103 protein-coding genes and 2 pseudogenes (1 of these 105 only partly in view) are annotated in these 107,556 nt (G+C 68.9%); 54 read left to right on the top strand and 51 right to left on the bottom strand.

Translation table 11 applies throughout. From position 1 onward, the window contains the following. Window positions 1-29: 29 nt before the first annotated feature. Both ACXC9Q_RS05180 and ACXC9Q_RS05175 read right to left on the bottom strand, forming a co-directional pair. A complete protein-coding gene (locus tag ACXC9Q_RS05180; RefSeq protein WP_457055309.1) occupies window positions 30-683 on the bottom strand; it encodes a BON domain-containing protein in 654 nt (217 codons plus the stop codon). Between the two features lie 94 nt (window positions 684-777). Then, window positions 778-3,531 (bottom strand): ATP-binding protein, encoded by a 2,754-nt coding sequence (locus ACXC9Q_RS05175; RefSeq protein WP_457055308.1) that lies wholly within the window; start codon window positions 3,529-3,531, stop codon window positions 778-780. 159 nt (window positions 3,532-3,690) lie between these two features. Between ACXC9Q_RS05175 and ACXC9Q_RS05170 the strand changes: the two genes are divergently transcribed. The 3 genes from ACXC9Q_RS05170 (at window position 3,691) to ACXC9Q_RS05160 (ending at window position 6,619) form a co-directional block, all read left to right on the top strand. Next, a complete protein-coding gene (locus ACXC9Q_RS05170; protein ID WP_457055307.1) occupies window positions 3,691-4,878 on the top strand; it encodes a PucR family transcriptional regulator in 1,188 nt (395 codons plus the stop codon). Window positions 4,879-4,995: 117 nt separating this feature from the next. Further along, window positions 4,996-6,042 (top strand): helix-turn-helix domain-containing protein, encoded by a 1,047-nt coding sequence (locus tag ACXC9Q_RS05165; protein ID WP_457055306.1) that lies wholly within the window; start codon window positions 4,996-4,998, stop codon window positions 6,040-6,042. A 22-nt stretch (window positions 6,043-6,064) separates the two neighbouring features. Beyond that, window positions 6,065-6,619 (top strand): HdeD family acid-resistance protein, encoded by a 555-nt coding sequence (locus tag ACXC9Q_RS05160; protein WP_457055305.1) that lies wholly within the window; start codon window positions 6,065-6,067, stop codon window positions 6,617-6,619. A gap of 76 nt (window positions 6,620-6,695) precedes the next feature. On the opposite strand, the gene ACXC9Q_RS05155 is transcribed toward ACXC9Q_RS05160, so the two are convergent. Next, window positions 6,696-7,346, bottom strand: a complete 651-nt coding sequence (locus ACXC9Q_RS05155; protein ID WP_457055304.1) for a BON domain-containing protein — start codon at window positions 7,344-7,346, stop codon at window positions 6,696-6,698. 158 nt (window positions 7,347-7,504) lie between these two features. On the opposite strand from ACXC9Q_RS05155, the gene ACXC9Q_RS05150 reads away from it, so the two are divergent. Then, window positions 7,505-8,128 carry a response regulator gene (locus tag ACXC9Q_RS05150; RefSeq protein WP_457055303.1) on the top strand — a complete coding sequence of 208 codons (624 nt, stop codon included), beginning with the start codon at window positions 7,505-7,507 and terminating at the stop codon, window positions 8,126-8,128. 18 nt (window positions 8,129-8,146) lie between these two features. Then, window positions 8,147-8,743 (top strand): sensor histidine kinase, encoded by a 597-nt coding sequence (locus ACXC9Q_RS05145; protein WP_457055302.1) that lies wholly within the window; start codon window positions 8,147-8,149, stop codon window positions 8,741-8,743. Here the strand turns inward: ACXC9Q_RS05145 and ACXC9Q_RS05140 are convergent, their stop codons facing one another. Genes ACXC9Q_RS05140 through ACXC9Q_RS05125 form a run of 4 tightly spaced genes read right to left on the bottom strand, consistent with a single transcriptional unit; the run spans window position 8,744 to window position 13,902 of the window. Next, window positions 8,744-9,916: an acyl-CoA dehydrogenase family protein gene (locus ACXC9Q_RS05140; protein ID WP_457055301.1), complete on the bottom strand. Its 1,173-nt coding sequence runs from the start codon at window positions 9,914-9,916 to the stop codon at window positions 8,744-8,746. After that, window positions 9,913-10,704: a poly(3-hydroxyalkanoate) depolymerase gene (gene phaZ, locus ACXC9Q_RS05135; RefSeq protein WP_457055764.1), complete on the bottom strand. Its 792-nt coding sequence runs from the start codon at window positions 10,702-10,704 to the stop codon at window positions 9,913-9,915. Before phaZ ends, ACXC9Q_RS05140 begins: the two co-directional genes overlap by 4 nt. 7 nt (window positions 10,705-10,711) lie before the next feature. After that, window positions 10,712-12,400, bottom strand: coding sequence for a PHA/PHB synthase family protein (locus tag ACXC9Q_RS05130; protein WP_457055300.1), 1,689 nt, complete (start codon window positions 12,398-12,400; stop codon window positions 10,712-10,714). Next, the gene (locus ACXC9Q_RS05125; protein ID WP_457055299.1) at window positions 12,397-13,902 is read right to left on the bottom strand and encodes a long-chain-fatty-acid--CoA ligase; all 1,506 of its coding nucleotides are present in this window, start codon (window positions 13,900-13,902) and stop codon (window positions 12,397-12,399) included. The genes ACXC9Q_RS05130 and ACXC9Q_RS05125 overlap by 4 nt, the downstream gene beginning before the upstream one ends. Before the next feature lie 130 nt (window positions 13,903-14,032). On the opposite strand from ACXC9Q_RS05125, the gene ACXC9Q_RS05120 reads away from it, so the two are divergent. Beyond that, window positions 14,033-15,208 (top strand): PucR family transcriptional regulator, encoded by a 1,176-nt coding sequence (locus tag ACXC9Q_RS05120; protein ID WP_457055298.1) that lies wholly within the window; start codon window positions 14,033-14,035, stop codon window positions 15,206-15,208. A 662-nt stretch (window positions 15,209-15,870) separates the two neighbouring features. Here the strand turns inward: ACXC9Q_RS05120 and ACXC9Q_RS05115 are convergent. The 5 genes from ACXC9Q_RS05115 to ACXC9Q_RS05095 all read right to left on the bottom strand — a co-directional run bounded on the left by ACXC9Q_RS05115 (window position 15,871) and on the right by ACXC9Q_RS05095 (window position 22,562). After that, window positions 15,871-18,192 (bottom strand): glycoside hydrolase family 95 protein, encoded by a 2,322-nt coding sequence (locus tag ACXC9Q_RS05115; protein ID WP_457055297.1) that lies wholly within the window; start codon window positions 18,190-18,192, stop codon window positions 15,871-15,873. Between the two features lie 7 nt (window positions 18,193-18,199). Continuing rightward, complete coding sequence (locus ACXC9Q_RS05110; RefSeq protein ID WP_457055296.1) at window positions 18,200-19,558, bottom strand: ABC transporter substrate-binding protein; 1,359 nt, start codon at window positions 19,556-19,558, stop codon at window positions 18,200-18,202. A gap of 38 nt (window positions 19,559-19,596) precedes the next feature. After that, the gene (locus ACXC9Q_RS05105) at window positions 19,597-20,535 is read right to left on the bottom strand and encodes a carbohydrate ABC transporter permease (protein WP_328521015.1); all 939 of its coding nucleotides are present in this window, start codon (window positions 20,533-20,535) and stop codon (window positions 19,597-19,599) included. A gap of 10 nt (window positions 20,536-20,545) precedes the next feature. Next, window positions 20,546-21,364, bottom strand: coding sequence for a carbohydrate ABC transporter permease (locus ACXC9Q_RS05100; RefSeq protein ID WP_457055295.1), 819 nt, complete (start codon window positions 21,362-21,364; stop codon window positions 20,546-20,548). A gap of 265 nt (window positions 21,365-21,629) precedes the next feature. Further along, the gene (locus ACXC9Q_RS05095) at window positions 21,630-22,562 is read right to left on the bottom strand and encodes a LysR family transcriptional regulator (RefSeq protein ID WP_457055294.1); all 933 of its coding nucleotides are present in this window, start codon (window positions 22,560-22,562) and stop codon (window positions 21,630-21,632) included. 180 nt (window positions 22,563-22,742) lie between these two features. Between ACXC9Q_RS05095 and ACXC9Q_RS05090 the strand changes: the two genes are divergently transcribed. The 3 genes from ACXC9Q_RS05090 to ACXC9Q_RS05080 are packed head-to-tail and all read left to right on the top strand — an operon-like array spanning window position 22,743 to window position 25,794. Then, window positions 22,743-23,945 (top strand): mandelate racemase/muconate lactonizing enzyme family protein, encoded by a 1,203-nt coding sequence (locus tag ACXC9Q_RS05090; protein ID WP_457055293.1) that lies wholly within the window; start codon window positions 22,743-22,745, stop codon window positions 23,943-23,945. Then, entirely contained in the window at window positions 23,938-24,927 is a 990-nt protein-coding gene (locus tag ACXC9Q_RS05085; RefSeq protein WP_457055292.1) for an aldo/keto reductase, read from the top strand. The genes ACXC9Q_RS05090 and ACXC9Q_RS05085 overlap by 8 nt, the downstream gene beginning before the upstream one ends. Before the next feature lie 3 nt (window positions 24,928-24,930). Then, complete coding sequence (locus ACXC9Q_RS05080) at window positions 24,931-25,794, top strand: amidohydrolase family protein (RefSeq protein ID WP_457055291.1); 864 nt, start codon at window positions 24,931-24,933, stop codon at window positions 25,792-25,794. Here the strand turns inward: ACXC9Q_RS05080 and ACXC9Q_RS05075 are convergent. Beyond that, window positions 25,777-28,371: a LuxR C-terminal-related transcriptional regulator gene (locus ACXC9Q_RS05075; protein ID WP_457055290.1), complete on the bottom strand. Its 2,595-nt coding sequence runs from the start codon at window positions 28,369-28,371 to the stop codon at window positions 25,777-25,779. The two genes, ACXC9Q_RS05080 and ACXC9Q_RS05075, sit on opposite strands and share 18 nt — an antisense overlap. 109 nt (window positions 28,372-28,480) lie before the next feature. Here ACXC9Q_RS05075 and ACXC9Q_RS05070 point away from each other — a divergent pair, with 109 nt between their 5' ends. The 5 genes from ACXC9Q_RS05070 (at window position 28,481) to ACXC9Q_RS05050 (ending at window position 33,322) form a co-directional block, all read left to right on the top strand. Next, on the top strand, window positions 28,481-29,452 hold the full coding sequence (locus ACXC9Q_RS05070) for an MBL fold metallo-hydrolase (RefSeq protein WP_457055289.1): 972 nt from the start codon (window positions 28,481-28,483) through the stop codon (window positions 29,450-29,452). After that, window positions 29,449-30,129 carry an SDR family NAD(P)-dependent oxidoreductase gene (locus tag ACXC9Q_RS05065; RefSeq protein ID WP_457055288.1) on the top strand — a complete coding sequence of 227 codons (681 nt, stop codon included), beginning with the start codon at window positions 29,449-29,451 and terminating at the stop codon, window positions 30,127-30,129. The genes ACXC9Q_RS05070 and ACXC9Q_RS05065 overlap by 4 nt, the downstream gene beginning before the upstream one ends. Before the next feature lie 25 nt (window positions 30,130-30,154). Then, a complete protein-coding gene (locus tag ACXC9Q_RS05060; protein ID WP_457055287.1) occupies window positions 30,155-31,222 on the top strand; it encodes an MBL fold metallo-hydrolase in 1,068 nt (355 codons plus the stop codon). After that, window positions 31,219-32,106 (top strand): aldo/keto reductase, encoded by an 888-nt coding sequence (locus tag ACXC9Q_RS05055; protein ID WP_457055286.1) that lies wholly within the window; start codon window positions 31,219-31,221, stop codon window positions 32,104-32,106. Before ACXC9Q_RS05060 ends, ACXC9Q_RS05055 begins: the two co-directional genes overlap by 4 nt. Before the next feature lie 112 nt (window positions 32,107-32,218). Beyond that, on the top strand, window positions 32,219-33,322 hold the full coding sequence (locus ACXC9Q_RS05050) for a hypothetical protein (protein WP_457055285.1): 1,104 nt from the start codon (window positions 32,219-32,221) through the stop codon (window positions 33,320-33,322). 8 nt (window positions 33,323-33,330) lie between these two features. On the opposite strand, the gene ACXC9Q_RS05045 is transcribed toward ACXC9Q_RS05050, so the two are convergent. The 3 genes and pseudogenes from ACXC9Q_RS05045 to ACXC9Q_RS05035 form a co-directional block, all read right to left on the bottom strand. Then, the gene (locus ACXC9Q_RS05045) at window positions 33,331-34,941 is read right to left on the bottom strand and encodes a RecQ family ATP-dependent DNA helicase (protein ID WP_457055284.1); all 1,611 of its coding nucleotides are present in this window, start codon (window positions 34,939-34,941) and stop codon (window positions 33,331-33,333) included. Window positions 34,942-34,955: 14 nt separating this feature from the next. Beyond that, window positions 34,956-35,624, bottom strand: a complete 669-nt coding sequence (locus ACXC9Q_RS05040; protein ID WP_457055283.1) for a DNA-3-methyladenine glycosylase family protein — start codon at window positions 35,622-35,624, stop codon at window positions 34,956-34,958. After that, a pseudogene (locus ACXC9Q_RS05035) lies at window positions 35,608-36,445 on the bottom strand (phosphotransferase). The gene ACXC9Q_RS05040 and the pseudogene ACXC9Q_RS05035 overlap by 17 nt, the downstream one beginning before the upstream one ends. A gap of 392 nt (window positions 36,446-36,837) precedes the next feature. Here ACXC9Q_RS05035 and ACXC9Q_RS05030 point away from each other — a divergent pair. Further along, window positions 36,838-37,014: a hypothetical protein gene (locus ACXC9Q_RS05030; RefSeq protein WP_457055282.1), complete on the top strand. Its 177-nt coding sequence runs from the start codon at window positions 36,838-36,840 to the stop codon at window positions 37,012-37,014. Here ACXC9Q_RS05030 and ACXC9Q_RS05025 read toward each other — a convergent pair. From ACXC9Q_RS05025 to ACXC9Q_RS04995, 7 genes are all read right to left on the bottom strand, one after another. After that, the gene (locus ACXC9Q_RS05025; protein WP_457055281.1) at window positions 36,995-37,285 is read right to left on the bottom strand and encodes a hypothetical protein; all 291 of its coding nucleotides are present in this window, start codon (window positions 37,283-37,285) and stop codon (window positions 36,995-36,997) included. The two genes, ACXC9Q_RS05030 and ACXC9Q_RS05025, sit on opposite strands and share 20 nt — an antisense overlap. A gap of 7 nt (window positions 37,286-37,292) precedes the next feature. Next, on the bottom strand, window positions 37,293-37,970 hold the full coding sequence (locus ACXC9Q_RS05020; RefSeq protein ID WP_457055280.1) for a VOC family protein: 678 nt from the start codon (window positions 37,968-37,970) through the stop codon (window positions 37,293-37,295). A 33-nt stretch (window positions 37,971-38,003) separates the two neighbouring features. Next, window positions 38,004-38,729: an ABC transporter permease gene (locus tag ACXC9Q_RS05015; protein ID WP_457055279.1), complete on the bottom strand. Its 726-nt coding sequence runs from the start codon at window positions 38,727-38,729 to the stop codon at window positions 38,004-38,006. Next, window positions 38,726-39,685 (bottom strand): ABC transporter ATP-binding protein, encoded by a 960-nt coding sequence (locus tag ACXC9Q_RS05010; RefSeq protein WP_457055278.1) that lies wholly within the window; start codon window positions 39,683-39,685, stop codon window positions 38,726-38,728. Before ACXC9Q_RS05010 ends, ACXC9Q_RS05015 begins: the two co-directional genes overlap by 4 nt. Before the next feature lie 57 nt (window positions 39,686-39,742). Then, entirely contained in the window at window positions 39,743-40,519 is a 777-nt protein-coding gene (locus ACXC9Q_RS05005; RefSeq protein WP_457055277.1) for an SDR family NAD(P)-dependent oxidoreductase, read from the bottom strand. Between the two features lie 79 nt (window positions 40,520-40,598). Continuing rightward, window positions 40,599-43,346: a helix-turn-helix transcriptional regulator gene (locus tag ACXC9Q_RS05000; RefSeq protein ID WP_457055276.1), complete on the bottom strand. Its 2,748-nt coding sequence runs from the start codon at window positions 43,344-43,346 to the stop codon at window positions 40,599-40,601. 184 nt (window positions 43,347-43,530) lie between these two features. Further along, window positions 43,531-45,645 (bottom strand): DEAD/DEAH box helicase, encoded by a 2,115-nt coding sequence (locus ACXC9Q_RS04995; RefSeq protein ID WP_457055275.1) that lies wholly within the window; start codon window positions 45,643-45,645, stop codon window positions 43,531-43,533. A 398-nt stretch (window positions 45,646-46,043) separates the two neighbouring features. Between ACXC9Q_RS04995 and ACXC9Q_RS04990 the strand changes: the two genes are divergently transcribed. The 5 genes from ACXC9Q_RS04990 to ACXC9Q_RS04970 all read left to right on the top strand — a co-directional run bounded on the left by ACXC9Q_RS04990 (window position 46,044) and on the right by ACXC9Q_RS04970 (window position 49,954). Further along, on the top strand, window positions 46,044-47,435 hold the full coding sequence (locus ACXC9Q_RS04990) for an alkaline phosphatase (protein WP_457055274.1): 1,392 nt from the start codon (window positions 46,044-46,046) through the stop codon (window positions 47,433-47,435). Between the two features lie 12 nt (window positions 47,436-47,447). After that, on the top strand, window positions 47,448-47,825 hold the full coding sequence (locus ACXC9Q_RS04985; RefSeq protein ID WP_457055273.1) for an ArsR/SmtB family transcription factor: 378 nt from the start codon (window positions 47,448-47,450) through the stop codon (window positions 47,823-47,825). Beyond that, window positions 47,822-48,511 (top strand): cation diffusion facilitator family transporter, encoded by a 690-nt coding sequence (locus ACXC9Q_RS04980; RefSeq protein ID WP_457055272.1) that lies wholly within the window; start codon window positions 47,822-47,824, stop codon window positions 48,509-48,511. Before ACXC9Q_RS04985 ends, ACXC9Q_RS04980 begins: the two co-directional genes overlap by 4 nt. 134 nt (window positions 48,512-48,645) lie before the next feature. Next, window positions 48,646-49,308, top strand: coding sequence for a transglycosylase SLT domain-containing protein (locus ACXC9Q_RS04975; RefSeq protein WP_457055271.1), 663 nt, complete (start codon window positions 48,646-48,648; stop codon window positions 49,306-49,308). A 22-nt stretch (window positions 49,309-49,330) separates the two neighbouring features. Then, window positions 49,331-49,954: a DUF1684 domain-containing protein gene (locus ACXC9Q_RS04970; RefSeq protein ID WP_457055270.1), complete on the top strand. Its 624-nt coding sequence runs from the start codon at window positions 49,331-49,333 to the stop codon at window positions 49,952-49,954. 1 nt (window position 49,955) lies between these two features. Here ACXC9Q_RS04970 and ACXC9Q_RS04965 read toward each other — a convergent pair whose 3' ends face one another. Beyond that, window positions 49,956-50,375 (bottom strand): hypothetical protein, encoded by a 420-nt coding sequence (locus tag ACXC9Q_RS04965; protein ID WP_457055269.1) that lies wholly within the window; start codon window positions 50,373-50,375, stop codon window positions 49,956-49,958. A gap of 1 nt (window position 50,376) precedes the next feature. Further along, window positions 50,377-50,886 carry a DUF2231 domain-containing protein gene (locus ACXC9Q_RS04960; RefSeq protein WP_457055268.1) on the bottom strand — a complete coding sequence of 170 codons (510 nt, stop codon included), beginning with the start codon at window positions 50,884-50,886 and terminating at the stop codon, window positions 50,377-50,379. A 114-nt stretch (window positions 50,887-51,000) separates the two neighbouring features. Here ACXC9Q_RS04960 and ACXC9Q_RS04955 point away from each other — a divergent pair, with 114 nt between their 5' ends. Beyond that, window positions 51,001-51,702 (top strand): helix-turn-helix transcriptional regulator, encoded by a 702-nt coding sequence (locus tag ACXC9Q_RS04955; RefSeq protein WP_457055267.1) that lies wholly within the window; start codon window positions 51,001-51,003, stop codon window positions 51,700-51,702. A 3-nt stretch (window positions 51,703-51,705) separates the two neighbouring features. Here the strand turns inward: ACXC9Q_RS04955 and ACXC9Q_RS04950 are convergent, their stop codons facing one another. Next, window positions 51,706-52,674, bottom strand: a complete 969-nt coding sequence (locus tag ACXC9Q_RS04950; RefSeq protein WP_457055266.1) for a TIGR03557 family F420-dependent LLM class oxidoreductase — start codon at window positions 52,672-52,674, stop codon at window positions 51,706-51,708. A 242-nt stretch (window positions 52,675-52,916) separates the two neighbouring features. On the opposite strand from ACXC9Q_RS04950, the gene ACXC9Q_RS04945 reads away from it, so the two are divergent. Both ACXC9Q_RS04945 and ACXC9Q_RS04940 read left to right on the top strand, forming a co-directional pair. After that, window positions 52,917-53,672: a DinB family protein gene (locus ACXC9Q_RS04945; RefSeq protein ID WP_457055265.1), complete on the top strand. Its 756-nt coding sequence runs from the start codon at window positions 52,917-52,919 to the stop codon at window positions 53,670-53,672. Window positions 53,673-53,797: 125 nt separating this feature from the next. Then, complete coding sequence (locus ACXC9Q_RS04940; protein ID WP_329477442.1) at window positions 53,798-53,941, top strand: GPGG-motif small membrane protein; 144 nt, start codon at window positions 53,798-53,800, stop codon at window positions 53,939-53,941. A 55-nt stretch (window positions 53,942-53,996) separates the two neighbouring features. Here the strand turns inward: ACXC9Q_RS04940 and ACXC9Q_RS04935 are convergent, their stop codons facing one another. Genes ACXC9Q_RS04935 through ACXC9Q_RS04925 form a run of 3 tightly spaced genes read right to left on the bottom strand, consistent with a single transcriptional unit; the run spans window position 53,997 to window position 56,032 of the window. Then, complete coding sequence (locus ACXC9Q_RS04935; RefSeq protein WP_457055264.1) at window positions 53,997-54,620, bottom strand: UdgX family uracil-DNA binding protein; 624 nt, start codon at window positions 54,618-54,620, stop codon at window positions 53,997-53,999. Between the two features lie 29 nt (window positions 54,621-54,649). Then, entirely contained in the window at window positions 54,650-55,126 is a 477-nt protein-coding gene (locus ACXC9Q_RS04930; RefSeq protein WP_457055263.1) for a vitamin K epoxide reductase family protein, read from the bottom strand. A 3-nt stretch (window positions 55,127-55,129) separates the two neighbouring features. Beyond that, complete coding sequence (locus ACXC9Q_RS04925; protein WP_457055262.1) at window positions 55,130-56,032, bottom strand: DUF929 family protein; 903 nt, start codon at window positions 56,030-56,032, stop codon at window positions 55,130-55,132. Window positions 56,033-56,197: 165 nt separating this feature from the next. Here ACXC9Q_RS04925 and ACXC9Q_RS04920 point away from each other — a divergent pair, with 165 nt between their 5' ends. Next, window positions 56,198-56,833 (top strand): class I SAM-dependent methyltransferase family protein, encoded by a 636-nt coding sequence (locus ACXC9Q_RS04920; RefSeq protein ID WP_457055261.1) that lies wholly within the window; start codon window positions 56,198-56,200, stop codon window positions 56,831-56,833. Between the two features lie 6 nt (window positions 56,834-56,839). Here the strand turns inward: ACXC9Q_RS04920 and sigJ are convergent, their stop codons facing one another. After that, window positions 56,840-57,739 carry an RNA polymerase sigma factor SigJ gene (gene sigJ, locus ACXC9Q_RS04915; protein WP_457055260.1) on the bottom strand — a complete coding sequence of 300 codons (900 nt, stop codon included), beginning with the start codon at window positions 57,737-57,739 and terminating at the stop codon, window positions 56,840-56,842. A gap of 101 nt (window positions 57,740-57,840) precedes the next feature. On the opposite strand from sigJ, the gene ACXC9Q_RS04910 reads away from it, so the two are divergent. Next, window positions 57,841-58,278 carry a YybH family protein gene (locus tag ACXC9Q_RS04910; RefSeq protein WP_457055259.1) on the top strand — a complete coding sequence of 146 codons (438 nt, stop codon included), beginning with the start codon at window positions 57,841-57,843 and terminating at the stop codon, window positions 58,276-58,278. On the opposite strand, the gene ACXC9Q_RS04905 is transcribed toward ACXC9Q_RS04910, so the two are convergent. Further along, complete coding sequence (locus ACXC9Q_RS04905; RefSeq protein ID WP_457055258.1) at window positions 58,268-59,044, bottom strand: serine/threonine-protein kinase; 777 nt, start codon at window positions 59,042-59,044, stop codon at window positions 58,268-58,270. The two genes, ACXC9Q_RS04910 and ACXC9Q_RS04905, sit on opposite strands and share 11 nt — an antisense overlap. Window positions 59,045-59,261: 217 nt before the next feature. Continuing rightward, window positions 59,262-60,938 (bottom strand): ABC transporter ATP-binding protein, encoded by a 1,677-nt coding sequence (locus tag ACXC9Q_RS04900; RefSeq protein ID WP_457055257.1) that lies wholly within the window; start codon window positions 60,936-60,938, stop codon window positions 59,262-59,264. A 105-nt stretch (window positions 60,939-61,043) separates the two neighbouring features. On the opposite strand from ACXC9Q_RS04900, the gene ACXC9Q_RS04895 reads away from it, so the two are divergent. The 3 genes from ACXC9Q_RS04895 to ACXC9Q_RS04885 are packed head-to-tail and all read left to right on the top strand — an operon-like array spanning window position 61,044 to window position 63,527. Beyond that, window positions 61,044-62,369 carry a sensor histidine kinase gene (locus tag ACXC9Q_RS04895; RefSeq protein WP_457055256.1) on the top strand — a complete coding sequence of 442 codons (1,326 nt, stop codon included), beginning with the start codon at window positions 61,044-61,046 and terminating at the stop codon, window positions 62,367-62,369. Further along, entirely contained in the window at window positions 62,366-62,989 is a 624-nt protein-coding gene (locus ACXC9Q_RS04890; RefSeq protein WP_457055255.1) for a response regulator, read from the top strand. Before ACXC9Q_RS04895 ends, ACXC9Q_RS04890 begins: the two co-directional genes overlap by 4 nt. A gap of 55 nt (window positions 62,990-63,044) precedes the next feature. Beyond that, complete coding sequence (locus ACXC9Q_RS04885) at window positions 63,045-63,527, top strand: hypothetical protein (protein ID WP_457055254.1); 483 nt, start codon at window positions 63,045-63,047, stop codon at window positions 63,525-63,527. Between the two features lie 2 nt (window positions 63,528-63,529). On the opposite strand, the gene ACXC9Q_RS04880 is transcribed toward ACXC9Q_RS04885, so the two are convergent. From ACXC9Q_RS04880 to ACXC9Q_RS04870, 3 genes are all read right to left on the bottom strand, one after another. After that, window positions 63,530-64,450, bottom strand: coding sequence for a carbamate kinase (locus tag ACXC9Q_RS04880; RefSeq protein ID WP_457055253.1), 921 nt, complete (start codon window positions 64,448-64,450; stop codon window positions 63,530-63,532). Between the two features lie 78 nt (window positions 64,451-64,528). Further along, window positions 64,529-65,611 (bottom strand): sensor histidine kinase, encoded by a 1,083-nt coding sequence (locus ACXC9Q_RS04875; RefSeq protein WP_457055252.1) that lies wholly within the window; start codon window positions 65,609-65,611, stop codon window positions 64,529-64,531. Continuing rightward, window positions 65,608-66,075, bottom strand: a complete 468-nt coding sequence (locus tag ACXC9Q_RS04870; RefSeq protein ID WP_457055251.1) for a pyridoxamine 5'-phosphate oxidase family protein — start codon at window positions 66,073-66,075, stop codon at window positions 65,608-65,610. The genes ACXC9Q_RS04875 and ACXC9Q_RS04870 overlap by 4 nt, the downstream gene beginning before the upstream one ends. A 62-nt stretch (window positions 66,076-66,137) precedes the next feature. Between ACXC9Q_RS04870 and ACXC9Q_RS04865 the strand changes: the two genes are divergently transcribed. After that, complete coding sequence (locus ACXC9Q_RS04865; protein ID WP_457055250.1) at window positions 66,138-66,794, top strand: response regulator; 657 nt, start codon at window positions 66,138-66,140, stop codon at window positions 66,792-66,794. A 7-nt stretch (window positions 66,795-66,801) separates the two neighbouring features. On the opposite strand, the gene ACXC9Q_RS04860 is transcribed toward ACXC9Q_RS04865, so the two are convergent. Then, window positions 66,802-67,425: a pyridoxamine 5'-phosphate oxidase family protein gene (locus ACXC9Q_RS04860; RefSeq protein WP_457055249.1), complete on the bottom strand. Its 624-nt coding sequence runs from the start codon at window positions 67,423-67,425 to the stop codon at window positions 66,802-66,804. A gap of 189 nt (window positions 67,426-67,614) precedes the next feature. Here ACXC9Q_RS04860 and ACXC9Q_RS04855 point away from each other — a divergent pair, with 189 nt between their 5' ends. After that, complete coding sequence (locus tag ACXC9Q_RS04855) at window positions 67,615-67,896, top strand: hypothetical protein (RefSeq protein ID WP_457055248.1); 282 nt, start codon at window positions 67,615-67,617, stop codon at window positions 67,894-67,896. Window positions 67,897-67,914: 18 nt separating this feature from the next. Here ACXC9Q_RS04855 and lexA read toward each other — a convergent pair whose 3' ends face one another. Further along, window positions 67,915-68,565: a transcriptional repressor LexA gene (gene lexA / locus ACXC9Q_RS04850; protein WP_457055247.1), complete on the bottom strand. Its 651-nt coding sequence runs from the start codon at window positions 68,563-68,565 to the stop codon at window positions 67,915-67,917. 127 nt (window positions 68,566-68,692) lie between these two features. Between lexA and ACXC9Q_RS04845 the strand changes: the two genes are divergently transcribed. From ACXC9Q_RS04845 to ctaD, 6 genes and pseudogenes are all read left to right on the top strand, one after another. Then, window positions 68,693-69,874 carry an MFS transporter gene (locus tag ACXC9Q_RS04845; protein WP_457055246.1) on the top strand — a complete coding sequence of 394 codons (1,182 nt, stop codon included), beginning with the start codon at window positions 68,693-68,695 and terminating at the stop codon, window positions 69,872-69,874. A gap of 47 nt (window positions 69,875-69,921) precedes the next feature. After that, window positions 69,922-70,725, top strand: coding sequence for a TIGR02569 family protein (locus tag ACXC9Q_RS04840; protein WP_457055245.1), 804 nt, complete (start codon window positions 69,922-69,924; stop codon window positions 70,723-70,725). Window positions 70,726-70,880: 155 nt separating this feature from the next. Then, window positions 70,881-72,902 carry a glycoside hydrolase domain-containing protein gene (locus ACXC9Q_RS04835; RefSeq protein ID WP_457055244.1) on the top strand — a complete coding sequence of 674 codons (2,022 nt, stop codon included), beginning with the start codon at window positions 70,881-70,883 and terminating at the stop codon, window positions 72,900-72,902. 123 nt (window positions 72,903-73,025) lie between these two features. Beyond that, a complete protein-coding gene (locus tag ACXC9Q_RS04830) occupies window positions 73,026-73,847 on the top strand; it encodes an alpha/beta fold hydrolase (protein WP_457055243.1) in 822 nt (273 codons plus the stop codon). Between the two features lie 66 nt (window positions 73,848-73,913). Then, window positions 73,914-74,093: pseudogene (locus tag ACXC9Q_RS04825) on the top strand (hypothetical protein); the annotation flags it as partial. Window positions 74,094-74,391: 298 nt separating this feature from the next. Beyond that, window positions 74,392-76,089 (top strand): aa3-type cytochrome oxidase subunit I, encoded by a 1,698-nt coding sequence (gene ctaD, locus ACXC9Q_RS04820; RefSeq protein ID WP_457055242.1) that lies wholly within the window; start codon window positions 74,392-74,394, stop codon window positions 76,087-76,089. Window positions 76,090-76,412: 323 nt separating this feature from the next. Here the strand turns inward: ctaD and ACXC9Q_RS04815 are convergent, their stop codons facing one another. The 4 genes from ACXC9Q_RS04815 to ACXC9Q_RS04800 form a co-directional block, all read right to left on the bottom strand. Then, a complete protein-coding gene (locus ACXC9Q_RS04815) occupies window positions 76,413-77,282 on the bottom strand; it encodes a helix-turn-helix domain-containing protein (RefSeq protein WP_457055241.1) in 870 nt (289 codons plus the stop codon). A 278-nt stretch (window positions 77,283-77,560) separates the two neighbouring features. After that, on the bottom strand, window positions 77,561-78,235 hold the full coding sequence (locus ACXC9Q_RS04810) for a class I SAM-dependent methyltransferase (protein WP_457055240.1): 675 nt from the start codon (window positions 78,233-78,235) through the stop codon (window positions 77,561-77,563). After that, window positions 78,228-79,802 carry an ATP-dependent DNA ligase gene (locus ACXC9Q_RS04805; RefSeq protein ID WP_457055239.1) on the bottom strand — a complete coding sequence of 525 codons (1,575 nt, stop codon included), beginning with the start codon at window positions 79,800-79,802 and terminating at the stop codon, window positions 78,228-78,230. Before ACXC9Q_RS04805 ends, ACXC9Q_RS04810 begins: the two co-directional genes overlap by 8 nt. A 54-nt stretch (window positions 79,803-79,856) precedes the next feature. Continuing rightward, window positions 79,857-80,822, bottom strand: coding sequence for a Dyp-type peroxidase (locus tag ACXC9Q_RS04800; RefSeq protein ID WP_457055238.1), 966 nt, complete (start codon window positions 80,820-80,822; stop codon window positions 79,857-79,859). Window positions 80,823-80,873: 51 nt separating this feature from the next. Between ACXC9Q_RS04800 and ACXC9Q_RS04795 the strand changes: the two genes are divergently transcribed. Together ACXC9Q_RS04795 and ACXC9Q_RS04790 are read left to right on the top strand one after the other, a co-directional pair. Continuing rightward, window positions 80,874-82,061, top strand: a complete 1,188-nt coding sequence (locus tag ACXC9Q_RS04795; protein ID WP_457055237.1) for a CPBP family intramembrane glutamic endopeptidase — start codon at window positions 80,874-80,876, stop codon at window positions 82,059-82,061. Window positions 82,062-82,104: 43 nt separating this feature from the next. Continuing rightward, window positions 82,105-82,791, top strand: coding sequence for an HAD family hydrolase (locus ACXC9Q_RS04790; protein ID WP_457055236.1), 687 nt, complete (start codon window positions 82,105-82,107; stop codon window positions 82,789-82,791). A 95-nt stretch (window positions 82,792-82,886) separates the two neighbouring features. Here the strand turns inward: ACXC9Q_RS04790 and ACXC9Q_RS04785 are convergent, their stop codons facing one another. From ACXC9Q_RS04785 to ACXC9Q_RS04765, 5 genes are all read right to left on the bottom strand, one after another. Continuing rightward, complete coding sequence (locus tag ACXC9Q_RS04785; protein ID WP_457055235.1) at window positions 82,887-83,846, bottom strand: sigma-70 family RNA polymerase sigma factor; 960 nt, start codon at window positions 83,844-83,846, stop codon at window positions 82,887-82,889. A 324-nt stretch (window positions 83,847-84,170) separates the two neighbouring features. Beyond that, entirely contained in the window at window positions 84,171-86,255 is a 2,085-nt protein-coding gene (locus tag ACXC9Q_RS04780; RefSeq protein WP_457055234.1) for a S9 family peptidase, read from the bottom strand. Between the two features lie 31 nt (window positions 86,256-86,286). Next, window positions 86,287-87,000 (bottom strand): alpha/beta hydrolase family protein, encoded by a 714-nt coding sequence (locus ACXC9Q_RS04775; RefSeq protein WP_457055233.1) that lies wholly within the window; start codon window positions 86,998-87,000, stop codon window positions 86,287-86,289. A 49-nt stretch (window positions 87,001-87,049) separates the two neighbouring features. Further along, window positions 87,050-87,835 (bottom strand): exodeoxyribonuclease III, encoded by a 786-nt coding sequence (locus ACXC9Q_RS04770; RefSeq protein WP_457055232.1) that lies wholly within the window; start codon window positions 87,833-87,835, stop codon window positions 87,050-87,052. A gap of 199 nt (window positions 87,836-88,034) precedes the next feature. Next, window positions 88,035-88,625 (bottom strand): TetR/AcrR family transcriptional regulator, encoded by a 591-nt coding sequence (locus ACXC9Q_RS04765; RefSeq protein WP_457055231.1) that lies wholly within the window; start codon window positions 88,623-88,625, stop codon window positions 88,035-88,037. 195 nt (window positions 88,626-88,820) lie between these two features. On the opposite strand from ACXC9Q_RS04765, the gene ACXC9Q_RS04760 reads away from it, so the two are divergent. The 4 genes from ACXC9Q_RS04760 (at window position 88,821) to ACXC9Q_RS04745 (ending at window position 92,080) form a co-directional block, all read left to right on the top strand. Beyond that, the gene (locus tag ACXC9Q_RS04760) at window positions 88,821-89,714 is read left to right on the top strand and encodes an SDR family oxidoreductase (RefSeq protein WP_457055230.1); all 894 of its coding nucleotides are present in this window, start codon (window positions 88,821-88,823) and stop codon (window positions 89,712-89,714) included. Continuing rightward, window positions 89,711-90,847, top strand: a complete 1,137-nt coding sequence (locus ACXC9Q_RS04755) for a saccharopine dehydrogenase family protein (protein WP_457055229.1) — start codon at window positions 89,711-89,713, stop codon at window positions 90,845-90,847. The genes ACXC9Q_RS04760 and ACXC9Q_RS04755 overlap by 4 nt, the downstream gene beginning before the upstream one ends. Window positions 90,848-90,959: 112 nt before the next feature. Continuing rightward, on the top strand, window positions 90,960-91,352 hold the full coding sequence (locus ACXC9Q_RS04750) for a YccF domain-containing protein (protein ID WP_457055228.1): 393 nt from the start codon (window positions 90,960-90,962) through the stop codon (window positions 91,350-91,352). Then, on the top strand, window positions 91,349-92,080 hold the full coding sequence (locus ACXC9Q_RS04745; protein WP_457055227.1) for an MBL fold metallo-hydrolase: 732 nt from the start codon (window positions 91,349-91,351) through the stop codon (window positions 92,078-92,080). The genes ACXC9Q_RS04750 and ACXC9Q_RS04745 overlap by 4 nt, the downstream gene beginning before the upstream one ends. Before the next feature lie 52 nt (window positions 92,081-92,132). Here ACXC9Q_RS04745 and ACXC9Q_RS04740 read toward each other — a convergent pair whose 3' ends face one another. Then, window positions 92,133-92,645: a hemerythrin domain-containing protein gene (locus tag ACXC9Q_RS04740; RefSeq protein WP_457055226.1), complete on the bottom strand. Its 513-nt coding sequence runs from the start codon at window positions 92,643-92,645 to the stop codon at window positions 92,133-92,135. Window positions 92,646-92,693: 48 nt separating this feature from the next. Between ACXC9Q_RS04740 and ddaH the strand changes: the two genes are divergently transcribed. Continuing rightward, window positions 92,694-93,455 (top strand): dimethylargininase, encoded by a 762-nt coding sequence (gene ddaH / locus ACXC9Q_RS04735; RefSeq protein WP_457055225.1) that lies wholly within the window; start codon window positions 92,694-92,696, stop codon window positions 93,453-93,455. Here ddaH and ACXC9Q_RS04730 read toward each other — a convergent pair. Continuing rightward, a complete protein-coding gene (locus ACXC9Q_RS04730; RefSeq protein WP_457055224.1) occupies window positions 93,424-94,374 on the bottom strand; it encodes a tetratricopeptide repeat protein in 951 nt (316 codons plus the stop codon). The genes ddaH and ACXC9Q_RS04730 overlap by 32 nt on opposite strands. Continuing rightward, window positions 94,367-95,722 (bottom strand): DNA polymerase IV, encoded by a 1,356-nt coding sequence (locus ACXC9Q_RS04725; RefSeq protein ID WP_457055223.1) that lies wholly within the window; start codon window positions 95,720-95,722, stop codon window positions 94,367-94,369. The genes ACXC9Q_RS04730 and ACXC9Q_RS04725 overlap by 8 nt, the downstream gene beginning before the upstream one ends. 36 nt (window positions 95,723-95,758) lie before the next feature. Between ACXC9Q_RS04725 and ACXC9Q_RS04720 the strand changes: the two genes are divergently transcribed. From ACXC9Q_RS04720 to ACXC9Q_RS04675, 10 genes are all read left to right on the top strand, one after another. After that, the gene (locus tag ACXC9Q_RS04720; protein ID WP_457055222.1) at window positions 95,759-96,520 is read left to right on the top strand and encodes an MBL fold metallo-hydrolase; all 762 of its coding nucleotides are present in this window, start codon (window positions 95,759-95,761) and stop codon (window positions 96,518-96,520) included. An 87-nt stretch (window positions 96,521-96,607) separates the two neighbouring features. Then, entirely contained in the window at window positions 96,608-98,086 is a 1,479-nt protein-coding gene (locus ACXC9Q_RS04715; protein ID WP_457055221.1) for a glutamate--cysteine ligase, read from the top strand. A 422-nt stretch (window positions 98,087-98,508) separates the two neighbouring features. Beyond that, window positions 98,509-98,922 (top strand): universal stress protein, encoded by a 414-nt coding sequence (locus ACXC9Q_RS04710; protein ID WP_131337975.1) that lies wholly within the window; start codon window positions 98,509-98,511, stop codon window positions 98,920-98,922. 1 nt (window position 98,923) lies between these two features. Then, entirely contained in the window at window positions 98,924-99,544 is a 621-nt protein-coding gene (locus ACXC9Q_RS04705; protein ID WP_457055220.1) for an HhH-GPD-type base excision DNA repair protein, read from the top strand. A gap of 249 nt (window positions 99,545-99,793) precedes the next feature. Next, window positions 99,794-101,119 carry an RNA polymerase sigma factor gene (locus ACXC9Q_RS04700; RefSeq protein ID WP_457055219.1) on the top strand — a complete coding sequence of 442 codons (1,326 nt, stop codon included), beginning with the start codon at window positions 99,794-99,796 and terminating at the stop codon, window positions 101,117-101,119. Then, window positions 101,119-101,379 (top strand): DUF6412 domain-containing protein, encoded by a 261-nt coding sequence (locus ACXC9Q_RS04695; RefSeq protein ID WP_457055218.1) that lies wholly within the window; start codon window positions 101,119-101,121, stop codon window positions 101,377-101,379. Before ACXC9Q_RS04700 ends, ACXC9Q_RS04695 begins: the two co-directional genes overlap by 1 nt. A gap of 45 nt (window positions 101,380-101,424) precedes the next feature. Further along, window positions 101,425-102,102: a YidC/Oxa1 family membrane protein insertase gene (locus tag ACXC9Q_RS04690; RefSeq protein WP_457055217.1), complete on the top strand. Its 678-nt coding sequence runs from the start codon at window positions 101,425-101,427 to the stop codon at window positions 102,100-102,102. Window positions 102,103-102,194: 92 nt separating this feature from the next. Further along, window positions 102,195-103,334: an ROK family transcriptional regulator gene (locus ACXC9Q_RS04685; RefSeq protein WP_457055216.1), complete on the top strand. Its 1,140-nt coding sequence runs from the start codon at window positions 102,195-102,197 to the stop codon at window positions 103,332-103,334. Further along, a complete protein-coding gene (locus ACXC9Q_RS04680; RefSeq protein ID WP_457055215.1) occupies window positions 103,331-104,173 on the top strand; it encodes a sugar phosphate isomerase/epimerase family protein in 843 nt (280 codons plus the stop codon). Before ACXC9Q_RS04685 ends, ACXC9Q_RS04680 begins: the two co-directional genes overlap by 4 nt. Before the next feature lies 1 nt (window position 104,174). Then, a complete protein-coding gene (locus ACXC9Q_RS04675; protein WP_457055214.1) occupies window positions 104,175-105,230 on the top strand; it encodes a Gfo/Idh/MocA family protein in 1,056 nt (351 codons plus the stop codon). On the opposite strand, the gene ACXC9Q_RS04670 is transcribed toward ACXC9Q_RS04675, so the two are convergent. Together ACXC9Q_RS04670 and ACXC9Q_RS04665 are read right to left on the bottom strand one after the other, a co-directional pair. Next, entirely contained in the window at window positions 105,220-106,026 is an 807-nt protein-coding gene (locus ACXC9Q_RS04670; RefSeq protein WP_457055213.1) for a TetR/AcrR family transcriptional regulator, read from the bottom strand. The genes ACXC9Q_RS04675 and ACXC9Q_RS04670 overlap by 11 nt on opposite strands. Window positions 106,027-106,090: 64 nt before the next feature. Continuing rightward, window positions 106,091-106,933, bottom strand: a complete 843-nt coding sequence (locus tag ACXC9Q_RS04665) for a phosphotransferase (RefSeq protein ID WP_457055212.1) — start codon at window positions 106,931-106,933, stop codon at window positions 106,091-106,093. A 33-nt stretch (window positions 106,934-106,966) separates the two neighbouring features. On the opposite strand from ACXC9Q_RS04665, the gene ppk2 reads away from it, so the two are divergent. After that, window positions 106,967-107,556: the 5' portion of a polyphosphate kinase 2 gene (ppk2, locus tag ACXC9Q_RS04660; RefSeq protein WP_457055211.1), read on the top strand. 319 nt of this gene lie beyond the right edge of the window; the window shows 590 of its 909 coding nt (coding positions 1-590); its start codon is at window positions 106,967-106,969; its stop codon lies beyond the right edge, outside the window.

Raw genomic sequence — 107,556 nt, 5'->3', positions numbered from 1 at the left:
CCCCCCGCGCCGGTGGGGCCGTGCTTCGGTCAGTAGGTGACCGTCAGGTCGTCACGAACTGCCGTGACGCCCGGTGCCGACCACGCGGCGCCGATCGCCTCGTCCCGCTCGGCCCAGGAGCCGACGGTTCCCTTGACGGTGACGATCCCGTTGTCGGTCGACACCTGCAGACCCTCGGCATCGAGAGCGGCGTTGCGCTTGAACGCGTTCGTGATCGAGTCCTGCACGTCCCCGGCCTTCGGCTTCGGGTTCTTGATCTCGATCTCGTCGACGACGTCGAGGGCGCCGACGATGTTCGAGGCAACGAACTCCGCCTCGTCGCGCTGGTACTGCCAGTCGACCGTGCCGGTCAGCGTCACGACGCCGTCCAGCACCTTCGCGTCGACCGCGCTCGGTACCAGGCTGTCGAGCATCAGGGCCTGCAGGACGTCGCCGCGGATATCGGCGTCGAGGCGTCCCTCACCGCCCATCAGCCGCACCTTCAGCTGGTTGTCGACCTCCAGTACGCCGACGACGCGTTGCGCCGCCTTCCTCGCCTCACGCTTCTCTCGCAGACCGCCCACGGTGCCGCGCAGCGTGACCGTGCCGGCCTTCGCCGAGACCGCGATGGCCTCGTTGTCGACCTTGGGGTCCCAGAACAGTTCGTCGCTGACGTTGTCGACCAGATCGCTGTCCCAGCTCATCTCAGTTCCTTTCATCGGGTGTCTCGTGTGCTTTCGATCCTCTGCGGGGTAACACCCTCGCGGCATCGGAGCCGCCACTGACCGGTTGCGGGAATCACGAAGGAATCTCGCCCCGGGCCATCGCCTCCAGCGCGGCGCGCAGGGCTGTGCGCGAGGCGACACCGAGCTTGGGGTACAGCCGGTGAAGGTGGGACGCGACCGTCCGGTGGGACAGGAACAGCCGTTCGGCGATCTGTTTGTTGGTCAGCCCGGTCGCGGCCAGGTCGGCGATCTGCCGCTCCTGCGCCGTCAGTGGAACCGCCGAGACGTCGGGCGGTACGGCGTACGCGACGCCGGCCGCACGGAGTTCCGCGCGGACTCGCTGTGCGAAGCCTTCGGCGCCGATCCGGTCGAAGGTCTCCAGGGCGGCGCGGAGATGTGCCCGGGCAAGAGTGGTGTCATGAGTGCGGCGGAGCCATTGCCCGTAGGCGAACTGGACGCGCGCGTGCTCCCATGGCCACCGAGCCGCATCGGGCATCGTCAGCGCCGCCTCGAACAGTGCGCCGGCTTCATCGTCGTCCGCGGTCAAGGCTGCCGAACCGGTGATCATCAGTGCGATGCGCGGGCCGATCCGGTGCAGGCCGGCCTGTTGGGCGGCGGCGACGTGGGCGCGGGCCTGGTCGATGCGACCGGAGCGGACTGCCGCTTCGACCAGGTCGAGCACCAGCCAGCGGCCCGGTATGCCGGCGCTCGGGGCGCCGGCCGGAGCGATTCTCGCTGCGTGGACCAGAGCCTCCTCGAAGTCACCCTGCCCCATGGCCGCGAGATTGCCGGCCGACCGCGCGTACGCCTCTGTCACGCCCATCCCGCGGGGCGCCGCCCAGTTCGTGGTCTCGGTACGGCGGGATCGGGAGAGATCCGCGTTGCCGCGCAGCGCTGCGCCCGAGGCCAGCAAGGCCCGGATCTGGCCCTCCCAGAAGTGGTATCCGTAGACCGCGGCCACGTCCAGCCCCTCCTGGGCCAGGCGCTCGGCCTCGTCCCACTGCCCGTGGACGTAGGAGTCGTGGCAGAGCAGCATCAAGCCGGGGATGACCATGGCGATCGCGCCACCATCGCGCTCCCGATCGATCATCCGCGTGAGCAGGTAGCGGTAGTCGGACAGGACATCCATCGCGACGGCCGCGAAGGCCAGGGGGAGGAGTTGCCAGGGTCCCGCGTCGGCGGGCAGTGCGGCGAATGCCTGAGCGAGGCCTTCGCGCACCACACTGGCGGACCAGGACGGATCGACGTACGCGTCGTGACACAGACGGAACGGGACGACTGCTTCCGGTTCGAATCGAGCCATGGCCTTGTCGAGGAGCTCCCACGGCTCCGGCCGGAGCGAGTAGAGGCTGACGAGCAGTAGTGCATAGAGAATCCCGCAAGAGTTCCACCGGCGGTCATTGTTCGCCGTACTGTCGACATCGTCGAGCGCTCGGGTCAGCAGCCGGTAGGCGGCGTCGACATCGCCGTCCTGGTTGGTGAGGAGATGGGCGGTGGTGGCGAAGACCAGGCCGGTCGGCGTGTCCCGGGCCTGGCCGGCGTCGGCCAGCAACCGCGGTACCTCGTCGAGCTGGCCGGTGATGCCGGCGAGATGGGCCGCCTCGATCAACCGCCGGGACCGATCGGCCGCGTGCGGGCTGAGGTCCGCGGCCCGGATGAGCGCGGTCACCGCCGCGGACGCCGCACCCCCGCGCCGGGCGGACGTCGCGGCCTCGTCCAGAGCACGAGCCACTGCTTCGTCGGGTCCGGTGGCGGTCTCGGCGAGATGCCAGGCGCGGCGCTCGAGACTGCCGGTCATGATCGTGGCCAGGGCCTGGTGTGCGCTCCGGCGTTCGCTTGGCGGAGTCTGGTGCACGATGGCTGAGCGGATCAGCGGATGGCGGAACCAGATGCGGCGGCCACCGGCATCGGCATGCACCAGGTCGGCCTGCACTGCGGGCGCGAGATCGTCGACGTCCACCGAGTCCGTCACCGATCCCTGGATCGCAGCCAGACTGACCTCCGGCTCCAGGGCCACATGTAACAACACCTGTCTAGTTGCTGCGGGCAACGTTCGGGCCTCTTCGGCGAAGGCTGCCCGCAGTCGCCCGGACAACGGCAGGAATTCGGGCAGCGGGTCCTGGCCGGAGCGCTGCCGATCGTCCAGCAACACAGGCAACTCCTGGAGTGCGAGCGGGTTGCCGGCCGCCTCGGCGAGCATTCGCCGCCGCACTGGCGGAGCGAGTCCGGGCCACTGGATGTCCAGCAGCCTGACTGCCGACCCTGCGTGGAGTGAACCGACGACATGTTCAGGCAGCTGGACCCTGTCGAGGAGACCGTGGGTACCGGTCCGCGCGGCCGCCAGGAGGGCGATCGGGTCGTGGCCGAAGCGGCGGACTGCGAACCCCAGCGTGGCCGCGCTGGCGGGGTCTATCCAGGGGATGTCGTCGACAATCAGCAGAAGTGGCCGCTCGGCGGCGGCCTCGCTGAGGAGGGCGAGCACCGCAGTTGCGACCAACGGATCCGGTGACAGTCCCGGCGTGAGGTCCAGGATCTGCTGGAGGGTACGGCGGTGCGGGCCGACGAAGCGGTCCACCCGGTCGCGCAGCGGGTAGAGGAGTTGATGCAGCGCCGAGAAGCACAGGCCCGCCTCGAACTCCGCACCGAAGGCACGGAGAGTACGCATTCCGCGGGCCCCCGCCCGCTCTGCCGCGGCGTCGAGCAGCGCGGTCTTGCCGATGCCCCGATCGCCGCGCAGTAGCAGCGCGGGCTGGGTCGAGGTGAATCGCTCGAGGAGTGAGTCGATCCGCTCCAGTTCGGCCGCGCGTCCCACGGGGTCTGACTTCACCGTCGTGCATCCTTTCGCAACTGATCGTGACCTGATTCCTACGGAAGGAAGTACGGCCACTACCAGAATCCGATCGGGCCGACCCAGAGTCGATGTACGCGCCCACAGCGTTCGGCGCCGTCAGCAGTGGTGGGAAACATTCGGCCCTACCATCAGCAGATGGACATCGGGCACGACGATGCGGATCTCGATCGCCAGATCGCCGTGCTGGCCACGGCCTTGCTGGACCGGATCGGCGAGCTCGCCGAGTCGATGGCGGAGTGGATCCAGAAGGAGGTCACGTCGTACGTCGACACCGGACTGGTCCCGTACGCCGATCTCCGCGAGGACTGTCGTGCACAGTTGCAATCGGTCCTGCCCGCGCTGTGCGGACCTGCGGCCGCGGACGTCTCCTACGCGCGGCAGAGCGGCCGGCACCGTGTCGATGCGGGTGTGCCGCTGGCCAAGGCGATGGACGCCTACCGGGTCGGCGGCAGATTCATCTGGGAGACCCTGGTCGCCGAGGCGCGGGAGACTCGCACGCTCAGCAGCGACGCACTGGTTCGGGCCGCATCCAGGATCTGGCGGATCCTCGACGACTTCACGGACGCGATGGCAGACGCTTACCGGGACGCGGTGGCCGAGCGGATCGTCGCCCAGGAGCACGAACGCTCCGCTCTGGTGGGGGCGCTCCTGGAGGGCCGGATCACCGAGAACGAGACCCTCTGGGAGGCCGCCGAGATCCTGCGGATCTCCCACCGCGGACCGTTCGTCGTGGTCGCCGCGGAGGTGCCGGAGGTCGGCCGCCAGGCCTTTCCCGACATGGAGGTGCGGCTGCGGTCCTTTGGTCTGGCGTCGGCGTGGCGACTGCAGGCGGACCTCCAGGTGGGCATCGTCGTGCTGCCGGTGAGCGGCCGGAGGGTCCAACTGGTCGCCACACTGACCAAGCACGCCGAACACCGCGTCGGCGTCAGTCCGCAGTACTCGACACTCGACGGGACACGCGAGGCCCTGCGCTTCGCGAAGTTCGCGATTCTCGGCACCGCACCCGGCGCCAAGGTCACCCTCTTCGACGACTCGCCGCTTGCGGTGACCGCGGCGAGTACGCCCGAGGTGATGGCCCGGATCGTCGGCTCGACCCTGGGCCCGCTGGACGCTGCGGCCGACCGTGAGGTTCTGCTGGACACGTTGGAAGCCTGGCGCGACTGCGGCGGATCTACCGCCGAGGCAGCCAAGCAGCTGTTCGTCCACCCCAACACGGTCCGCCAACGACTGCGCCGGATCGCCGAGCTGACCGGCCGCACCCTGACCGCACCTCGCGACGTCGCCCAACTCTGCCTGGCCCTCGAGGTCGCCCGGCGGGGGTGACGGTCGGCTCAATTGGGTCATCGTTGCGTCGGATTGCCGATGTCTGGGCCGCCCGCGGCCTCCTAGCGTCGTCCATGTCGAGCGCAGGACGCTCGCGATGACCGCCAGGAGGCTGCCATGGCTCACTCGTTGCCATCCGACCGGAGCAGCTCGTTGCCCGAGTTGTTCGACACCGCGAACATTCCGCCGGGCGACCGGCTCCGGCTGCTTCGGGATGCGATCGGCAGCGCCGCGGTGCCGGTGGAGGTCCTGCACCACGTCGGCCCGGAGGAGGTGTCCGCGCGAGGTACCGGTGGCAGGCTGGGCCGGCTGTCGATCCTGACGATCAGGACGACGCCGTTGACCGTGCGGCGTACGGTACGGCTGGCCCGGGCCGATCCGGAGCCGAGCATCATCGTCGAGCTGCAGCTGGCGGCCCGGCGATCGGTTGTCCAGTACAACCGGCGAACGGTGCTGTCGCCGGGCGATCTCATCCTGCTCGACGCTCGCCGGCCGTACCTGTCGACCAGCCAGGACGGGAACCACCAGCATTCCGTCCGGGTGCCCAGGGCGGATCTGGCGCTGACCGATCACGCCCTCGCCCGCGTCGCCGGGATGCGCCTCGGCCCACGCAATCCGGTCGCGAACCTCGCGGCGGCGTACCTGACCCGGCTGGTCGGTGATCAACGGCTCGCGGCCGAGGCGGACCTGGACGTCTTCGAGGCCCCGACGATCGAGCTGATCCGGGCTGTCGTCGCCACGCAGCTCGGCGCCGGTGTGCTGGCCGGCGAACCGATGGAGAACACGCTCGCGCTGCGGATCATGGAGTTCACCCGGCAGCATCTCACCGATCCGGACCTGAGCGCGGCGAAGATCGCCGCCGCCCAGAACATCTCGGTCCGGCATCTCTACACGACGCTGTCGCGGTCCGGCATCGTGCTGGGGGAATGGATCCGGGTACGTCGGCTGGAGGGGTGCCGGCGTGAGCTCGCCAGGAGCGCGATGGCGGGCCGGACGATCTCCGCCATCGCGCATGCCTGGGGCTTCGGCGACGCGACCCACTTCAGTCGCACCTTTCGCGAGGCGTTCGGGATGTCGCCGCGCGAGTGGCGTGCGCTGCACCAGAACAAGCAGCGCGCCTACGCACTCACCAATCACCCGATCGACGCCGACGTCGCGTCGTGATCAATCAGCAAGGAGGCTGTTGATGTTCAAATCCGTGTCGTCCTCATTGCTCTGGCGAGGCCTGCTGGCCGTCGCGATCGGCGTGGTGTCCGTCGCCTGGCCGGATGTCACCGTCGGCGCGGTCGTGATTCTCTTCGCGATCTACGCCTTCATCGCGGCAGCCACGGATGGAGCCCGCGCGTTCGCCGGCCGCAGCGCCGGTCCCGTGATCGGCTACCTGCTCCTCGCACTGATCGACGTGGTCGCCGGCATCGCCGCGCTGGCGTGGCCCGGCATCACCGCGCTCGTGCTGACGATCTGGATCGCCGTGTGGGCGTTCGCCTCGGGCGTCATCGAGGTCGCGATGGCGTTCCGGCAGGGCGAAGAGGCGGGGGAGCGGGCGATGTGGGCGCTCACCGGACTCGTCTCGATCGCACTCGGCGTCGTGCTGGCGATCCGGCCCGACATCGGTGCGGTCAGCCTGGCCACGGTGTTCGGTCTGTTCAGCATCGTCTACGGCATCTCCACGCTGGTGCTGTCGGCGCAGCTCCGGAAGGCGGGATCGGCTCCCCGCAATCTGGCCGAATCCGTCGGCTGACACCACGGCCGAACATACGACTGAAGCCGGCTCCAGGTGGTTGCCCACCGGGAGCCGGCTTCAGCCTCTTCGCGGATCAGTACGAGACGACCAGCCGGTCGTTCACGGTGGTGACGCCCGGGGCGGCCCAGGCCGCTGCGAGCGCTGCGTCGTGCTCGGACCAGGACCGCACACTACCGGTGAGCGTCACCGTCCCGGCCGAGGCTGCCACGGCGAGACTGTCGGCGTCGATCTTGGCGTCCCGCTTGAACGCCTTCTGGATGTCGTCCGAGACCTCGCCGGCTGTGTGGGCGTCACCGCCGACCATGATCTCGTTGTCGACGCCGGTCACACCGAGAACGTTGCCGGCGACAAACGTCGCCTCGTCCCGCTGGTACTGCCAGTCGACCGCGCCGGACAAGGTGACGTACCCGTCCTGGATCTTGGCGTCGACCGTGGTGGGGATCAGCGAGTCGAGCAGCATCGCCTGCAGCACATCGCCGCGCAGGTCGGCGTCGGCGCGCCGGCTCTTGGTGAGAATGCGTACCGACAGCTCGTTGTCGACGTACACGACTCCGTGGACACGTTCCGCGGCCTTCTTGGCATCGCGCTTCTGCCGGAAGCTGCCGACGGTGCCGCGCAGCGTGATCGTTCCGTCGTCCGCGGATACTGCGATCTCCTCACTGTCCACCTTCGGGTCCCAGAACAGTTCGTCCTTGACATTCAGGGCCACTGCTTCGTCAGTCATTTCTCCTCCTGAGGATTCGGTTCGGGTACTGACGATCTGCACGCTAGCCACGGCCACGGCGTACGACTGTGTTGTCCGTGCACGGAGCCTTGCCAGGCGTGCAGGGTTGCCGGATCTCCTTATCTGCTTGCCGATCCAGCCCTAGGCTCGGTTGTGTGATGAGGATTCTGATCGTCGACGACCACGGTTTGGTCCGTGCCGGGCTTCGGGCGCGGATGGCGGGGGAGGTTGACATCGCGCCGGTCGGCGAGGCGGGGAACGCGGCTGATGCGGTGTCGCTCGCAGAGCGGCATCAGCCTGATCTCATCCTGCTGGACGTCGTGCTGCCGAGGACGAACGGCTGTGACGCCATCGCACCGCTCAGACGTGTCGCGGCCGGCACGAAGATCCTGATGATGTCGGCTCAGGCGTCCGCGCGCACCGTACGGCGTGCTCTGCTGGCCGGTGCGTCCGGGTACATCTCGAAGGGCTCGTCGGACCAAGCGTTGATCGGTGCGATGCGCCGGATCTGTGCCGGCGAGACGTATGTCGAGCCATCGCTTGGCGCGAGGCTGGTGGTGGGCGACCAGGTCGCGGCGCTCGAACCCTTGTCCGAGCGTGAGTGCGACATTCTCTACCAGTTGGCCCTCGGCTACACCAACCAGGAGATCGCACGGAGTCTGTTCATCTCGGTGCGGACCGTGGACACGCACCGCGCCCACATCATGCGCAAACTCCGGCTCGGCACTCGCGCCGAACTGGTCATGTTCGCGCTGTCCCACGGCCTGATCGGCCAGTCCTAGAGTTCGAGGAGTCCACGGATGAAGCACCGACGGATCGCCGAGGAGTTGGCGGAACACGTTGCGCGCCTCGCACGCAGGAACGAGGCGCTCGAGGACGCGTCGGCCCTGATCGCGCACGACCTGAAGTCGATCCTGAGGTTCGCGATCGACGCCGACGAGCCGCGGGAGGCCATGCAGCGCGCCCTCGACCTCGTCGACTCGATCCTCGAGGCAGCACGTGCCGACCTTGCCGACCGTAGTCACGCGCTGGTCGCCGATTGCCTGCAACAGGCTGCCGCGGATCTCGACAGCTTGCCCGCCGAGGTCGTCACCAACGTGACCGGCGAGTTCCCGATGGCACCCGCCGCCCTCCGCCTGATCCTCCGCAACCTGCTCGGAAACGCGGTCGCCGCAGGTGCACAACGCATCCACATCCAGGCTCGCAGGGTCGGCGATCGCAGCGTGCTCACCGTCGACAACGACGGCGCCGCGCCAGGGAAAGCGCGCCGGTACGCCACCGGCGCCCAACTCGGTCTCGCCCTCTGCCGCCGCCTGGTCGCCAGATGCGGCGGGGCCCTCGAACTCGAACCAGGCCCGGCAAGCGGCGCTCGCGCGGTGATTGTCTTGAGCCAGTAGTCAGAGGAAGGCGGAGTGGCCGGTGATGGACTTGCCGACGATGAGGGTGTTCATTTCGCGGGTGCCTTCGTAGGAGTAGATGGCTTCTGCGTCGGCGACATAGCGGCCGACGTTGTGTTCGAGGAGGATGCCGTTGCCGCCCAGGAGTTCGCGGGCGAAGCCGACGGTTTCGCGCATCCGGACGGTGCAGAAGGCCTTGGCGAGTGACGCGTGTTCGTCGTACGCGAGGCCGGCGTCCTGGAGCTGGGAGAGGCGCGCGCACAAGGTGGCGGACGCTGTGGTGTTGGCGAGCATGCGGACGAGCAGGTCCTGGACGAGTTGGAACGACGCGATCGGCCGGCCGAACTGCTCGCGCTCTCCCGCGTAGGCAAGGGCATGGCGGTAGGCGCCACGGGCGCAGCCGACGGCCATCCAGGCGACGCCTGCGCGGGTCATCAGCAGAACCTTGGCGGTGTCGCGAAAGGACTCTGCGCCGGCCAGGCGGTTCGCTTCCGGGACCCGTACGCCGTCCAGGGTGATGAGCGCGTTCTGGACGACGCGCAGCGCCATCTTGTCCTCGAGCTTGGTGGTGGTGAACCCCGGTGTGTTCTTCTCGACCACGAAACCCTTGACCTGACCGTCCTCGACGTCACGGGCCCAGATCACGGTGAGATCGGCGAAGGTCGCGTTGCCGATCCACTTCTTCCGGCCGTCCAGGACCCAGGTGTCGCCGTCGCGCCGGGCGGTGGTCTGCAGCCCGCGCGAGGCGCCGGACCCGACCTCGGGCTCGGTCAGGCCGAAGGCGCCGATCTTCTCCAGCCGGGCCATCGCCGGCAGCCAGCGTTCCTTCTGCTCCTCGGAGCCGCACAGGTAGATCGATCCCATCGAGAGCCCACTGTGTACGCCGAAGAACGTGGCGATCGACGGGTCCGCGGTACTGAGCTCCATCGCGATCAGCCCGTCGAGCAGGAAGCTGCGCCCCGGGCAGCCGTACCCGGTGTACGGCGTACCGACGATGCCCAGATCACGCAGCGCCGGGATCAGCTCGAACGGGAACGCGGCCCGGTTCCAGTAGTCGTTGATGATCGGCGTCACCTGCTTGTCGCCGAACTCGCGGACGGCGTGCAGCAGCTCGCGGTCATGGTTGTCCAGCAGCAGCTCGAGGCCGTAGAAGTCGATCGGGTCGGTGGTCATGAATCCCCCTCAGCGGACAGGAATCGGGTGATGACGGGCACCAGCGCGGGTGCCTCGGTGACGAGCTCGACATGCCCGCCGCGGTAGATGTGCAGTTCGGCGTGCGGGATCAGACAGGCCAGGATCCGGCCGTTGACGACCGGGATGATCGGGTCGTCGTCGCCGGTCAGCACCAGCGTCGGCTGCCGGATCAGACCGAGAAACGGCAGGCTGGTCCAGACAGCGCCGGCCGCGAGTTGGTAGAGGTAGCCACGCAGCGATCCGGCCCGCACCTGGTTCTGGAACACCTTTCGGATGTCACCGGCGTGCTCCCGGGCGCTTCCGCCGTAGATGGCGCCGGCGATTCCGGCGGCGTACTCGGGATCGCCGAAGCGTCGCGGCGTGAGCATCCGCAGCAGGGTGGTCGGCCGCCCGGGGACCATCAGAGCGCCCGTGCCGGTACTGACCAGGACCAGGCGACGCACCCGCCGCCGGTGCTGGACGGCGAGCTGCTGCGCGAGCGCTCCACCCCATGACAATCCCAGTACGTCGACCTGGTCGTACCCGAGCTGCGTCAGCATCCGGTCGACCATCCACGCGAGTCTGGGAATCCCGTCCGGGAGCAGCCCGACCCGCGAGCCGCCGACGCCGGGTACGTCGAAGCGGATCACCGTCCGGTCCAACACGTCGACCACCGGCTGCAGTACCTCGAAGCCGGCCCCGATCCCGCAGCACAGCAGCAGCGGCGTTCGTCGCGGGTCGCCCAGCCGTACGTCGTACCGGATCCGTCTCCCGGCGGCGGTCAGCATCTCCACCTCAGGCCTCTCGGACGTAACTGCCGGGCGCGGCTTCGAGCGGGTCCAACCCACCGCCGCCGAGGTCCTCCGGTGCGGCCTTCAACCGGCCGCTGCGCTTGCCCAGCCAGTCGGCGTAGTCGGGCCACCAGGACCCCTGCTCTGTCGTTGCCGTGCGCAACCACTCGTCCGGGTCCGGCGGGTTGGTCTCGTTGATCTGGTACGTCGCCTTCGGGTTGCCCGGCGGGTTCACCATCGAGGCGATGTGACCGGCCGTGGACAACACGAACCGGGTCTCGCCGCCAAGCAGCTGACTACTGCGATAGCACGCCTGCCACGGGCAGATGTGGTCGGCGATCCCGGCGATCACGTACGACGGAGTGCCGATCTTGGTGAGGTCGACCGCCGACCCGAGCATGGTCGCCTTCCCTGGTTGAGTCAGCGCGTTGGTCATCGCCAGCTCGATGAAACCACGGTGCAGCGCGGCGGTCATCCGGGTGGTGTCGGCGTTCCAGAACAGGACGTCGAAGGCAGCCGGTGGTCGTCCCTGCAGGTAGTTGTTGACCCAATAGCTCCAGATCAGATCGGTCGGCCGCAGCCAGGCGAATACCTCGGCAAGCGCCCGGCCGTCCAGGTATCCCTTGGCCGCCGACGACGCTACGGCCGCCGCGGCCACGCGCTCGTCCAAGGCAGCCGACGCGAAGCCGGCCTGGGTCTGGTCGAGCACTGAGACCGCGAGGGTGAAGCCGGCGACGCGGTCGAGTTCACCGCGATCGGCGAGGTGTGCGAGCACCATCGAGGCGAGGATTCCGCCGGAACAGGTCGCGAACAGATGCGTGCTCTCGGTGCGGCAGATCCGCTGGACGGCGTCCATCGCGTCGAGGATCGCCTGGCCGTAGGTGTCGAGGTCCCAGTCGCGGTGCCGGGCGTCCGGGTTCCGCCAGGAGATCGTGAACACCTGCTGGCCTTGCGCGACGAAGTACTCGACCATGCTTCGGCCCGGCGCCAGGTCGACGACGTAGTACTTGTTGATCACTGGCGGGACGATCAGCAGCGGCACGGTGCGGACCTTCGGGGTCTGCGGGGTGTACTGGATCAGCTCCAGGACCTCGTTGCGGAACACGACCGCGCCGGCTGTCGCGGCGACCGTCGTACCGACCTCGAACGCCGTCGGCTCGACCATGCTGGGCACCCGCGGCGCAGTGGCCAGGTCGCGGACCAGGTTGCGGGCGCCGGCGACCGAGCTCAGCCCGGCGGTGTCGATCAGCGCCTTCCAGGCTACCGGGTTGACCAGCGGGTTATTGCTCGGGGCAAGTGCTTCGACGACGTTGTCGACGACGAAGCCCATCCGTTGCCGATCCCGCCACTCCAGTTGTGCGTCCGCGGTCAGCGCGCCGGCGGTTTCGGCCGCGGCCAGGTAGGCCTGGACGATTCGTCGCAGTACCGGGTTGTGCGTCCACGCCGGGTCCGAGAAGCGCCGGTCGCGGCGGGACGGTGCTCGGTCGGAGTGACCGATCGCGATCCGGCCGAGTTCGCCGGCCAGGTCCACGGCGCGGCCGGCGACCGTGCGTGGCCGGGCAGCCAGTCCGGTCGTCATCCGGGCCCAAGAGGCGTTCGGCATCAGCCGGCGCATCGGGCCGATGGCGGCGCTGGTCAGTAAGAGGTCGAGCGGCGCGGCGAGTGCGTCGGCGCGAGCGTCGTGGGTGGTCATCGGAGCACACCTTCCGGGATGACGACGTCGCGGCGCTGGATCTTGCCGGTCGGTCCCTTCGGCAGATTGTCGACAATCCACACCGCGCGCGGATACTTGTACGCCGCGATCCGGGTCTTGACGAAGTCGCGCAGTTCCTCGGGCGTCGCCGTCGTACCGGGCTTGAGGGCGACGGCCGCGCCGATCTCCTCGCCGAGGGACGCGTGCGGGATGCCGACCACGGCCGCCTCGGCGACCGCCGGGTGCTCGTAGAGGACCTCCTCGACCTCGCGGGGGTAGACGTTGTAACCGCCGCGGATGAGCAGGTCCTTCTTGCGGTCGACGATGAAGAAGTAGCCGTCCTCGTCCTGCCGCGCCATATCCCCGGTGCTCAGCCACCCGTCGCCGTCGATCGTCGCCGCGGTGGCGTCGGGCTTGTTCCAGTAGCTCTTCATCACGTTGTGGCCTCCGATCTGGATCTCGCCGATCTCACCCGGCTGGACCGGCCGGTGCGCCTCGTCCACGACCCGCATCCGCACGCCCTCGATCGGCGTACCGATCGACCCGGGCTTGCGGGTCGCGTCCGGATGGTTGAAGGAGGCGACCGGCGAGGTCTCGGACAGCCCGTAGCCCTCCAGGATGATGCAGCCGAACGCCTCCTCGAAGGCGCGCAGCACCTCGACCGGAAGCGCGGCCCCACCCGACACGCAGGTGCGCAGCGTGCTCACGTCGTACTTCTCGCGCTCGGGGACGCCGAGCATCGCGGCGTACATCGTGGGCACGCCCTCGTACACCGTGACGCCGTCGCGGGCGATCACCTCGAGCGCCTTCGCCGGGGCGTAGCGGGGGATCATGGTCAAGGTTGCGCCGTTGGCGATCGCGGTGTTCAGGCCGCAGGTGAGTCCGAAGACGTGGAACATCGGCAAGCAGCCCATGACTACGTCCTCCGGGCCGATCCGGAACAGTGTCCGGGCGCTGACCGCCTGATTGGCGTTCAGGCCGGCGTGGGTCAGTTCGGCGCCCTTCGGCCGGCCCGTGGTGCCGGAGGTGTAGAGGATCACCGCCGTGTCGGAACCATCCTTGCTGACCGGATCGGGCGCCGGTTGGCGGGTCGAGATCAGCGTGCGGAACTCACCCGGTGCCACCGGCACGTGCTCGGTGCCCGCGGCCTTGGATCCGGCTTCGGCCTCGGCGGCCACCTCGTGCCAGGCGAACAGCACCTTGGCACCGGAGTCGGTGAGGTAGTAGTCGACCTCACGCCGCTTCAGCAGCGGATTCATCGGTACGGCGATGCCGCCGGCCCGGAGGATGCCGTAGAACACGATCGCGAACTCGGGGATGTTCGGCAGCATCACGCCGACCCGGTCACCGGACTGCACGCCGTACTCGCGGAGCAGGCTGACGACGCGGGATGCCGCGTCGTCGAGGTCGGCGTAGCGCAGGACGTCGTCGTCCAGCCGGATCGCGGGGTGGTCCGGGTACATGGCCGCGGACTCGGTGAGGTTCAGGCTGAGATTCGTCATGGCGTCGCTCCGGGTTCGGGGATTGACTCCACGATCCGTCCGGGGCCGCTCCGCGTCGATGGCCGGCCGGCCAACGTGGCGGGCGCACGAGTGTGCCCGTGAACAACGGCCCGGGGCTTATGCTCCGAAGGTGAGCACGGAGCGCGCCGGCCCGGAGATCGAGGATCTCGTCGGCCGGCTCCGGGCCCGGGCCGACGAACTGATCGAGGCGATGGCGGCCCAGATCGAGAGCGAGGTCGACTTCTACCGCACCGGGGGACTCGTGCCGCCGGCCGCGTTGCGGGCGTCCTGCCGGGCGAACTTCGACTTCATGCTCGACTCACTGGTCAGCGACCGCTCCGACCCGGTGTCCGCCCGCGAGACCGGGCGGCTGCGGGCGGAGCAGGGCGCGCCGCTGGCGGACGTGATGGCGGCGTACCGGGTCGGCACGCGGTATCTCTGGGACGCGGTGCTCGCCGCGGCCGCTTCGGCCCGGGTCACCGATCAGGTCCTGGTGCGCGCCTCGAGCCGGCTGTGGCAGATGCAGTCGTCCTACACCGATGCCATGACGGACGCGTACCGCGACGTGCAGTCCCGTCGCATGCTGGAGCAGGACCAGGAGCGCTCGGCCTTGGTCGAAGCGTTGCTCGAGGGCCGGGTGAGTGGCGGCGGCACGCTGTGGGAGGCGGCCGAGCTGTTGCGGTTGCCGCACAAGGGCCCGTTCGTGGTCGTGGCCGCGGAGGTGCCCGAAGTGGGCCGGCAGGCATTGCCCGCGGCGGAGGAGCGGCTGCGGTCTGTTGGTCTCGCGTCCGCCTGGCGGCTGCTGCCCGAGCTGCAGATCGGCGTGGTGGGCGTGCGGCGCGGGCGTCTCGCCGTACTGGTTGACCTGCTGCGTCAGTCCGCGACGGGTCGCGTCGGCGTCAGTCCGCCGTACGACGAACTCGACGGGACCGGGCAGGCGGTGCGCTTCGCGCGGGTCGCCCTCTCGGGTTCGACGCCGGAGGCCCCAGTGGCGCTGTTCGACGAGTCACCGTTGACGATGGCGGCGGTCGCGGCACCGGACGTGATGCAGTACTTCGTCCGGAAGGTGCTCGGCGGACTCGACGACCTTCCGCCCGACGATCGTGAGGTGCTGCTCGAGACCTTGGCGGTCTGGTCGACGCATCACGGTTCCGCCACCGAGACCGGCGAGCAGCTCTACTGTCACCCGAACACGGTCCGGCATCGCCTGCGCCGGATCGAGGAGCGCACCGGGCGCTCGCTCAACGATCCGCATTCGCTCGCCGAACTCCTCCTCGCCCTCGAAGCATCCCGCCACACCCCTTAACCCGCGCCTCTGCCCGCTGCGGTAGCGCCATTTCAAGGTCAACCCTGCGACTTGCTCGGCTCTCCCCTGGTATACCGAGGGAGAACCCACAAGCCGAGGGGATATCCGGCTCTTCTGACTGATGTGTGGGTGGGGGTGGTGGCACTGCGGACATTTCGACAGGACGTGTCCGCGTTCAGCAGGCCGACCTACGCTCACGCAACCGTCCATCACCTGGTCAGTGGGGGTATACGTCCTGTCGGCCTCCACAGTCTCTGCAGGTGCCGACCTCTCCGGGTTTGGTGGGGTCTGTGTCCTGGTGCGGGGAGGGTTTTAGCCCGGTCCGGGGGAAATACCCTCCCCAAACCGGCAGAAAACCCTCCATCCGAACAGACCGGGGCGCACCCCGGGCCGGTTTCTCCACCGCCCCCCACAGCGGTTGAGGGCGGGGCGGAGCGGGAACCGACCAGGAGCACCACCCAACGCGCTCCGAACCACCCACACATCCAGCAGAAGAGCCGGATATCCCCTCGAATGGGTCTCCAGATGTCCGCGGTCCCGGCTTGGTGTACGCAGTCCCGGGTGGGTGTCCGCTGTCCCGGGTTGGTGTCCGGGGACTGTCTCAGGTCACCAGATCCGGGTCACGCGCCAGACCATCACCACACATCGAGCAGAAGAGCCCCTCAATCGGTGCGGAGGTTGAGGGCCTCCTGCTGGGTGAAGGTCAGTTCGGTGGTGGTGTCGCCGAACCGGATGCGCTGGGTCGTCGACCTGGACGGTTGGATTCGGGCGTGGTCGAGTCGGCCGTCCTTCCAGCTGATGTCGACTGTGAAGCCGCCGCGGGCGCGGAGTCCGCGGACGGATCCGTTCTGCCAGGTTGCCGGGAGGGCAGGGAGCAGCTCGATCTCCTGGCCGTCGGATTGGAGAAGCATCTCAGCGACGGCAGCGGAGCCGCCGGCATTGCCGTCGAAGGAGTAGATGTTCTGCGCGGCACCGGCGACGCCGCCGACGGAGTAGCTCATCAGGTTCGCCTCGCTGGCGTCGGCGACCAGGCTGGTCAGGTGGGCGAGCGCCTTGTCGCCTTGCAGCAGGCGGGCGTGGAAGACGGCGAAGTTCGCCTCGACCCATTCGGTCTGCTCCCAGCCTGCCGCGCTCTGCCGCCGTTCGATGGTGACCTCGGCAGCGCGGGCCAGCTCCGGCGTCGTGCGGGGTGTGATCTGCCGTTCCGGGAAGAGCGCGCACAGATGGGACGTGTGCCGATGGGCCGGATCCGCTTCCTCGAAGTCCTGGAGCCATTCCTGCAGCTGGCCGTGCCGGCCGATCTGGTACGGCGACAGCCGTGCACGGGCAGAGGTGATTCGCTCGCGCAGGTCCGGGTCGACGTCGAGCACCTCCGCCGCGGCTGCACAGTCACGCAGGATCGCCTCGGCGAAGACCCGGTCGACCGTGTTGCCCATGGCAACTGAACACCTGCTGCCGTCGGGCGCGACGTACCAGTTCTCGGGAGACTCGGACGGTCCGGAGACGAGGAGGCCTTGGTCCTCGGTGAGGTACGACAGCAGGAAGTGCGCGGCGCCGCGGAGCATCGGGTAGGCCACATCGCGCAGGAACTCGTCGTCGCCGCCGTACTCGTAGTGCTCCCAGAGGTGGGTAGCGAGCCAAGCGCCACCGGTGACGTTGAGGCCCCATCCCAGGTCGGTGCCCGGAGCCGAGTAGCCCCAGGCGTTCGTCACGGTGTGGGCGACCCACCCCGGAGCGTCGTACATCTGGGTGGCGGTGGTCTGGCCGGTCTCGGCGAGGAGTTGGAGGAGGCGGAACAGGGGAGTGTGGCACTCGGCCAGGTTGGTGGGCTCGGCGGCCCAGTAGTTCTGCTGGGTGTTGATGTCGAGGTGGAAGTCGTTACTCCACGACGCGCTGCTGGCGAGGCCGTCGTTCCAGAGTCCTTGCAGGGCCAGCGGCAGCGGGGAGTCGGCGCGGGATCCGGCGACGGTGAGGTAACGCCCGTACTGGAAGTACAGAGCGAGGAGGCCGTCATCACGCCCACCGCGGGCGAGGTTGTCGCGGCGGCGGTCGGTCGGCACCGGGCCGACCTCGGTCGCCGCGTCGAGGTCGAGCGAGACCCGTCGCATCAGGCCGGCGTGATCGTCGACGTGGGCGGCGCGGATGGCATCGAACCCGGTTGCGGCGGCCGCCGCCGTCAACGTCTCGACTTGTCGCACCGGGTCCTCGCCGGCCCAGTCGGTGCCGACGGCCACGATCAGTACGGCGGAGTCGGCGCCGTCGACCTCGAACGCATCGTCGGTTCGCCGTACGGTCCCACCGACAGCCTCGACGTTGACCCGGATCTCGACCGCCGTGCCCGTGCGGCTGTCGCTGTGCAGGGACTCGACGGCGCGACCGCCGAACGCGACGCCGGTCTCCGTGCCGGTCGTCCTGCCAGGAATGACAGACCCGTCCAGGCCGACCGTGAAGCTGACCGCTCCGGGCCGGTCAGCCCCGATGCGTACGGCGATGACCCGCTGCGGATGGGATGCGAGGACCTCCCGGGTGAACCGCGTCCCGCCCTGGTCGTAGCTGACTGCCACGATGCCCTGGTCGAGGTCGAGAGACCGTCGGTAGCTCGTGGCCGGTCCGCGGTCGGCGAAGGTCAGGCGGACGTGCGGAAGGGGCAGGTTCGTCCCGAACGACGCCCGCGTGCCCAGCAGGTGCTCACCCGCGAGCCGCTGCGCCTGGGCGTAGTCGCCCGCCAGGAGCAGCTTGCGGACGGCCGGCACTTCCTGCCGGGCGGTCGGGCTCAGGTCGACGGTCGACGGCCCTCCGGACCAGGCGGTCGACTCGGACAGGTCGATCCGTTCCGTCGGCACACCGCCGTACACCATGCCACCCAGACGGCCGTTGCCGATGGGCAGCGCCTCGAACCAGCGCTCGCCCGGCCGGTCGTACCAGAGGGTGCCGGCCGGGGTGACGGAGGGTCGCGGCCCGGTTGCGGGTGAAGCGATCAGCATGGGTCTCCTACTTGCCTTCCGCCAGCAGCGTCCGGCTCTGGTCCTGCATCTTCGGGAAGATGCTCTCGTCGGCCTTGTTCGTGAAATACGACTCGAACTGCGGCACCATCGCGTTGGTGAGTGCCGCGCCATTGTTGTACACCGGGCACGGAACGAGTTCGCCACTGGTCAGGTAGTGGTTGAAGACCGAGAAGTCCGCGCCCTTGCCGGCCTGCTGGTCGGTCAGTGCCTTCATCGATGCCGCGATGGACGGGAAGAAGGAGCCGTTGAACTTCGCGGCCGTCGTCTGGCACTCCTCGCTCTCCTGGTACTTGACCCACTTCCAGGTCTGGTCGGGATGCTTGCTGCCGGCCCAGAGGTTGTTGCCGTTGGCGTTGGTCATCAGGGCGCGCTTGCCGCCGGCGCCGGCCGGGAGCGGAGCCGTTCCGATCTTCGCGCCCTTCAACGCCGCGTAGGTAGCGGCCTCCCAGGTCCCGCCGACGACCATCGCGACCTTCCCGGACCCCAGTTGCTGGCTGTTGGCCGTGGTGAACTGGTTCAGCTTGGGGGTGTAGCCGTCGTTGGTGAGCGCGCGGACGAGCTGGACCGACTTGACCACCTTCGGGTCGTTGTAGTTGAAGACGGTCGCCCAGTTCTGCTGGTCCGGGATGTTGATCCCGTCGTTCGGGAGCAGCCAGCCCCAGGCGTTCTGGCCGAACGGGTCACCGGTCGACTCGATGTTGCCGAGCCCATACGTCTGTACGGCGTTCGCGTTGAAGCCGGCCTGGTCGCCACGCTTGCCCGCACTGTCGACGGTGAGGTGCTTGATCATCGGCCAGAGGCTGCCGCCGCCGTCGGACGTCCAGTTGAGGGCGGCAACGTCCTTGGCGGTGTAGCCGGCCTTGGCCAGGACATCGGTGTTGTAGTAAAGGGCTCCGGTGGCCCAGTCCATCGGCAGGGCGTACTGCTTGCCGTCCTTGTACTTCCAGCCCTCCGTGCCGATGGCGTACTGGCCCAGGTCGAGCTTGTCCTTGGAGATGTAGTCGTCCAGGGGCAGCAGTTGTCCCTGACCGGCGTAGGACTGCAGGTAGGTCACGCTGTTCATGAACGCGTCGGGCGCGTCACCGGAGACGAATCCCGAGGTGAGCTTGGTGAAGTAGTCGCTGACGTTGTAGTTGGTGATCTTCACCTTGATGCTCGGATTGGCCTTCTCGAAGGCCGGGATGCACTGTTCGTAGGCGATCGCCTGGTCCGGGGACCAGGTCCACCAGTTGACCGTGGTCGTCTCTCCCGAGGCGCCGGAGTTGCCGCCTCCGGAGCAGCCGGTCAGTACTGTGAGCGCGGCCGCCAAAGCGGCAGCAGAGCGGACGAGTCGTGTCCTGTTCACCGTGTCCCCTTTCGGAACGGTCGAGAGTGGGTGGCCGGCTACCGGAGTCCGGTGAAGCCGATCGAGTCGACGATGCGCCGGCCGAAGAGCATGAAGATGACGAGCATCGGGAAGGCCGCGACGAGGGCGGCCGCCATCAGGCCGGCGAAGTCCGGCTGGGTCTGCGGCGAGGCCTGCTGGAAGACGCCGAGGGCAACGGTCAGCGGCTTGACGTTCGAGTTGCCGGCGACCATCAGCGGCCAGAAGTAGTCGTTCCAGGCGTTGATGAAGGTCAGCAACGCCAGCGTGGTCAGCGGACCCTGACTCATCGGGACCGTGATCCGGAACAGCAGCCGGAACCGGCCGAGTCCGTCGATGAGCGCGGCGTCCTCGATCTCGGTCGGCAGTCCGAGCATGAACTGGCGCAGGAAGAAGATGCCGAACGCCGAGAACAGCGCCCCCGGCAGGATCAGGCCGGCGAAGGTGTTGGTGAGACCCAGGTCGTGGATCAGGACGAAGTTCGGGAGCAGCGTCATGATCCCCGGGATCATCAGCGCGCTCAGGAAGAGGCCGAAGACGAGGTCTCTGCCCCGCCAGTGCAGCCGGGCGAACGCGTACGCCGCGAGCAGCGAGGAGAACACCACGAGCACGGTCAACGTGGTCGCGTAAATGACCGAGTTCCGCAGGTAGAGCCCGAGTTGAATGGTGGCGCCGGAGCCGCCCTCGGCGACGGCCTGCTCGCGGGTCGCCAGCCCGAGGACGCGCTCGAACGGCCCGAGGGTGAGATCGACCGGGAGCAGCGAGGACGGGTGGTCGATCAACGCGTAGTTGTTGGACAGCGCCGTACGGAGGATCCAGTAGAACGGGAAGATCGTGACGGCGAGGAAGAGGACGAGGTAGACCCAGGCCACGGTCTTGCCGATGGGCGGTTTGCGGCGTTGCGGTGGCAGATCCGGCCGGGCCGGGGCGTGCGTCACCTGGGGGAGAGTGGTCGTCATGGTTGCGCCCTCAGTTCGTGTCGGACTCGTTGGCTCGCAGCAGCCGCATCTGGACGAACGTGATGGCCAGCAGGAGGATGAACAGGGCCATCGACATCGTCAGCGCGTAACCGAAGTCGAACTCGGCGAAGCCCTTGCTGTAGATGTAGAGCGGCAGCACGTTCGAGGCGTTGGCCGGCCCGCCCTTCGTGGTCACGGCGACCAGGTCGAACACCTGGAACGAGCCGATGACCGTCAGGACCGTCACCAGCGCGAGGATGGGACGTAGCAGCGGCAGCGTGAGGTGCGCGAACATCCGCGGCTCGCTCGCGCCGTCCAGCCGGCCGGCCTCGTAGATCTGCGCCGGAATCGTCTGCAGGCCGGCGAAGATCAGGATCGCGTTGTAGCCCATCGCCTTCCACACACCGATGCACGCGAGTGTCGGGACGACCCACCCCTGGGAGCCGAGGAAGAGGATGTCGTGCCCGGTGACCGCCTTCACGGCCACGTTGACGATGCCGAGTCCCGGATCGAGCATCCACTGCCAGACCAGCGCCGCGACGACGCCGGACACCAGGAACGGCAGCAGCACGAGCCCACGGACGACCGTCGATCGGGTCAGCCGGTGCATGATCACCGCGGTCGCCAGCGACACGGCCAGGCCGAGGACGACGGACAGTACGACGTATTGCACGGTGACGCCGAGCGATTTCCAGAAGACGTCGTCACCGAGAAGACGACGGTAATTGTCCAGACCGGTCCAGGTGGCCGGGGTCAGGATCCGGAATCTGGTGAAGCTCAGGTAAATGCCGCGCAGCACCGGCCCGGCGGCGAAGACGATGAATCCCACGGCGGCCGGAAGAATGAGGACGACCGCGAGCCGCCAGTCCGACCGATGCGCGGGACCCCTGGTTTTTCGGCGATGTGACGGCGTGCCGGTGGCAAGTGTCACCACGGTGAGCTCCTTCGCGGAACAATTGCGGCGAGTCGTTTCAGGAATGACCGCCATGAATGCGGTTCGACTCGAAGGATCAACCTCACCGACATTCAGTCATGCGCGTGCTGCCCGGTGCAACGACGCATACCGGATGGGGAGTATTCGTCCGGCGAATAGGTCAGCTGGCAGGGACGGACCGCGTCCCGGCCGGGCATTCCGCGGCGAGCACGAGGTCGACGAAGGCCTGGGCAGCCCGGCTGAGCGGACGCTCGGAGGGCCACCACACGCCGACATCGCGGTAGAGCTGCGCACTGTCCACCTGGCGCACTTCCAGACCGTCCGTGCGCACCATCGCCGCGGCGAGGCCGTTGATCAGGCCGATGCCGTGCCCGGCCCGGACCATGGCCGCCAGCGTGGTCGGCTGGTGGGAGACGATGCCCCCGGCCGGCTCGATCCGGCTCGACTGCATCGCCGACCAGGCCTCGTAGCCCAGGCTGGGGTCTCCGAGCGGATCGCCGATGGTGATCATCGGGTGCGCCGCCACGTCCTCGAGGCCGATCGCGTCCGCGGCGAGGATCGGATGGCCGGGTGGCGCCAGCACGACGAACGGCTCGCGCCAGAGGCCGCGGTGGATCCAGGCGTGGTCGGCCGGTTCCGGCCGGAGCGGACGGAGGGCGACCGCCGCGCGCCGGTCGGACAGCCACTCGTCGCTGATCTGGACGTCGCCGTCGAGGACGGCGATCTCTAGCAAGGGGTTGGCGGTCCGCAGCTGCTTCAGGATGCCGGGGAGGAACTCCGAGCTCCCGCTGGCGAAACTCGCGATGGCCAGCTTCCCGGTGATCGATCCGGCCGTTGCCCGCAGGTCGGAGACCGTGTCGTCCACCTCGGTCACGATCAGTCGGGCCCGAGGGAGCAGCCGCCGGCCGTCGTCGGTCAGCGTCAGCGGCCGCATGCGCCTTTCGATCAGCACACACCCCAGCGAACGCTCGAGGCTGGCGACGCGCGCCGATACCCGTGGCTGGGAGAGATGCATTCGGGCGGCCGCGCGGGCGAACCCGCCGGAATCGACGACTTCGAGCCAGGTGCGGAGCCAGGCCAGCTCGACATCCATGACCGGCTGCCTCCTTTCCGAACGACCTTGGTGATTCGGACGCTATCAGCCGGGCCGGATGCGATCGGCCATCGGTATTCGTCGTACGAAACCTCTGCATTCGTACTTCGGCGTTGTGGCGGACCAGACCGGCATGTCTGAATGGCGGTGCCGAATGACCTGCGAACAAAGGGGTGTGGAGTGGAGTTCAAGCTGCCGGATGACGCGCTGGGGCTGCTGTCGCCGGCGCAGACCGACCTGGTCCCGGGCGAGGAGGGCAACGTCATCGTCTCGGTCGAGACCTACGCGCTGGCCGTACCGCTGGTGCAGCCGCTCGCAGACTCGACCGCGGCGCTGAAGTCCTGGATCGTCCCGGTGGTGGAGATCCGTACGGCGGACGGCCGGGTCGGTACCGGGATCTCCGGAGTCCATTGCGGACCGGAGCTGCTCTGCCACGTCATCGACCAGTACTACGCACCCGCACTGGTCGGCGCTTCGTCGGAGGACATCCTCGGCACCTGGAAACGGCTCTATTGGTTGCCGACGCACTGGATCGGCCGAGCCGGTGCCGTCCACATGGCCCTCTCGATGGTCGACATCGCCCTGTGGGATCTCGCGGCACAGCGGGGCGGGGTGCCGCTCTGGCGCCTGCTCGGCGGCTCGGCCGATCCGATCGAGACGTACAACACCGATGGCGGCTGGCTGAATCTGAGTGTCGCGGAAGTGGTCCGCGACCTCGGTTCGCTGATCGACCGCGGCTGGCGACGGGTCAAGATCAAGGTCGGCAAGGCCGACTGGCGTGAGGACGCGGCCCGGGTGCGCGCCGTACGGAAGGCGGTCGGTTCGGACATCACGGTGATGGCCGACGCCAATCAGCGGTGGGATCTCGCCACCGCGCAGCGGATCATGCCGGTTCTGGCCGAGGCCGAGCTGGACTGGATCGAAGAGCCCGTGCACGCCGACGATCTCGGCGCGCACCAGCGGCTGCAGGCAGTGGGGACGGTCGATGTCGCTGCGGGGGAGAGTCTGTACTCGTACCACGCGTTCGCCGGTTTCATGGCCGCGGACGCCCTCCGCGTGGTGCAGCCCGACGTGACCCGGCTCGGCGGCGTGACTGAGTGGTTGCAGGTCGCCCACCAGGCGGCGGGGCACAGTCTGCGGCTGGTCCCGCATGCCGGGGACATGATGCAGGTCCATCAGCACCTCGCCGGCGTCGTACTGAGCGAGAGTCCGGCGCTGCTGGAGTTCATCCCGTGGACACAAGACGTCTTCGAGGAGCGCAGCGTCGTGAACGAAGGGTTCGCCGAGCGGCCGCAGGCTCCGGGAGCGTCGACGACTGTCCTCAAGCAGGCCAGGGAGAAGTGGCAGCTCAAGGGCGTCGGCCGGCGGACGTCGAATGACTGATCGGATGGGCAACACCGACCTGCTCGTCCCGCGGATCGGGTTGGGGACCGCTGCCCTGGGCAACTTTCAGCAGGCGATCAGTGACGCGGACGCCGTAGCGGTGGTGGATCGCGCTCTGGCGTTGGGTGTTCGTTACCTCGACACCGCCCCGCTGTACGGGCATGGGCTCGCCGAGTCGAGGGTCGGGCAGGCGGTGGCGAAGGTCGCCCGGGACGAGCTGATCATCTCGACGAAGGTCGGCCGGCTGCTGCGGGAGGACGCTCCGCGGGACGAAACGCAGTACCACGACGGTGTCCCGTTCTACCGGGATGTGCCGGCAGCAGGCCCGGTGTGGGACTTCAGCTACGACGGCGTTCGCCGGTCGGTCGAGGAGAGCCTGGAACGGACCGGGCTCGATCACTTCGACGTCCTCCTGCTGCACGACCCGGACCAGCATCTGGCCGCGGCCGCGTCCACCGGGTACGCCGCTCTCCGCGATCTGCGGGAGGCCGGGTTGGTCCGGGCGATCGGCGCCGGGATGAACAACTCGGCTCCACTGGCCGAACTAGTGCGCTCGTGTGACCTGGATGTCGTTCTGCTCGCGGGTCGCTACACCTTGCTCGATCAATCCGCGCTGTCGGACCTGCTACCGGCGTGCGAAGTCCGGGGGACTTCGGTGGTGATCGGTGGTGTCTTCAACAGCGGGGTACTGGTCGATCCGGTGCCGGGGGCGTCGTTCGACTACATCCCGGCCGCCGACTCGGTCCTCGCCAAGGCTGCGGCGATTCGGGAGGTTTGCCGGCGGTACGGCGTACCCCTCGCTGCGGCCGCACTGCAGTTCCCGTTGGCGCATTCGCGGGTGTGCACGGTGCTGGTGGGGGCTCGGACGATGGACGAGCTCGAGATGGATCTGGCGCTGTTCGACTGCGAGATCCCGGCCGGCCTGTGGACTGATCTGCGCGCCACGGGACTGCTCGATCCCGACGTACCGACACCGGAGTAGGCCATGCGCATCGACGCACATCAGCACTTCTGGGATCCGGCGCGGCACGAGTATCCGTGGATGGCCGGTGACGTGATGGATCCGGTCCGGCGGGCGTTCACGCCGGACGACCTCCGCCCTGTACTGCGTGCGGCGGATATCGACGACACCATCCTGGTCCAGACCATCTCCAGCGTCGCCGAGACACGGGAGTTCCTGCAGTTGGCGGCGGCCACGGACTTCATCGCCGGTGTCGTCGGGTGGGTCGACCTGACATCGCCCGCAGTGGGCGACGACCTGGACGAGTTGCTGGACCGGCCGGGCGGAAGCCGGTTGGTCGGCATCCGCCATCAGGTGCACGACGAGGCGGACCCCGAGTGGCTGGGGAGGGCCGACGTACGACGTGGTCTCGCCGCGGTTCAGCAGCGTGGGTTGACCTACGACCTGCTCGTCCGCGCCCGCGAGCTACCCGCGGCAGTGGATGTCGTCCAGGCCCTTCCAGACCTTCGGTTCGTGCTCGACCACGTGGCGAAACCACGCATCGCGGCCGGTGCCGATCCGGAATGGACAGAGCGGATGCCTGGTCTCGCCGCGGCGCCGAACGTCGCCGTGAAGTTGTCGGGAATGGTCACCGAGGCGAACTGGAGCACCTGGACCGCGGCAGACCTCCGCCCCTTCGTCGAGCGCGTCGTGCACTGGTTCGGTCCAGATCGCCTGCTCTTCGGCTCCGACTGGCCGGTCTGCCTGCTCGCCGGCAGGTACGACGAGATCCGCACCGCACTCGACGCCGCTCTCCCGACGCTGAGCCCGTCCGACCGAGATCTCCTGTACGGCGGCAACGCGAAGCGCACGTATCGGCTCGACGGCTGGTCACGCACGGCCGGCTGACAGCAGGCGCAGATCGCGCCCGCGTTGAACGGCCGACGATCGGTCGCTGGCGCCGAGCTTGGTGTAGATGCGGCGGATGTGGGTGTTCACGGTGTTCAGGGAGACCGACAGCTCGGTGGCGATCTCGGGCCGGGTGAGGTTGGTCGGCAGGTAGCGGAGCACGCGGAGCTCGGTGGGGCTGAGCTTCTCGATCGGCTCCGGAGGTGTGCTGCTGGTCGGGCTGGCGCCGTGGACGGCGTCGAGGATGTCGGTGATGAGTGCGGCGTGCGACGTACCGTGTGGTGGCAGGGCCGTCAGCAGCTGCCAGGCGCCGGTCATCGCGAAGGGGACGATCAGCCGGTCCGGTTCGGCCAGCTGCAGTGCGCGCTCCAGGGCCGCCCGCGCCGCGCGCTCGTCGCCCAGATCCCGGCAGGCGAGCGCGTCCAGGAGGTGAGCCTCGATCAGCGTGGCGTACGGGTTGACCGGGGCGGCGCCATCGAAGACGGGCCGGAGTTCGCGGCGAGCGCCGGCGGGATCGTGCTCGGCGAGACGGATCACCGCGGCCGCGGTGCGGATCTCGCCGGCCGCGGCCAGCTGGTCGTCGACCGCGGCGAGGGTGGCGCGCGCCTGGTCGATCTCCCCGAGACGGGCCTGGGTGGCGATCGTCCAGCCGGTGACTCGCGACGTCAATGCGTGTTTCCCGGTGATCCGAGCGCGCATCTGCTCGGCGGCGCCGAGCTCGGCCAGTGCCTCGGGCAGCCGTCCCCGCGCAGCCCGGAGGATCGCAGTGATCAGGTGGATGAGCAGGCGGACGCCTGGCTCCGCGCCGGCCTCGGTGGCATGCCTGGCGCGCTCCAGCCATTCCTCGCCGCGGTCGAACTCGCCCGCCGAGACGAGGAGCCCGGCGAGCGTCGCCTGGGCCGGTGCGATCACCGGCTCGGCGTCCCAGCCGTGCAGCGCCGCCTGCGCGATGGCGTTGTCGCAATGCTGCCGGGCGAGGGCGTAGGACCGGCCGGTCGCGGCGAAACCGAGGTGGGCGAGGCAGGCCACCTCCAGGTACGGCCGCCCGATGTCGTGGGCGAGGGCCGCGCCCTCCGACAGACTCTTCTCGCTCTCCGCCAGCCGCAGCGACCACGCCTGGGTGACGCCGAGATTCAGCAGCGCGATGGCCCGCAGATCGTTGCCCAGGGCCACATCGGCGTTGGTCTGTCCGTCGGCCGCTGCCGGCAGCGCGTCCACCTGTTCGAAGACGCTGTCGAAGTGACCCCGAAGCCGCGCCGACAGCAGGTCCAGGGATGCGAGAGCCAACCGCAGTTGGCGCCGCCGGTCCGGCGGCGTCGTCTCGGCGTACGCCCTGACCACGTCGAGGTGTGCGTCGGCCTGGTCGAGGTGGAGCTGGTCGAGATCGGCGATCGCGTACACCAGGGCCAGCCCGGGGAAGTCCTCGCCGATCCGGGCCGGGAAGGTGCGCAACAGCACGGCCACGGTCCCGGCCTGACCGTCGAGGGTGAGGCTGAGGGCGTGGTCGGTGAGCAGGTGGGCGGCGTCGGTCCAGTCTCCGGCGGCCTGCAGGTGGTGGATGGCGTCAGCAGTGCCGCCGTGGTCGGCGAACCACCGCGCGGCGATCCGGTGCAGCTCCGGGACGTCTCCGGGGACGGTACGGCGCAGTTCCAACCGGAGCAGACCGCCGAACAGGTGGTGGTAGCGGAACCACGAGCGCGCGGGATCGAGCGACACGACGAACGCGTTGGCGTCCTCGAGATCCAGCAGGATCCGCTCCGATCCTCCTGAGCCGGTGAGGAGGTCGGCCAGCTCGCCGTTGACCTGGTCCAGCAGGGATGTCCGCAGCAGCACGCGTTGTACCTCTGGTGGCTGCCGGTCCAGCATCTCGGCCATCAGGTACTCGGCGACCGTGCGGTCGCTACCGGAGAATTCGGCGACGAACCGTTCCGGCTCCGGGTGCCCGGCCAGGGACAGGACGGCCAGCCGCAGCCCGGCCGCCCAGCCTTCGGTCCGCTCGTACAGCGTGGTCACCGCCTGATCTGGCAGGGTGATCCCGGCGGCGGTCAGCAGCTTGCGCGTCTCGTCCTCGGTGAAGCGCAACTCCGCGGCGCGGATCTCGGCCAGCTCTCCAGCCAGCCGGAGTTGATGCAGCCGTAGCGGAAGGTCGCGGCGGGTGGCCACGATCGCATGGACCTCCGCGGGGAGATTGGTCAGCAGAACAGTGAGCTGCTCGGTGGCCTCGGCGGACGTCAGCTCGTGCAGGTCGTCGATGATCAGGACGACAGGCCCGCCGTACGCCGTGAGCTCGGACAGCACCTTGTCGACCATGGCCCGGCCGTTGAACCCAGGCGCCGGGGGCGGGGCCTCGGTGCCGCGGATCGCGCCCAGCAGGGTGAGCCAGAACAGTTGCGCGTCGTGCTGGCCGGGCTTGACCGACACGAAGGCGATCCGGCGGTCCTGGCGCCGCCGGCCGGCCCACGCCTGGAGTAGCGATGTCTTCCCACTGCCCGCGGGCGCCGAGATGACCGTGACGTGCTTGTCCACCGCTTGGTCCAGCGCGGCGATCAGGTCGCGACGGTCGATGAGCCCGTGCACCCGGTCAGCGTACTCGCGCAGATCACTGGAATCAGGTGACGACCTCTCACCAGCCGGCTGGCGAAGCTGAACCCGTCTTGATCGATGCGGAACGAAACAGAGGGTGATCATGAGTACGTCGAGTGCACGCGAGAGCGACCTGCCGGACTACGTGCCGGTACCAGAGGCGGCCTTCGGCCCGGCCCTCAACGACCAGGGGTTTTTCGTCGGCCGCGTCGAGCGCAACCTGTTCTGGGTCACCGACGGCACCTACCAGTCGGCGTTCCTCGCGACGGCCGACGGCGTGGTCCTCTTCGACGCCCCGCCGACCATCGGCCACAACCTGCGCCGGGCCGTGGACGAGGTCGCGGCGGCCGAGGGTATCGGCAACACAGTGACCCATCTGGTCTATTCGCACCACCACGCCGACCACGCCGGTGCGGCGAACCTGTTCGGCGACGACATCGTGCGGATCGGGCACGTGGAGAGCCGGCGGCTCCTGTTGCGCGACAACGACGCGACCCGGCCCGCGCCGGAGGTCACCTTCGAGGACACGTTCACGCTCGAGGTCGGTGGCGAGCGGGTCGAGCTGGCCTATCACGGGCCTAACCACTCGCCGGACAACATCTACATCCACTTCCCGGACCACGACACACTCATGCTGGTCGACGTCGTGAACGCGGGCTGGGTGCCGATCTACAACCTCAACCTGAGCGAGGACGTGCCCGGGTACATCGGCGCTCCGGCGCGGGCGATGGACTACTCGTGGAACCACTTCATCGGCGGTCACCTCGGCCGGCTGGGGACTCGCGACGACCTGGTCCTGCACCAGCAGTACATCGCCGACATCGTCGACAGCTCGTACGCCGCCCTCGCCTCGATCGACCCGACCCCCTACTTCGTCAAGTACGGCGCAAACGTCTGGGCCGGTGTGGGCGGCTATCTGGACGCCGTCACCGCTGAGGCGGCCGCGCCGGTCATCGCCAAGTACACCGGCGTCCTGGGGGCCGCCGACGTACCCGCCTTCACCACGAGCACGACCTTCAGCATCCTCCAGTCCATCCGCCTCGACCTCGGCACCGGTTCGCAGGTGCACCCATGAGCGCGCGGGTGGCCATCGTGGTAGGCGCAGGTGGCGAACTAGGCCGGTCGACGGCGCAGAAACTGGCGGCCGCCGGGTTCACGGTGGTCGGCGTGGATCGGAACGCCGAGGGTTTGAAGGAGTTGCCGGACGGCATCCGCTCCGAGGCTGGTGACGCGACCGACCCGGCCGTCGCCAAGGAGCTCGTCGACCGGATCGCCGGCGAAGTCGGGCCGCCCGAAGTGCTGGTCAACGCACTCGGCACGTATCACCTGGGCGATGCACTCGATGCGACCCCGGCGGATCTCAGCCTGATGATGGACGTCAACGCGGGGGCCGCACTGTGGCTGACCCAGGCGGTGGCGCCGTACATGCGCGACCTCGGTACGGGCGTCATCGTGCATGTGGCCGCCCGCCCCGGACTGGAGCCGACCGCCGGGATGGCGACGTACGGCGTCAGCAAGGCGGCGCTGGTCCATCTGACCCGCGTGCTCGACCTGGAGCTCCGCCCGCTCGGGATCCGGGTCAACGCCGTCGCACCGCAGCTCCTCGACACTGCGAAGAACCGGCCGTATCTGACTCCGGACGAACTGGCGCACGCGGTCTTGCCGGAGACCGTTGCCGACGTCATCAACTTCCTCGTCAGTGACGCCGCGGCTCCGATCAGCGGTGCCGTCGTACCGACCTATGGCGCCTGACGCCGTACCCCTGGAAAGGTCCGCCATGTCATCCAGTTCGACCACTAATCGCCGCTCGTTCCTCGCCCGTGGCGCGGCGATCGCCTCCGTTCCGGCGCTGGCCACGGTTGCCGGGGGAGTCCTCGCCGAGCCGGCCGCTGCCGCTGTCGACGACACGTTGCCCGACTACGCGCCGATACCGCCGTCCGCCCTCGGGCCGGCCGTCAATGCGCAGGGCTACTTCGTCGGGCGGTTGGAGCGGAACCTGTACTGGGTCACCGACGGCACCTACCAGGCCGCCTTCCTGACCACCAAGGATGGGGTCGTGCTGTTCGACGCACCCCCGAGCATCGGACACAACCTGCAACGCGCCATCGACGAGATCGCGTCCGCCAACGGCGTGTCCAACAAGGTCACGCACATCGTCTACTCGCACCACCACGCCGACCACCTCGGGGCATCCTCCTTGTTCGGCCGTCATGTGGTCCGCGTCGGCCACGTCGAGACGAAGCGGTTGCTTGCCCGGGACAACGATCCGGCCCGGCCCGTACCGGACGTGACCTTCGAGACCCGGCGCACGCTGCGCGTCGGCGGGGAGCGGATCGACCTGGCCTACCACGGCACCAACCACACGCCCGACAACATCTACATCCACCTGCCGGCCCACGACACACTGATGCTGGTCGACATCAACCTGCCTGGCTGGGTGCCGTTCGCCAGCTTCAACATCAACGAGGACGTCCCCGGCTCCATCGCGGCCCCCGCGAAGGCCTTGTCCTACCCGTGGAAGCACTTCATCGGCGGCCACATGGGCCGGACGGGCACCCGGCAGGACATGGTCGTCTACCAGCAGTACGTCGCTGACCTCATCGACGGCGTGAAGAAGGCGCTGGTCGCGGTCGACCCGACCCCGTTCTTCACCAAGTACGGCAACAACACCTGGGCCGCGGTCAAGACCTATCAGGACGCGCAGGCCGACTACGCGGCCGCGCCGGTGATCAAGAAATACACCGGCGTCCTGGCCGCCGCCGACGTCTACACCGCCAGCACCGCCTTCCTCATCCTCGAATCGGTCCGCCTTGACAGCGGTGTCGGCTCGCAGGTCCATCCGTGACGCTCGGCGGATCCTTCGCACTCGGCCCGAGGCAGGTGCACCGGGCCGGGTACGGCGCCATGCAACTGGCCGGCGACGGGATCTTCGGGCCGCCGGGAGATCGCGACGAGGCATTGCGGGTCCTGCGCGCGGCCGTCGCGGCCGGGGTTGACCACATCGACACCGCGCAGTTCTACGGGCCGGGCACAGTGAATCAGCTCATCCGCGAGGCACTGCACCCTTACCCGGACGACTTGGCGATCGTCAGCAAGGTGGGTGCCCGCGGCGACACCGATCCCGCGTTGTTGCGCCAAGGGATCGAGGACAACCTCGCCACGCTCGGCACCCACCGGCTGGCGGCGGTGAACCTGCGGATCACGGATCCGGCCGAAGCCCCGGGCAGGCAGTTCGACGCTCAGCTCGCGGCCCTGATCAAGGCCCGCGAGGACGGGCTGATAGGCGGCATCGGACTGAGCAACATCTCCCGGCCGCACCTGCTGCGGGCCGCCGGCCAGACGGAGATCGTCTGCGTGCAGAACCTCTTCAACCTGGCCGATCAGCGGTCCCTCGACGTCCTCACCGAGTGCGAGGAACGCGCGATCGCGTTCGTACCGTTCTGTCCACTGGGCCTGCCCGGTGAGCAGCGGCACCGGCTGCTCACCGACCCCGGCCTCGCCACGCTCGGCGCACGGCTGGGCGCGTCGCCGGCGCAGCTCGCACTCGCCTGGCTGCTCGATCTCGCTCCGAACATCCTGCTGATCCCCGGAACCCGCACTCGCATCCACCTCGCCGAGAACCTCGCCGCCACCGGCATCAAGCTCGACGACGCGGCCCGCACCGGACTCCGACGGCTAGGCCCCGGTGGCCCTGGCCGCGGTCTGGGACATCGCGCACATCGCGCCTAGAACTGCGCACAGCGCGCCTAGGATCGCGCCGAGGGTCGCGCCTAGGCTCGTTCCACGAAAGGCCCTGACCTCACCGGCTCTGGGCACCGTCAGACAACGGTGTGAGGGATGTATGACCGTCGACATCGTGTTCTGGAGCGTGGTCCTGGCTCGTTTCGCGCTGCCACTGTTGATCCCGAAGTACCCGCTGCCCGGGGTCGTCGCGTGCTTGGTGCTTGACGCAGCCGACCAGACGATCTTCCAGGCGTTCGGTTTCAACCCGCCGTTCTACCAGAGCTACGACAAGGCGATGGACGTGTTCTATCTGTCCGTGGCCTATACAGCCAGCCTGCGGAACTGGACGAATATGTCGGCGTTCGGCATCAACCGGTTCCTGTTCTTGTACCGGCAGATTGGTGCGGTGGCGTTCGAGCTGAGCGGCCTGCGGTGGCTGCTGCTGGTGTTCCCGAACACGTTCGAGTACTTCTTCATCGCCTATGAAACGGTGCGTACGCGGTGGAACCCCTTGCGCTACGGGTTCAAGTTCTGGGCGATCACTGCCGGCGCGATCTGGATCTTCATCAAGTTGCCGCAGGAGTACTGGCTGCACATCGCGGAGCTCGATGTCACCGACACGATCAGAGACGTGCCCTGGTTCGGTCCGGCGCTCGCCGCCGCCATCCTCCTGCTGATCGCGATCCTGGTGTTCGTCGTACGCCCCCGGTTGCCGCAGGCTGACTGGTCCCTACGGCTCGCGGCCGATCCGCTGCCGGCCGCGATCGCCGGCGCGAGCGAGCGGGCCGCGTTCCAGGCCAGGCACCGGAAGGTCTTCGACGAGGCGGCGCTGGAGAAGATCCTTCTGATCGGGCTGATCAGTGTGATCTACGGACGGGTCCTGCCGGGGGTCGAGGCGAGCAGCCTGCAGATCTTCCTCGGCGTCGCCGTGTTCGCGATCATCAATGCCGCGCTCGGGCTGTGGGCAGCGAAACGAGGTCACTCGTGGCAGTCGGCCGGGGTCTCGTTCCTGGTCGTCTTCGTGACCAACGTCGTCCTGGTCGCGGTCGCGGCCATGCGGCTGCGGCGGGGCGAAGGCGGCCTGCGGCTGGTCGACACGCTGTTCTTCGTCTTCCTGTTCAGCATCCTGACCATGCTGTACGACCGCTACCGTCCGATCCACGACTACCGTGTCGAGGCCGCGAGAGCTGAAACCGAGGTCCGACCCTCCACGGCGCGATGATCCGTCGATCAGGATTCGGGTTCGAGTAGGTGGTTGTGGGTCATGAAGGCGGTGCGTAGTTCTTTGTAGCCGACGCGGTCGAAGAGGACGGTCATGGTCGTGCCGTCGTAGTGTTCGACCAGGCCGGGGCCGAAGGTGGGGTGTCTGACTCGGCTGCCGATGGGGAAGGGCTGGTCGGGAGCTGGTGCCGCGGTGCGGCCGGCCAGGTCGTTGTCGCAGTTGCCGCACGGGCCGTCGTACTGCTCGCCGAAATAGCTGAGCAGCCACTCGCGGCGGCACCCGCCGTACTCCGCGTACGCCGCCATCATCTCGACCCGGGAACGGGCGACCTCGCGGCGATCGTGCTCGACGGCCGAGGCGGCGGCGACTGCCTGGTCGACGGTGGTGCGAGCGGCCAGATGGAATTGGTGGCCGATGGCAACCACCCGTGCGTCGGTCAACCGGCCGAGCGCGCGTTCGATCCGGGCCGGACTGAGCCGGGTCGTCGTGGCGAGCTCCTCGATGTCGGCCGGATGGTGTTCCTTGATCGCGGTGGCGACGGCGAGGAGGTCCTCGTCGGTCACCCCGCCGGAGGCGAAGAACCGGTTGAGCCCGAGGTTGGCGTGGCGGAAGAACAGTTCGATGTCGGCCGGTTCGCCGTCGCGGCCCGCGCGCCCGATCTCCTGGTAGTACGCGTCGATCGAGCCCGGCGCCTCGGCGTGGCTGACCCAGCGGATGTCCGGCTTGTCGATGCCCATTCCGAAGGCGATGGTCGCGACCACGACCCGATACCGATCGGCGAGGAATCCGTCCTGGACGTCGCGACGTTGTCTCGCCGACAGGCCCGCGTGGTACGCCTGCGCGGATACACCGGCGATTTGGAGTTCTGCCGCCAGGTCTTCGGCGTGGTGGTGGGTCGCGACGTACACGATGCCTGGTCCGCGGGAGGAGCGGACGTGGCTGAGCAGCCGGCGGTTCTTGGTCTCCTCGTCGGCGAAGGTGAACACAGCGAGATTGAGGTTCGGCCGGTCGAATCCGCCGACCACGACCGCCGGGCTGCGCAGCTCCAGCCGGTGGACGATCTCCTTGCGCACCGGTGGCGCGGCGGTGGCGGTCAGTGCGAGGGTCGGTGGTCGCCCCATCGCGCGGATGGCGGCCGCGAGCCGCAGGTAGTCGGGGCGGAAATCCTGGCCCCACTCGCTCACCAGATGAGCCTCGTCGACAGCCACCAGCCGGGGACGGGACGCCGCGAGCAGGTCGAGTACGTCGGGATGCGTGAGTTGCTCCGGCGACATGAGTACAAAGCCGGGACGGTTGTTCGCCAGCAGGTCGTGAGCCGCCCGGCGACCGGCGTGGTCACTGGCGTTCAGTTCCGCGACCTCGACGCCTGCGGGGTGTTCGGACAAGGCTCGCAGCTGGTCCCGTTGGAGAGCCACCAAGGGGCTCACCACGATCGTCACGCCACCGAGCGCCAGCCCGGCGAGCTGGTAGATCGCGGTCTTGCCGGTCCCGGTGGCGAGGACGGCGAGCGTGTCCTGTCCCGCGAGGACCGCCTGGACGGATTCCTCCTGCCCCGGGCGCAGCGTGTCGAATCCGAGCCGCTCGCGAGCGAGCTCGGCGATGTCGGAGGAGCCCAGCACCCGCCCATCATGCCTCAGGACTGCCGGGCCGTCTCCGCCCATTGCCACAGGTAGAGGCACGCCAGCGTGCGGTACGGGCGCCAGGGTTCCGCGAGGCGCTCCAGCTCCGCCGGCGCGGGCAAGCCCGGCAGCTTGTACGCCTTCTCGACCATCCGGCGGATCTCCAGGTCGCCGACGGCCAGGACGTCCGGCCGCCGCAGGTGGAAGATCAGGAAGATGTCGGCGGTCCAGCGGCCGATACCCTTGACCGCGATCAGCTGCGCGGCCACCTCGTCGTCGGACAGCTCGTGCAGGTGGTCGAGCTCGAGCTCACCGGAGCTGACGTGCTCGGCGAGCGAGCGGAGGGAGGCCGTCTTGGCCCTCGACAGCCCGACCGAGGTGCGCAGCTCGTCGGGATCGTCGGCCAGGATCTCCTGCGGCGTCGGCGGCGTCCCGCCGAAACGGTCCCGCAGGCGCTGGAAGATGGCGCGCGACGCGAGGTTCGAGATGTTCTGGCTGATGATCGCGCGGAGGAGCACGGCGAAATGCTCGCTCGGAAGGTTCGGGTCGGGCGTCAGCGCCGGGTCGGGCTCGACGGTCAGTGGCGCGCCGTTGGCCAACACGACGTCGTCGATGATCCCGCCAAGCACCGGGTCCGCCCGCCGGAGATGCTGCTCCGGTGTTCGATCAGCTGAGGTGGTCACGGAGTACTGCCTCGATCTCGTCGAGGCGGTCCAGCATGAGCAGGGCCGCCTGGTGACGGGCGCGTCCGTAGGCTTCCAGGGATGGATCCACGGCGTCCGGGTTGTGCAATGGTTCGGCAAGAGGATACGTCGCGGCCAGCGTGTACGCGCAGCCGACGGCGACGGTGGCTATCAGGTCGTCCGTTCGGGCCGCGGGGTTCTCCTCGCGATACGCCATCAGAAGCTCTGGCAGGCCGGTCATCCATTGATCGCCGAGGACGATCGTCCTGGGGTCGCAACCGATCCGCGCGATCTCCCACGACACATGCCGTGAGGTCGGCGGCTGGAAGTCGATCACGGCCGCGACCTCATCACCACGCAGCAGCAGATTCGGGCCGGCCAGGTCGCCGTGCACGATCTGCTGGGTCAGCTCGGGGAGACGCCCGAGGATGCCGCCGACCAAGCACGGTCCCGACAGCCCGCCACCGCGCTCCGGTCAGTCCACCCTCGGCGGTCTCAGCATCCGCGACGTACTCCCACACCGACATCGCCGGCGACCCGCTATCCGCAATCAGCTCGCCCGCGCAAGTACGCCGTACGCCGGGAACCGGAACACCTCCCGCCCGCGCAAACTCGGCCAACTCCACGGCACCCCGCTCCCGCTCAAGCCCGCCGCCATCCCGATAAACCTTCGCAAACCACCGCCGACCCGACTTCTCGGTGACAAGAAAGTTCGCCGTAGCCGTGCCGGCAGCAATCCGCGTGACCCTCGCCGGCCGGATCCCGTAAGCAACAACCAAACGGTCGGCAACCCCACCCAGTAGCCGCCCGTCATCGCTCATAGTTGCCTTCCTTTGTGCCTCGCCAAGAAGCGTCGAGATCGTTGCCGCACTTGCCTTCCGGCCCGGGTCAATTTCCGGGGAGAACCTCGCAGTTGCACCCTTCTACCCACCGCATACCCGCGGTGAAGGGACCAGATCAGGGGTGAACCCCGCACCTGGCCGCCGCGGCTGGCCTCGGGGGGCGGTCGTCCGGATTACCTCTCCAACCCTGCTCGACGCGGCATTTCCGTGGATGGCATGCGAACGAGAGGAGGTCCGACCAGCTTGGAGGTCCTGCACGTTTCGGACTGCCCGAACCTGCCGCCTCTCCTCGATCACCTCAGCCAGGTGACCGACCTGCCTCTGGTGACGCGAGTGGTGAGAACGGACGGCGATGCCGCGCGCGGTTCGGCATGACGGGCTCGCCCACGCTACTGGTCGAAGGGGTCGATCCGTTTCCCGCGGGGGAGTGCGGCCTGTCCTGTCGTCTCTACCGCAACGAGTCCGGCGCACCCGTCGCCGTACCGTCGATCGAACAACTCCGCGCCGCGATCACCCGGCGGGCTGAGGTCATGGGAGGTGGCGGTTGATCCGGCGGAGGATCGGGCCGATCAACGGTCGCTGGTGCCAGCCCCGGGCGATCACGCCTTCGCGTAGCCGGCGTACGCCGGTCCGCACCGCCGTGCCCCAGGTCGGCCTGAGCTCGTCCTGGCGCTGGCCGGCGCGCTGCTTGATGTCGACGGCGCACGCACCGCAGATCCCGACCTCCGGATGAGCGCCTAATCGCACCAACTCGCGCTCGTCGTACTCCCTGTCGCAGCACCAACATCTCGTCGGCGCCGGCTCGTCCGCCCTGGTCACGCACCCATCATGTGCCTGCGCCCTCGAGGAATGTGAGGCGGTTGCCGTCCGGGTCCTGCGTGGCGGGGCGGCTGTCGGTTGCGAGCAGGGCGAGGTGGTTGATCGGAGTGGTTGCTGGGGGCAAGGATTTGTGGAGTTTGACGGCGTCGGCGCCGAGGCGGAACGTGGCGGTGCCGGGGGAGTCGTCGGGGACGGGCTGCATGCCGAGGTGGGTGCCGTAGAACTCGGTGGCCGCGTCCAGGTCCGGTGCGGACAGCGAGATGTGGGACAGGTGGCGTACGGGACCTGAGGCGATGGGTGGGACGCGGAACTCCTCCGAGCGCTGCAGGAGTTCGATGCGTACGCCGTTCGGGTCGGCGAGGAAGGCGAGTCGGCCCTGGCCGCTGCCCGCGGTCCTGGGGGAGGAGAGTTCGGCGTACCCCAAGGCGATCAGGCGCGCGTAATCCGCGTCCAGGTCGTCGGTCATGAAGCCGACGTGGTTCAGCCCGTAGGTGGCGCCCGGATCGGGCTCCTCGTTGTGCAGCAACTCCACCAGCCCGGTCGCGAGCTGAATGTGCACCCGGTGGACGCGACTACTGGTCATGAACAACCGGTCGACCACCTCCGCGCCGAGCCCGGTGTAGAACGCCAGGCTGGCTTCCAGATCCTGGACCCGACCGCCGACGTGGTTCAGCTCATAGATCACCGGATCACGATAGCAAGCGCTTACCGAAGAGGGTCAGGATCGCGTGTTGGTGATCAGGGTTTCGCGGTCGAAGGCTTTGGCGGCGGTCTTCCAGCCGAGCAGGTTGAGGAGTATCAGGACCACCGCGGCGGTGACGGCGAGCCTGGGGGAGGGCTGGATGACGTTGAGGGCGATCAAGGTGGTCAGCGCGACTGTCGGGAGGCTCGCGAGCGTTGCGAACTGCTGGGCCACGCGGACGTCGCTCGAGCGGGTGGAGATGACGATCGCGAGCCAGATCGACCAGCCCGCCAGGAGCGGCGTGAACAAGAGCTGGGCGACCAGGTCCGAAGGCCGGATGAGGGCTGACGCGACGCCGTCGGCGGCGAAGAGTTCGACGGCGAGCAGGAACAGGCCGTAGACCGCGTAGGCGATCGCGACGGCCGGCAGGAAGGTGGCCAAAGCCTTGCCGAGCAGCAACTCGTCGGCGCGGATGGGGGTCGTCAGCACTGGCTCGAGAGTGCCTTGCTGGCGTTCGCCCACCACCGAGTACGCCGCGATCAGTGACGGAACGAGGGCCGGGATGCCGAGCATGTAGAGCAGCACGTGCTCCTGCGCGAGCGGTGCCGAGGCGGCGGGCTGCAGCGCGAAGATGCTGACCAGCGGTTGGACGCTGAAGACCAGCGGGATGATCGCCATCCCGGCGGTGATGGATCGGTTGCGGCGGAACTCACGCACCTCCTTGGTGAAGACGGCTCGCACCCGCCGCGCGCTGAGGCTCATGAGCTGTTCTCCACCGTCTCGAGGTAGACGTCCTCGAGTGAGTGGTGCGACTCGCCGATCGACAGTACGTCGGCGCCGTCGGCAACGAGCGCCCGTGTCACGGACGGAGCCGCGGCGGCCGGATCGGAGACGGCGAGGACATAGGCGGCAGGGCCGTCCGGCTGCCAACCCTCGACGCCGGGCAGGCCTTCGAAGACGCGCCGCGGGTCGGCGAGTGGCGCCGCGGTCCTGATCGTGAGCGTCTTGGCGAACAGTCTGTCGCGCAGCTCGTCAGGACGGCCGATCGTGCGCAGAGTGGTGTTCAGGATCGCGACGCGATCGCACAGGCGCTCGGCCTCTTCCAACCGGTGCGTCGTGAGGAAGATGGTCACGCCACGCCGCCGGAGATCGTCCACGAGGGTGTGAACGTCGCGCGCAGCCACCGGGTCGAGCCCCGAGGTGGGTTCGTCGAGGAACAGCACCTCCGGATCACTCAGCAGAGCACGCGCGAGCGAGACGCGCTGCCGGAGGCCCTTGGACAGAGCACCGCACGCGTCCTGGGCGCGGTCGGTCAAGTTGACGGCAGCCAAGGCGCGCTCGACGCCTTCGCGGGGGTGCGGCACTTCGTAGAGATCGGCGAAGCACTCGAGGTTCTCCTGCACGCTCAGCCGGAGATACAGCCCCGGTGCCTCGGGCATGATCGCGATCCGCCGGCGGATCTGTACGCCGTTGTCCGGCGTCAACGGGATCCCGGCGACCGTCGCCGTACCCGACGTCGGTGCGATCAGCGTCCCCAGCGTCCGCACCATCGTCGTCTTCCCGGCCCCGTTCGGCCCGAGGAACCCGAACACCTCGCCGTACCCGATCTCGAACGAGACCCCGTCGAACGCGACCCGCTCGCCGAACCGCTTCCCCAACCCCTCGACAGCCAAGGCCCAGCCATCCCGCACCGGGTCACCCACGCGCGCCGTCGTCATACTGCGATCATCCCTCGCCCGAACCCCCCAGACGAGGTACGCCGACCGAGCGTGGTGTCACCAGGTCTGGTCGGTGGCCCGGAGCAGGAGTTCGTTGAGAGAGACCCGGCGGGGGCGGGTGACGATGTAGGTGATGGCGTCGGCGACGTCCTCGGGATGGAGGGGATCGATGCCGTCGACCTGGCGGCGGACGGCGTCGCGGAGGTCGTCGGTGAGGTGGTCGACGAGTTCGGTGTCGACGGTGCCGGGTTCGATCACGCTGACGCGGACGCGTTCCTCGAGGAGTTCCTGGCGCAGGGACTCGGTGAAGCCGTTCAGGCCGAACTTGGTGAGGTTGTAGACGCTGCTGGCCGGGCGGGCGACGCGGCCGGCGGTGGAGCTGACGTTCACGATGTCGGCGACCCGGCGGGGTGACGTCGCGGCTGCGTCGATGAGGTAGGGGACCGCCGCATGTGTGACGTGCAGCAGCGCGGACACGTTGAGCGCGATCATGCGATCCCACTGGTCGGTCGTGGTGTGCAGGGCGGTGCCGAGCAGCATGATGCCGGCGTTGTTGATCAGGATGTCCAGGCGGCCGAGGCGGTCGACCGTGTCCTGCACCGCGCCGGACGCGACCTCCGGGTCGGTGATGTCGCCCTCCAGGACCGCGGCCCCGCGACCGTTGTCGGCCAGCTCGGCCAGCTCGGCCGCGAGTTGGTCGAGCCGGTCGCGGCGGCGGGCGATGAGCGCCACCGCGGCACCTCTCGCCGCGAGGCTACGAGCCGTCGCGGCGCCGATTCCGCTGCTCGCGCCTGTGACGAGCGCAACCGCCCCGGCCAGGGGCGTTTCAGTCATTGCCACGCCACGACACTCCTCCGGGCGTACGCCGGTCGCGCCAGGGAGTGTCCCTGGCCGACCGAGACCAGGGACCGGGCTAGCTGGTGGCAGCCTCGTAGTCGGTCCGCGGCAGCGCGCTCCGCAGTTGCCGGCGCGAGTTGATCGACAGCTTGTCGAAGATCTTGCGCAGGTGCCACTCGACCGTCCGCGGGCTCAGGAACAGCCGGGCTCCGACCTCCGGGTTCGACAAGCCGTCCCGCACCAAGAGGGCGATCTGCCGTTCCTGAGGAGTCAACTCGGCACCGGCCGACGACGACTCCGTCCGCTTGCGCACCTTCTCCCCGGTCGCGAGCAACTCCCGCCGTGTGCGTTCCGCGAACGCCTCCATCCCGATCGAGACGAACAAGTCGTACGCCGCTCGCAGTTCGGCGCGGGCGTCGACGCGACGACTCTGCCGGCGCAGCCATTCGCCGTACAGCAGATGCGCACGGGCCAGGTCCGGCCGCAGCCGGGTGGTGCTCAGTTGCTCGATCGCCTCGCGGTAGGCGGATTCGGCGCTTGGGCCTTTGCTCACCAAGCCACGGGCGCGGGCTTCCAGGCCCAATCCCCAGGGCTCGTGCGTGCCCCGGATCTGCACCTGGAGTCGCGCGAGTGCTTCGGTCGCCGCGCGTGGCTTGCCGCTCCGGACGGCGGCCTCGACCCACTCGCTGAGCGACCACGACGCCACGAAAAGCTCGGGGGTGTCGTCAGCGGCCAGCCTGGCCGACATCAAGGCTTCGTCGTGGCGGCCGAGGGCGTTGAGGACAATCGATCGGGTCCAGTGCGCGTACTGCACCGCGGTGCCCTGGCCCGCGGCCGTTGCCTCGGCGATGGTTTCCTCGATCAGGGCGAACGCGTCGCTCTCACGTCCCCGCAGTGCCGCGAGCACCAAAGCGCCGTACTGCGCAACCTGAGTGCCGGTGGCCTCCCGGACCGCGTCGGCCTCCGCCTTCAGCGATGCCGCTTCGGCGAAGTCGCCCTCCAGCGCGACGACCTGACCCAGTACATTCACGCCGACCGCGAGTACGGCGAGGGCGCCGGCGCTCCGGGCCACCTGCACCTGCCGGGTCGCCGCTCCACCACAGGCCTCGAAGTCCCACGCGAAGGCCGCGGCGGCGGTCCCGAGCCATCCCCAGCGCAGGACCTCCTCGGTCGAGACCTCACCTGCTGCGAACGCGCCGGCCGCCTGCTTCAGCAGCGGCAGCGCGTGGCCGCGGTCGTCGGTGAACAACAGCGCGAAGCCGTCGAGGAGCAGATCGGAGCCGCGTGCCGGGCCTTCGGCCGGGGGAGCCGCCCTGGCCGCCCGCGACACCTCGCGGAGATCCGCGGTCGTCGCCATCCGGCCGGCGAACAGTGCCGCGCCCCACGCGTCGAGATAGGTGTCCCGGGCAAGCCGTACGTCGAGCGGCTCGAGCGTCCGGGCCGCGCGGAGGAGCAGCGCGGGTGCGTCGCCGCCGCGCTGAAACGCGAACGCGGACTCCGCGCGAAGCAGATCGACCCGCGCACGCCCGAGCTCATCCAGGTCGCCGGCCCCGGCGGTGGCGAGGAGGCCCTGGGCGGTCTCGAACGCTCCTGCCTGCAGGCTGGCCTGGGCCGCGGCCAACGCACGCTCGGTCCGGCGGGCCGGGTCGCGGGTCAGGGCGACCGCACGCTGCAAGAAGGCGGCAGCGGCAGCGAATCCGCCCCGGGCCTGAGCCCGGTCGGCCGACCGCTCCAGCTCGACGGCGACGTCCTCGTCCGGTCCGGCTGCCGAAGCGGCGAGGTGCCAGGCCCGGCGGTCGGGGTCGACCGTCGAGTCGGTCACGTTCGCGAGGGCAAGGTGCACAGCGCGTCGCTCCGGCGGCGTCGCCGAGCCGTAGAGGGCCGACCGGACGAGCGGGTGGCGAAACGTCACACGTTCGCCGAGCGTGAGCAGACCGTCGATCTCGGCGAAGGCCGCGGCGATACCGAGCTCGTCGGCTGCTCGCCACACCAGCACCGGATCGCCCACCGGCTCGGCGGCCGCGACCAGCAGGAGCTGACGGGTCGGCGCCGGCAACGTGTCGGCCTGGCGCAGGAAGCTCTCCTCGATCCGGCCCGGCAACGTCTGCGTGCCCAGCAGCCCGAATCCACCGGCGAGTTGCGTCGCGGTCAGCCCGCGGGGGAGCTCGAGCAGAGCCAGCGGATTGCCGCCCGTCTCCGCCACGATCCGATCGCGAACCGGCCCGTCGAGCAGGAACCCGACCGCCGATCCCAGCAAGGCGCGGGCGTCGTCCTCCTGCAAGCCGTCGACGGCGAGTTCGGCGAGACCGTGCAACTCCTCGCGGACCTCCCGTGCCCCGAACAGAAGACCGACAGTCTCCGCGTGCACCCGCCGCGCGACGAACCCCAGCGTCTGCGCGGTCGCGGTGTCGAGCCACTGCGCGTCGTCGACGATGCACAACACCGGTCGCTCATCGGCCGCTTCGGCGATCAGACTCAGTACGGCGAGGCCGACCATGAACCGGTCCGGCGGCGGACCCGGCTGCAGCCCGAAGACGGTCGCGAGAGCCGTGCGCTGTGGGGTCGGCAGGTGGTCGACCCGACCCAGCAGCGGTCCGCAGAGCTGGTGCAGTGCGGCGAAGGCCAGTTCCATCTCGGACTCGACGCCCGCCGCGCGCAGAATGCGCATGTCCGGCGCGGCCGCGTCCGCCGCGTGCTCCAGCAGCGCTGACTTGCCGACTCCCGCGCCGCCCCGCACGACCAGCACCCGGCTCTCACCCGCGCGAACGGCCGCCAGCACGTCGTCGAGGACCTCGCACTCCGACCGACGCCCGAGCAGCCTCATGCTCCGCCCTCGCCCCCCAGCGATGATCCGCACGACGCACACCGGGCCAACCACGCCACACCTGTGCCGAACTCGCCCAGATTATGCCGAGCAGATCCCCTTTGACCACACACGCGGGAGGTCGATTGTCAACTCGCGAGGTGGGTTTTGAGGACGATCCCGCGCAAACTCGCCCGAGCAGGCGCTACTCCGACAGCGCGTTGGTGAGGAGGGCGACGAGGGCTTCGAGCTGGAAGTCGGCCGACGCCGCCACCTCGTCGTCGGACCCGTCCAGGGCGGTGGCCGCGAGGCCGGCCTTGGCGTCGATCAGGTCGGCGATCTTGGTGTCGATGGTCTGGGCGGCGATGATGCGCCACGCCGTGACCGGCTCGGCCTGACCGATGCGGTGGACTCGGTCGATGGCTTGGGTCTGCTCGGCGTTGGTCCAGGAGAGTTCGGCGAGGACGACGTTCGAGGCGACCTGGAGGTTGAGGCCGACACCTGCGGTCAGCAGGGAGCAGACCGCGATGGAGACGTCCGGGTCGTTGACGAAGGCGTCGATGTTCTTCTGCCGGGTCGTCCGGGACTGGTCGCCCCGGATCGAGGAGAAGCGGATGCCGCGCTCGGTGAACAGCTCCTCCGCCGCGTCCAGCACCTCGATGTGCCGGGCGAAGAAGACGACCTTGCCGACGCTGTGCGCGAGCTGCGCCGCGTAGTCGGCGGCAAGACCGGCCTTCGCGCGGCCGATCCGACGTACCAGGCTGAACACGTTCTCGCCGGTCTTGGCGCTGTCCCGGTCGGAGCGCTCCCAGCCGGCCACCCGGCGGACGAGGTCGTGGTCGATGCCGTCCACGGTGCTGCCGGAGGTCCGGGTCGCGAGGGCGGTCTCGTAGCGCGCGACGAGGCGGTCGGCGAGCTCGCGCTCGGCGTCGCGGATGGAGCGGCCGATGGCGCCGTCGAGCTCGACGGGCAGGTCCGCGATCCGGCGGGCCGGGATGTCGGCCGCGACGTCGACCTTGCGGCGGCGGACGATGCCCATGTCGATGACCCGCGCACGGGCGGCCGCCGAGAAGCCGGGATCGGCCGGTGTCAGGTCGGTCTCCTCGAGCGACTCCATCAGCTCGGCCCGCGGTCCGGTCTCGTCGATCCAGCCGAGGAACTCCCAGATCGCGGTGAAGTCCTCGATGTCGTTGATCAGCGGCGTACCGGTGAGTGCCATCAGCAACGGCCGCCCGGCGCGGGTCCGGATCCGCTCGGACAGCTGCAGCACGTTGCGCGACCGCTGGGACTTCTTGTTCTTGATGAAGTGCGCCTCGTCGACCACCATGCCGCGGAAGCCGAGATCGCCGAGCCAGCCGACGTGCCGGTCGAGCACCTCGTAGTTGACGATGACGATGTCGGCGAAGCCGTCGACGGTCTCGCCGTCGCCGTGGATCACCGTGGCGTTCCGCTTCGGTGTCCACAGGCCCGCCTCGCGGGCCCAGTTGGTCTTCACGACGTTCGGTACGACGACGAGCAACGGGTAGGCGCCCACGGCCCTAGCGGCGAGCAAGGCCTGCGCCGTCTTGCCGAGGCCCGGCTCGTCGGCGAGCAGGAACGTCCGGTGTCCGGCCGCGGCGGAGGCGATCAGGCGTGCCTGGTGCGGCATCAGTTCGAGGCCTTCGGCCGTCCGCAGCGTGGTCGGCTCAGGCAGGGACTTGCTGGCCGAGGCCGCCGCGTGCTCGAACGACCTCAGCAGCGGGGTGATCAGCTCCCAGCCGGCCAGTCGTCCCGGGCGGGGCGGACGGGCCGGGGCCGACGAGAAGTCGGGCGCGAGGAAGGGGTTGGCCAGCTGCCGCTGGACCACGGTCTGCGGCACGACCCGGCGTACGGTCGTGTCGGCAGGGGTCGTCGGACGGCTGACGGGCTCCTCGCGGGGCGGCTCCTGACCCCCTGCGATCAGCATCTCGCGCTTGAGTGACGCGGCTGCCTCCGAGATGACCGCGTCCTCGGCGAGCAGCCCGAGGAGCGTGGTCTCGCGGGCGGCGGACTTGGCCAGAATCGTCGCGATCCCGTCGAGCCGCCGCAGTTGCTCGGCGCGATACGCGTCGCTGGAGGCGTGGTCGGCGTTCACCCGGGACCGCTCCTCGCGGACGAGCAGCGCGACGACCTGGAACTTGGTCCGGACCGACGGCCGGACGTCGGCACGCTCGACCGCCGACTCGACCTCTCGGACGGCGCGGGCGAGCACCGGGAGCAGGCCGTCGGCATCGCGGGCGGGACGACGGCGCTGAGGAGCCGGTCGGGTAGCGCCGGACTGGCGCTGGCCTCGTCGGGCCAAAGAATCCTCCTAGGGACTGCCATGGCACCCCCGGCCATGGTGAAACGCGCACCGTACGGCGTGATGCCGTCGACGAGACGCCGTGTGTCCGACGAAGCCCACCGCGAGACTGGCTCAGCCCATCGCAAGGTGGTCGGTCCGTCGATTCCGACGAGACCGGCCAATGTGCGCGGGACCGATGACCATCAGTCGGTGGCCGTGAGCTCCAGCAGAATCCGCGGCGATCGGCGTCGCCGATGTCGGTGCGGTTCCAATACTAACCGCAGTCCGCCAGTCGGTGACCCCGGCGCCCCCACCTGGCGCGCTGGTTGTGTCATCTGTTCGTTGCTTGGCGGCCACCTGTTGTCCCGAGATCGCGCATACGTTCCGAGTGTTCCGTCCAAGCAGAAAGGCCCGAAATGATCAGGAAAAAGGCCGTCGTGGCCGCCTTCGCCGCGACCACGGTGATCGCCGCGGCAGGCATGGCTTCGGCCGCCGCCAGCGGCGCGTTCTCGTCGGCGCAGGGCGCGGAGGCGCACTCCGCGCCGCACGGGCCGAAGAACGTGATCTTCCTGTTGGGCGACGGCATGGGGACGCAGGAGATCACCGCCGCGCGCTACTACCAGGGTGTCCAGAACAAGCTGAACGTCGACCGGGCCCGGTACACCGGCTTCGACACGACGTGGTCGGTGAAGCCCGCCGCCAAGCCGCCGTACAAGCCCGACTACGACCCGGACTCGGCGTCGACCGGCTCGATGTGGGCGACCGGGACGAAGACGCTCGACGAGCGGATCTCGCAGGGGCCGAGCAGCGCCATCGACGTGCCGGGGAAGAACCTCACCACAGTCCTGGAGTTGGCCCAGAAGCGCGGCCTGAAGGTCGGAGACGTCTCGACCGCTGAGATCACCGACGCCACGCCGGCGGTGCTGACGTCGCACATCTCGCTGCGCGGGTGCCAGGGACCGGCCGATATGACCGCCTGCGCCAAGGAGACGAAGGCCGCGGATGGCCTGGGTTCGATCGCGGAGCAGCAGGTGGACCACAAGGTCGACGTCCTGCTCGGTGGTGGCCGCGGCCGCTTCGAGCAGACGATCACCGGCGGGCCGTTCGCGGGTAAGACGGTGGTCGACCAGGCCAAGCAGCAAGGCATCCAGTACGTGACCGACGCGGCCGGCCTGAACTCGGTGAAGAGCGGCAAGCCGGTGCTCGGCCTGTTCAATTCCAGCAACATGTCGCTGGAGTGGAGCGGCCCGGCCGCGGCGCTCGGCAAGGGCAACGCGGCGGCGGCGTGCAAGGAGAACCAGCGTCCGGCGAACGAGCCGAGCCTGGCGGACATGACCACCAAGGCGATCAAGCTGCTGGAGAACCGCAAGGGCTTCTTCCTGCAGGTCGAGGGCGCCTCGATCGACAAGCAGGACCACGCCACCAACGCCTGCGGCCAGATCGGTGAGACCGTCGCCTTCGACAAGGCGATCGGCGTCGCGCTCGACTACCAGCGCTCCCACCCCGACACCCTGGTGGTCGTCACCGCGGACCACTCGCACACCAGCCAGATCGTCGGCGAGGACGCGTCCGGCTCGGGTCTGCCGACCGGCTACTCGACCAACCTGACCACCAAGGACGGTCAGACGCTCAGCCTGACCTACGGCACCGCCGGCTTCGGCGGCGACGGCAAGGCTCCGGTCGGTACGCCGCCGAGCCAGCAGCACACGGGTTCCGTCGTACCGGTCTGGGCCCAGGGTCCCGGCGCCGACGCGGTCCTCGGCACGAACGACCACACCGACCTGTTCAAGGTGCTCCAGGGCCGGTGATAACATCGCCAAATGGCGATGACAGCGTCGACTGGTGTCGAGTCCGAGGTAGTCGACGAGGCGGCCGCGCTCTCCGCGGCCGCCTGTCTGTTTCACGGGTTCAGTGACTCGTCCAGGCTGGCGATCGTCCGGCACCTGGCGCTGGGGGAGCACCGGGTGGTGGACCTGACCGAGCATCTCGGTCTGGCGCAGTCGACGGTGTCGAAGCATCTGGCGTGTCTCCGGGACTGCGGTCTCGTCGAGTCCCGGCCGCAGGGTCGTGCGTCGCTGTTCAGCCTCACCCATCCTGTTGCGACCCTCGAGCTCCTCACCGCCGCCGAGCGCCTCCTGGGCCTGACCGGTGACGCGGTCGTCCTCTGCCCGATCTACGGCGAGGTGGCTCGGTCATGACCGAGCCGCTTCGGATCACGAGGGCTCCGACCGGCTCGTGGACCACTGACCCGGAGCAGCGGCGACGGCTCGGCCGACGGGCGCAGCTACTAGCGGGCGCCTCGGTGGCCTACAACATCGTCGAGGCGGCCGTCGCCGTCAGCGCGGGTCTCGTCGCGGGATCGGTTGCGTTGGTCGGGTTCGGCCTCGACTCGGTGGTCGAGGTCTCCAGTGGCCTGATCATCCTGTGGCAGTTTCGTCACCGGCTGCCCGAGAGCCGTGAGCACCAGGCGCTGCGTCTGCTCGCCGTCTCGTTCTTCGCGCTGGCCGCCTACGTGTCCTTCGAATCGGTCCGCGCTCTCGTCACCGGCGCCCATCCCGGCGTGTCCCCGGTCGGAATCGGCCTGGCGATCGCGTCGCTCATCGTGATGCCGTTTCTCTCCTGGGCCCAGCGCCGTACCGGCAAGGCCCTGGGCTCGAACGCCGTTGTCGCCGACTCCACCCAGACACTCCTCTGCACGTACCTGTCCGCCGTACTCCTCGTCGGCCTCGTCCTGAACGCAACCCTCGGCTGGACCTGGGCCGACCCCGTCGCCGGCCTGGTCATCGCAGCCGTCGCCATCCGCGAAGGCATCGAAGCCTGGCAAGGCAAAGGCTGCTGCTCACCCATCCCGACCGAAGCATGCAGCGACGGTTGCTGCGATTAGTCGCGGGGGAGTAGGCCGTTGACCAGGGCTGGTCGCCGCTGCGCTGGTCGCATTTGCTGTCGTACGGCGTACGAACCCGGCGGTTCAGGTCGAACGTGACTTGGTTCCGTTGCGCGATTGACTAGGTTGGGTGGGTGGCGAAGCGCTGGTGGTGGGTGGCGGTCGGAGTCGTGGTCGTGGGCGTCTGGGCCGCGCGCCACGACGGCGACCGCAAGACCACGGACACCGCGGAGACCGCGACCGCCCAGCCCACTCCCTCGGCGGCGCCCCAGCGGACTGTCAGTACGACGCCCACCGCGAAGCCGTGGTATGACGACTACGACCCGGCCAACTTCGCCCCGCAGGTACGTCGGTACGCCGGTCAGGCCGGGATCAGTGCACAGTTGCTGATGGCAATCTTGTACAACGAGGCGTACAAGCCGCACGACCCGAAGTTCGAGCGCTCGTGGGCGCAGATCGACTCGGACCCCGCCTTCGGTATCGCGAACATGCATCGGGCCGCCTTCGACGACACCAAACGCGGGCGCGACTTCGCCGGCCGGAAGTGGGAGCAACTGCCCGACGATCCGGGCCTGGCGATCGAAGCAGCGGCCTGGCACCTGCACGACCTGGCCAAGCGGCTGCCTGACAAGCGAAGCCAGCGGTACACCAAGGACGAACTACTTGCCCTGGGCTACAACACCGGCGCCGGGAACATGCGGGCCTTCGCCAAGGGTGCGAAGGCCGGCACACAAGCCCAGTCCTACCTCGACCGCCTGCACGACAACTGGGACAAATCCGCCCGAGCCGTCGGGTGAGCAACCGGAGAGAAGAGGCAGTGTGAAGGACGATCAGGTGGAGTACGCGTCCGTGCTGGCTGTGGCCGACTGGCGTCGGCGGGTGTTCGCGCTCTACGAGGCAGTGCGGGCGGAGGGTGATCCGGCGAAGGCGCACGCGGTGTGGCAGGCGGGGCGCGACGAGTTGCTGATGACCCATCCCGCATCGCCGGTGGAAGATCGCGCGGCCTACAAGGGCGCTGAGATCGGGGCCTATCGGCCGGAGCTGCGCTTCGAGGTCGCCATCGACACGGATGTCGAGCCGGTGCGATGGGAGGTGCCCTCGGCAACGGATGGCGTGATCCCGTTCACCCGGGCCGGAGTCCTGCACGTGCCGACCGTGGGTGACCTGGATGTGTGGTGGCTCGAGTCGTACGGCGGTGGCCTGTTCGTGCCGGTCAAGGACTCGCTCGCCGGTCAGCTCACGTACGGCGGTGGGCGTTATCTGCTCGACACGGTCAAGGGCGCGGACCTCGGCGGCGACGTCCGCGAAGGCTGGCTCGTCGTCGATCTGAACTTCGCCTACAACCCCTCGTGTGCCTACAGTCCGCTCTGGACGTGCCCGCTGGCACCGACAGGCAACACCGTGGCAGCGGCATTGCCCGTCGGCGAACTGACGAGGTCGTAGGTCAACTCCCTCCGACCTCGAGCGCTGTCAGCAGGACCAGGACCAGAGTCGCGAAAGCGAACAAACCGTGGCCGCCGACGACCGCCATGGGAAAGTGACGCTCCGCCGGCGCGTCGGCGGACGGTGCGTCAGTCCGCTTCCGGTACGTCGGCAGCCAGCGGAAGAACATGGTGTAGCCGAGAAGGGCCACGGGTAGCAGGAGGACGAAGGCGATCCAGGCCAGTGCATCGCTGTCGACGATCAGGTAGATGATCCACAGCACCAGGCCGATCGCGGCCAGGGCGAAGTGGCCGAAGATCAGTGCCGGCGGGAAGTGGCTCGAGCTCGGCTTGCGAGGGCCGCCGTTGCTGATCCAGGTGTACAGCAGGAAGAAGCCGCCGAGCGCGGTGATCAGCCACGTGACGAGTGCTGCGATACCCATGTCATCTCCTCGGCTCGAAGCCTTCGGCTTGGTCATGCTCCTCGGCGACGCGGACGCCGTACCGGAACGCCAGCTTGCCCCCGAGATAGCCCGAGACCATCAGGGCTCCGAGGCTGACCGCGGACAACACGATCGGGCCGACCGGGACCTGGTCGGCCTCGGATCCACGGCGCCACAAGGCATTGACGACGTACGCGACGGTGACGGCGACGTTGAGGATCAGGTGGACGAGGCCGGTGCGGAACGCGGGGGTGCCCGACGGGATGGCGAAGAAGTCGAGCAGACCGACGCTCGCGGCCGCGACGGCGCCGACGATGCCGATCACGATCAGCCAGACCGACGCCTGCACCAGGAACGCGGCGTCCGCCACCCGCGACCCGATGTCGAAGACGAAGCTGGCCACCCAGGCGCCGATCGGGATCGTCACCAGGATCGGATGGAACGGATGACCGTACGGACCGGTCAGCAACGCACTCACCGGACGCTTCGCCGCAGCGGACCGATCGGACACCGGCACCTCCCTATTCCACTAATGGAGTTTGGTCTTATTGCGGATCGCAGGTCAAGGGCTGAAGGGCAACCGCGGATGCTTTTCGCCAATGATGATGTCCGTTATGGTGGGTCGGTGAGAGCACGGGGGAGCGGAGCGGACGCGACGATCCAGGCGGTGTCGGTGCTTAGCGACGACACCAGGCGCCGGATGTTCGACTTCTGCCGTCGGGCCGGCAAGGCGATCAGCCGGGACGAGGCGGCGGCCGAGGTGGGGATCTCGCGGAAGCTGGCCGCGTTCCATCTGGAGCGCCTGGTCGATGCCGGTCTGCTGCGGGCTCATTACGACCGTGCCGGCGGGATCCGCAGGGTCGGCCGGGCGCCGAAGATGTACGAGCCGGCCGCGACCGACCTGCAGGTGTCGATCCCGCCGCGCCGGCCGGACCTGCTCGCCGAGATCCTGCTCGACGGCGTCCTCGATCAGGACGACGTCAGTCCGCTGGAGTCGGCGCGCCGGGCAGCCTTCCGGCACGGCGAGCGGGTCGGCGAGGAGGAGCGGGTTCGGACCCGCCCGGGCCGCTTGAGTGCCGAGCGGGCGCTGACGGTGTCCGAGGCGACGTTGGCGAGCGTGGGCTTCGAGCCGGTCCGCCCACGAGCGGGCTGCGTCCGGTTGCAGAGTTGCCCGTTCCACCCGCTCGCGCAGTCACAGCCCGAGGCCGTCTGCGGCATCAACCATGCATTCGTGAGCGGAGTGGTGTCCGGCCTCCAGGCGACGGCCATCCACGCCGTACTGGATCCCGAGAGTGGCGAGTGTTGCGTCGAGCTGACCGCGGACTGACACCTACGAGCGGTTGGTGCGGCGGAGTTCGGGGAGGACCTCGGTGCGGTAGAGGTTCATCATGTCGATCGAATGCGGCCCCATGTTGGCGACATAGACCTCGTCGAAGCCGGCCTCGACGTACGGCGTGAAGGCGTCGACGTGGACGTCCGCCTTCGGTCCGCAGGCGACGGACTGCGCGGTCGCCTCCTTGGTCACCAGTCGGCTGGCCTGCTCGAAGTGCCGAGGGGATGGCAACACCTGCGCGAGCTCACCCGGGAGGCCCGAGTTGGCCCAGATCCGGTGCGCCTGCTCGACACCTTCGGCCTCGCTCGGCGCGTAGCTGACCTTGAACCCGGCCTGCGCCGGCTTGTCCCCGCCGCCGTTGTGGCGGAACCGCTGCAGCAGCTCGGCGTCCGGCGTCGTGGTGATGTAGCCGTCCGCGATCCGCGCCGCGACATCCGTTGCCTCCGGCCCGAATCCGGACATGTAGATCGGCAGCGGCGCCTCCGGCCGGGTATAGATCCGGGCGGTGTCGACCGTGTAGTGCTTGCCGTGGTGTGAGACGAACCCCTCCTCCGTCCACAGCCGGCGCATGATCTCGACCGCTTCCTCGACCATCTCGAGTCGTACGTCGATGGTCGGCCAGACGGACCCGACCACGTGCTCGTTGAGTGCCTCGCCGGTGCCGATACCGAGCGTGAACCGCCCGTTCAGCAGTACGGCGCTCGTCGCGGCAGCCTGCGCTATGACCGCCGGATGGATCCGCACGGTGGGACACGTGACAGCCGTCGTCACCGGCAGCTCACAAACCTGGGAGATCGCACCGATGGTCGACCAAACGAACGCGCTTTGCCCCTGCTCGTCGTTCCACGGATGGAAGTGGTCGCTGATCCACAGCCCGTCGAACCCGGCCTCCTCGGCAAGCCGCGCCTGCTCGAGCAACTCGGACGGCGTGTACTCCTCACTGGACAGGAAATACCCGATCTTCACAGTTCTCCGATCACTCGCTTTCCCACCGAGTGCCCGCCCGCCGAGCTTTCATGCGGTCGTCGAGTGGTGGGAGCAGAGCACGGACGGGCTACACGATTCCTGCCGCCGGAGACGTTGCGGAGCCGGCCGGCGGCCGATACGGGCTGCCCTTGCTGCCAACGGGGTCGACCTCCGCATGCAGCACGACGCTGACACCTTGTTGCCACTTGGCGTGGGCGGGGCGGGTGCGAAAGACTGCTTCGATGTCTGCTGAGTACGCCGGGAGTGACCAGTTCCGTGGTGCCCGCATCCGGTCGAGTGAGCTCGCCGGGCTCGAGATCCGCGATTGCGAGGTCAGCGGTCTGAAGATCGTCGATTGCTACGGGAGCGACGTCTCCCTCGGCGGCGACTTCGAGCGTGTTGTCGTCAACGACGTCGACGTGACCGCCTACGTCGAGGCCGAGCTCGACCGGCAGTACCCCACGCGGGCACTCGCGCGTGGGGCCGTGTCCCCCGACGACTACCGGGCGGTCTGGGATGCCATCGAGACGATGTGGCAGGCCACGCACGACCGCGCCCGGTTGTTGCCCGAGGCAAAGTTGCACGAGCAGGTCGACGGCGAGTGGTCGTACGTCGAGACCCAACGACACCTGCTGCACGGCAGCGATGCCTGGCTCGGCAATGCTGTGCTCGAGGAGGAAGCGCCGTATCACCCGTTGGGCTTCCCCATCGGCGGGATGGCGCCCGAGGCGTCGGCGAAGCTCGGCCTCACCCTCGAAGCCACCCCGACGCTCGACGAGGTGCTGGCGGCGCGGCACGCCCGCATGGCCACGATGCGGCGTGTCGTCGACGGGCTCACCGAGGCCGAGCTCGATCGGGTCTGTGGTCGCAAGCCGGCGGACTCGTATCCCGACCAGGAATACGTCGTGCGCCGCTGCCTCAAGGTGGTGCTCAAGGAAGAGGCCGAGCATCACCGTTATGCGGTGCGCGACCTCGCCGAGCTCGAGGCCGGTGCCTGAACCGGCTGAGGGGCGTTCGCGGCGGATGCGCGAGGTTGTTTGCGCCGTTTGGGGTGGGGCACCGGAGGTCGTGCACGGGGAGTTCAGCCGCCGGGTTCCGCCCGGCCGGAGAGATGGGAAGGACCATGGGTCTCATTCTGTGGATCATCGCTGCGATCCTCGTCATTTCGGGAATCGTCTCGCTCTTCCGCGGCCAGTTGCTGTGGGGCGCGGCACTGATCGTGATCGGCCTGCTGGTCGGTCCCGGGGGCGTAAGCATCTTCACCTGACCCGCTACCAGATCTGGTCGCCCTCACGTCGCCCCGGCGTGAGGGCGACCTCCTGTTACGTGAGGAGGCCGGCTGCGGCGCGCAGGTCCTTGACGAAGTCGGCGAAGTCGCGCCGGAACTCCTGCGAACGGACCACCGCGGACGGATGGACGGTCGCGACCGCGGCGCGGCCGTCGGGGAGTTCGACTCGCTCGCCGCGGTGTTCAGTGACCTTGAAGCCGGTTCCGAGCAACGAGCGCGCGGCCACCGCGCCGAGGATCAGTACCAGCTCGGGCTTCACGATCGCGAGCTCGCGGTCCAGCCACGGGTGGCACGCGACGATGTGGCCGACGGCCGGGGTCTTGTGGATGCGGCGCTTGCCCTGGCGTTCGAAGCGGAAGTGCTTGACCGCGTTGGTCAGGTACACCTCCGAGCGGTCGATGCCGGCCTCCGCCAGAGCCTTGTCGAGCAGGCGTCCAGCCGGCCCGACGAAGACGTGACCTTCCTTGTCCTCGACGTCGCCGGGCGTTTCACCGACCAGCATCATCCGGGCCCGGACCGGACCTTCGCCGGGCACGACCTGCTCGGCGTACTCCTGCAGGTCACACCCGCGGCAGTCCGGTAGCGCCGCGCGCAGCTTCCGGATCCCGCCGTCCTGCGGGACCCATCGCGCTGCTCCGGCGAACTCGTCGGGTTGCATGCTTCACCAGTACCCGACTCCGGTCAGTCTCAGCCGCCGTCGGGATCCAGCGCCTGGCGGATGATGACCAGGGCGAACAGCACGAGGGTCAGCGCGTGGACGACCGTGCACCACAGACAGATGGCGTCGATCTGGAACAGTTCGGCCCAGATCAGGTAGCAGACGAAGATCACGCCGACGACGACGGCGATCAGCCGGAGGCGGCTCGGCCAGGGGGACGACGTACGCCACATCGGAGGCAGTGAGAGCGCTGTCATGCCGGCGAAGAAGGCCAGGCCGAGCAGGGCAACCGGAATGCCGAAGACCTTGGAGTACTGACTGCTGGTGACCTTGGCGCAGTTGACCACCCCAGTGTTGGGGCAGGCCAGTGTGGTGCCGGCGGTGAAGTGCTCATAGGTCAGGTACGACGCGACCGCGAGACCGGCGATCGACAGGACCAGGGTGGTCCAAGGGATCCAGCCGAGCCCGGCCGTGGTCTTCTCGGAGCGCTGTGTGGTGCCGCTCATCGCTCAGCTGCCCCCGAGCTTGCCCGCGGCACCGGTGACGGCCTCCGTCGAGCAGACGTTGGCCGGCTGGTTGTTGGTCATCTTGCAGATCGCGGCGGTGTAGACGTTCGCGGAGCCGATGACGGCCTTCGCGATCGGGTTGGACGGGTCCTTGAGCGCGTCCGCGACCTCGGCCTGGGTCTTCCCGGCCAGGACCTCGGGGCTGTACGTCGCGCCCGACGCCACGAACTTTCCGCCGAGATCGATGAACGGGATCGAGCCGCCGGTCTTCACGTACGGCGGCGCGTTGTAGGTGTCGAACGTCTTCTGATCCTCGGCCGTCGGGGTGTCGAGCGGCGCGTACTGGCCGTTGACCTGCTCGTTCGTGGTGGTTTCGACGCCGGTGAAGGCGAGGTACTGACTGGTGAAGGTGGCGCCGTGGAACGAGAGGGTCGGGGTGTTCGGATACACGTCGCTCCCGGAGGAGTGCGTCGTACCGAGGTTGCTGAAGGTGCCGAACCGGGACAGTGCGACCGTGACCGGCCACCGCTCGGCCGCGCAGAACGGGCAGTACTCGGCGCCGATGTAGAGGACCTTCGGCTTGCCCCCCGACGTCAGGGGCGGAGCGGTGATGGGCGACGGTGCGGCCTGGACGCCGGCCGAGCCGACCGCGGCGAAGGTCGACTCCGGGATCGAGGACAGCGCGGTCACGATCTGGCTGTCGGCGGCACCCGACGGTCCGGTCGTGGTCTTCTTTCCGCCACCGGCCAGACGGACGGCGACCAGCCCGCCGACGATGACGATGACGACCACGACGGCCCCGACCGCCAGCAGCAGCCGCCGGCGTCGCTCCGCCCGCTGCTGAGCGGCCAGTTGCGCCGCGATCCGCTCGCGGGCCTTGGCCTTCTGCTCGACACGCCTACTCATGACTCTCCTTCGCTCGCCACGCCTGGTCCGATTCGGCGCCCATCAAGGACAACTGCTGATCGCCCGCGGAAGTTCCGTGCCTCTCCGTCACCGGGAGATTACAGAAGTCGGGAACGACGACCGATAGGTGGTCAGGCTGTCCGAGGGCGGCGCTAGGTTGCCGGCATGGATTGGCAGAGATGGCATAACGATTATGACCAGCCGGGGTCGGGTCTGGCACGGCGGCTGGCAGTGGTTCAAGGGCAAGTGCGGGCCGCGTTGGACCGGGCGCCGGCTGGTGCGGTGCGGGTGATCAGTCTTTGCGCTGGGCAAGGACGGGATGTGCTCGATGTGATGGCCGAGCATCCGCGGCGTAGCGACATTCGGGCCAGGCTGGTCGAGTTGGACCCGCGGCTCTCGTCGTTCGCCGACGAGAGGGCACGAGACCTCGGCCTGCAGGGCCAGGTCGAAGTGGTGACCGGGGACGCCGCACTGATCGATCAGTACGGCGGGATGGCGCCGGCCGGCGTGGTGCTGGTGTGCGGGGTCTTCGGCAACATCTCGGACCAGGACATCGAGGCCACGATCGACGCGTGTCCGCAACTGTGTGAAACCGGCGCGACGCTGATCTGGACGCGGCACCGCGAGGATCCGGACCTGGTCCCGCAGATCTGTGCGTGGTTCGAGGCGCGGGAGTTCGAGCGGGTGTGGGTGTCCGATCCGGACGCGGGCTTCGGTGTCGGCGTCCATCGCTTCACCGGCGAACCGCGACCACTGGTCCCGGGCCGAACCTTGTTCAGCTTCGTCAGCGGCCGAGTCTGACGCCGGTCAGCTCGTCCAGGGGCGCAGCTTCTCCGGGTTGCGGACCGCCCAGATGTTCGTGATCCGGTCCGCGGCGATGTCGAACGCGATCACCGTCTCGGTGACGCCTTCGAACTCGATCACCAGACCCGGCTGGCCGTTGACGGTCCGTTCCACCAGCGTGCGGCCGTAGTCCAGGACCGGCAGGCCGGTGAAGTACTGCGCGACGTTCGCACCACCGTGGACCGGCTCGAGCGCGGCGATCACGACGCCGCCGCCATCGGCGACCGCGGTGACGTCGGGGTCGAGCAGATTGACGAGGGTCGCGATGTCGGTGGCCTCCCACGCCTCCTTGAACTGGCGAATGAGCTCGGCGCGCCGGGCCGTCGGCGGTGCGGGGGTCTGCGCCTCACTGATCCGGCGCCGGGCCGAGGACGCCAGCTGACGGCACGCCGCGGGGGTCCGGCCGACGATCTCGGCCACTTCGGGGAACGGGTACCGGAAGACGTCGTGCAGGATGAACGCGACCCGCTCGGCCGGCGTCATCGCGTCGAGGACGACGAGGAACGCCATGTTCACCGACTCGTCCAGCGTGACTCGATCGGCCGGGTCGGTGCCCGCCTGCCAGTCGGCGTTCTCCGGCAGGGGCTCCGGGATCCATTCGCCGACATACCGTTCGCGCCGGACCCGGGCCGAGCGCAGCAGGTCGAGGCAGATCCGGCTCGCGACCTTCGTCAGCCAGGCGCCGGGGGAGTCGATCGCCTCTTGCTCACGGTTCGGCATCGCGTACCACCGGGCGTAGGTCTCCTGGACGGCGTCCTCCGCGTCGGCGAGCGAGCCGAGCAGCCGGTAGGCGAGGTTGATCAGCTGCCGCCGCTCGCTCATGATCGCGCTCAGGCCCGGCTCGACCTGGTCGTCCCCGGTCATGGTGCTTCCCTTCGTCGGTTCCGCCTCTCCTCGGTACGACGAAACGCCGTACCGAAGTGTGAGGTCATCACAGTCCGGCCGACCGTTCCGTCGTACTGATCATGACTACACAACACGCAGATGAAGCAGACATCCGGGACCGGATCAACACGCTGGTCGGCGCTATCCGGACCGGTGACATGGGGGCCGTGAAGACGATCTTCGCGCCGCACGTGGTCTCGTTCGACATCGAGGCGCCGCTGCGGCATCTGGGCGCGGAGGCGAAGTGGCGGAACTGGGAGAAGGTCTTCTCGATCTATCAGTTGCCGCTCGACTACGAGGTCCGCGACCTCACGGTGCTCGTGGATGGCGACCTTGCGGTCGTGTTCGCCGTCAACCGGATCAGCGGCACGCTGGTGAACGGTCCCAAGACCAACCAATGGGTCCGTTGGACGGCCGCCTGGCAGCGGATCGACGGCCAGTGGATGGTCGTCCACGACCAGGTCTCGGTGCCGACCTACTTCCCCGAGGGTCGCGCGGCGCTGGACCTCACGCCCTGAGCCAGGCAGGCCATGGGCGGAGCGCGCCGGCGGTCTCAGCCAGAGCCGTCAGCGCTTCGGCCGTGGTGGGCCGCCGGCCGGGCTGCGGCGCGATCAGCCCCTGCAGGCTCGCGGGCAGCTCGGCGCCCGCCTCGGCGAGGGTCTGGCCGAGGCTGTAGAGATCCATCGCGACGGACACCGGCTCGCACGCCTCCTGCTCGGGGGAGGCGTACCCGACGGTCCCGACCGGGTGACCCGCCGGTTGCTCGCTGCCGATCCGGCGAGCGCTGCCGAAGTCGATCAGGACCGGGCGGGCGTCGCGAAGGACGATGTTGTCCGGCTTGACGTCCAAGTGGGCCAGACCGCGGTTGTGGAGCGCCATCAGTGCTGGGAGCAGTTGCGCGCCGAGCAGCGCGGTCTCTTCGGCGGTCAGTACGCCGTTCTCCTCGAGCTCCTCGGTCAGCGTCGGGCCGTCGACGTACTCGAGCAGGACGTGTGGGATCGGGTCGCCGGTGCCGTCGGCCAGCAGACGTGGGAGGGCCGGGTGGCTGTTTCCCGCCAGGGCGGCGGTCTCCCGCTGCAGCGACTTCGTCGCGCGGGGATGGTGGATCTGATGCGGACGGGCGGCCTTGAGTACGGCGGGGGACCACAACGCGACCGACCAGACCAGCCAGGTCTCGCACCGGTGGCCGACGCCGAGACGCTCCAGTGCGAAGGTCCCGCCCGGCAGCTCGCAGCCCTCGGCCCAGTCCCAGACGGCCAGTCCGTCGTCGGTGTCGACAATCATCGGTCCGCCTCTCTACTTTTGGCCGGGCCTTCGGCGCCGGCGGGTCATGGGGCCTTGGCTCATGACCGTGAAGCCTGCCGCCGGCTGAGGGCCGGCGGCAGGCTGGTGGGTCAGCCGCGGGAGCGGCTGCGGGAACGGCTGCGGCTGCGGGAGCGCGAGCGGCTGCGGGACCGTCCGTGGCCGTGGTGCATGACCGGCTTGATGCGGAGCATGGTGGTCACCTCCTTCCACTGAGTTGGTGTTCGTGCAGGGTGACGACCCGGTCGGCGATGGCCGCCAGGTCGCGATCGTGGGTGACCAGCAGGACCGTGCGTCGCGCGGTCGTGGTCCGGATGGCCTCGATCACCGCGGCCGCGGAGACCGGATCAAGGGACGCGGTCGGCTCGTCCAGCAGGACCATCGGCGCGGATGAGACGGCGGCCCGGGCCAGGGCGACCCGGCGGCGCTGACCGCCGGACAGCCGGACACCGCTCTCGCCCAGCGGTGTGTCGTACCCGTACGCCAACCGTCCGGTGAATTCGTCGACCAGCGCCGCCTGCCCGGCCGCGATGACACCCGCGCGGGTCGCGTTCTGGTTGCCGAAGGCAATGTTCTCGGCGACCGTCGCGTCCAGCAGCCACGGGTCCTGCGGGACGAACGCGAACCGGTCCCGCAGGCTGCGCTGGTCGCAGTCCCGGACGTCCACGCCGTCGATCAGGATCCGTCCGGCGTCCACGTCGTACAGGCGGAGCAGGAGGTGCAGCACGGTGCTCTTGCCGATCCCACTCGGTCCGAGCAGGCAGACGGTCTCGCCGGCCGCGATGTCGAGGTCGAAGTGATCGAGCACCGGCTGACCGGTCTCATAGCCGAACGAGACCCGCTCGAACCGTACGCCCGACCGCAGTGCCGGGGCCGGCCGAGCGTCGTACCGATCCTCGACCGCCTCGTCGCAGTGCAGGATCTCGCGGACCCGCGCCGCACTGGCACCGGCCTTGGCGAGTACGACGGACAGCCGGGTCAGGCCGCGCACCGGGGAGTAGAGGTCTCGCAGGTAGGCGAGTACGACGAGCAACTGACCGACCGTGAGCGCTCCGGACAGCACGTGCCGTCCACCGATCACCAGCACCAGGGCGGCGCCGATCGCCAGCACGACATCGGCCATCGGGGTCCAGCGCGCGTCCACCTCGATCGCTCGCAGCTCGACATCGAGTACGGCGCGATTCCGGGTGCCGAAGATCGCGGCGGCCCGGTCGATGCGCCCGAAGGCCTGCACGGCGCGGACGTTCCGCAACAGATCGGTCGTTGCCCCGGCCAACCGTCCCGACTCGGTCCTCGCATCCTGCTGGGCGACTCGGATAAGCCGACGCTGCCGGACAGCCAGCGCGCCGAGCACCGGTGCGACCGCCAGGCCGATCAGGGCGAGCTCGGGGTCGAAGGCGAACAACAGCGCGAGGACGCCGGCGAGCATCACCGCATCGGGCAGGAACGAGGTAGTCACCGCGACCACCGCGTCGAGCACCCGACCGACATCCGTGGTCAACCGGGACACCAGCTCGCCGCTGCGCATGCGGTCGTGCCACCGCAGGGACCGCGTCATCGTGCGCTGGAACATCGTCGCGCGGAGTGAGGCGCCGATCCGCTCGGCCGCACCTTCGACGCTCCGCAGACTCGCCATATCGAGCAATCCGATGATTGTCGACAAGAGGACGCTGCCGATGGCTGCCAGTCCCAGGACGACGACCGGATTCGCCGCGGGATCCGGCCCGAGGGCGTGATCGACCGCGAGGGCCAAGGGCCACGGACGGACGAGAACCGCGCCGACTCGCAGTACGACGAACCCGGCCGCGAGGGCGAGTGCAGGGAACTGCACTCGGGCGGCAGGCCCGGCGACGGCGAGTGAGAGCGGAAGCTTCATGCCGACAACCGTCGTCGCCGGCTGGTCGGCTTCGGTAGTGCACCTTGGTACTACGACTGTCGTCGGGCTGCCGCGCGGCGCCGGGCAACCCCTACGATCCCAGGCATGGTGAGACTGCGACGCTCGCGCACGGACCGTGGGCCGATCTCGACGGTCGGGCTGCTGGTGCGATTCACCGCGGCCGGACTGATCGTGCTGCTGTCCCTGGCCGCGCTGATCGCGCTCGTGGCCCGTCAGGCCGGCGTCGAGCAGGCAAGGGAGTCGGCTCGCCAGGTGACCTTTGTGACCGCGCGCGGGGTGGTCGAGCCGCGCCTGGACGCGGGGGTGATCGCCGGACAGCAGGCCGCCTTGCGGTCGTTCGACACGGCGATGCGGAAGTACGTGCTGCAGGGATCGCTCGTCCGGGTGAAGTTGTGGAATGCCGACGGCCGGATTGTCTACTCCGACGAAAGCCGCCTGATCGGTCAGCAGTTCCCACTGGGCCCGGAAGAGGAGGCCGCTCTGCGGCAGCAGGGGAGCAGCGCGTCGGAAGTGAGCGACCTGAGCCGGCCGGAGAACCAGTTCGAGATCCCGTACAAGAAGCTGCTCGAGGTGTACGTCGGGGTCCGGGGGCCGCAGGGGGAACCCATGCTGTTCGAGGCGTACTTCCAGTACCAGGCGGTGAGCGACGCCGGAAAGGCTGCCTGGCAGCGGTTCGCACCACCCGCGCTGGGTGCGTTGCTCGTGCTGGAGCTGGTCCAGATTCCGTTCGCCTGGTCGCTGGCCCGGCGGGTGCAGCGGCAACAGCGGGAGCGGGAACGGCTGCTGCAGCACGCTGTCGACGCCTCGGACGCCGAGCGTCGGCGGATCGCGGGGGAGTTGCACGACGGCGTCGTACAGGAGCTCACCGGGCTGAACTACGCGTTGGATGCCATGCGGCTGGGGAATCCGAGCGAAGGGCAGCGAGCGGACTTGATCGCGGAGAGTGCGGGGAGGTTGCGCGCGAGCATCGGGTCGCTCCGGTCGTTGCTGGTCGACATCTATCCGCCGAACCTCGCCGAGGAAGGACTCACGTCGGCGTTGGCGGAGTTGGCGGCGGGGCTCGAGCGGACGGGGGTTGACGTACGGCTCGAGACCGATGGGGTGGAGGAGTTGCCGCCGGCTGCCGCGGCGTTGTTGTTCCGGGCGGCGCAGGAAGTCGTGCGGAACGTGGCCGCTCACAGCGGTGCGCGTGAGGTGCTGATCAAGGCGCAGCGGGTCGACGGCCGGGGAGTGCTGATTGTCGACGATGACGGCCGCGGGTTCGACGAATCGCGACTCGATGAGCGGAGCAGCAACGGGCACCTCGGGCTACGCTCGATCGGCGACCTGCTCGCCGAGTCGGGTGGCACGCTGACGGTCCGGGCCGCTCCCGGGCAGGGGACACGGGTGGAAGCCGAGGTGCCGGTGTGATCCGGGTGCTGATTGTCGACGATCATGCGATCGTGCGGACCGGCCTGTCCCAGCTCCTCGGTACGGCGGACGACATCGAGTTGGTCGGAGCCGCGAGTGACGGTGCCGAGGCGGTGACGATGGCGGCCGAGTTGCGGCCGGACGTCGTACTGATGGATCTGTCGATGCCCGGGACGGACGGGATCTCGGCGACCGGGCAGATCGTCGCGGCCGATCCAGGCGTGCATGTGCTCGTGCTGACGTCGTTCAGCGATCAGGCTCGGATCCTGGATGCGCTGCAGGCCGGAGCTGAGGGGTATCTGCTGAAGCACAGCGAGCCCGAGGTGATCCTGGCCGGGGTGCGCGAGATCGTCGCCGGCGGATCGCCGCTGGATCCGAAAGCGGCGCGTGTCCTGCTGACGAACCGGCGGAGCCCAGGTCCGGAGACGAAGCTGACCGATCGTGAGCAGGAGGTGCTCGACATGGTCGGCGCCGGTCTGCCGAACAAGACGATCGCCCGCCGGCTCGGCATCAGCGAGCGCACGGTGAAGGCCCACCTGACGAACGTGTACCAGCGGCTCGGCGTGACGGACCGCACCCAGGCCGCGCTGTGGGCTCAGCGCCAGCGCCGGGACGAGTAGGTACTAGTACCAAGGTCCGATAGCGCCGGCCGGGTAGCTGCGACAGCATCGAGGCATGGACTCGGAAGACCTGCGCCGCCGCCCCGTCGTACTGCGCACCAGCGGAGCCGACGCGGAGCCGCAACGCCGCCCGGTGCGCTACCTCGCCTGGGCCGGCACCGGCTTGCTGGGCCTGGTCGCGGCAGCCGGGCTGGTCGCCGGAGGTACGGCGGTCTGGTCCGCCTTCGATCCTGGTACGCCGGGCCGGTCGCCCGCGCCACTGTGGTTCCCGCCACCGGAGAACATCACTCCCCAGAGCGCGAAGGTCACCCCGACCCCGGACGACCACGGCGGCGACCGCACCCGCACGCCCGGCCCCAGCACCGCGACCACCGAACCCGGCGACGACAAGGGCGGCGACCGGACCGCCACCAACAAACCGACCTCAGGCAAGTCGAGTTCAGGGTCGCCGACCTCGGGGACGCCGACCTCAGGAAACAGCGGCTCGGGCAAATCCGGCTCGGGGAAGTCGTCCGACGACGGCGCCGGCCACCGCTGAGGTCAGCTCACCCGTGGACTGCCGGCAACGATCTGGGTCCCCGCGACGCCCGCGATCACCGCGGCCGCATCGTCCAGAGAGCCGATGGCGGCCCGGCCCTTGGTCGCTTCCACGAACCGGCCGGCGGCGGTGACCTTCGGCCCCATCGATCCCGCGGGGAAGCCGAGCGCGGCGAGGTCCGCGATCCCGATCTCGTGCAACGGACGTTGGGTCGGCGTCCCATAGTCGAGATAGACCGCCGGCACATCGGTCAGCATCACCAGCAGATCCGCCCGGAGCTCCGTCGCGATCAGCGCCGCGGTCAGATCCTTGTCCACGACGGCATCGACCCCGGCCAACCTCGCGGCACCTTCGAGCACTGGGACGCCTCCGCCGCCGGCCAGGATCACGGTGACGCCGTTGCGGAGGAGGATCTCGGCAGCGTCGAGCTCGACGATCCGGCGCGGCTCGGGTGACGCGACGACGCGGCGCCACTCGACGCCGTCCTGGTGGAAGGTCCAGCCTGTCGTCGACCCGAGCAGGCGCGCGTGGTCCTCGGGATATCCGGTCCCGACGTACTTCGTCGGCGTACCGAACGCTGGATCGTCGGCGGAGACGACGGTCTGCGTGACCAGGGTGACCGCCCGGCCGGGCAGGCCCGCGTTGGTCAGTGCCTGCTGGATCCAGTAGCCGATCACGCCCTGGGTTTCGGCGACCAGGTCGCTGAGCGGATACGGCTTGGTCAGGCCCGGGTCCGCCGTGCTCTCCAACGCCAGCAGCCCGACCTGCGGTCCGTTCCCGTGCACGATCACCACCTCGTGCTCGGCCGCCACGACCGCCAACGCCGGCGCCGCCACGGCCAGATGGGCCACCTGCACCTCTGCATCCGGCCGTTCCCCGCGCCGCAACAACGCATTCCCCCCGAGCGCGATCACCATCCGCATACCTTCAGCGTGACACGCACACCCAGCGAGTTCGCGCACTCACAGACCGTGTGGTTGGGAATGTGCACGCGAACGGGCTCAGCTGCGCGGCTCGGCGAGTGGCACGCGCAGTTCGAGAACGGTGCCATGCGGCTGATTCGTCTCGAGCCGCACGGCACCGCCGAGTACCTCCGCCCGCTCCTGGAGGTTGCGGAGTCCGCTGCGGTGGTCTACCGCGGCCACGCCGACGCCGTTGTCGGCAACCCGGCTGATGACCTCGGTCGCGGTCGCCGTGACGTCGACGGTCACCGCGGTGGCTTCGGCGTGGCGTACGACGTTCGAGAGCGACTCACGGACCGCTGCGAGGATCTCGGGACGGACCTCCAGCGGTACGACGGCATCGAGCGGGCCGGTGCAGGTCAGCTCGGCGCGGAAGCCGAGGGGTCCGGAGTACTCGGAGACCAGCGCCTGGAGGTCGGATCGGAGCGAGCGGCGAGCCGGGTGGTGGTGCAGCTCGAAGATCGCCGCGCGCAGGTCGCGGATGGTGGAGTCGATGTCCGCGATGGCGCGATCGATGCGTTCCTGGACCTCGGCGTCCACCATCCGGTGAATGCCCTGCAATTGCAGCCCGGTCGCGAACAGGCGCTGGATCACCAGGTCGTGCAGATCCCGGGCGATCCGGTCGCGGTCCTCCAGGACGGCGATCATCGAGTGCTCCCGCTGAGCCTGGGAGCGATCCAGCGCCAGCCGCGCCTGGGCCGCGAACATCCTGACCAGCTCGTCGGCCTCGTGCACCGCACCACCAGGCTCGGCCGCCACGAAGAACAGCCCGCCCACTGCGGACGACGCCGGCGGCAGCGGAGCGACGAGGGCCGGTCCGAGTGACGCGATCTCGGGTATGTCGACCACACTCACCCGGTCGGCGCGCACCAGGTGATCCAGTCCCGCGACCCGCTTGCCGACGTACTCCTGGAGCTCGGACGGCCCGTCGAGCGCGGCGAACACGAGGTCGTCGTGGTCTGTCAGCAGGACGGCGCCGGCGTGCGCGCCGGACACGTCGCGGGCCCGGCGGGCGATCAGCCGGAGGGCGTCCCGCTCGTCGAAGTCCCCGAGCAGGAACTGTGTGATCTCGGCGGTCACCTCGTACAGGCGCCGCCGGCCGACGTCGTCCTGATCGCTCACCTGGCCACGGTACGAAGCCCGTGGCAGTTTGGGAACGCTTCGGAGCCGTTGCCCTGAGCATCAATAGGTGCGCGCCGGCCGCTGAGCGACTCGACACCGAGCCGGAACAACGGGCGGCCACGCGGCCCCACCCACGACGGCGCGGTCCGCTCCAGGTCGGCCGCCTCAGCCGCGGGTACGACGGACAGGTGGCCGATCGAGGTCACTGTCCACCCGAGGTGCCGGGACGGATCGAAGTCATCCACCTCGAACGCGACCACGTCACCACGATGGGCGGCCTGGAGCCATTCGGGGTCGTCGGACACGAAGACGATCGTGTCCGTGTCGACGAGGAAGTTCACCAGCCGGACGACCGGCAGGCCGCCCTGGGTGAAGACCAGCCGCCCGACCGGGACCGAGCCCAGCAGGCGGAGACATTCGCCGGCGTCGAGAATCTCGCGGGCGGCGCCGTCCTGGCTTCGCATCACAACCTCCGGGGTCGGCTTACTCTGAGCGAGACGGGTGCTGCCGGGGGAAGCGAGACGCGATGACGATCACGGTGTTCCTGCTCGACGACCACGAGGTCGTCCGGCTCGGGCTGCGGCAACTGCTCGAGAGCGAGCCGGACATCGAGGTGATCGGCGAGGCGTCGACCGCGGCGCACGCCATCGCGCGGATCCCGGCGCTGAGCCCGGATGTCGCCGTCCTGGATGTCCGGCTGGGCGACGGCGACGGGATCACCGTGTGCCGGGAGGTGCGGTCGTCGATGGACACGCCGCCGGCCTGCCTGATGCTGACCTCGTTCTCTGACGAGGAAGCCTTGTTCACCGCGATCATGGCCGGTGCGGCCGGCTACCTGCTCAAGCAGGTCAGCGGCACCGACCTGGTCGGAGCGGTACGGCGTCTGGCCGCGGGGGAGTCGCTGCTCGACCCGGCGATGACGGCGCTGGTCCTGGAGCGGCTGCGGAATCCGGTCGATGTCGAGGACGACCCTCGCTACCAGTCGTTGACGGATCAGGAGCGCCGGATTCTCGACGAGATCGCGGTGGGGAAGACCAACCGGCAGATCGCGCAGAGCATGTTCCTGGCCGAGAAGACCGTGAAGAACTACGTCTCGGCCCTGCTGCGCAAGCTCGACATGGAGCGGCGGACCGAGGCGGCCGTGTACGCGGTCGAGCGCGCGAAGCGCCGGCCGAAGACCTGACCCGCTGTCACCAGGCGCGGATGCGGCGGCCACTGATGTGCTCCGGCTCGATCACGACGAGGATCTCCCGTTCGTCGCCCGACTCGTCCATTAATGGTCGCCACGCGAACATCTCCTGGAGGGAGCCCTGCCGGCAGCGGCCCGAGACGAGCACACTCCAGCCGTCCCGCGCGGCCCCGTCCAGCCGATCGACCTCGAACGCCACCGGACCATCGCCGTACTGGGCGATCGCCGTGTCAGCCCCGGTCCGGAACACGATCAGCCGGTCGTGGAGGGTGTAGGTCACCGTCCGTACCGACAGCCGGCCGGACAGGTCGAACGCGAGCCGGCCACTGCCGCCGGGCGCCAGCAGTGCGAGGCACTCGTCCTCGCGGAGGTGGTCGAGGACCGGATGGAGGGCAGCGAGCCCACGGACGGGCGTTGTCCGTGAACCCGTCAGAGCAGAGACGGTGGTGTCCAGCGCACCGGCCAGCCGGATCAGAGCCCCAGCCGTCAGCTGCTGTGACTCCTGCGACGCGTCGGCATCCGGCCCGGACCGCGCAGACCCCTCCTCCTGCGCAAGTTCGAGCGGGACCATCCGCCGCGACGGGTCTCTCCCCTGCGGAGACCGTGATCGGCCGGACGATGACATCGAACACTCCTTTCCTGCCGCTGCCTCGATCCAACCGGTGGAGCCGACCCGACCGGCAGTGCCGGAGGACCTTTCCCGGCAGGTCCGAAAGTCCCCGCCGGCTGAGGCCCCCACTGTCGGGATCCGGCCGGATCCCGATCGTCTTGGTGGTGTCGAGTGAGTGTGAGACTGACCGCAGGAGGTGTGCGCGTGAAGTACGTGCTGATGTTCGTGGAGACCGAGGAGTACGCGAAGGAGCTCGACGCGATGGCGCCGGACGAGCGGGACGTCGAAAACGCCAAGGCCGCGCTCGCCGAACTCGATGAGTTCTCGACGGACCTTCAGGCGTATCCGTTGTTCCATGCGACGCACGCACAGTTCCTCCGCGACCTCGGTCGCGACGCCGAAGCCCACGCGGCCGACCGACGGGCCGCCGACCTGACCGCCAATCCCGCCCAACTCGGATTGGTGCAGGAGCGGCTGGCCCAGTAATCGAGATGCTCCTCGGCGTCAAACGCTCCGCAGCACCGACACTACGATCCCGAGGATGACCGCGGTGTCGCCGTCGATGACGTCGTACGCGGGGTTGCGCGGCTCCAGGTACACGTGGCCGTTGCGGCGGCGGTAGACCTTGACGGTCGCCTCGTCGTCGATCATCGCGGCGACGATCTGGCCCGAGTACGCCTCGGACTGCTGCCGGACCACGACGAGGTCGCCGTCGCAGATCGCGGCGTCGATCATCGACTCGCCCCGGACCCGCAGGCCGAACACGTTCCCGCGGCCGGTCAGTCCGCGGGGCAGTTGCAGTACGTCGTCCACGTGCTCGACGGCGGAGATCGGCGTACCGGCAGCGATGTCACCGACCACCGGCACCGGCACCGAGTCCTCGGACTCCCGGGCGGTCGGCTCCGGCAGGAACATCCGTACGTCGATCGGTCGCGAGACCGACGGGCTCCGGCGCAGGAACCCCTTGTCCTCCAGGCTGGCCAGGTGCTTCGACACCGACGACGAGGACCGCAGTCCGACCGCGTCACCGATCTGCCGGCTGCTCGGCGGGTACCCGTACCGCGTCACCCAGTCCCGGATCACCACCAGGATCCGCTGCTGCCGCTCGGGGAGCGCGGCGGTGTCGAGGTCCCCGAACAGATCGAGATCAGTCACCACGAGATCCTAGAGCGACCCACCCCAAGGACCTCCGCCCGACCCGCCGCACCGGATCGGCAACATCCGCGGATCGGCTCCGACGTCGCCCCCGAGAGCGTGCAGAGGGCGCGCCGAGGAGGTTGTCATGAACGTCGGACGCGCACGCTGGGCCGTGACCGCGGTGTTCTTCGTGAACGGATGCCTGATCTCCAGCTACCTGTCCAGGATCCCGTCGATCAAGGCCGAGCATCAGCTGACCGAGAGCCAACTCGGCATCGTGCTCACGCTCTTCGGCGCGGCGGCGCTGGTGTCGATGCAGTTCGTCGGCGCCCTGGTCGCTCGAGTGGGCAGCCGGCGGCTGATCAGGATCGCGCTCGCGGTCCTTCCGTTCCTGCTGGTGGGTGTCGGTCAAGCGCGCAGCGTCGTACAACTCGGCCTTGCGGTGCTCCTGATGGGATTCGTGCATGGTGCGGTCGATGTGGCCATGAACGCCCATGCGGTCGCGGTCGAGCGGCTCCGTGGGCGGCCGATCATGAGCGGGTGCCACGCGGCGTGGAGCGTCAGCGCGGTGCTGACCTCGCTGTCCAGCGCCATGGCTACTCGTGCTGGCGTCGAGCTCGGCACCCAGTTCGTGGTCGTGGCAGCGGTACTGCTCGTGGTGGGACAGGTTGTCACGCGCGGGCTGCTCCCGCCCGCGGCCGACCAGACCGATCGCGTGACACGATCCGGGTGGACTGTCGGCTGGACACGGCCGGTGCTGATCTTCGGTGCGATGGGCTTCGTGGTGATGATCGGCGAGGCGGCTGTGATCAGCTGGAGTGGCGTGTTGCTGCACGAGTCGCGCGGCGCGGACCTCGCGACGGCCGGCCTGGCGTTTACCGCATTCACCGCCTTCCAGACCGTCGGCCGCTTGGTCGGCGATCGGTTGACCGAGCGGTACGGCGCCGCCGCACTGTTCCGGACCTGCGCACTGGTGGCCGTGGTCGGGCTGACCGTGGTCGTCGCCGTACCGCTGTGGCCGGTGTCGATCGCCGGCTTCGCGCTGGTCGGGCTCGGCGGATCGGTCCTGCTCCCGTTGGTCTTCAGCGCGGTTGGTCGCACCGGCCAGGCCGCGACCGCGGTGTCCCGGCTGACCACCTTCACGTACGCCGGAGTCCTGATCGGACCGGCGATCGTCGGCTGGTTCGCGGCGGCGGTCGGGTTGGTCTGGACGTTCACCGGGCTGCTGCCGCTGCTCATCGGCGTCGCGGCGAACAGCCGGTTGCTGTCGGCGAGGCCGGCCGCGCGGCAGGTCCCTGCAATGCCCCTGATTTCGGGAGAGCGGTAGAAAGAATTCTTCCCACCATGCCGGATGTGCAGTCTACGATCGGGCGGATGAACGGTCCGCCGGAAACTGTCCTCGAAGCGTTCGGCCTGGCCGACAGCGCCGTACTCCTGCCCGGTGGACAGGGGGACACGTGGCGGTGCGGGGCTGTCGTGCTGAAGCGTGCGGGGATGCCGGCGGAGGCCGAGTGGCGGGCCGCCGTGCTGGATCAGCTGCCGGAGTCGACCGCCTTCAGGGTGGCTCGGCCGGTGCGGAGTGCGAGTGGTGCGTGGGTCGCGTTCGGCTGGGAGGCCTCTGAGCTGCTGGCCGGTGCCACGGACGTGAGCCGGCAGGACGAGGTGCTGACGGCCGGCGTCGCCTTCCACGAGACGGTTGCGGGATTGCCGCGCCCGGACTTCGTCGATATGAGGGACGATCCCTGGTCGGACGGCGATCGGGTCGCCTGGGAAGAGCGGTCGATCGGCGGGAGTCCGGCGTACGTCGAGCTGGTGTCGCCGCTCGTCGAGGCGCGTCGGCCGGTCGACCTCGTGGCGCAGGCGGTGCACGGGGATCTGCCGGGGAACGTGATGTTCGCCGACGGGTTGCCGCCGGCAATCATCGACTGGCCGGTGTACTGGCGCCCACCCGCGTGGGCGTCGGCTGTCGCGGTGGCCGACGCCCTGTGCTGGTACGACGCCGAGCCGGAGCTGGCGGCGCGGTGGTCGGAGTTGCCGGAGTGGGGGCAGATGCTGGTGCGGGCGCTGATCTATCGGATGGCGACCGACGAGCTCGCCCACGGCCCGGAGGTCTGGACGACCGATCGCCGGGTGGTCTATGAGCCCGTGATCGAGCTGGCCCTCTCGTACGTGGGCTGAGCTGCGCCGATAGCATCTCGGCATCGAGGCGAGTGCCGGAGGCTCTTCGACAAGAGCGTGCCCGCTCGCCTTGACTTGGGGGATCGCAGGGTTGGGTCTGGGGGGCTCGCACTTTCCGCCGGATCACGCCGTCCGTCCGAAAGTGAGGAGCATTGGTGAGGTTGTTCAAACCTGGGGTGCCGGCACTTGCCCTCGGCCTCGTCGCCGGAGTCGCCGTCACCGGCGCGGCCGCCGCCGACGAGACCCAGACCGTCTCGTACCGCGGCTACCAGGTCACCGTTCCGGCCAGTTGGCCGGTCGTCGACCTGGCTGCCGACCCGACCGCTTGTGTCCGGCTCGACCGGCCCGCCGTGTACCTCGGCCGCAGTACGGCGCAGGCCGACTGCCCGGCGCACCTGGTCGGCCGGAGCTCGGGGCTGGTCCTCGAGCCGTTGACCACTGTCCAGCCGTCCACCGACGGCCTGCTGCGTCGCGCGATCACGGATGCCGGCGTGCTCGCGACCGCGTACTACGCACCCGGCACCGAGCGGGCGGCGAGCGATGTCCTGGCCACCGGGCGTGTCGTCTCGAAGTCGCAGTCCGCACGCGTCGCCCAGCCGGCCGCGGTCACTCCGTCGGTGGTTGCTACTGGCAACTTCGCAGGCGAGGGGTTCGACACCTGCGCGGCGCCGGCGCAGGCGTCGATGGATGCGTGGCGCGCGAAGTACCAGGGTGTCGGCATCTACATCAGCGGTGGTCTCCGTGCCTGCGCTCAGACCAATCTGACCGCGGATTGGGTATCCACGAACGCGAGTAAGGGCTGGCAGTTCCTGCTGGTCGACGTCGGCCTGCAGGCGCCCTGCACGAACTACTCGAGCCGCATGTCGTCGGTCGCCGCGACCGCGTTGACCCAAGGCCGGAACGCCGCGATCAATGCGGTGGCCGCTGCCCAGGCACTCGGCTTCGCCCAGCGGAGCGCGATCTACAGCGACATCGAGGCCTACACGTCGACGTCCGCCTGCAAGGCCGCGGTGCTGTCCTACCTGAGCGGCTGGACGCAGGAACTGAATTCGCGCGGCTATGTCGGCGGCGCCTACGTCGGCGCCGCCTCGGGTGGCGCGGACCTGGCCAGCGCTTACACGAGTACGGCGTACACGCGGCCGGACAACCTCTGGTTCGCGCACTGGAAGTCTGTGCCGGTCGGGACGAGCCGCTTCATCCCGGCGGCGGACTGGAACAACCACCAACGCGTCCACCAGTACGACGGTGACGTGCCGGACACGGTCGGCGGCGTGACGATGTCGATCGACAAGGACTACCTGAACCTCACCGCTCCGCCGCCGCCCGTCGCGAGCTTCAGCGTCACGGGTGGAGCCGCCGCCGCGACGTTGCGGTGGACGAAGCCGGCCAACACGACACTCGGCCAGATCATGGTCCGGAGCGCGGTCGGTGCGACTCCGCCACCGCTGCCGACGTCCGGTACGGCGGTCTACAGCGGCACGGCGAGCCTGTTCACGGCGACCGGGCTGTCGAACTCTGCCAGCTACGCGTACCGCGTCTGGGTGAAGGACAGCAAGGGCAAGGTCGGGCCTGGCGTGGACGTCCGGCTGGTCGGGACGAAGGCGACCATCGGGGCCACTGCGGCGTCGATCACGTACACCGGGCCGGTCACGTTGTCGACGACGGTCACGCGACTCGACGGAGCCGCGAAGCTGAGCGGCGTACCGGTCGTGCTGTATTCGAAGGCGAAGAACGCGAGCAAGTGGACGACGCTCGCGCAGCTGACGTCGGACGCGAACGGTGTCGTGACGTCGGTGCAGAAGCCGGCGGTGTCGACGTACTACATGTGGGGCTACAACGGCGCCGTCGGGCTGCTCGGGACGCGGAGCTCGGCCGCACTGATCGAGGTGCACCCGGCGATCTCGGCGTACCTGACTCCGGCTGCGATCAAGCTCGGCGCATCCACGGTGATGTACGGCTATCTGAACCCGCCCCACGCGGGCACGACGGCGTACCTGCAGCGGCGGTCGGGGACGACCTGGGTCGCGGTGACGACCGGGAAACTGGCAATCAATGGCAAGTACGCGTTCAGCATCAAGCCGACGGCGCGCGGGACCTACACCTACCGCGTGGTGTGGCTGGCCGATGCCGACCATCAGGGGACGCAGACGGTGTCCAAGGTGCTGACGGTCAGCTGAGCGTGGGTCCGAGGCCGGCCGCTCGGTGTGTGCGGCCGGCCTGCGGGGCGATCGTCTCGGGCGATCAAGATCATCGGAAACAATCGCTTTTCGTGATGCTGTGCGGCTTCTACGGTCGGAGACATGACTTCCGAGAGGCTCTATCCGGTCAACGGCGCGGAGATCTGTGCGGAGACGTTCGGTGATCCCGCCGATCCGGCGGTCCTGCTGATCCATGGCGGCTCGGCCTCGATGCTCTGGTGGGACAGCTGGTTGTGCGGGAAGCTCGCGGTCCGCGGGCGGTATGTGATCCGCTACGACCAGCGTGACACCGGTCGATCGACGTCGTACCCCGTCGGCCGGCCGCCATACTCGCTGCGGGACCTGGCCGCGGATGCGGTCGGTCTGCTGGATGCCTTAGGCATCGATCATGCGCACGTGGTCGGGCAGTCGATGTCCGGCGGCACGGCGCTCACGCTCGGTGTCGACTACCCTTCGCGGGTTGCGTCGGTGACCTTCGTGTCGACGAGCACGGGCGCGGACGGCCTGCCGCCTCCGTCGCTGCCGCATCTGGAGCGGCCCGACTTCGACGACCCGGCCGCCGTCGAGGAGTACGTCGTACGGTCGATCGAGGCGGAGTCAGCCGGGTACTTCGACGAGGCCGCGGCGCGTGATCTCGTACGTCGCGACATGGGGCGGGCCCGGGACTATGAGGCGTCGCTGACGAACCACTACGCGATGGCGTTCGACGTACCCGTGAACGGTGGGTTCGCTGATCTGTCGATGCCGGTGCTGGTGGTGCACGGCTCGTTGGATCCGGTCTTTCCGCCGGCGCACGGGGAGGCCCTTCGCGCGGCCGTGCCCGATGGTCGCCTGGTCGTTCTCGAGGGTGCGGGGCACGGGGTTCCAGCCGAGCTGTGGGATGTCTTTGTCGACGCCCTCAGCGATCACACCGCGAGCCGATGATGCGCTTCGCGATGTGGGTGCCGCTGTTCGACGAACTTGCGGCTCCACTGACGGTTCCGCCGGCGCCCGGTCAAACTGTTGCGCGAGACAACGACGCTGGATCGGCTGTCCGGTGGACGTCTGAGGCTCGGTGTCGGTCTGGGGAGCGATCGGTTCGCGGGGGAGTTCTCCCGCTCGGGGGAGGAGGTCGACGATCGCGTCCGCGCCGGGCTGTCCGCCACGAAGGTTTCTTCCCGGTCAACCTGACCTCGCCGGACCAGTTGGCCGACGTCGTGGCGACCGTGCAGTCCCTGCGCGGATCCCTCACTGGGTATGACACGCCGTCGCCGTGTCACCGTCGACCGACGTACGCCCGTACGCGATCGCCGACGCTACGTGGTGCCTCACCGACTCGACCCGGCCACCCCGCAGCTCGCCGACGTACGCGCGGTGATCGACGCCGGACCGGCGCGCTGAGGCCGGGCTTCTTCCTGCGACGCCCGTTCGGGTGTGTAATCGGAGGAATGTGGGTTCCGCGCAGGCGGGATCGTCCACGGGAGGACGCATGGCGAGTGTCAGCGAACACACCGGGGTAACTGAACGCACCGGTCCGGTCGCCGCCGGGCCGGCTCGGCGGCCGCTCGGGGTGGTGATCGGGCGGTTGCTGTCGACGACCGATCACAAGGTGATCGGCCAGTTGTACCTGATCACGTCGTTCGCGTTCTTCCTCGTCGGCGGAATCATGGCGCTGATCATCCGCGCCGAGCTCGCCGAGCCGGGTCTGCAGATCGTGAACGAAGAGGTCTACAACCAGCTCTTCACCATGCACGGCACGATCATGCTGCTGCTGTTCGCGACCCCGCTGTTCGTCGGGTTCGCGAATGTGATCATGCCGGTGCAGATCGGCGCGCCGGATGTCGCGTTCCCGCGGCTGAACATGTTCAGTTACTGGCTGTTCCTGTTCGGCGGCCTGATCACGCTGTCCTCGTTCCTGACTCCAGGTGGCGCGGCCGACTTCGGCTGGACGGCGTACTCGCCGCTCTCGAACGCTGTGCGCTCGCCGAGTGTCGGTGGCGACCTGTGGATCATGGGCCTGTACCTGGCCGGTCTCGGCACGATCCTCGGTGGCGTCAACTTCGTCACGACGATCATCACGATGCGGGCGCCCGGTATGACGATGTTCCGGATGCCGATCTTCTGCTGGAACATCCTGGTCACGTCGATCCTGGTGCTGATCGCGTTCCCGATCCTGGCCGCGGCCCTGCTGATCCTGGAGGCGGATCGGCGGCTGGGGGCGCATGTGTTCGATGCGGCAAACGGTGGTGCGTTGTTGTGGCAGCACCTGTTCTGGTTCTTCGGGCATCCCGAGGTGTACATCATCGCGCTGCCGTTCTTCGGCATCATCACCGAGATCCTGCCGGTGTTCAGCCGCAAGCCGGTCTTCGGCTACATCGGCCTGGTCGCGGCGACGATGGCGATCGGCGCGCTCTCGATCGCGGTGTGGGCCCACCACATGTTCGTGACCGGTGGGGTGAATCTGCCGTTCTTCTCGTTCATGACGTTCTTGATCGCGGTCCCGACCGGGGTGAAGTTCTTCAACTGGATAGGCACGATGTGGGGCGGGTCAGTGTCGCTGGACACGCCGATGCTGTGGTCGCTCGGCTTCCTGGTGACGTTCCTGCTGGGCGGTCTGACCGGCATCATCCTGGCCTCGCCCGTGCTCGACTACCAACTGAACGACTCGTACTTCGTTGTCGCACACTTCCACTACGTCGTGTTCGGCACCGTCGTGTTCGCGATGTTCGCCGGGTTCTACTTCTGGTGGCCGAAGATGACCGGGCGGATGCTCGACGAACGCCTCGGCAAGGTGCACTTCTGGCTGCTGTTCATCGGCTTCCACACCACGTTCCTGGTGCAGCACTGGCTCGGTGTCGAGGGCATGCCGCGGCGCTACGCGTCGTACGGCGCGCACGAGGGCTTCACCACGCTCAACCAGGTGTCCAGCGTCGGTGCCTTCATCCTCGGCCTCTCGACGCTGCCGTTCTTCTACAACGTCTACAAATCCCGGCGGAACCCGCTCGTGGGCGTCAACGACCCGTGGGGCTGGGGCCGCTCCCTCGAGTGGGCCACCAGCTGCCCACCCCCACGCCACAACTTCGACAGCCTGCCCCGAATCCGCTCCGACAGCCCCGCCTTCGACGCCAACCACCCAGAACTGGTCACCACCACCCCCGCCCAGAACCTCCTCACCCCAGACGACTAACCCGCGCACCTCACCCCACGCCCCGCGCACCGCGAGCCCGCGCGGGGGTTGGTAGCTGTCCGCCGCCGCGCCAGCTCCCTCGGGTAGCACGCTCCCGGGCGAGCAGGGAGCGTGACCGCCGCCACCGGAGCCGTTTCCGCCCTGCGCTCAGCCATCAGCCCAGGGGGAAGGACGCGTGGAGCACCACCGCCCCGGCGTGCTCCTCCGGGCAAGCCGGCAGCACCACCGCCGCGCGTGCATCGTCGGGGAGCAGCATGCAGCACCACCGACCCGAGTGGCCGACTGTTGCGCGCGTACGAGCTTCCGGCGGCGTGTGAGGAGGGCTAGGGGAGTTGGTTGCGGAGGGTGGTGAGGAGGGCGGCGGTTTGGTGGGGTGGGGGGCTGGTGGCGGCCAGGAGGTCCAGGGCTTGGGTGTAGGTCTCCACGTCGTCGCGTTTGTCGAGGTAGAGGGCGCTGGTGAGGTGCTCGAGGTAGACGATGTCGGGGAGGTCGTGCTGGGGGAAGCGCAGGAGGGTGAAGGCTCCTCCGGTGGCGGCGTGGCCAGCGCTGTCCAGCGGGATGATTTGCAGCGTGACGTTGGGGTGGGCGACGGCCTCGCTGAGCGCGTCGAGCTGGTTGCGGAGGACGTCCGGGCCGCCGATCGGCCGATGCAGGACGGACTCCTCGATCACGGCCCAGAGCTTGAGTGGCGGCTCGCGGTCGAGCGCGAGTTGCCGCCTGGTGCGGAGAGCGACGATGCGCTCCACCTCGTCGTCGGCTCGTGCGTTGCCTGGCGTCAACCGTGCCACCGCCCGCGCGTAGTCGGCGGTCTGTAGCAGCCCCGGCACGAACTGGATCTCGTACGTCCGGATCAGCTCAGCGGCCGCTTCCAGCCCGAGGTAGGCGTCGAACCAGTCTGGCGTGACATCGCCGTACCGATGCCACCAACCGCGATCGTTCGCCTCACGGGCCAGTTGGAGCAGCCGATCCCGCTCGCGCGCATCGGTCACGCCGTACAGGCTGAGGAGGTCCTCGACGTCGCGTTCCTTGAAGCCGACTCGCCCGAGCTCCAGCCGGCTGATCTTCGACTCCGACCCGCGGATCGCCCACCCGGCGTCCGTCCGGCTCACCCCGGCGCGCTCCCGCAGCCGCCGCAGATGACTGCCCAGCATCATCCGCAACGCCGTCGGCCCCACCACGCCTTGCCCCGCCATGCGCCCAGTCTACAGCATTATCGAACATATGTTCCCCTGCGTTCGAAAGCCGGATCACCCCATCCGCAGCACATTCTGCAGGGCCCATGAACGGCCGAATCCGCCCACCACACCTCACGGACGTGACGTCCAGCCTGCTGGTACGCCGGGGTGTGCCCGCCCGCACCAGTCAGCCGGCGCCGAGTCAGCGCGATCCGACCTCGGCCGGTGCCTGCTGCGCTCGCACAGCCAGCGGTGGCAACTCCTGCATGACACCCCAGCCTGCAGCTGGGGGTGGGTTAGTCGCGGAGGTATTCGGCTCGCCAGCGGTTGATGGTGGGGTCTACCGGGCTGGGGGATTGGGTGAGCTGGATCAGGTGGAGGTCGGAGGTGGTGAAGGAGTCGATGGCGGCGCGGGTGAGGGGCCAGGGCGGGCCTTCGATGGCCTCGTCGGGCTCGTCGTCGGCGCGGGCGGCGGCGATGACGAGGAGGGTGCCGCCGGGGGCTACGAGTTCGGTGACCTGGGTGATGGCGGCCGGCTGGACGGGGATCGGGAGGGCTTGGACCGTGTAGATCTCGACGACCAGGTCGAAGGCGCGGTGCCAGTCGGCGGGTGGTGCGAGGAGGTCGGCGGTGATGTAGTGCGCCTTCGAGTCCGGGTGGTTCCGGTGTGCGGTCTCGATCGCAGTGGGGGAGATGTCGAAGGCGGTCGTGTCGTAGCCGCAGTCGACGATCCGCTCCGCGTCCCAGCCCGTCCCGGCCCCGACGACCAGCGCAGTCTTTCCGGCTCCGTCCGGGTGCGCTTCGTCGATCCATTCGATCAGCAGCGGATGCGCCGTACCGCGATCCCAAGGTACGACGGCGGCGCCTTCCGACGCGGCCGAGTAGAGCTGCTCGAACCAGCCGGTCGGGTCGTCGCGGTCCAGCGACTCCCGGGCGATCCGTCGCGACACGACATCGGGGTCCTCAGCCATCGGACGCACCTTCCTCCTCGACGCCGGGGCCCACGTGGATCGCCCGGACGGTCTGCACCGTATCAACGTCAGAAGGTCGCTTGTCCTCGCGATATCGCAGCACTCGGGCGAACCGCAACGCCATCCCGGCCGGGTACCGCGGCGAGGTCTGCACCCCGTCGAAGGCGATCTCGACCACCACCTCCGGCCGCAGGTACACGACCCAGTCGTCCCGCCGCACCGCCAGCTCCTGGAACCGCTCGGTCTGCCACCGCAGCAACTCGTCCGTCAGCCCCTTGAACGTCTTCCCGAGCATCACGAACTCGCCGGTCTCCTCGTCCCGCGCTCCCAGGTGCAGATTGGACAACCATCCGGTACGACGCCCGTGCCCCCACTCCGCCGCGAGTACGAGCAGGTCGAGCGTGTGCGTCTGCTTGACCTTGACCCACCCGGATCCGCGCCGGCCCGCCTCGTACGGCACGGTCAACGACTTCACCATCACGCCTTCATGGCCCCGCTGCACCGCATCCACGAAGAACGACTGCCCGGCATCCGCATCGGAGGTCACCAGCCGGGGAATTCGCCGCTCCTCAGGCACGAGCTTCGACAATCGCTCATGCCGAGCGGCTCCGTCGAGCCCGAGGAGATCCTCCCCGTCCTGATGCAGGATGTCGAAGAAGTACGGCGTCAACGGCACCGACTCCGGTCCGGTCGCCGCACGAGTCGCCGTCCGCGACCCCGTCACCTGAAACGGCTCGGGTCGCCCGTCCGGCCGCAGCGCGATCAGCTCACCGTCGAGCACGACCTGCTGCGCATCGAGCTCGAGCACGGCGCTGACCACCTCGGGCACCCGAGTCGTGATGTCGTCGAGCGTCCGCGTGTAGACCACGACCTTGTCGCCGTCGCGGTGCGCCTGGATCCGGATCCCATCCAGCTTCCACTCGAGGGCGGCCGGCGTACCCGTCTTGGACAAGGCCTCGGCCACGCTGGTCGCGGATTGGGCGAGCATCGGCTGCACGCCACGCCCGACCTCCAGCCCGAACTGCGCGAGCCCCGCCTCACCCTCGGTCAGTACGGCGACTGCCACCGGAGCCGCCGCACCCCGCAGCATCGTGGCGGCCCGGATCTTGTCCAACGGGATCCCGGTGGCCCGCGCGACCGCATCAGCCATCACCCCGTCCAGCGCGCCCTGCCGCAGCTCACCGCCCACGAGTTGCCGCAGGAACCACTGCTCATCGGCGGTCGCCCGGCCGAACAACGCGTCGATTGCCTCCCGCCGCCGGGCCTGCACCCCCGCCCCGCCCATCTCGGCCAGCTCCGCGAAGGCCCGGTCGACCTCCTCGACGGTCAACGACGGCTCCGCGGCGGGCTCCGGCGCGTCCGCCAGCGTCCGCCAGCCCACGCCGGTCCGACGCTGGCGGAGCTCACCGGACAGGTACGTCACGACGATCTCGGTGTCGCCCGGTTCGGTGGCCTTCGACAACAATCCGGCGATGAACTCGGCCTTCTTCAGGCGCGACCGCGTCCCGGCCAGCGCGGCCGACGTCTCCACCACCTCGGTCAGCAACATGATCCCAGTCTCACCCATCCTGCCGACACTTTCCGGGAGACGACTTTCGTCACCGACCGGAGTGACGCGGGCTCAGGGAGCAGGCGGGAGGTCGTCGAGGAAGTCCGACGGTGGCGTGAAGAAGAGAGTGCCGGTGACCGCGGTCGAAAAGTCGAGCAGACGGTCGTGGTTGCCCTCGGGCTCGCCGATGAACATCCGGCGCAGCATCAGCTCGGTCACTGACGGAGTCTTGGCGTACCCGATGAAGTAGGTGCCGAACTCCTGGGTCCCGACGGTGCCGAACGGCATGTTGTCCCGCACGATCTGCAGCTCGTTGCCGTCCTCGTCCTCGATCACGTTCAGCGCGATGTGGGCGTTGCTCGGCTTCACGTCGTCGGCCATCTCGATGTCCTCGAGCTTGCTCCGGCCGACCGCACGTTCCTGCTGCTCGACAGTCAGCGCGTTCCACGCCTTCAGGTCGTGCAGGTACTTCTGCACGATCACATAGCTGCCGCCCGCGAAGCCGGGGTCCTCGTCGCCGATCAGTACGGCGTCCTGGGCCTCGGAGCCGGTCGGGTTCTCGGTGCCGTCGACGAATCCGAGTAGGTCGCGCATCTCGAAGTACTTGAAGCCGTGCACCTCGTCGACGACCGTGGCGGCGCCGTCGAGGACATTCATGATCTGACTGGCCAGCTCGAAGCACTGGTCCTGGTGGGCGGCGCGGATGTGGAAGAGCAGGTCGCCCGGTGTGGAGACAGCGTGGTGCGTGCGGCCCTTCAGCTCGATGAACGGGTGCAGCTCGGCCGGGCGCGGGCCGCTGAACAAGCGGTCCCACACGTCCGACCCGATGCTGGTGACGCAGGACAAACTGCCGGAGGGCACGCGGAAACCGACGGAGCGGACCAGACCGCTCATCCGCTCGAGGAGGTCGCGGGCCGTCGCCTCGCCGCCCGGGTCGATCGTCACGACCAAGAAGATCGCCGAACCGGTCAACGGCATCAGGACCGACTGCGGCAGCGCCCGCGTCGACGCGGCCGGTCCAGATGTCGGATCAGTCACCACCGTGCTCTCCCTCCACTCACGCTTGCCCTGATCTTCTAGAGTCCAGTCATGGACCCGCAAGAACCCAGGCCGCCCTCGCAACCGGGCCCATACTCCCAGCCGGGGCAGTACCCACCGCCCCCGCCCCACCCGCAAGGCGGCTACCCGCCCCCGGGTCCATACCCCGCGCCTGGGACTTACCCACCCCCCGGCACTTACCCGCCGCCCGGTCCGTACCCGCAGCAATGGGGTGGGCCGCCGCCGTACCCCGCGCAGTTCGCCTACCGCGAGCCCCGGATCGTCCCGGCTCCAGCGGGTACGCCGTTCCACCGCCTGGCCCGTACGGCGAAGAACGCATGGTGGCGCCCGATCGTCGGCACCCTCTTCCTCGGCGCCGGCGTCCTCTTCATCACCGCGGGCGTCCTGGTCGGCTGGGAGATCGTCCATGGCCTGATCACCGGCGAGTTCTCCCAGCCGCAAGGCAACAACATCTTCCCGAGTGACACCGAGAACCTCGCCGTCACGCTGGTGATGCTCGGCGTGCTCACGCCGTTCGTGATGTTCACCGCCTGGCTGGTCCAGCGCCGCCCGTTCTGGAGCGTCGCGTCCGTCGTGAATCGGATCCGCTGGCATTGGTTGCTGTTGTGCTGTGTGCCCGCGCTGGGCTACCTCGCGCTGTCGTACGGCCTGGGCCTGCTGGTCGACGTGATCTTCCCCGGTCAGGATTCGGCCACAGCCGGCGACGGCGGGTCCTGGGTCGGCTTCGGTGCGTTCGTCGTACCGGCGCTGGTGATCATCTGCCTGGTGCCGTTCCAGTCCGCGGCGGAGGAGTTCCTCTTCCGCGGGTGGTTGATCCAGGCGGTCGGCGCCTACGGGCCGGACCAGAAGGAAGGCCGCGCGCGGTGGGTCCGGGCGGTGTTCCGCTCGCCGTGGCCCGGGATCGTGGTCGCCGGCGCGGCGTTCGTGGCCGGGCACGGGTACACCGGCTGGGCGATGGTCGACATCTTCCTGTTCGCGCTCACCGTCGGCTGGCTGGCCGTCCGGACCGGCGGACTGGAATCGGGTATCGCGCTGCACGTGCTGAACAATCTGCTCGCGTTCTTGTTGCCAGCGGCAACTGGTCAGCTGTCCGGCTGGGACGATCAGGGTGGCGCGCCGTGGACGCTGCTGCTCTCGGACATCCCCAGCCTGGCGTTCTACGCCGTGGCCGTGGTCTGGCTGTCGGGGCGCCGGGAGATCGCGCGGGTCAGCAGCTGAAAATCAGGCGAGGACTGTCGGCGGGGTCTGGCAGGGTATCCGCGTGACGAACGCGAAGATCGAGGCCGTCTTGTTCGACTGGGGCGGCACGCTGGCAACCTGGCACACGATTGACCTGCTGGCCGCCTGGCGCGCGGTGGCGACGCTGCTCGACGAGGCCCGGGCCGACGAGCTGGCAGCCCGGCTCGTGACCGCGGAGAACGCCGTCTGGCGGCGCTCCCGGGACGAGCACCGGAGCAGCACCTTCGAGGAGGTGTGCCTGCTCGCGGACGCTGTGATGACACCGGCCGCCCTGGCGGAGTACGAGCGGCAGTGGGACCCGCACACCGAGCTGGAGCCGGATGCCATCGACACGCTCTCCGCGATCCGGGCCGAGGGGCTGAAGGTCGGCGTGCTGTCGAACACGATCTGGTCGCGCCGGCGGCACGAGGACATCTTCGCGCGGGACGGCGTACTGGAGCTCCTCGACGGCGCCGTCTACACCAGCGAGATCCCGTACACGAAGCCGCACCCGGAGGCGTTCCTGGCCGCGATGCGGGCGGTCGGGGTGTCGGAGCCGTCGCGGTGCCTGTTCGTCGGGGACCGGCTCTTCGACGACGTGTGGGGCGCTCAGAACGTCGGCATGCGTGCCGTCCACGTCCGCACAGCGCGATCCCGGTGGAGCAGGTCGGCCACACCGAGGGCACGCCCGACGCCACGGTCCAGCGCCTGTCCGAGCTCCCGCCGCTGATCGACAGCTGGAACACGGCCGCCGCGTGACAGACGAGAAGAACCCCGAGCCGGGTGGTCGGCTCGGGGTTCTTCGAGGGGTTTCGGGGTGGGGTGTTACGCAGCCAGTGTCGGATCTGCCAGCAGGCGGAGGCGGCCCAGGGCCTCGCGCTCGATCTGGCGAACGCGCTCGGCGGAGATGCCGTGCACCGCGCCGATGTCGGCGAGCTTGGCCTGGCGGCCGTCGTGCAGGCCGTACCGGCGCCGGATCACGTCCGCCGACCGCGGGTCGAGCTGGTCGACCAGGCTGAACAGGCCCGAGCGATCCGACGCGTCGGCGACCAGCTGGTCCGGGCCTGGCGCGGTCTCGGCCGCGATCAGGTCGCCCAGCGAGGTCTCACCCTCGTCGTCGATCGGGTTGTCCAGGCTGATGTGGTCCCGGCCGATGCGGATCAGTTCCGTGACCCGCTCCACGTCCAGGTCCAGCTCCGCCGCGATCTCGTCGAGCTCCGGCTCCCGCCCGAGCTTGCGCTCCAGCGTGCGCCGCGCCGAGCCGATCTGGTTCAGCTGCTCCACCACGTGCACCGGCAGCCGGACCACGCGGGCCTGCTGCGCGATACCGCGGGTGATCGCCTGCCGCACCCACCAGGTCGCGTACGTCGAGAACTTGAATCCCTTGCGGTAGTCGAACTTCTCCACCGCCCGGATCAGTCCCGTGTTGCCCTCCTGGACCAGGTCCAGCAGCGGCATCTGGGAACGTCCGTAGCGGCGCGCGATCGACACCACCAGCCGGAGGTTCGCGGTCACGAACCGCTGCTGCGCGCGCTGACCCTCTTCGGCCAGCCACTCCAGCTCTTCCTCCGTCGCATATTTGGGCGCTCCGCCCTTCTTGCGTCCAACCCGCCCCTCGGCCAGCAGTTGCTCCGCCAGGAGTCCTGCCTCGACCGTCTCAGCGAGCTCGACTTCTTCCTCTGCGGTGAGCAGGGGCGTACGCGCGATCTCTTCGAGGTAGAGACCAACGCTGTCCTTGCCGTCGATACCGTCGTCCGTGCTGCGGACACGAGCCATGCGAGCCACCGAAACTCCCTTCGTCGTTACATGGAGAGCAACGCTCGAGTGAGGTTCAAGATTCCAGGACCAGTGTGTAAACAGCCTGAACGTTCCCTGAGAGTTCCCGGCAGCGATCCGCGCCGGAAACCGGTGTCCGGGAACGTCCCGGAACCGCTGCCCGGACGGGTTTGCGCCGGGCATCCCGAATTCTCGTGACAACCAAGGGAATTCGGTACCGCCTGTCCAGTGGCACACCGGCCACCGAACCTGAGAATCTCGTCAGAATCACACGCTCCAGTGCCCCCCGATGTGTTGCACAACACACGGGGGGCGGGAGAAATTCCGCTCGGGTCAGGCCAGGCCGAGCGTGTCGAGCTCCCAGGCGAGCGTGAAGGCCACCTCGTGCCAGGCGTCGTACCGGCCGCTGCGGCCGCCGTGGCCAGCTTCCATTTCGGTTTTCAGCAGGACGTCGACCTCGCCGGTCGCGGTCGCCCGGAGTTTCGCCACCCACTTCGCGGGCTCGACGAAGAACACCCGGGTGTCGTTCAGGCTGGTGATCGCCAAGATGCGCGGATACGCCTGCGCGGTGACGTTTTCGTACGGCGAGTAGGACTTCATGTACTCGTAGACGGCCTTGTCCTCGAGCGGATTACCCCATTCCTCCCACTCGATCACGGTCAACGGCAGGGACGGGTCGAGGATCGTGGTCAGCGCGTCCACGAACGGCACCTCCGCGACGATCCCGCCGAACGCGTTCGGCGCCAGATTCGCGACCGCGCCCATCAGCAGACCACCGGCGCTGCCACCCTGCGCGACGATCCGCTCCGGCCGGGTCCAGCCGGCCGCGACCAGGTGTTCGGCGGCCGCGATGAAATCGGTGAAGGTGTTGCGCTTGGTCAGCATCTTTCCTTCGTCGTACCAATGCCGGCCCAGCTCACCCCCGCCGCGGACATGCGCGATCGCGAACACCACACCGCGGTCCAGCAGCGACAGCCGCGGGATGGAGAACCACGGATCCATCGAGCTCTCGTACGACCCGTAGCCGTAGAGCACGACGGGCGCGTTGCCGTCCTTCACGACGTCCTTGCGCGTGACGATCGAGATCGGCACCTCTGTCCCGTCCGGCGCGGTCGCCCACTCCCGGTACTGCGTGTACTCACCAAGGTCTACACCACCGAGCACGGGCTGCTGCTTCAGCAGCCGCCGCTCCCCGGTCGCGACATCCACGTCGTACGTCGAACCCGGCGTGACCAGCGACGTATAGCCGAACCGGTACCGGGTCTCGTGCCACTCGTCGTTGCGTCCTGGGGAGACGGTGTGGATCGGCTCGTCGAACTCGAGCACCTCCGGAGTGCCGAAGCCCTCGGACGTCCGGCGCATGATCGCCAGCTCGGTGAGCGCGTCGCGGCGGCGGTACAGGACGACGTGGTCGGCGAAGGCGTCCGCGGCGAGCAGGCGGCTGGACTTGTCGCCCTGGATCAGCGTCGTCCAGTCGCCCGGGGAGTCGAGTGGAGCGGTGGCCAGCGAGAAGTTGGCGGCGTCCGCGTTGTGCGTGATCAGGAGCTGGTCGCCGGCGTGCTCGACGTCGTACTCGACGCCCTCCCGGCGCGGGGCGACCACGACAAGCTGACCGGCGGGATCGTTGGCGTCGAGCAGCCAGACCTCGCTGGTGAGCTTGCTGCCGAGCGCGATCTGGATGGCCTGCTCGTTGCGGCTCAGGTCGACACCGACCCAGAACCGCTCGTCCGGCTCCTCCATCACCAGGACCTCGTCGGTGCTGCCGAGGGCGTGCCGCCAGACCTGGAACGGCCGCCAGGCGTCGTCGACCTTGGTGTAGAAGATCGTCGAACCGTCGGCCGACCAGGCCGAGCCGTAGTGCACCTCGGGCAGCTCGTCCGGCAGCAGCTCGCCGGTGCTCAGGTCCTTGATCCGCAGGGTGAAGCGCTCGTCGCCCTTGAGGTCGACGGAGTACGCGAGCAGGCGGCCGTCGGGGGAGATGTCGACGGTGCCGAGCGAGAAGAACTCCGAGTCGCCGGCCACCTCGTTGCCGTCGAGCATCACCTCTTCGCCGGCGATGTCGCCGTCGGTGGCCGGCGGCTGGTGGCCGTCCACCTTGACCCGGCAGTGCAGGGCGTACTGCTTGCCCTCGATCGTGCGCGAGTAGTACCAGTAGTCGCCGCGCCGGTTCGGCACGCTCAGGTCGGTCTGCAGGGTGCGGTCCGAGATCTCCTTGTAGATTGCCTCACGCAACGATTCGAGATGCGCCGTGCGGGCCTCGGTGTAGGAGTTCTCGGCGCGCAGGTGCCCCAGCACCTCGTCGTCGGTCTTGTCCCGCAACCACTCGTACTCGTCGACGAAAACATCACCATGATGACGCCGCTCAACCGGCTTCCGGGCAGCCACCGGGGGCTTCGGGGAAGAATTCAACTCGGACATGCCGCGAGACTACCTGTCGCCCGCGCCGCGGCTAAGCGCGCAATCGTGCCGTCACACTGGACAGAGCGGTGGTCACCGCCCGGCGTGATTCGTCGGTGTGGTCCAGGACGTCGAAGCCATGGCGACCGTCGGGAACCTCGACCACCTCGAGGTCGGCTCCCGCCGCCCGCGCCGCCGCGATGAACGGCGGTTGCGTGGGAGCGACATCGGCAAGCTCCCGACCCACCACGGTCATCACGATCGGCAACCCACCGGCACCGGCGACCGCCTCGATGGGATGCATGCCGCGGATCGTGACGAGATCTGAGTCACCTAGCACCGGATAGGTCAGCGCCACACACCGCAGCCACTCGGGCGGGTGCTGCAGGTACGTCGCAGCCAGTGGCGCACTGCCGGAGAAGAACCACAGCCCGACCCGATTGCCGTTCACCCGCGGATGGGCTCGGACGGCCGAGATCGCCGCGCTCAGGGCCGCGGTGGACCGGTCGTCGTCGGGCAGTCCGTCGGGACTGTGGTCGACGACCGTCGCCACGCAGCCAAGATCGGCCAGCTGACTCCCGTATCCCTGGTAGATCGGCCACGCACTCGGCACTGGCTGGCCCTCGGCGGTGTAGGGCACACCGTGGACCAGGATCACCGCCGGAGCCTGCTCGGATGCCACAGGAAGGTAAAGCTCGAATCCCTCGTACGTCGTGCGCTGCACGTCCGGTGTGGGCAGGACGAAGGCAGGCTGGGGGTCAGGCATGTCGCCCACGGTATTCGCGCCCAGTGTCAGAGGTGGTCGAGCGTCAGACCTACACGTCGTACGTCGCGACGACTGGGGCGTGGTCGCTCCAGCGGGCGGCGTAGGTCGGGGCGCGGTGGATGACGCAGGTCGTGGCTGCGGCGGCGAGGGCGGGGGAGGCGATCTGGTAGTCGATGCGCCAGCCGGCGTCGTTGTCGAAGGCTTTGCCGCGCCAGGACCACCAGGAGTACGGGCCGGGGCCTTCGCCGCCGAAGCGGCGACCGAGGTCGACCCAGCCGGCGTCGAACAAGCGATCCATCCAGGCCCGCTCCTCGGGCAGGAAACCGCTCTTCTTCCGGTTCGCCTTCCAGGCCTTCAGGTCGACCTCGCGGTGGGCGATGTTCAGGTCGCCGCACATCAGCACGTGCCGCCCGTCGGCGCGCAGCTCGGTCAACCGGGCGGTGATCGCGTCCAGGAACGCGTACTTCTCCTCCTGCCGCGGCGGCGTCTCGAACTCGCCCGTGAACACGTACGTGCTCACCGCGGTCAGCGTCGTACCGTCGTCGAGGACCACGTCGGCCTCGACCCATCGCCCGCACCCGTCGAACCGCGACGGCCCGATCTCGCCCCGCTCGTCCTTGATCGGCCGCCGGCTCGCCACCGCGACCCCCGCGCGGCCCTTGTGCCCGTCGATCGACGGCTCGGCATGCGCGATGTTCCAGTCCCCACCGAGCAATTCCCGCAGTACGTCGTCTGTCGCCCGGACTTCCTGCATCAGCAACAAGTCGGGATCCGTCTGCGCCAGCCACGCCCCCATGCCGCGCCGAAACGCGGCCCTGATCCCATTCACATTCACCGTGGCAACCGTCAGCACGGCAAACCCTAACGCCCGGCCTGAGATCTCACCGGTGTGGTGCAGATCGACAGGACGTATATGCCGGGCCCCCGGCCCGGCCGACCCGTTTCACGCCTGACCGACCAGCCGCCGCCTCCTCAGTGGAGGTATACGTCCTGTCGATCTGCACCACCCCGGTCAGCCCCGTCACGGAGTCTGCTCAGTCGGCTGTCGTGGTGAGGAGCGCGTCGAGGGAGTGCTCGCAGAGGTGCTCGAGGGCGTCGGCGGAGATCGTCGGGTGGTCGATCCAGGTGAGCAGGGTCTGCTCGACGTACCCCTGCCAGCCGTGACAGGCGAGTTCGACGGTCGGGGTGATCTCGATCCCGCGCTGGGAGACGGCGCTGATCACCCATCGGCCGAAGACCTGCCGGATCTCGGAATGCAACGCCCGTACGTCCGGATCGCCGGCGGCTGACATCAGGAGGGTCGCACGGTAGAGCTGGGGTGCCTCGAGGACGGCGCGGACGAAGGCTCGGATGCCGGAGCGCAGCCGCTCGTCCGGGGGCAGGGACGGATCCGGGGCGGTGCGGAGCATGACCTCCGCAGCCGCCTCTTCGATCACGGCGTACTGGAATTTCTTCTTCGAGCCGAAGTAGTGGAACAGCAGCGCGGGGGAGACCTTGGCCTCGGCGGCGACGAGCTCGACGGTCAGCTCCCGGTGCGGATCCGCGAGCAGCACCCGCCGGGCGGCCGCCAAGATCTGCGCCCGCCGTTCGTCAGGCCGCAGCCGGGCGGACGAGGTCTGGGTCATGGGGCCTCCCGCCCTGGACTGAGGAGCGGAGGGAGCGAAGCGACTGGAGCGACGAGGGAAGGGCGGGAGCCAAGGCCCCATGACCCCGCCGGCGCCGAAGGCCCGGCCAAAAGCACAGTCATAGGGACAGTCTATTGAGTAATCGGTCAACAAGCACTTACTGTTGAGTATCTGCTCAACAAGCTGGAGGTTCAGATGCGCCCGTTGACCGGTCAAGTCGTCCTCGTCACCGGCGCCTCCCGGGGGATCGGGGCCGCGGTCGCGCGGAAGCTGGCCCGCGAGGGCGCCACGCTTGCCCTGGTCGGCCTGGAGCCGGACGAGCTGAAGAAGGTCGCGGAGGACTGCGGCCCGGATGCCGGCTGGTGGGAGGCCGATGTCACCGACACCGAGTCCCTGCGTGCCGCAGTGGAGGCCGTGGCTGAGCGCTACGGCCGGATCGACGTGGTGATGGCGAACGCCGGGATCGCCGCACCGGGCTTCAGCCGGAGCATGGACCCGAAGATGTGGGAACGCGTCCTCGACGTCGACCTGTACGGCGTCTGGCGCACCGTCCACCTGACCCTGCCGTACTTGCTGGAGAGTAAGGGATACCTCCTGCTGGTCTCGTCCCTCGCGGCGATCGTGCACATGCCCGGGCTCGCGGCGTACAACGTGGCGAAGGCCGGCGTGGAGGCGATGGGCGACACCCTGCGACCGGAGCTGAAGCATCTCGGGGTCCGGGTCGGCGTCGCGCACATGACGTTCGTCGACACCGACATGGTGCGGGGAGTGGACGACCACCCGGTGTTCGGCAAGGTGCGGACCGGCATCCCGCTGGCGAGCAAGGTGTACCCGCTGGACTTCGCCGTGGACAAGTTCGTCGACGGCATCCGGAAACGCTCGCGGACCGTGCACGTGCCTGGTTGGATCGGAGCCATGAAGGTGTTCCGCTGGCTGCTTCCACACGTGATCGAGCTGGGCTCGCGCTTCAGCGTGCCCAAGGCCGACCGGGCTGCACTCGCCGACATCCAGGCCCGCGGCGCCGCCGAGTCGTCCCGCGCCACGGGCGCCGGCGGCAGGGCCGACGCGGAGAAGGCCGCGAACAAGTGAGCCGCGCGTACGACGTCGTGCTGCTCGGGGCGAGCGGCTTCACCGGAGCCCTCACCGCGGAGTACCTGGCGAGGAACGCACCGGCCGACCTCAACTGGGCCGTTGCCGGACGCAACCAGAAGAAGCTGGAGGTGTTCGGTAAGGACGTCCTGTACGCGGACGTCACCGACCCGAAGTCCGTCCAGGCCCTGGCCGAGTCGACCAAGGTCGTGGCCACCACGGTCGGTCCCTACATCCAGTACGGCGAACCAGTGGTGGCGGCCTGTGCCGAGGCCGGGACGGACTATCTCGACCTGACCGGTGAGTCAGAGTTCGTCGACCGCATGTACGTCGGCTACCACGAGCGCGCCGTCCAGACCGGCGCGCGGATCGTCCACGCGTGCGGCTTCGACTCGATCCCGTACGACCTCGGCGTCCAGTACACCGTCGAGCAACTCCCCGAGCGTGTCCCGATCAAGATCGACGGACTGCTCCGGGCCGGCGGCCGACCGTCCGGCGGCACGTTCCACACCGCGATCACCGCTTTCTCCCGGCCGAAGCAGCACCTCGACGCCCACCGCGCCCGTCGCCAGGCCGAACCTCGCCCGGACGGTCGCAAGGCCGGCGCGGTCACCGGCCGGATCCACCGTCAGCAAGGCTTCTGGGCCGTCCCGCTGCCGACGATCGATCCGCAGATCGTCGGCTACTCGGCGCGGCTGCTGGACAGTTACGGCCCCGACTTCAGCTACTCGCACTACGCGGCGATGAGGCGGCTCCCGATGGTTGCCGGCGGCATCGGTACCGTCGGCCTCCTGGTAGCGGCCGCGCAGGTGCCACCGCTGCGCAATGCGTTGCTGAACCGGCTGAAGCCCGGCGACGGCCCGAGCGCGGAGCGCCGCGCGAAGTCCTGGTTCAACGTCCGTCTTGTCGGCCGCGGTGGCGGCAAGGAGGTGATCACCGAGGTCGCCGGCGGCGATCCCGGGTACGACGAGACCGCGAAGATGCTCGGTGAGAGCGCCCTCTGCCTGGCCCTGGACGACCTGCCGCCGACGGCCGGCCAGACGACGACAGCGGCGGCCATAGGCCCGGCCCTGCGTAACCGTCTCGTCGCAGCGGGAATGACCTTTGCCACCCTCAGCACGGACGATTACTAACCGGGATCGCCGTCCACGAGACCGTGAAGATGGTCAGGGGTGCCCCGGAACGATCCCGGACTTGTGCCCGGTTGGTACGGGAACACGTCCGGCAGGTGGCAGGCTGGGGGACATGAGGACGCTTCTCAATCTGATCTGGCTGGTGCTGGCCGGGTTCTGGCTGGCGGTCGGCTACGCGATCGCCGGCATCATCTGCTGTGTGCTGATCGTGACGATCCCGTTCGGCATCGCAGCGTTCCGGATCGCCGGGTACACGCTGTGGCCGTTCGGCCGGACGATGGTCGACAAGCCGGGCGCCGGCGGGGGCGCGCTGCTCGGCAACCTGATCTGGATCGTGTTCGCCGGCTGGTGGCTGGCGCTCGGCCACCTCACTACCGGGATCGCGCTGTGCCTGACGATCATCGGCATCCCGCTCGGCGTGGCGAACTTCAAGCTGATCCCGATCTCGCTGGTCCCGCTCGGCAAGGAGATCGTTCCGACCGACCAGCCCTTCGCCGTCCGGTGAGGTCGCTCACCGTCCTCGGCTCGTGCGGCGCCTGGCCCGAGGCCGGCCGTGCGTGCGCCGGCTTCCTGCTCGAGTACGACGGCTTCCGCGTGGTCCTCGACCTTGGGTACGCCACCCTCCCGCGACTGCTCGAGCACCGTCCGAAGGGCGAGGTCGACGCGGTCGTGGTCACCCACCAGCACCCGGACCACTGCGTCGACGTAAGTGCGCTCGCCCGGGTCAGGTACTACGAGGCACCGGACGCACAGCCGATCCCGCTGCACTGCACTCCGGGCGTCCTCGACGTACTGCGAGCCCTCGAGCCGATCCCGGATCCGGCCACCGTCTTCGAGTTCCACGACCTCGCGACCACCGAGCAACTCGGGCCGTTCACCGTCGAGACCGTCGAGTTGCCGCACTACAAGACCAACTTCGGTGTGCGGTTGTCCGCGCCGGGCGTGTCGCTCGCCTACACCGGCGACAGCGGTCCGTCTCCTGACCTCCGGAAGCTGGCCGAAGGAACGGACCTGTTCATCTCCGACGCGACCCTGCAAGGTCCGTCGCCGGACACGACACCGCGCTATCTGATGACGGCTGGTGAGGCCGGTCGTGGTGCGCGTGGCGCCCGGCGGCTGCTGTTGACGCATTTCTGGCCGGGCTCGGACCGGTCGGTCTCGGTGGCCGAGGCGGAGCAGGAGTTCGACGGTGAGGTCATTGCGGCGGACGAGGGCCTGACCATCACGCTGTGAGCGGCCCCGAACAGCCCGGCCACACCGGAACCTTCTGTGGCCGGGCTGCCGCTCACTTCGCTCGGGCCACGATCTTGCGCACGTTGGCGATGTCGCCGCAGCCGGAGTCGATCAGACGCGCCCGCTCCTCGGCGAACGCGTCGCCCAGGTTCCGCCGTACCTCCTCGGAGACATCCGTCCGCGCCGGGTTGAGAACGTCGCGCTCCTCCTCGTCGAGGTGGTGGGTCAGCGCTTCGGACAACTCGTGGAGCTGCTTGCTGAACTCCTCGCTGTCCGTGTCCTCGATCTCCATCAGGTCGAGCAGCGCCTCGTTGCCCTCGTCGTGCTCGTGCTCGGAGTGCGCGACCTCCTCCGCGTCGATCGCATCCTTCTTCCGCAGCGCCGGATAGACCTTCGCTTCCTCGGCCTCCGCGTGGGCGATCAGCACGGTCGCCAGATCGGCGAGCACAGCCTCCCGGTCGCTCTGGACGTCGCGCAGTTCGCGCAGCGCCTCCTCGAACCACCGGTGGTCCGCCAGGATGATCTCGACCACGTCGCCACCCGTCGCGGGCAGGATCTTCGGCATCCGTTCCTCCCTTCGTCGAGCCCTCCGGTACCCGGTTACCCTGCAGCCATGCCGACTGCCCTGGTCCGACGCCCCAGCCCGCGTCTCGCCGACGGACTCGTCACGCACATCGAACGGACCCCGGTCGACGTCGAGCTCGCCGTACGGCAATGGCAGGGGTACGTCGGCGCGCTCGAGGCGACCGGGTGGACGACGGTCGAGGTGCCGGCGATCGACGAATGCCCCGATGGTGTGTTCATCGAGGACACCATGGTCGTGTACGGCGACCTCGCGGTGATCGCACGATCCGGAGCCGACGAGCGCCGGCCGGAGGCGGCCGCCGCGGAGCAGACGGTCGCGGACCAGGGCTACCGCATCACGCACATCACCGCGCCCGGCACGCTCGACGGCGGCGACATCCTGAAGGTCGGCTCGACTGTGTACGCCGGGCTCGGCGGGCGGACCAACGACGAAGGCATCCGGCAGTTGCGGGACGTGCTCGCACTGCTCGGGGCCGACGTACGCGCGGTGCCGGTGCGCAAGGTGCTGCATCTGAAGTCGGCGGTGACCGCGCTGCCCGACGGGACCGTGATCGGCTACGAGCCGCTCGTCGACGACCAGGCGGCGTTCGACTGCTTCCGTCCGGTCCCCGAGGAAGCGGGGTCGCACGTCGTGCTGCTGGGGGAGGACCGGCTGTTGTTGGCGGCCTCCGCGCCGAAGTCCGCCGAGCTGTTCGAGGAGCTCGGCTACACGCCGGTGGTCGTGGACATCAGCGAGTTCGAGAAGCTCGAGGGCTGTGTCACGTGCTTGTCGGTGCGCCTTCGGCATTGAGCAACGGCAGTGCCGCCTCTGCGGCCTGCAGGTCCCGCTTCTTCCCGCGCACCTTGGCGACGTCGCACGCCTCCACAAGTGCCGTGCGATAGACCGAGGTGTCCGGATGGGTCGGGCCGAGTGCGGCCGCGGCGCCACCGACCGCGTGCGCGAGCATCTCGATCGACGCCGCGATCTCCCCACCGGAGAGGAGCGCGCGCCCAAGGGCCGCCCGGTCGCGGAGCAGTTGTGGGTCGTGCTGATCCAGGTCAAGCGTGTCGACCGCGACGATGTCCTGCAGGAGTTGCGCCTCGGAGCGCGGTCCGCCGACCATCAGGCGAGCTCCAGTGACGGCCTCGGTCGCTGTCCGGGTCAGGTCGTGGTTCGGCCCGAACACATCCACCAGTTGCGGGATCAGGAGCTCGAACCACGCGATCGCCCGTCCGTAGTTCCCGGTCGCCAGCAGGCCTTGCGCCACCCGCAGCCGGACCCGAAGCGTCGCCGGGTCGTCCGCCGCGAGCACCTTCTCCCGCTCGACCAACGCGGATTGATAGAAGGGCAAGGCCTGCCCGGGCTCGCGCTCGTGCCAATACGCCTCGGCCTGCTTGTACGCCGGATCGCCGTCCAGCTCCGGGTGATTCGCGAGCGCCGACACCGGCTCACGCCGTACGACGGTCTGGAGCGGCCGGTCGATCACCTTCCGGCCGATGTAGCTGCGGCCGCCGGTCGGGATGATCCGGTACCGGGCGACCTTCGACACCGGGACCCACAGGATCGTGCTGTAGAGCGTGCGTACCGAAGATCCGCAGCTCTCGCAGACGTCCCGGTGCCCGTAGAACCGGCTCCCCATCGGGCCGGCCGTCTCGGCCGCGCGCCACGCGATCGACGACGACGCGCACGCGCCACAGAACGGGTAAACCCCCCGCCGTTCCTCATTCACTCGGCCTATTCTGGTCGCTTTCGGGCTCGTCGTCTCCCTCCTGCAACCCGATGGTGACCTTTGACAGGGCCGGGTCGTCGGTGGCGAACGTCCGCACCGGTCCCGGCGGGGTGTCCGCGGTCTCGAAGCGGACCGTGACGCGGCCGCGTCCGGAACCCCACACCCAGCCGTGGCCGTAGTCGGGATGGGCGACGTCCTGACCCGGGTAGAACCCGATCTGGTCGCGCGGGCGCTCCGGCAACTCGACCACCTCGACCGGGGCCTCGGCGTACTCGCTCTCGGTGAAGAGGTCGTCCTGGATCCAGTCGGCGAGCGACGACACACCCACCCCGAGCAGCCGGATGCCGCCGCCGATCTCGCTGTCGTCGAGCAGCCGGCGGGCGACCCGGGCGATCACGCGGGCGTCGTCGGTCGGGCCGGCCAGCGTGGACGACCGGGTGTGAGTGGTGAAGTCGTGCATACGAGTCTTCACCGTGACGGTCCGGCCGGAGAGCTGCGCCTTCTGCAGGCGCTCGGAGACACGGTGGGCCATCCGGTCGCCGATCGCGGCCAGCAGCGAGCGGTCGATGATGTCGGTCTCGAAGGTGTCCTCGACACTGACCGACTTGGTCTCCCGGTCGCTCACCACCGGGCGGTCGTCGGCCGCGATCGCGAGCCGGTACAGGCTCGAGCCGTGCGCGGAGCCGACCTGACGGATCAGCTCCTCCTCGTCGAGCTGCTGCAGGTCGGCGACCGTGCGGACGCCGGCCATGCTCAGCCGCTGGGCGGTCGCCGGACCGACACCGGGAATCACTGTGACCTGCATCGGCGCGAGGAACTCGGCCTCTGTCCCGGCCGGCACGACGACCACACCGTCCGGCTTGTCGAGATCGCTGGCGATCTTGGCGATCAGCTTGGACGTGCCCGCGCCGACAGACGCGGTGAGGCCGCCGCTGACCTTCTGGATCGCCGCCTTGAGATCGTTCGCGATCGCCTGCACGTCGTCGACCGTGAGACCGCTCAGCCCGGACGCGGCCAGGTCGATGAACGCCTCGTCCAGGGACAGCGGCTCGACCAGCGGCGACAGCGCCCGCATCTCCGCCATCACCGCTCGGCTGGACTGCCGGTACACCTCGAACCGCGGCCCCAGGTAGGCCGCGTGCGGACAGCGGGACCGCGCCTCCGCGGTCGACATCGCGGACCGGACGCCGTATTTGCGGGCCTCGTACGACGCGGTCGACACGACACCGCGGACGCCGACTCCGCCGACCACGACGGGTTTGCCCCGCAGCGACGGCTTGTCCCGCTGCTCGACGGCCGCGAAGAACGCGTCCAGATCGACATGCAGCACCGACGGATCCCCACGCACGACCCCAGTGTCCCTGTTATGACCGACAATTCCGTTATGAGCTTCCCCGACCACTGGGACGACGGCACCGATCCGGCGAGTCCCGACCATCAGGTCCATTGGTACGACGAGCGCACGGTGATCATCCGGCAGGCGCTCCGGACCAACTTCGAAGGCCCGTTCCTGTACCTCCTGCTCGGCACAGAGCGCGCCCTGCTGCTCGACACGGGCACCGGTCACGTGAGGCTCCGCCCACTGGTCGAGAGCCTGCTGAGCGGACAGGAGCTGATCGTCGCCCACACCCACGCGCACGGCGACCACGTCGGTGGGGACGCCGAGTTCGACAGCGTCGTCGGCCGAACACCGGAGGAGGTGGCGGCGTACTTCGGGATCGCGGACTGGCCGAACGACGTGGTCCAGCTCGATCTCGGCAACCGGGTCCTCGACATCATCCCGATCCCGGGGCACCACGCCTCGCACGTCGCGGTCTACGACCGGGCGACGCGGCTGCTGATCAGTGGCGACTCGCTGTACCCCGGCCGGCTGTACGTCTTCGACTGGCCGGCGTTCCGGGCGAGTGTCCGGCGGCTGACCGACTTCGTTGCCGCGGGCAATCCCGTCGAGTGGATCGTCGGTACGCACATCGAGCTGACGGACCAGCCCGGTCAGGACTACGAGCTGGGTTCGGCCGTGCACCCCGGCGAACACGAGTTGCCGCTCGATCCCGCCGTACTGACCGAGCTCGCCGGCGTGCTCGAGGAGGCGGGACCGGAGCCGGTCCGGATCGTCCGCGACCACTTCATCGTCTACCCGGTCTGATCCACCACGCGATTGCGCCGCCCACGGATGGGCACCTTCGGGCACACTGAGGCCATGCTGTAGGGGAGCCCACCAGGGGAGGCCGAAATGGGTGAGGAAGTCGACCGGGTCGAGTTCACCCGGGCGGACCGGACCGCGTTCCGCAATCAAGTGCATCGCAATCTGGACGCCTTCGCGCGGATGCTGCGCGAGAACCGGTTCGCACCCGAGCGGCCGATGACCGGGATCGAGATCGAGCTGAACCTGGTCGACGAGCAGTGCGACCCGGCGTTCAAGAACGGCGAGGTTCTGAGCGCGATCGAGGACGACGCGTTCCAGACCGAGCTCGGCCAGTTCAACATCGAGATCAACGTGCCACCCGGGCAGATCGACGGCATCGGCCTGGACACGATGGAGTCCAGCATCCGCGAGAGCCTGAACGCGGCCGAGGAGAAGGCGGCCCGGACCGGGTCGTCGATGGTTGTCGTCGGTATCCTGCCGACGCTGCTGACCGAGCACATCCATCGCGAGGCACTGAGCACGAACCCGCGGTATGCCTTGCTCAACGACCAGATCTTCGCCGCGCGGGGCGAGGACGTGCAGATCTCCATCGACGGGATCGAGCGGCTGCAGGTGACCGCGGACAGCATCGTGCCCGAGGCCGCCTGTACGTCGACGCAGTTCCATCTGCAGGTGACACCCGAGGCGTTCCCGCGGTACTGGAACGCGGCGCAGGCGATCTCCGGCGTCCAGCTCGCCGTCGGCGCGAACTCGCCGTTCCTGTTCGGTAAGGAGCTATTGCGGGAAACGCGCATCGCGTTGTTCGAGCAGGCCGCCGACACGCGGACGCACGAACTGAAGACCCAGGGCGTGCGGCCGCGGGTGTGGTTCGGTGAACGCTGGATCACCTCGATCTTCGACCTGTTCGAGGAGAACTCCCGCTACTACCCGGCGCTGCTGCCGGTGACGTCGGACGAGGATCCGATCGCCGTCCTCGATCGCGGCGACACACCGGCCCTTTCGGAGTTGCGGCTGCACAACGGGACGATCTATCGCTGGAACCGGCCCGTGTACGACGTTGTCCGCGAAAAGCCGCATCTGCGGGTGGAGAATCGGGTGCTGCCGGCCGGGCCGACGGTCGTCGACACGATCGCGAACGGCGCCTTCTACTTCGGCCTGGTGCGGGCCCTTGCCGACAGCGAACGGCCGATCTGGTCGCAGATGTCGTTCAGCGCGGCCGAGGAGAACTTCCACGAAGCGGCCAAGGACGGGATCGACGCGGAGGTGTTCTGGCCGGGTGTCGGTACGGTGCGCGCGACCGAGCTGGTGCTCAGACGCCTGCTGCCGTTGGCATCCCGGGGACTCGAGGCCTGGGGCGTCGACACCGCCGTACGGGACCGGTTGCTCGGAATCATCGAGCAGCGCTGCCTGACCCACCGCAATGGTGCGTCGTGGCAGGCCGACGAGTTCCATCGACTGTATACACAGGGATCGCACGGACGGCGGGACGCGTTGCGCGGAATGCTGCGCCGCTACCGCGATCACATGCACGAGAACCTGCCAGTTCATGAGTGGCCGGTGGACTGAACCGGTTAGTTATTTACGACAACGTTGGACAAGGGAACGCACGACTCTCTCCGCCCGGCAGGGGTCCGGCCGCGGAACCGGGGTCCCTCCGGCGGAACCGTGCCGAGCTCCGGCGACCTTGCCCAAGGCAACTGGGTGGACGAGTTCGATAACGACCCGGACTACAGGGGTGGCGCGTTGGGTGACAGCCCTGCAAAGGTGTGGCCACCGGAAGGTTAGAGAGTTTCGTCGCGGGTAGTACTCGGGCACCGGCGTGGCTGCCACCTCGGTGGTCCAGCCGGTGGTGGAGTACTACCCGCGTAACGATCAGCCCTCCGTCACGGCCGCGACACAGCTGGTGTAAATCCAGCGGATGCCGACCACGGTCGGGAGCAGTATCGTTCGGAACGGGTCGACACGACACCCGGAGGTGAGGCAGGGCGATGACAACCATCGTCGTGGGTTACGTGCCGAAGGCGGAGGGCCGTGCGGCCCTTCGGCGGGCGGCGGAAGAAGCAACGCTTCGGGACGCCAAACTGGTGGTGGTGAACTCGCACCGGGGTGGACGCAGCTTCGACAGTGATGAGGCCGCGGCGAGTGATGCCGCGCTGACGGAGGTACGGGAACAGCTCGACTCGACCGGCGTGCCCTACGAGGTGCGGCAGTTGGTGCGTGGACTCGATCCGGCGGAGGACCTGGTGGCCGTCGCCGAGCAGGTGCACGCGGAGTTCATCGTGATCGGCCTGCGCCGCCGATCTCCCGTCGGCAAACTCATCCTCGGCAGTAACGCCCAGCGGGTGCTGCTCGATGCTCCGTGTCCGGTGCTGGCCGTGAAGGCCGAGGAAGGGGAGGACTGAGGTGACTTCGACACGCAGCAAGAAGCTGTGCCTCGCACAGCAGCCCGACGCCGACGAGATGCTGAGCAGAGATCCGTTCGCCCTGCTGGTGGGGATGTTGCTGGACCAGCAGATCCCGATGGAGCGCGCGTTCGCGGGCCCGGTCGCGATCGCGCAGCGGATGGACGGACCGTTCGACCCGGCCACGGTCGCGCACTACGACCCGGACGCGTTCGTCGAGGTGGTAGCGGGTCCGCCGGCCGTGCACCGGTTCCCGACCGCGATGGCCGCCCGGATCCAGACGCTGGCCAAACACCTCGACGAGGAGTACGGCGGTAACGCTTCGGGGCTCTGGTCCGATGTCAAGTCCGGGGACGACCTGCTGGCCAGGCTCTCGGCCCTGCCGGGGTTCGGCGCGCAGAAGGCGAAGATCTTCGTCGCGCTGCTCGGCAAGCAACTCAAGGTCCGCCCGCGCGGGTGGCGCGAGGCGTCCGAGCCGTACGGCGAGGACGGCGCGTTCAAGTCCGTCGCGGACGTGATCGACGTGGCGTCGCTGGTCCGGGTGCGGCAGTTCAAGCAGGAACAACAGGTGGTCCGGCAGCGGGTCGTGGCCCCGCCGCTGCGGCGGACCCGTAACGGGTGACGGCAGACGACATCGAACGTTGACGCGATCAGGCCTCCACCAGGGCGGGAACGCCCGTACGGTGGAGGTCTGCGCATGTCCTTCGGGGGGTCGCGCGACGCCTGGGCTTGGTTCGCGGATTACAATGTAGTGTTGCCGCCGCCTGACCAGCGAGCAGCGCACACACAGTCATACCCAGAACGTGGCACCACCAGCACCATCACAACGTCGTACCGCCGTACAAACCCTGCGTCAGACGAGAGGTAATTCGTGTCGTCCAGCTCGTCCGAGAATCTTCCCGCCGAGTCAGCCCGGGCCGTGGCCGCCACAGCTCGCAGCACGGCTCCGAGGACCAGCGCCCGAGTGACCGAGCCCGCTGCCAAGAAGGCGGCCGTGAAGAAGGCCGCGGCCAAGTCTGCCGCCAGCACCAAGGAGGACGGTATCCCCGCCGCGAAGAAGGCCGCCGCCAAGAAGGCGCCGGCGAAGAAGGCCGCAGTTTCCGAGGCGGGTCTGGCGATCGACCCGAAGACCGGCAAGCCCCGCTCGCTGGACGAGGTGGACGAGGCGGACTTCAGTCCCGACGCGGTGAAGCCGCTGGAGAAGGAGCTCACCGAGGACGAGGGCTTCGTCGTCTCCGAGGCCGACGAGACCGACGAGCCCGAGCAGCAGGTGATGGTCGCCGGTGCCACCGCGGACCCGGTCAAGGACTACCTGAAGCAGATCGGCAAGGTCCCCCTGCTGAACGCCGAGCAGGAGGTCGAGCTCGCCAAGCGGATCGAGGCCGGCCTGTTCGCCGAGGAGCAGATCGGCGACGAGGCGAGCAAGCTGAAGGAGAAGGTCCGCGACGAGTACGAGTGGATCTCCGAGGACGGGCGCCGGGCGAAGAACCATTTGCTCGAGGCCAACCTGCGCCTGGTGGTGTCGTTGGCCAAGCGCTACACCGGCCGCGGCATGCTGTTCCTGGACCTGATCCAGGAGGGCAACCTCGGTCTGATCCGCGCGGTGGAGAAGTTCGACTACACCAAGGGCTACAAGTTCTCGACGTACGCCACCTGGTGGATCCGGCAGGCGATCACCCGCGCGATGGCCGACCAGGCCCGGACCATCCGGATCCCGGTGCACATGGTCGAGGTCATCAACAAGCTGGCCCGGGTCCAGCGGCAGATGCTGCAGGACCTCGGTCGCGAACCCACTCCGGAAGAGCTCGCCAAGGAGCTCGACATGACCCCGGAGAAGGTCATCGAGGTGCAGAAGTACGGCCGTGAGCCGATCTCGCTGCACACCCCGCTCGGTGAGGACGGCGACTCCGAGTTCGGCGACCTGATCGAGGACTCCGAGGCGATCGTGCCGGCCGAGGCGGTGTCGTTCACGCTGCTGCAGGAGCAACTGCACGCCGTCCTGGACACGCTGTCCGAGCGCGAGGCCGGTGTGGTCTCGATGCGCTTCGGCCTGACCGACGGCCAGCCGAAGACGCTGGACGAGATCGGCAAGGTGTACGGCGTGACCCGGGAGCGGATCCGGCAGATCGAGTCGAAGACGATGTCGAAGCTGCGCCACCCGTCGCGTTCGCAGGTCCTCCGGGACTACCTGGACTGATGACAGTGGGTCAGGCGATCGCCGGCGTACTCGCGCTGGTGATGCCTGCCTACGATTCGGCAACCTTGGCCGCCGCCGTGCTCACGGCGGCGGCCTTGCTGTTCACGCTTCTTCTCGTCGCGCGCACCTCGGCGCCCCCGGCCGCTCCGCTCCTCGCGCGGGCGACCTCGGTCCGCGATCGTGCGGAGCAGACCGTTTTCCTCCGGCTGTGTGATCCGGACGACGTCGGGCGGCCTCGTCCACGAGCACCGGGACGGTAGCGCTCTCCCTCGCTACCCGTTCCTTCTCACTCGTGGAGTTGTGCTGTGCCTTCGTTCCTGGAGGCACCGGTCGCCGGTGCCTATCACGTGCTCACGTCCCTCGTCACCGCCATCGAACCGCTCACCGGCAGCTACGCCGCCGTGATCGCGATCGTCGTCTGTACCCTCGCCGTACGCCTGTGTCTCGTTCCGCTCAGCCTGCGGGCCCATCGCGGGTTGCGCGCCCGCGCGGAGCTGATGCCTGCGTTGAAGAAGCTCAGTGATCGCCACCGTGGCGATCCGGAGCGACTGCAGCGCGAGCTCGCCAAGCTCCAGGCGGAGTCGGGTACGTCGCTGTTCGCCGGGTTCCTGCCCACGCTCGCGCAAATGCCGTTCTTCTGGCTGATGTACACGCTGTTCTCCCGTGCGGTCGTGGCGGGGGAGTCGAACCAGTTGATCAGCGGCAGCCTCCTCGGCGCGCCGCTCGGCCTGCACTGGCCGGTCCTCACCGGCACCCCGGCGTTCCTCGTCCTCGCCGTCCTGCTGGCGGTCGTCGCCTGGTTCTCGGCGCGCCTCGCCCTGCGCCAACTCGACGAGACGGCTACGCCACTGTCCCGCCGGATGGCCCAGCTGCTGCCCTATGGCACCCTGCTCAGCGCAGCCTTCCTGCCACTGGCCGCCGGCCTGTACCTGCTCACCACCACCGCCTGGACCGTCGCCGAACGCACCATCCTGCAGCGCTGACAGTTGCCTGGAGCAACTATCTGTTTGCGGTCTGTCGCGTCATTCTGCTACCGTCTTTAATAAAGCCGGTTGCATAAACGCGATGGAGGGCGATGGATCCCGTACGGTCGGCGAACCAAGTCGCCTGTCTGCGCTTCCTGGCCGAGTCCGACGAAGCGCAAACGGTCGGAGTCATCAGCGCGGAGACCGGACTGTCGCGACCCACGGTGCACGCCGTCCTCGACGATCTGCTCGAGGCCGGTCTGGTCGTGTCCACCGACCCGGCGACCGTGGGTCCGGGCCGGCCCGCGCGTGCCTTTCAGTTCGCCCGGGAGACAGGGCTGGTAGCCGGTGTCGATCTTGGTCCGCGCGGGGCGCGAGCGGTCATCTGCGACCTGTCCGGCCGCCGGGTCGGCTACGCCGAACTGCAGCGGGACCGGCGTGCCGGTGTCTCCCTGATCCAGCGCGCGATCGACGCCGCGGCGGAGCAGGGTGTGGTCGACGCCGGGCGGCTTCGTGCGGTCGGCTTGGCTCTGCCCGGTGTGATCGAGGCGAACGGTCACCTGCGCGCCAGTCTCGCGTTGCCCGAACTGGTCGGCCTCCCGATCGTGGAGACCGTGTCGCAGGACCTGGGCCTTCCGGTTGCCCTCGACAACGACATCAAGCTGGCGGCGCTCGCCGAGCAGCGCGGAGGTGCGGGGCGCGGGTACTCCGACGTGGTCTACCTCCAGATAGGTCATCGGCTGTCCGTGTCGATCGTCCTGAACGGAGTCATTCGGCAAGGACGCCACCGGCTCGCCGGGGAGCTCGGAGCGCAGCGCGGCATGCGCTGGACGCGGAACGCGCAGCGCGGGCAGTTGATCTGGACCTCACACCCGAGCGGCGAGGCCGTGCTGAGCGCGGCTGCCGCCGGCGACGCGGCCGCCGAGGCGGAGATCGCGGACTTCTGCGCGCAGATCGCCGGTCGCATCGCCACCGTGTTGCTGGTCGTCGATCCCGAGGTCGTGGTCGTGCGGGGCTGGCTGGCGCAGGACAGTGACGCGCTGCTTCGTCCACTCGAGGCCGCGGTCGAGAAGGAGTTGCTCTTCCCTGAGCGCCCACCGTTCGTCGCCTCGGCCCTGGGGCGTGAGGCCGTGGTGCTCGGGGCGGTCGGCACCGCGTTCGACCAGTTCAGTTCAGACATCTATGGGATTCACGGCTACCCGAGTCCGTGGAGCCGGATCACTCACGACGTGGAGAGGACCAGCACGTGAAGCTAGGAGTCAGCTCGTACTGCTTCCGAGGGCTCATGAACAGCGGCGAGATGGACCTGATCGGGGTCCTGGATTGGGTCGCGTCATCACCTGCCGGGCATCTGGAGATCGCCGCGATGGACGGCGAGTACTACCTCGAGAACGACGGCGTCGTCCGCGACGCGGCCAAGCACTCCGACGATGTCGGCGTACCGATCGTGAACTACCTCGTCAGTGGCGACCTGCGGACGGCGGAGGACAAGGAGATCGACCGCCTCCGCCGGCAACTGGATGTCGCGCACCGCTTCGGCGCTCGCGTCTTCCGGCACGACGTCGCCCCGTGGGCGTGGCGTGAACAGGACCCGGGGGAGTTCGAGTCGACGTTCGAGCGGGTCGTGGAAGGTTGCCGTGCCGTCGCCGACCACGCCGCGGAACTGGGCATCGTCTCGACGATCGAGAACCACGGCTTCTTCATGAACGGCAGCGACCGGCTGGCCCGGCTCGTGTACGCCGTGGACCGCCCGAACTTCCGGGTCACGCTCGACCTCGGCAACGGCCTGTGCGTCGGGGAGGTGCCCGGCAAGACCGCCGCCGGACTGATCGACCTCGCGGCCTCCGTGGGTGTGAAGGACTTCCACATCCGCCGGTCCGCGGGCGACGGCTGGCTCAAGACGCTGGCCGGGGACTACCTGCTCGGCACCATCTCGGGTCACGGAGATCTCGACCTGGCGGGCCTGCTCGCCCTGGTCGCCACCAAGCCCGACGTACCGGTGAGCCTCGAGTTCGAGGGTCTGGAGTCGACTCCGGACGCCATCGAGCGCTCGCTCAACAATATCCTCCGACTGGCGGGAGCTGCCTGACATGACGACCCGGATTGCTGTCATCGGTGTGGGTGCCATCGCGACCCAGCACCTGATCTCGTACCAGAAGAACCCGCAGGCCGAGCTGGTGGCCGTCTGTGACATCGACCGGACCCGAGCCAAGGCACGCGCCGACGAGTTCGGCGTACCCCGGGCGACGGATGTCGTCGACGAGGTCCTGGCCGATCCCGGTGTCGACGCCGTGAGCATCTGCGTGCCGAACCTCCTGCACGCCAAGATCGCGGAGGCGGCGCTGCGGGCCGGCAAGGACGTGCTGGTCGAGAAGCCGATGTCCGTGACGGTCGCCGAGGCCGAGTCGCTGGTCCGCGCGACCAAGGAGACCGGTCAGGCCCTGCAGATCGGCTACGTACGGCGCTTCGCCCCGAATGCCCTGGTCACGAAGCGTTTCCTGGACGAGGGCGAGTTCGGCGACATCTACGCCGCGCGGGCCACGATCATCCGGGCCGCCGGCAACCCCGGTGGATGGTTCGGCGACGTCGACATCTCCGGTGGCGGCCCGCTGATCGACCTGGGTGTCCACATCATCGACCTGTGCTGGTACCTGATGGGCATGCCGACCCCGGTCTCGGTGTCGGGGGCGACGTTCTCGCCGCTCGGTGCCCGGGACAACATCCAGCACCTGACCCGGTACCGGGCCGCGTCCGAGACGCGGGTCAACAACGTCGAGGACTACGCGACGGCGCAGGTCCGGTTCTCCAACGGGGCGGTTCTCGACGTGGACACGTCGTACTCGCTGCACGCGCGGAACTCGACGAGTGTGAAGATCCACGGCGACAAGGGCGGCGCGGAGATCGAGCCGGAGCTGCTGATGGTCACCGAGCGGCACGACACCCTGTTGCACGTCCAGCCGCAGATCGACTCGCTCGGGTTCGACTTCGCGGTCGGGTTCGCCAACCAGATCGACAACTTCCTGAAGATCTGCCGCCGGGAGATCCCGGCCGACGCGACGGCGGAGCAAGGCCTCGAGATGGCGCGCATCCTGTCGGCGATCTACGAGTCCGCCCGGATCGGATCCGAGGTGAAGATCACTCGGTGACCGGGTCCGGCTTCCGTCGGCCGATCGTCTTGGCCGCGGCCTGGATGGCGAGGACCGAGGCCGACGAGGTGTTGCGGCGGCGGGACTCGAGGCCGTCGAGGATCCGGTTGAGGCCGTAACTGAAGTTGTCCTCGGCGTCGGTGGTCAGGTCGGTGGCGTCGTGGGCCGCGTACAGGGCGCGGAGGTTGGGGTAGGGCTCGGCGGCCTGGACGGCGGCGGGCCAGACCGCCGCGCGCCAAGCGTCGTGATCCATGCCGCTGCGGTGAAGTTTGGTGATCGTGGCGGCCTCGGTCGAGGCGATGCCGATCACGTATCCGAGCACGGTCTTGGAGGCGTGGTCGGCTTCGGCCAGCTCGAAGCCGGCGGTCAGGTAGAGGCCGAGCAGCTGGTCCGAGACGCGCATCAGGTTCGGGCCGAGGTAGTTCATGCCGACCTCGGCCAGCGTCGGCGCGACCCACGGATGGCGCACGATCATGGCGCGCACGCTGCGTGCCGAGGACTCCGCCGCCGCCCGCCACTGGCCGGGCCCGGTGACCGCGGGCACCTCGATCTCGCCGTACACCTCGTCGACGACGAGCTCGACGAGCTCCTCCTTGTTCGCGACGTGCCAGTAGACGGCGGTCGCGACCGCGCCGAGCGCGGCCCCGAGCTTGCGCATGGTGAGCGCCTCCAGGCCGTCGGCGTCCAGCAGCTTGAGCGCTTCCGCGACGATCTGCTCCTGGCTGAGCGCCGGCTGCTCGCGCCGCCGGCCGCGCTTGGGCCGGGTCCAGACGGACGCGTACTCCTCGGTCGCCATCCACGCACCACCTCGCTCCAGCGCTGTGTTGAACAACGTACAGGACTTTGACCAGCGTTCAATATCAGCTGATCAGGGCAGTGGTGATGGAGCCGGCGTACTGCTCGAGCCAGGTCTGGCGGTTCTTGATCTTGTCGCCGACTCCCTCACTCCACATCCGCTGCCAGCCGCCGCCGAGTGTGTCCGCGCGGTACTTCATCGTGTGCCAGGCCCGTTCGTTCAGGGCGATCGCTAGCTCCATCAGGCGCCGGCGGTCCGGATCGGCCAGGTCGTAGGCGTCCGCGATCAGCCGGCACCGCCGCACGCGATCCACACCACGGAACGCCGGGTCGACATCGGCGTCGTCGCCGAGCGGAGCCCACCACAGCATCAGGTTGACCAGCTCCCGCGCCCGGGAGACCGGGCGGGCGAGGTCGAAGTCGATCAAGGCGTACGCGCGGCCGTCGCGGAATACCACGTTCTCCGGCGTGATGTCTTGATGCCCGACGAGCTCCACGGGATCGGCGACGGCCGGAAGACCGGGCGGTTCGATCGGCGCCGGCAGATTCGCCGGGATCCCGAAGCTCTCGACCGCATCGTCATACGCGCGGACCAGCCGGGCCAGCGAGATCAGCCGGTCCTCGTCGGCGATCCAGCCCGGGTGTGGGCGGCCGGCGACCTCGCCCTCGACGTACGAGAGGACCTGACGCCCGGCCGAGTCGACGCCGAGGAACCGGGGAGCACCCTCGAACCCGGCCGACTCCAGGTGCAGCAGCACGTCCCTGACCATCGCGGCCCGCTCACCGGGCGGCCGCCGTACCGTGTCACCAACCCGGACGAGTCCTTCGGTCACGTCCCCGCCGAGCAGCGGAATCTCTTCACCCTCGTCGACCATCGTGCTCCATTCTTCACCCGCTGAGCTGTTCACCTGGATGTCATCGGCAGCGCAGAATCTTGGCGTATGAGTACTCCTGATCTGGTGCAAGAGCTCGGCTTCCGTGTCCTCGACGACGAGGACGACGATCCGGTGCTGCTGCGTGCCGACGGTACGCCGGTCGACACCTGGCGCGAGGGCTATCCGTACGGCGAACGGCTGCCGCGCGAGATCTACGACCGGGACAAGCGCCTGCTGCAGATCGAGTTGCTCAAGCTGCAGTACTGGGTGAAGCGGTCGGGGCAGCGGCTGGTGATCGTGTTCGAGGGACGCGACGCGGCCGGCAAGGGCGGGACGATCAAGCGCTTCATGGAGCACCTGAACCCGCGCGGCGCGCGCATCGTCGCGCTGGAGAAGCCCACCGAGCGCGAGAAGACCCAGTGGTACTTCCAGCGGTACGTCGAGCACCTGCCGGCCGCGGGGGAGATGGTGCTGTTCGACCGGTCCTGGTACAACCGCGCCTGTGTCGAGCGGGTGATGGGGTTCTGCACGCAGGACGAGTACGAGGAGTTCCTGCGGCAGGCGCCGGAGTTCGAGCGGATGCTGGTGCGCTCGGGCATCCTGCTGATCAAGCTGTGGTTCTCGGTGTCGCAGGCAGAGCAGCAGACCCGCTTCAC

This window comes from Kribbella sp. CWNU-51, assembly GCF_054073265.1.
This window is presented reverse-complemented; position numbering and strand designations above follow the sequence as displayed.

Excerpts from the sequence above, each read along its gene's own strand:
- ACXC9Q_RS05145 (WP_457055302.1), top strand. The coding sequence starts at position 8,147 with ATGAAGCACCGACGGATCGCCGAGGAGTTGGCGGAACACGTTGCGCGC.
- ACXC9Q_RS04750 (WP_457055228.1), top strand. The coding sequence starts at position 90,960 with ATGAGGACGCTTCTCAATCTGATCTGGCTGGTGCTGGCCGGGTTCTGG.
- ACXC9Q_RS04810 (WP_457055240.1), bottom strand. The coding sequence starts at position 78,235 with ATGGCTGAGGACCCCGATGTCGTGTCGCGACGGATCGCCCGGGAGTCG.
- ACXC9Q_RS05010 (WP_457055278.1), bottom strand. The coding sequence starts at position 39,685 with ATGACGACGGCGCGCGTGGGTGACCCGGTGCGGGATGGCTGGGCCTTG.
- ACXC9Q_RS05065 (WP_457055288.1), top strand. The coding sequence starts at position 29,449 with ATGAGCGCGCGGGTGGCCATCGTGGTAGGCGCAGGTGGCGAACTAGGC.
- ACXC9Q_RS05015 (WP_457055279.1), bottom strand. The coding sequence starts at position 38,729 with ATGAGCCTCAGCGCGCGGCGGGTGCGAGCCGTCTTCACCAAGGAGGTG.
- ACXC9Q_RS04740 (WP_457055226.1), bottom strand. The coding sequence starts at position 92,645 with ATGCCGAAGATCCTGCCCGCGACGGGTGGCGACGTGGTCGAGATCATC.
- ACXC9Q_RS04870 (WP_457055251.1), bottom strand. The coding sequence starts at position 66,075 with ATGCGAAGCCAGGACGGCGCCGCCCGCGAGATTCTCGACGCCGGCGAA.
- ACXC9Q_RS05170 (WP_457055307.1), top strand. The coding sequence starts at position 3,691 with ATGGACATCGGGCACGACGATGCGGATCTCGATCGCCAGATCGCCGTG.
- ACXC9Q_RS04805 (WP_457055239.1), bottom strand. The coding sequence starts at position 79,802 with ATGGGTGAGACTGGGATCATGTTGCTGACCGAGGTGGTGGAGACGTCG.
- ACXC9Q_RS04760 (WP_457055230.1), top strand. The coding sequence starts at position 88,821 with ATGCGCCCGTTGACCGGTCAAGTCGTCCTCGTCACCGGCGCCTCCCGG.
- ddaH (WP_457055225.1), top strand. The coding sequence starts at position 92,694 with ATGCCGACTGCCCTGGTCCGACGCCCCAGCCCGCGTCTCGCCGACGGA.
- ACXC9Q_RS04720 (WP_457055222.1), top strand. The coding sequence starts at position 95,759 with ATGAGCTTCCCCGACCACTGGGACGACGGCACCGATCCGGCGAGTCCC.
- ACXC9Q_RS04845 (WP_457055246.1), top strand. The coding sequence starts at position 68,693 with ATGAACGTCGGACGCGCACGCTGGGCCGTGACCGCGGTGTTCTTCGTG.
- ACXC9Q_RS05115 (WP_457055297.1), bottom strand. The coding sequence starts at position 18,192 with ATGCTGATCGCTTCACCCGCAACCGGGCCGCGACCCTCCGTCACCCCG.
- ACXC9Q_RS05080 (WP_457055291.1), top strand. The coding sequence starts at position 24,931 with ATGCGCATCGACGCACATCAGCACTTCTGGGATCCGGCGCGGCACGAG.
- ACXC9Q_RS05160 (WP_457055305.1), top strand. The coding sequence starts at position 6,065 with ATGTTCAAATCCGTGTCGTCCTCATTGCTCTGGCGAGGCCTGCTGGCC.
- ACXC9Q_RS04885 (WP_457055254.1), top strand. The coding sequence starts at position 63,045 with ATGGACTCGGAAGACCTGCGCCGCCGCCCCGTCGTACTGCGCACCAGC.
- ACXC9Q_RS04880 (WP_457055253.1), bottom strand. The coding sequence starts at position 64,450 with ATGCGGATGGTGATCGCGCTCGGGGGGAATGCGTTGTTGCGGCGCGGG.
- ACXC9Q_RS04865 (WP_457055250.1), top strand. The coding sequence starts at position 66,138 with ATGACGATCACGGTGTTCCTGCTCGACGACCACGAGGTCGTCCGGCTC.
- ACXC9Q_RS04925 (WP_457055262.1), bottom strand. The coding sequence starts at position 56,032 with ATGAGTAGGCGTGTCGAGCAGAAGGCCAAGGCCCGCGAGCGGATCGCG.
- ACXC9Q_RS04715 (WP_457055221.1), top strand. The coding sequence starts at position 96,608 with ATGGGTGAGGAAGTCGACCGGGTCGAGTTCACCCGGGCGGACCGGACC.
- ACXC9Q_RS05125 (WP_457055299.1), bottom strand. The coding sequence starts at position 13,902 with ATGACGAATCTCAGCCTGAACCTCACCGAGTCCGCGGCCATGTACCCG.
- ACXC9Q_RS05030 (WP_457055282.1), top strand. The coding sequence starts at position 36,838 with ATGACGGGCTCGCCCACGCTACTGGTCGAAGGGGTCGATCCGTTTCCC.
- ACXC9Q_RS04900 (WP_457055257.1), bottom strand. The coding sequence starts at position 60,938 with ATGAAGCTTCCGCTCTCACTCGCCGTCGCCGGGCCTGCCGCCCGAGTG.
- ACXC9Q_RS04945 (WP_457055265.1), top strand. The coding sequence starts at position 52,917 with ATGTCTGCTGAGTACGCCGGGAGTGACCAGTTCCGTGGTGCCCGCATC.
- phaZ (WP_457055764.1), bottom strand. The coding sequence starts at position 10,704 with ATGCTGACCGCCGCCGGGAGACGGATCCGGTACGACGTACGGCTGGGC.
- ACXC9Q_RS05095 (WP_457055294.1), bottom strand. The coding sequence starts at position 22,562 with ATGGATGTCGAGCTGGCCTGGCTCCGCACCTGGCTCGAAGTCGTCGAT.
- ACXC9Q_RS04935 (WP_457055264.1), bottom strand. The coding sequence starts at position 54,620 with ATGCAACCCGACGAGTTCGCCGGAGCAGCGCGATGGGTCCCGCAGGAC.
- ACXC9Q_RS04710 (WP_131337975.1), top strand. The coding sequence starts at position 98,509 with ATGACAACCATCGTCGTGGGTTACGTGCCGAAGGCGGAGGGCCGTGCG.
- ACXC9Q_RS04860 (WP_457055249.1), bottom strand. The coding sequence starts at position 67,425 with ATGTCATCGTCCGGCCGATCACGGTCTCCGCAGGGGAGAGACCCGTCG.
- ACXC9Q_RS04695 (WP_457055218.1), top strand. The coding sequence starts at position 101,119 with ATGACAGTGGGTCAGGCGATCGCCGGCGTACTCGCGCTGGTGATGCCT.
- ACXC9Q_RS04920 (WP_457055261.1), top strand. The coding sequence starts at position 56,198 with ATGGATTGGCAGAGATGGCATAACGATTATGACCAGCCGGGGTCGGGT.
- ACXC9Q_RS04895 (WP_457055256.1), top strand. The coding sequence starts at position 61,044 with ATGGTGAGACTGCGACGCTCGCGCACGGACCGTGGGCCGATCTCGACG.
- ACXC9Q_RS05180 (WP_457055309.1), bottom strand. The coding sequence starts at position 683 with ATGAGCTGGGACAGCGATCTGGTCGACAACGTCAGCGACGAACTGTTC.
- ACXC9Q_RS04910 (WP_457055259.1), top strand. The coding sequence starts at position 57,841 with ATGACTACACAACACGCAGATGAAGCAGACATCCGGGACCGGATCAAC.
- ACXC9Q_RS05070 (WP_457055289.1), top strand. The coding sequence starts at position 28,481 with ATGAGTACGTCGAGTGCACGCGAGAGCGACCTGCCGGACTACGTGCCG.
- ACXC9Q_RS05165 (WP_457055306.1), top strand. The coding sequence starts at position 4,996 with ATGGCTCACTCGTTGCCATCCGACCGGAGCAGCTCGTTGCCCGAGTTG.
- ACXC9Q_RS04940 (WP_329477442.1), top strand. The coding sequence starts at position 53,798 with ATGGGTCTCATTCTGTGGATCATCGCTGCGATCCTCGTCATTTCGGGA.
- ACXC9Q_RS04765 (WP_457055231.1), bottom strand. The coding sequence starts at position 88,625 with ATGACCCAGACCTCGTCCGCCCGGCTGCGGCCTGACGAACGGCGGGCG.
- ACXC9Q_RS05005 (WP_457055277.1), bottom strand. The coding sequence starts at position 40,519 with ATGACTGAAACGCCCCTGGCCGGGGCGGTTGCGCTCGTCACAGGCGCG.
- ACXC9Q_RS05000 (WP_457055276.1), bottom strand. The coding sequence starts at position 43,346 with ATGAGGCTGCTCGGGCGTCGGTCGGAGTGCGAGGTCCTCGACGACGTG.
- ACXC9Q_RS04775 (WP_457055233.1), bottom strand. The coding sequence starts at position 87,000 with ATGCCTGACCCCCAGCCTGCCTTCGTCCTGCCCACACCGGACGTGCAG.
- ACXC9Q_RS05140 (WP_457055301.1), bottom strand. The coding sequence starts at position 9,916 with ATGACCACCGACCCGATCGACTTCTACGGCCTCGAGCTGCTGCTGGAC.
- ACXC9Q_RS05050 (WP_457055285.1), top strand. The coding sequence starts at position 32,219 with ATGACCGTCGACATCGTGTTCTGGAGCGTGGTCCTGGCTCGTTTCGCG.
- ACXC9Q_RS04830 (WP_457055243.1), top strand. The coding sequence starts at position 73,026 with ATGACTTCCGAGAGGCTCTATCCGGTCAACGGCGCGGAGATCTGTGCG.
- ACXC9Q_RS04930 (WP_457055263.1), bottom strand. The coding sequence starts at position 55,126 with ATGAGCGGCACCACACAGCGCTCCGAGAAGACCACGGCCGGGCTCGGC.
- ACXC9Q_RS04840 (WP_457055245.1), top strand. The coding sequence starts at position 69,922 with ATGAACGGTCCGCCGGAAACTGTCCTCGAAGCGTTCGGCCTGGCCGAC.
- ACXC9Q_RS04985 (WP_457055273.1), top strand. The coding sequence starts at position 47,448 with ATGGCGATGACAGCGTCGACTGGTGTCGAGTCCGAGGTAGTCGACGAG.
- ACXC9Q_RS04980 (WP_457055272.1), top strand. The coding sequence starts at position 47,822 with ATGACCGAGCCGCTTCGGATCACGAGGGCTCCGACCGGCTCGTGGACC.
- ACXC9Q_RS04780 (WP_457055234.1), bottom strand. The coding sequence starts at position 86,255 with ATGTCCGAGTTGAATTCTTCCCCGAAGCCCCCGGTGGCTGCCCGGAAG.
- ACXC9Q_RS04670 (WP_457055213.1), bottom strand. The coding sequence starts at position 106,026 with ATGGCGACCGAGGAGTACGCGTCCGTCTGGACCCGGCCCAAGCGCGGC.
- ACXC9Q_RS04990 (WP_457055274.1), top strand. The coding sequence starts at position 46,044 with ATGATCAGGAAAAAGGCCGTCGTGGCCGCCTTCGCCGCGACCACGGTG.
- ctaD (WP_457055242.1), top strand. The coding sequence starts at position 74,392 with ATGGCGAGTGTCAGCGAACACACCGGGGTAACTGAACGCACCGGTCCG.
- ACXC9Q_RS04795 (WP_457055237.1), top strand. The coding sequence starts at position 80,874 with ATGGACCCGCAAGAACCCAGGCCGCCCTCGCAACCGGGCCCATACTCC.
- ACXC9Q_RS05155 (WP_457055304.1), bottom strand. The coding sequence starts at position 7,346 with ATGACTGACGAAGCAGTGGCCCTGAATGTCAAGGACGAACTGTTCTGG.
- sigJ (WP_457055260.1), bottom strand. The coding sequence starts at position 57,739 with ATGACCGGGGACGACCAGGTCGAGCCGGGCCTGAGCGCGATCATGAGC.
- ACXC9Q_RS05150 (WP_457055303.1), top strand. The coding sequence starts at position 7,505 with ATGAGGATTCTGATCGTCGACGACCACGGTTTGGTCCGTGCCGGGCTT.
- ACXC9Q_RS04675 (WP_457055214.1), top strand. The coding sequence starts at position 104,175 with ATGACGACCCGGATTGCTGTCATCGGTGTGGGTGCCATCGCGACCCAG.
- ACXC9Q_RS04905 (WP_457055258.1), bottom strand. The coding sequence starts at position 59,044 with ATGATTGTCGACACCGACGACGGACTGGCCGTCTGGGACTGGGCCGAG.
- ACXC9Q_RS04685 (WP_457055216.1), top strand. The coding sequence starts at position 102,195 with ATGGATCCCGTACGGTCGGCGAACCAAGTCGCCTGTCTGCGCTTCCTG.
- ACXC9Q_RS04965 (WP_457055269.1), bottom strand. The coding sequence starts at position 50,375 with ATGGGTATCGCAGCACTCGTCACGTGGCTGATCACCGCGCTCGGCGGC.
- ACXC9Q_RS05085 (WP_457055292.1), top strand. The coding sequence starts at position 23,938 with ATGACTGATCGGATGGGCAACACCGACCTGCTCGTCCCGCGGATCGGG.
- ACXC9Q_RS04815 (WP_457055241.1), bottom strand. The coding sequence starts at position 77,282 with ATGGCGGGGCAAGGCGTGGTGGGGCCGACGGCGTTGCGGATGATGCTG.
- ACXC9Q_RS05060 (WP_457055287.1), top strand. The coding sequence starts at position 30,155 with ATGTCATCCAGTTCGACCACTAATCGCCGCTCGTTCCTCGCCCGTGGC.
- ACXC9Q_RS05105 (WP_328521015.1), bottom strand. The coding sequence starts at position 20,535 with ATGACGACCACTCTCCCCCAGGTGACGCACGCCCCGGCCCGGCCGGAT.
- ACXC9Q_RS05130 (WP_457055300.1), bottom strand. The coding sequence starts at position 12,400 with ATGACCACCCACGACGCTCGCGCCGACGCACTCGCCGCGCCGCTCGAC.